Source organism: Eubacterium uniforme, assembly GCF_900167115.1.
Classification (GTDB): domain Bacteria; phylum Bacillota; class Clostridia; order Lachnospirales; family Lachnospiraceae; genus Eubacterium_S; species Eubacterium_S uniforme.
Genome location: NZ_FUXZ01000010.1, coordinates 57,672 through 163,071, shown reverse-complemented (window position 1 = coordinate 163,071; position 105,400 = coordinate 57,672). Strand labels below are relative to the sequence as shown.

Below are 105,400 nucleotides of genomic sequence, written 5' to 3'. Positions count from 1 at the left end.
ATTAAATGTCCTTCAATTATTTCCACTCCCTTGAATTTACAGAGAGTTATTAATGTTTCTCTTATGCTCGTTTTATATTGATTATATATTACTTTTCGTCTATACTTTGGAGTGAACACAATGTGGTATTTGCATACCCATTTTGTGTGAGCCAAATTATGAGCCTTATTGGCCATATTGATCACCTTCCTTTCTTTATAAGATAGCTTGAACATCTATATTATAAAGGGAAGGTGATTTTTTGTATAACATATATCGCTCACCCGCATAGCGGGTGGTTTATATTTCGCACGCTTCGCGAGCTCAACAGGGTCACGACCCATAAATAAAAAAGCCCCTATTTTAGGGGCTTTCAAGCGTTTTGTCATTATTCAAACTCAAGGATTTCATCCCTGTCTCTGGTTGCTTATCATTGCAAAATCGTTAATTATCGGGGATTTCTCCCCCTGTCTTATTTGTCATATTCGTGAGTTTCAAGTGAAAAGGTATCAAAAAGGTATCAAAATTCTAATCTTGTGATACCTGCTGATTCTTTCCTCTCCCTCAAGTAATTATATTCATTATACCAAATAATACACTATTATTCTATTTTCTTATTTTTTCCACTGTCAGATTTAGTAATTCTATATCATGTCAATCAGATCATATATGATTTCTCACAAACTTGAAGTCGCTTCTTTAATCTACATTTACAACTTTTCATCGTTCAAGCCAATCCCTTTTTCTGGTTCAAATACTTTATTTTTTTCCATCCAATAAATCTTTATTTTAACCATAATAATACACATGGCTGACACTCCAATAACTGGAAGGAACGATAAAAAACCTATTTCCAACTGTTCCAAAACCGTTATTCCAAAAAATTTCCACGCCAATAGCTCCCCATTTTCTAATGCATGCATTGCTGCTTCATCCGTATGATAATATAGTTTATAATCGCTAGCCGCCGGTAAGCCTTTCAAAGCCATACTAATAAGATATGTACCAATTGTAAAAAAAGTGGCAGCCATTCCAGATACTATTTCATTTACAAATAAAGCCACCTTGCTATTAGATATTAATGATAAAAATACCCATACAAATAGATATAATCCAACAAAAAGAGGCGTTAATATAGGATATTTGATTTGTCCCTGTATCATACACGCTAAAATAGCTGAAAAAAACAAATTATAAAAAAAACATATTTTTAACCATCTTCTCACAGAATGCTTCCAGCCAATAATATTTTCAATACTCGCCATCACCATTCCCAGTATAAATACAAGTTCTCCTATTACTACCAGTTTACCTACAATCAGTACATATCCTCCAATAATACTCAATATATAAACCCAAGATAATTTTGTTCTTTTCTTTGAATACCATTTTTCAAAACTTTCTAGAAACTCTTGTATTGAAATAATAGTATTAAAAAAGCAATCCACGTATCTCATATTTCACTTCCCTTTCTGTAAAGAAGCTGTTTTCTACCTCTATCACTCAATATCATCTCTAATATCCGTTTCAATCAGCCCTGTTACGAGTTCTTGTAGTTGCGCTGCATTTTTATTCGTAATAACAGAGTTGCCAGTACGCTTTTCCACGGCCTTCCTCGCTTCTCCCGCTGCTTCGCCGCCTTCAACTGCAACTATTCGGTTTTCTTCAAATGTTTCCGGTTGCTTTTGCTTTGATATTTCTGTAGTAGTAGCTTCAGCCAACATATTAAGAACAAGTTCGAGCGTTGACATATTATCACGAAGATTTTCTTTCTTTAACCCCTTAAAGTTCTTATACTCTCTTGTAGTCATGCCGGACCAAGCTTTTGATATTTCGTCTGTAAGAATTGCAAACTCTGCACCTTTCTTTACACCTCGGCTTTCCCATTCATCTGTAAGTTCTTTACGTACTTGAATAGCTTGTAAACGTTGATTAACCCACTCTCGGGAGTATCCTTTTTTAACATATGTTTCCAGAGCACGTTCTATAGTCAATTCCGGATCTATTACTTCTTCAATTCGCTCCCGCCCCACCTCTGCAAGCCAAAGTTTAAATGGTTCTGCTTTTTTTGACGGAATCGATTGGATTATGCGAAGCAACTGCTCAACATTTGCAACATCGGTATTATATTTTTTCCCGTCTTTTGGAGACCTCATTTTCAGTTGGTTACAATTTGTAACCAACTGATTCCCTTCTTCTCTAAGCCTGCTTTTCAAGACTTTCCAATAATTTCTAGCACTATCAAAATCCGACTGTTCTGTCAATGCTCCGACTACATCCACAATAGAAAAATACCATTCCTCATCTTCCTCTACCCATACTGTCCTTATTGGTTGATTTTCAAACAAGTTGACTTTATCATTTGTCATCATTATTTCCTCCAACTTTTACTATTGTCCATTTTTATTGTTTCAACGCTTCAATATACCCCAACAATCTTTCTTTTTGCGATTTCTTAAGGCTTTCCATTTCAATCAAAAGATCATACTCCTTTGTGCCTTTTGTAACCACTCGATAATCCAACTCCTCTACAGATTGAACCGTGTCCTGCAACAATTCGTATGGTGTTATATTTAACACTTTGCATATAATCATAATTTTATCTGCAGACGGATTCGTTTTTTTTCGTTTCCAATCACTAATAGTACTTTGCGCAATACCTGTAGCTTTCGAAAAATCTGTCTGCGCAATCTCACGTTCTTCCATTAGTTTAAAAATGCGTTCACTAATAGTCATTATTATCTCCCAAATCACTTTTTCGTATTAACATATACTTTTCGTATATACGAATTATATCCTTATAAACTAGTACTGTCAATAGAATTATTCGTTGCCATCACTTCTCTCCGCATCCAATCTTTCCGCCATGTTTTCCTGCACTCCCGGAAACATATGTGCATAATAGTATGTAACCCGCTCACTTTTATGCCCCACTCTTTTTGCTATTTCGAAGGCGCTGTATCCCATATGAATTAATAGCGAAACATGACTATGTCTTAAATCATGTAGGCGTATATCTTTTACTCCGGATATCTCAATTCCATTTTTCAGTTCTTTATATAATCTTTGTCTTGCATACGGAAACAACCTTTCACCATCATTTAATTGACCTACATATTCTTTCAATTGTTTGCATAAGGACACCGGAACAGTTACAGTTCTTATTCCATTTATCGTTTTTGGTTTTGTAATAACCTCTGCTCCATTGATTATCTGAAAAGATTTTGTAATTGATACTGTATGGTGTACAAAATCAAAATCCGATTCTGTCAACGCCAATACCTCTCCTGTTCAAAGCCCGCACCAATAAAGGATTTCCAATGCATAATAGTATTTATTATTATCCTTCATGCTTTCAATAAATCTTAAATACTCTTCCTTTGTCCAATAGTTCACTTCATTCGCTCGAACAATTCCTATTGGCCTGCCTTTTTAACCGGATTACCGTTTAAATCATAATATCGTACCGCATGGTTAAATATAGCACTCAGTTGCGATTGTATCGTCTTTAGATAAGTACCGGAAAGTTCATTTCCTTTTTTATTATGCATTTCAAGCAACCCGTTTTGCCATTTCAAAACATCCAAAGGCTTGATGCTGCTCATCGGCATGTCTTTGAAATAAGGAAGAATTTTATATTTAACCACATACTCCTTTGTCCGCCAGGTACTTTCCTTAATTCTAGGCCTTATGTCACTTTCATAATTCTTATAGAACTCGCCAAAAGATTTTGACATATCTTTTTTACAATGTTCCTTATACGATTTCTCCCATGCTAATGCATCTTCCTCGATTTTAAATCCCCTCTTCATTTTCTTTTTGGAATTATTTTAAAAATCCCTATAAGAAAAATTTGCATCCCATTTCTTTATTTTCTGATTAAAATATGCTGCCATAATTTATTTCTCCTTTGTAAAAGTATGTATCAGAAAACAAATATAACAGAAATGAAATTACTCATTTTACAACCTACAAACCACTAAGAACAATTCATCATTTTCGTATCACTTAAATATAAAAAGCCCGCAAGCCCTTTAAATACAAGGGTTTGCGGGTAATACTAGCTTTTAGTGGGTCTACTCAAGCTCTAGTCACGATACTTTATATTGGCTCTATATCGTACTATCGTGTCTAGATGTTGTGCTGGAATTCCACTCATTCTACGTAATTCTATTTTTTCTAAAAGTTTTTGCAACCAAATTGCAACCATGAGAGTGATATCAATTATTCACGATACCATTTTTCTGAAATTCTCGCGTTATCACTGTCCGTAGTCGGATTTGCTTGTTCAAATTTCGTTAAAGTGGGGAGATTAATTGCACTACCAAAAACCAATGCATTCCCCGTTTGCAGGTAAGTTAATCGCTCTATCATATTTTGATTTATATATGGTACCATTTTTGAAATATACTGTAAATCATCCGGATTTTGAACACGATGAACTATAAAATTGCTACATTGCGATACAACTGTCTTCGATAACTCACTTGGCCGTTGCGATGAAATTCCCAGTAACATTCCATATTTACGTCCTTCTTTTGCAATCCGTTCAAAAATGTTGTATCCAACTGCGCCATAATTAATTTCATTTTTCACAAATCGATGTGCTTCCTCAAAAATAAAATTAATAGGTGTATCTGCCTTCGTTTCACTTCTTTTCAAATAATCAAGCAAAAGCTTGGCTAAAACCTTTGTCACAACTTCAGCGGACGCATCATCTAATGTACTAATACCTATATCTACAATCTGGTTCTCACCCAATAACATATTTACATATTCATCAACGCTTTCGTACTCCGTTTTTGTTAATATTTGTCCCTGAATCCCCTCAGAAAGCGTTTGCAATCGTGTCATAAGAGTTGCTGTGTACTCTTGAATTCTTTGCGAACTAATGCTTCCTTCATATAATGTTGCAAACTCAACCGCCTCTCCAAAATCTTCTAAACTGTATGGTATCATTTTTTTAACAGAATTCTCAGTAATAATATCAGGTTTTATAAATCTCGCTAAAAACGATATCACCGTTTCTTCATCTGACAGATTACCATAATTAATTGCCACTGCTTGCCTTAGATTTTTAGAAGTCGACACAGGCGTGTCCATATTAAGATCCTCTGTGCCAAACTTAGTTATAATTGCCTTTAATTTGTCTGACTTTGACGGAGAAGAATCTGAGCTTTGTATAATCCCCAGCAATGTTGAAGCCAAAATATGATTCTTCAGTTCTTTGTTTGGTGTTTCTGTGTTATAAAAAATGCGTGCTATATCAATTGCTCTTTTTAATACTGGCATCTGCGTTTTTTCAGATGCATGCAGTAATGTAGCCCAGTCATCTGCTGTTAATGCCCATACCAGAATTGCAAACTTTTTCGTATCGTTCTCATCAGTTGTCATAAGAGAATGCCTTATTTGTGGGTTTACTTCTGTCAATTTAGAAAAAGCTTTATTATATTCTCCGTTTGAATCAATTATCACAAACTTTGCGCCTTTTGCAGAATAATTCTTCTTAACGAAAATATTCTGAATTATTCTTGCAATCGTATTTGATTTTCCAGCTCCAGTATTTCCAAATACTGCAAAGTGAAATCCAAAAAACTTATCTATGTTAACTTTAACATCATAATCAGAAAAAATAACTGATTTTCCTATATTCAGCAAAACACTACGAGTATTATTAGAATCTTCATTTATAGGCAGCTCTTCTTTTCCAACCTCCAACATTGTAACAAGCTCATTTTGCGAAATCATATAAACCGCAGAAAAAATCAACGGCATTTTTGATACACCAAAGAAAAATTTATCCTCTATAATTTCTCCAATTAAATTAAGATAAACCTATCTTTTACTATTAGGTTTGATTAATTCACCTGAATTAGTAGTTTGTGTTTTCTCATCTACGCCAACAATCTCCGCTATTATCGTTCTTCCTATTTCGTAAATGGAGACATATGAACCCACTTCTCCCACAAACAAAATACCATCTACTGTATTAATATAGTTTCCTAAATCTGAATTCACATCCGCTATTACACCATGTATACCAACAGATGTTATCTTTCCAATTTCACGGCTACTCATTCTTTTACACCTTCAAATGCTTTTATAATTTCAGAAACCGCCGGCAAGTCAATTTGTTCCTTTACATCCTCTTGGAGGTTCGGCATTGCTTTTTCAACAAAGTTTTTAAAGTAATGAATATGATCATCCGAATTTATCACTATGATTCTTGAGTCATTTAATTCTGTTAATCGAGTTATAGCTTCGCTCTTTCCAAAAATCACAAGCTTAAAAGTAGGTATCGCCAATGAATTTAAAATCAATCTATTTATATGATCATCAGCAAAACTATATCCCAAGGTAATCAATACGCTGTTTTTCTTAAGCAGTGCTGTCTCCATTGCTCTAAATAAATCTGAATATGGAGTCATCAAAGTCGTTCTATCCTTCAATGGTGTTGGATAAATCATAACCGTATCGTCATTTCCAATATGCTTATAATCAATCTCATTTATAGTATTGCCATTTTTAATCCATGAAATCGAGCCATGTAGCTTATATAAATTATAAAAATTCGGAACTCTCTCCCACACATTCTTTGACAAATTCATATCTTCTACATATGCATATTTGTAACTAGCTGGATTAAAAGTCCTTTTATAAGTTCCGACAAACCCATTATTATACGGAAAAGAAAGCGCATCTAATGCTTGCTCATTATACAAATCATAATTCGTAGTAAATATATTAATAGGATTCTTTCTTCCACGTGCAACAGTTTTCATGTAAAAAGTATGATAAAAATTCAACACCTCTTCACCATGTAGTCCATCAATTACCCTTTGCCTAATATACTTTTGAACAGTGGCTATCTTATCAGCAATATCTGAATCAATTATACTAATCTCTCCAGCCACAGAAATAGCCCCCATTACTTCTAACATTTTTTCTAGATTTTCCGCGAACAGAGGCTCAGCCTTATTTCCTGCAATTTTAAAATCCGGATATTTTTCAAAAAAGCCTTTATATAAATTAATCATACCCGGAATACCATATTCCGTATCATCTTCAACATGGCTAGAACAGCCTGCTCCTATTAAAAAATTCAAATTATCAATTTGAAGAAACTGAGCCATTTCATTTTTCAAGTATTCTTCATCTATCTTTGTTTCATGCTTACCCTTGAAATAAGAAATATTCTTATCAACCGCCACCATTAACTCCTCCATTTTTCATATTTCTATATCACTGCATCCAGGCACTCTGATACCTTATTTGCCACATACCAAAACATCACCGGCGGAATAGCATTTCCTAAAGCCCTATACTGAGCTGACTCACTTCCGGATAAAGAAAAGTTTTCGGGGAATGATTGAATACGCGCCACCTCTCTTGGCGTAAATCTTCTATATCTTCCTTCCGTAAAAAGAACAGGATCTGTGCTATTAAGAGAAACCTTGGAATCAACTCCCACGAAGAATACGAAGTAGCATTTAACAGGCTTAATGAAATAATGAGCGAATACTTTTAAATGCAAAAAGGCGTACCGCAGTCACCCTAACCGGAATAAAGATACATTATCATGGCCGATCTCTCAAAAAATTTCCAAATACTGGTGTTACTCTTCCCTTCATAAGCTATGGGGAACATCTCTATCTATAATGTTAGTATAAATGGAATTATACTTTCCGTTTCTGGACAAAAATAAGGGATATCACAGTTACACCTTAATGTGTAACAATGATATCCCTTAAATTATGTATTATCCTTCAATAGCTATATACTGTTTTTCTGGAAGTTTCTCTGCTTCATTCTTAGGAATTGATAATTTCAAAACTCCATCTTCGAACTTAGCCTTTACATCTTCCTGCTTAACTGCATCTCCTACATAAAAACTTCTCTGCATAGCACCTGCATAACGTTCCTGACGGATAAGTTTTCCCTTCTTATCCTTTTCTTCCTTATCAAGTCCCTTAGCAGCGCTTACTGACAAGTAACCATTTTCAAGTGATAACTTAATCTCGTCCTTCTTAAATCCTGGAAGATCAATATCAAGCTCATACTTATCATCATGCTCATGCACATCAGTCTTCATAACCTGTGCAGCTCTCTTTCCATAGAGTTTTCGGTCGATATCTCCGAAATCCATCCTTGGAAAATCCATCCAGTCATCCAATAAATTCTCTCCAAAAATACTAGGTAGTAACATAATTCATTCCTCTTTCTCAATAAAAATATAATTAAATAAGTTTCATGAGCAAGGGAAGGAGTGTTTGGATCCTTACCCGGAATCTTCTCTATTCCTTTGTTCTAACTATGTTATAGCACTAATTGTTAGCACTGTCAAGAGGTGAGTGCTAATTATTTTTCCACTGCTTATATTAATAATTGCTGCTAAACATACCTTTTCAAAAAATATACTATCTTAATTATTGATAGTACACTAAAAATACTATACCACTATCCATTTTGTTAAATTTAATATTTTTATTTTGATTACACTTGTCAGCTCGACTCCGCTTCGCTTTATCTCGCTGTCATCTGACCACCAGAAACCTGTGGAGCTCGAATAAAAACTAATAGCCGACTTCGTCGGTCCCATAAATAAAAACAAAGGACGCCTTGAGTGTAAACACTCATTCGTCCTTTGTTTTTATTTATTGTGCTACGCACATCTATTAATTTTTATTCAAACTCTATGTTATCATCAGTATCTTGTGTTTCCCTATTTTCTCAAGTAGCACATATAGTGTATTTTTTCTAATAATTCTTATTAATTTTTTGACTTTTCAGATTTTTGCAACGATTCTGCAACGGTCATACATATCTTTTTTCACTTTATTTTTTCCATGTATTACACCACATATAATTTTTCTTTTTCTCTCTAAGCTTCTGAAATTTTATTCTATGTTCTACCAATGAATCTTTATTTGCTCCTCCTGCAAATTCAATATCATTATTTTGAACTTCATCATCTTCCCAACCGCAAACTAAACATATATCATGAACATCTTCTATAGTTCCTTCATTACAACATGCACAAATATGCGGATACTCTTTATATTCCATGTTTGTATTTTTGCTCATTCCAATATCCCTCCCCTCTATCAGGTATAAAATATGTAATTACTGTCCCATCAGATTTTACTATTACAAATTCCCCAGTTTCATAACTAAATTTATAAGTACTTCCATTTTCATCAACAAAACTATCATGAGTTACATTATTCACATCATTCGCAAAATCAATAGCCATTTGTTCATAATCAGATGCTGAATCTGCTCCTACTTCTTCACCATGATCATTATAATGCTTCATTAATGTACTTTGATTAAATCTTTTCGCATATGGGTAATTAATATGTTCAGAAGGTTGTTTTGCTGAATTACCGTATAAATTACTTGGTCCTTTAGATGATTCACAGTACATACCTAACACACCTCCTTCTTACCACATTCTGGTATAGCTTCACATTGAACAAAAGAGTATTTATCCTTAAACTCACCAAAGACATCATCTGGCATTGCTCCATAAACCACAACTACTTTAGGCATCAAAATAGGGAGCATTTCTCTAAGAAAATATCTAAATCGTTCCTTTTCTTTTTTTGTCTTTACACATCCATAAGACCCTATTGCTATTACAGAATTTCGTGGTATCGCAGATAAAAAATCATCTCTTGTAGACTCTATTCCATATCTTATATTAGGAATCACTTTAATATTTCTCATTCCATAATAAAAAGTCAATGACAAATTATCATTCATCTGTGATTTTTGTTTTACCGCAGGCATATCATAATATATACTATAATCAAACCCTATTATTCCTTTTGCCCTTCTAAATAATTTTATATATTTCCTAGGATTATTTAAAACAACAGAAAAAACATCATCTTGACAAAAGAAACATATATAATAATCTTCAATATTATTTTTATAATTTTTCCATTCAGAGAAAGGAATAATCTTTATATCATCTACTTCTTTAGGAATCATCCAACTAGGAATTATAGGATAACCTTCCTGTAAAGTTCTTTCGCACCCCTCTGTTAAGTACGCTCTAAAATTATCTTTAACCTTTTTTTCTTTTTTAGAAGACTCTGATATAAATCTTAACTGTCCTGAAATAATATTTGAATTCATAAAAACCTCCATTCTTTAAATATTTAAATAAAATACATAAATCCAAACCTTTCTAGTTAATATAAATATTATTAATCTCCGAGGAATTTTATGAATACATATAAAATCCGAAGATATACAATACAAAATCATAACTTTCAGTATTGACACTTATCTCCAAATTCTTATATAATATTAATGCAATTTCGAATTAAAAATTCGGAGATAGGCACTAAATGTGATTGTTGCAGCAACCAATTTAGTGCTTTTTCTATATATATATTACTAGCTACGTAAATTATTAACTTCTACCAATATTGGCTCTATTTGCTCTATCAACTTTACTTCATAATCAAATATTGTATTTCCATATATTTTCTTTCTATTTTTTATATTACTTTCAACATTATGCGCCACAAAATTTGATACATTACAAAAGGATATAATTTTTTCAGGGACTGTTATATCCTTAAGTATCAAATATGGAATAGGACACATAAAAAATCTTGCAAAGAAATCAGCCAAGTCATCCTCACTATCATCTTCATCATCAAAAACATAATGTTTTATTTCATGAAATATCGTAAATCGAATTTTCCCAACACTAGAAATCTCATCGTTATAATAAATCGTAGGTGGTCTTCCCTTTGATGCTTTTACAAAAAAACCATTTTCTGATTTTTTCAAAAAAATTTTCTTTTCATTTTTTTCAAATGCAGAATATGGAACCAATGCTACTCCCAGTTTCTTACAAACTACTTTTTCATCAATAGGAAATTCTTTAATATCATAATCAATATAAATTTCAATTATAACTTTAGTTATTTCATCATAAATAATTCCTTCTCTATGCATCAATATCGCTCCCCAATATCAAAGCAATTAGTTTGTTTTTTTCTTCAGCGGTTAATTCTCCACCCTTTCGAGCAATGGCCGTAGATATTGTTGTATAGGCTGATTCTAAATGTTCTCCCTCATCAAGTAAATAATCTATATCTACATCCAAGGCTTTCGCCACATTTACAACAATATCCATTCTTGGACGACGCTCACTATGCAAATGTCTAGATATTGAACTTTCAGTAATCCCACTTAACTCAGCTAATTGTTTTTGATTTATATTGCGTTGTTTCATTAATTCTAAGACTTTTTCTTTCCATGACATAATAATCCTCCTGTATATACTTCCATTAAATATAACTACATCATTATTATAGATTGCATTTTTGCAATTGTCAAGTGCAGTTGTGATATTTATTCTATTATTTTTTATAAAATAAAAAAAATACAAACAACCATTAAGATTATTTGTATTTTTTTACTACTGTATAAAATTAATATAATATATGAACAAATCTATTATTCAAACTCAATCGTTCCAGGTGGTTTACTTGTCAAGTCAAACATTACTCTATTAACACCTTTCACTTCATTGATTATTCTATTCATTACTTTCTGTAATACTTCCCATGGTATCTGGGCACTTTCGGCTGTCATGAAGTCGATTGTCTGCACTGCACGAAGTGCTACAGCATAATCGTATGTTCTTTCATCACCCATTACGCCTACTGAGCGCATATTTGTTAATGCTGCAAAGTACTGGTCTGGTTTCCATGGTGCATCCGCTCCATTATTTGCTTCTGCATATTCTTTAAGTGCATTTCCTACTTCTTCTCTATAGATAAAGTCTGCATCCTGTACGATTTTTACTTTTTCGCCTGTTACTTCACCGATTATTCTGATTCCAAGACCTGGGCCTGGGAATGGCTGACGGAATACTAGGTATTCTGGTAATCCAAGTTCAAGACCAACTTTTCTTACTTCGTCTTTGAAAAGATCACGAAGTGGTTCGATAATTTCTTTAAAATCAACGTAATCTGGAAGTCCACCTACATTGTGATGTGACTTGATTACGGCTGATTCGCCGCCGAGTCCGCTTTCTACTACGTCTGGATATATTGTTCCCTGTACTAAGAAATCAACCTTACCTATCTTCTTTGCTTCTTCTTCAAATACTCTAATGAATTCCTCACCGATTATCTTACGTTTCTTCTCAGGTTCTTCTACGCCTTTTAACTTATCATAATATCTATCCTGAGCATTAACTCTTATAAAATTAAGGTCATAATTTCCATTAGGTCCAAATATATTCTCTACTTCATCGCCTTCATTCTTACGTAAAAGACCATGATCTACGAATACACATGTAAGCTGTTTGCCAATTGCTTTTGATAAAAGTACTGCTGCAACTGATGAATCTACACCACCAGAAAGAGCAAGTAACACTTTACCATCACCAACTTTTTCACGTATAAGATTAATCTGTTCATTAGCAAATGAATCCATCTTCCAATCGCCTTTACAACCACAAATCTTATATACGAAATTTGCTAAGATATCCTTACCTCTTACTGTATGTAACACTTCAGGATGGAACTGTATTGCATATAATTTACGAGACTCATCACTAGCTGCTGCGACTGGACAATCCTTTGTATGAGCAATGATTTTAAATCCAGGTGCTTCCTTACTGATATAATCAAAATGACTCATCCATACAACTGATTCTTCTTCAATACCATCAAATAATATGCTTGTATTATCAAAGAATGTAGCAGTTTTGCCATACTCACGTACTGGTGCTTTTTCAACCTTACCGCCAAGGATAAGCTGCATCATCTGCGCACCATAACATAATCCAAGTACTGGAATTCCAAGTTCAAATAATTCCTTTGTATATGTTGGAGCACCATCTTCATAACAACTATTAGGTCCACCAGTAAGAATAATTCCCTTAGGATTAAGTGCCTTAATCTGCTCTATGTCAGTCTTATAAGAATAAATCTCACAATATACGTTATTCTCTCTGACTCTTCTAGCAACGAGCTGATTATATTGACCACCAAAATCAATAACTATAACAAGTTCTCGTTTCATACATGCCTCCTGAAACATAATTTCTATATTTTTAAAAAATAATTATAACACAAATTACTTCTATTGCAACCCTCATTACATATATACACTTCCGCTATATGCCATTTAAAACAAACTATCCTTCATTTCCCATTATCTTTCCAACCATTCCAATAACTGGCCCTAAGAATATGGTCATAAGAATAACGCCAATAACTGGTATTGAACCAAACAGTATGCCCATTAAGATTGCACATGCATCCCAGCACATTCTTACTCCAACTTTATGAGAATTACCTGTTTTTTCCTCGATAGCATTTGCTATGATTATCGGCATTGCGTCATAAGGTGCAACTCCCGTATCTGAATTTATATAAACTGCCGCGCTTACTATAAAGCAAAAAAGTGCAACAATATAAATAATCCATCTACTTACCGGATTTGTCCATGCAGCCTTAGGAATAATCTTATTCCAGACATACATAAAGAAATCCACGTAATATCCTATTAAAACCATGTTAAATATGGTTCCAAATCCAATTAAGTCCTTTGCCTTTCTATACACAATTATGAATAATATGCAGTTAAGCAAAAGCTGCCAATTTCCAAAACTCATGCCAATCCTTGAGCATATTGACCTATTCATAAATGTACATGGGTCCGTACCTAAATTGCACATAACAATAATCGATACGAAAAATCCCATAACAAATACTGCAGCAAATACCATTGGTATTCTTTCTTTGTTCTTAAACATCCTTTTTCTTTCTTTCCAAAAATTTTCTTAAACTATCTCTGACCTTTTACCTTGGTCATAAGGTTAAGTGCATCTATAACCTGTTGTTTTCCATATACAAGGAATATCTGATCGCATACCCATTGATATATCTCTAATTCTTCCTCATCAAGTTCTACACCTTCGTTAAGATAATATACTACCTCAACCTGACCGCCCATACCTACATTATAGCTATAACTTAGTTCCTTGCCACAGTTTCTACCTGAATCGTAAATATCTCTTACTATTGGCCTACCAGGTCCCATATGACTTCCTTCTGGGAATTCCATTCTAAGACTATTCTTAGCAAATCCCATATCCATAGCTAACTCTGCATAATCCGAAGGTATAGGATATGTAAGTGCCGCATCGTGCGTATACTTATATATGAATTTGCTAATATCTTTATACACCTTATTCTTATCCATTTTTCTTTCACCTCAGTCTTAAACAATAACCAAAAATCTAACCAATACAATTTTATCATACTAATTTTATTGAGAAAGCCATTTCTTAAGATATTCTCCTGTATGGCTTTTTTCAACTTTACAAATCTCCTCAGGTGTTCCTTTAGCGATAACCTTACCACCCTTATCTCCACCTTCAGGACCCATATCGATTATATAGTCAGCACACTTTATAACATCCATGTTATGCTCAATTACAACAACTGTATTTCCACTTTCAGAAAGTTTTCTAAGAATCTCAACAAGCTTATGAACATCAGCGAAATGAAGTCCCGTTGTAGGTTCATCAAGGATGTAAATTGTCTTACCTGTTGCTCTCTTACTAAGTTCTGCTGCAAGTTTAATACGCTGTGCCTCACCACCACTAAGTGTTGTTGATGGCTGACCTAGTTTAAGATATGATAATCCAACATCATTAAGTGTCTTAATCTTATTAAAGATTGATGGAACATTTTTAAATACTTCCATCGCTTCTTCAACAGTCATATTTAAAACATCATAAATATTATAACCTTTATACTTAACCTCTAATGTTTCTCTATTATATCTCTTACCTTCACATACTTCACAAGGTACATATACATCTGGCAGAAAATGCATTTCAATAACTTTAATTCCATCACCAGAACAAGCTTCGCATCGTCCACCCTTAACATTAAAGCTAAATCTTCCTTTTTTGTAGCCTCTTTCTTTTGCATCAGATGTTGCAGCGTATAAATCTCTAATCTGATCAAACACTCCAATATATGTTGCAGGATTTGAACGAGGAGTTCTACCAATAGGTGACTGATCAATATCAATTACTTTATCAAGAACTTCAACACCTTCAATGCCATCGTGATCTCCAGCTACTGTTCTTGCCCTATTAAGAGTCTTTGCAAGTGACTTATAAAGTATTTCATTAATAAGCGAACTCTTACCAGAACCTGATACACCAGTAACGCAGGTGAATATGCCTGTAGGAATTTCAACATCTATGTTCTTAAGATTGTTTTCTCTTGCTCCAACAATCTTAATGAATCCTGTAGGCTTTCTTCTTTCATCAGGAACAGGAATTACTTTCTTACCTGAAAGATATGCACCAGTTACTGATCTTTTACACTTCATAATGTCATCAACAGTTCCTGTTGCAACAATCTCTCCACCATGAACTCCGGCAAGTGGACCTACATCAACGATAAAGTCCGCTGCTCTCATGGTATCTTCATCATGCTCTACAACAATTAATGTATTACCAATTTCCTTAAGTGACTTAAGAGCTGATAAAAGCTTATCGTTGTCCCTTTGATGAAGACCAATACTTGGTTCATCCAATATGTATGCAACACCAACAAGACCCGAACCTATCTGAGTTGCAAGTCTGATACGCTGCGCCTCACCACCACTGAGTGTAGCAGTATGTCTTGTTAATGTTAAGTAATCAAGACCAACATCAATCATAAATGCAAGTCTTGCATTAATTTCTTTTAATATTTCTTCAGCAATAGTCTGCTTTACTGGTGATAATTCAAGATTAGCTAAGAACTTCTTTATCTTTCTAATGGGCATGTTAGTTGCCTCGTGAATGTTCTTATCACCAATTGTAACAGCAAGTGATTCCTTCTTAAGTCTCTGACCACCACATTCCTCACATGGTGTAATTCTCATATATGATTCATATTCAGCCTTCTGATTCTGTGAAGGAGTTTCACGGTATCTCTTCTGAACATTCTTAATAAGACCTTCAAACTCAAATCTGTACTTACTCTTACCATATTTACCTTCATATACAACATCGAATTCTTCACCGTTAGTACCGTGAATAATCTTATGCTTAATGTCATCTGGTAAATCCTTAAAAGGAGTATCTAAACTAAAGTTATACTTCTTTGAAAGACCTTCTAATACTGAATGAGAAAAACTTCCCTTGTCTTTAGAGTTAAGCCATCCCATAACAGAGATTGCACCTTCATTAAGACTTAAGTTTTCATTAGGTATCATAAGCTTAACATCAAAGTCCATCTTGTATCCGAGACCAGAACACACAGGACAGGCTCCGAATGGATTATTGAATGAAAAGCTTCTAGGCTGTACTTCACCAATACTTATATTACAGTCAGGACATGCGAAGTTTTCAGAGAATACCATTAGATTACTTAGTTGCTTTTTGCTACTATCTGATTCTTCATCATATAAATCTTCATGTGCTTTTCTCTCACCCATTACTTCAACATAGCATAATCCTTCTGCTATTTTAAGTGATGTTTCTATTGAATCTGTAAGTCTCTTTTCGATTCCTTCTCTAACAACTAATCTATCAATTACAATTTCAATATTATGCTTATTATTCTTTTCAAGTGCGATTTCTTCAGAAAGGTCATAAACTTCACCATCTATTCTTGCACGTACAAAACCCTGCTTTACAGCTGATTCTAATACTTTTTCATGTCTACCCTTCTTACCTCTAACAACAGGTGCAAGAATCATAATCTTTGTAGACTCTTCAAGTTTCATGATGCTATCAACCATCTGGTCAACTGTCTGCTTACTAATTTCCTTACCACAGTTTGGGCAGTGCACTGTACCAATTCGTGCATATAACAATCTAAAGTGATCATAGATTTCTGTAACTGTACCAACTGTAGAACGTGGATTTCTATTAGTTGATTTCTGGTCAATTGAGATGGCAGGAGAAAGACCTTCTATGCTTTCAACATTTGCTTTTTCCATACGTCCTAAGAACTGTCTTGCATATGAAGAGAGTGACTCCATATATCTTCTCTGACCTTCTGCATATATTGTATCGAATGCAAGAGATGACTTACCCGAGCCAGAAAGACCCGTAAATACTACAAACTCATCCCTTGGAATTTTTAAATTAACATTCTTTAAATTGTGCTCCTTAGCACCCTTTATAATAATATACTTTTTATCTTCTTTTTTTCGTGCCATAATTAACCTATCTTCTTTTAAAAAATAATATAAACTACTGCATATACTCCTTAAGCTTAAATATTTCATCCCTAAGTTCTGCTGCACTTTCAAAGTCAAGATCTGTTGCAGCTTTTTCCATGCGCTTCTTAAGTTTTTCAATGAGTTTTTCAATCTCTACCTTACTCATTGATTCAGGATCTTTTTCAAGTGTTCCTATCTTAGTTTCAGCTTCCTTAGTAATACTAATAAGCTCACCAACCGCCTTCTTTATACTCTGTGGAGTAATGCCATGCTCCTTATTATATGCTTCCTGTATGCTACGTCTTCTATTAGTTTCTTCAATGGTTTCTTTCATTGAATCAGTCATATTATCAGCATACATTACAACATGTCCACTAGCATTTCTTGCTGCTCTACCAACTGTCTGAATAAGTGAAGTTCGTGATCTAAGAAAACCTTCCTTATCAGCATCAAGTATTGCAACTAGTTCTATTTCAGGAATATCAAGACCTTCTCTAAGTAGGTTAATACCAACTAATACATCAAACTTATCAAGTCTCATATCCCTTATAATCTTCGTTCTTTCAAGTGTATCAATATCTGAATGAAGGTAGACCGCTCTAATTCCACTCTCCTTCATATATTCTGTTAAATCTTCAGCCATACGCTTTGTAAGAGTAGTAACTAATACTTTACCTCCGACAAAATCGTCAGATGTCTTATCTTCGTCATCCTCTTTTTTAGACTTAATAGTAGTTTTACTACTAACTATATTTTTATGATTACCTATTACTTTATTAATCTGTGCAATCAAGTCATCAATCTGACCTTCAACAGGTTTTACTTCAATTAATGGATCAAGAAGCCCCGTAGGTCGAATTATTTGCTCCGCTCTAAGTAATTCATGTTCTTCTTCATACTTACCTGGTGTTGCAGATACGAACATCATCTGATCTATGAAACTTTCAAATTCTTCAAATCTTAATGGTCGGTTATCCTTAGCAGAAGGTAATCTAAATCCATAATCAACAAGTGTTGACTTTCTAGACTGGTCACCATTATACATACCACCTATCTGAGGTATTGTCATATGCGACTCGTCAACAATAATTAAAAATTCATCACCAAAATACTCCATAAGTGTATGTGGTGTTGCACCCGCTGGCAAGAACGCCAAATGCCTTGAATAATTCTCTATACCTGAACAAAAACCAGTTTCTCGCATCATCTCAATATCAAAATGAGTACGTTCTGAAATTCTTTGTGCTTCTATTAATTTATCTTCACTCTTAAAATACTTAACTCTTTCTTCTAATTCAGCTTCTATGTTCTGTGTAGCCTTAAGTAGCTTATCCTTCGGTACAACATAGTGTGAATTAGGGAAAATTGCTATATGATTAAGTGTTGACTTAACCTGCCCTGTAAGCATGTCTATTTCGGTAATTCTATCAATCTCATCTCCAAAAAATTCAACTCTTATGCCCTGTTCTTCATAAGCAGATGGACATATTTCAAGTACATCTCCACGCACTCTAAATGTACCTCTATGGAAATCCATATCGTTTCTTTCATACTGAATTTCTATCAGTTTTTTTATTACTTCATCCCTGTCTTTTTCCATACCAGGACGAAGTGATACCACCATGTTCTTATAATCAATAGGGTCTCCAAGTCCATATATACAGGACACACTGGCAACTATAATAACATCTTTTCTTTCCATAAGAGCCATGGTTGCAGAGTGTCTTAATTTATCAATTTCATCATTAACTGATGAATCCTTTTCTATATATGTATCACTACTTGGAACATATGCCTCAGGCTGATAATAATCATAATAACTTACAAAAAACTCAACTGCATTTTCTGGGAAAAATTCCTTAAACTCATTATATAACTGCGCTGCAAGTGTCTTATTATGCGCAATAATAAGTGTTGGTTTATTAAGTTTTTCAATAACATTTGCCATGGTAAATGTTTTACCCGAACCCGTTACACCTAAAAGTGTTTCAAACTGATTACCTTCCTTAAAACCTTTTACCAATCTTTCTATCGCCTGTGGCTGATCGCCCGTAGGCTTATAATCCGAAACTAATTTAAACTTATCCATAGCCTACGGCCTCCTTTTTTTTAACATCAATCAACTAACTATAATTACTTATCTGACATGGCCTTTACTTCATCAACCGCCTTCTTAAGCTGATTATCTTTTGCTTTGTCGTACTTATCGCCCATTGCTTCCTTATCATATTCAATTTCAACATCTGGTTTAATACCTGTCTTATGAATACATCTACCCTTAGGTGTGTAATACTTTGAAATAGTAAGCTTAATAGCACTACCATCTGATAATGATCTTATTTCCTGAACAATACCCTTACCAAATGAATTTTCACCCACGAGCTTACCTACGCCATAATCCTGTACTGCTCCAGCAAATATCTCAGAAGCTGATGCTGAATTTCCATTTATAAGAACTGTCATTGGAACATCAAGCTCAGTTTTTGCATCTGACTTATACTCATCCTTATTTCCATACTTATCCTGTGTATAAACAGTAAGTCCTTCTGGAAGAATATAATCTAACATATCACTAACAGCGTTAAGTAATCCACCTGGATTATCTCTTAAATCAACAACTAATCCTGTCATGCCCTGTTTCTTTAAATCAGTAATTGCATTCTTAAACTGTTCAATTGTTGTTTCTTCAAATTCAGTAATCTGAATGTATCCAACTTTATCAGCAAGCATTTCATACTTAATTGTCTTAACTTCTATTTCTCTTCTATCTACATTAAATTCTAATTCTTTTTCTTCCTCTTTTTCAGTTCTAATAACTGTGATTCTTACAGGTTTTCCTTCTTCACCTTTGATTTTAGCTGTTACATTATTAATATCCATCTGTGTAACATCTTCACCATCTACTTTAATAATAACGTCACCTGCTATAATTCCCGCTTCTTTCGCTGGACCATCTTCCATAACATCTGCCACGGTAATTTTCTTTGTATTTGGATCCTGAGAAACATATACACCAATTCCTTTATATTTTCCATTAGTGCTTTCTAACATATCCTTATATTCCTGCGCTGTATAATATGTAGAATATGGATCTCCAAGACCTGCAATCATTCCTTTATAAATATATGACTCTAAATCATCTTCCTTGTAATCTTCTAAATATCTTGAATCAATAATAGCATCAATTGAATCTACTTTATCAGCTATTTTAGATGATAATTTATCTTCTCCTGTCTTTTTAGGAACAACCCATGCATTATCAGTATTATAAAGATATCTTGATACCACAGCTGCTGATACTAACGCTCCAACTGCAAGTCCAAGTCCCAAGCTAATTATGCATCCTACAGTTCTCCATTTTCTAGTACTTTTTAGTTTCTTTTCGTACGAATTTGTTAAATTCTGCATATTTCTGCTTAATGAATTAATCTGCATGTTCTGTTCATCTATCTTTAAACTCATCATGTCATTATTAAGAGAATTAATATCATTATAACCTTCATTCATCACTCTGTTATATGCATCTCCAAATAATTCGTTATTACCTGTATTAGTGCTTCCCGTACTCGCTGTGTTATTAAATACATTATTCTGATTTGTATTATAACTTCCGCTTTCAGGTGATGTAGCATCCTTATAAACATTGTCCTTATTATCCATCTTTATATTCTCCTCAACTCTAAAGTTAATAAAATTTCTTTTTATAAAAATTTTCGCCAGACAAACTTATCTGGCGAAAAATTTATGGTGATACATAATTAAGTGGCGCAACATAAGCTCCATTAAGTCTTACACTTAAATGAAGATGATTACCAGTTGAACGTCCTGTACTTCCAACAAGACCAATTACATCACCTTTATGAACTGTCTGTCCTGGTGAAACCAACATAACAGACTGATGCATATATACTGAATATAATCCATTTCCATGGTAAATACCGGTCCAGTTACCAGTACTCTGACCACTTGATGCCCATGCTATTGTACCATCTGCAACAGCATGTATTGGTGTTCCTCCTGGTGCACGTATATCAATACCACAATGATAACTTGTTGTTCCATCGATAGGATCAGTTCTTGTACCAAATGGTGAAGTTATTTCTGTATATCCAGGTAACGGCCACATCCAGCCTGAACTTGTGGACTGGCTATCTACAACCGAACTATCAGTTACATCTCCATCATCTGAACTATTATTTACCTTCTTTTTATTCTTTTTAGATGCTTCTTCTGCTGCAGCTCTAGCTTCTGCCTGTTTTAATGTATTAACAACTTCCATCTGTGATGAAATATCAGACTGCATACTCTTAATTGATGCATTAGATGAAGCAATTCTCGCATCATATGCTGAAAGTTCTGTTTTCTTAGCTTCTAATAATTCTTCAGTAGTTTCTTTCTTTTTATCCTGCTTTTCTTTAAGCGCAACTAACTCTGTCTTTTTATCCTCAAGAGTTTTCTTTGTCTCCTCTATAGCTTCCTGAGTCTTTTGCATTTTAGTAAGCATTCGTCTATCATAAGAAGAAAGTTCTGAAACATATTCAACTTTATTTAAGAAATCTGATATGTCCTTGCTTCCAAGAAGCATATCCACAATCTGATTATTTCCATTTTCATACATAAACTGAATACGAAGTTTCATTGAATCATATTGTGAAGCTATATCTTTCTTCTGCTGTTCTAATTTTTCTTCATTAAGTTTTATTTTCTTTTTAACCTTTTTAAGTTTCTTTTCTAACTTGTAAATTTCCAAACTAATATCAGAAAGTTTCTTATCAAGTTTTTCAATAAACTTTTCAGTATCAGCCTTATTCGCCTCTAATTCAGCAAGAATACGTTCAGCCTCACCCATGCTAGTCATCATCTTATCAAGCTTACCCTGTTCTTCCTTACTATCCGCATAAGATAGAAAGTCCGGAGTTGTAATAACAACCATGGCACTTAACGCTATACATATTACTGCCTTAAATCTTTCCCTTATTTTTCTTTTAAATTTCACGATAAATCTACTCCTTTAAATAAATTGTTCGTGCTCGTTTTTTCTATATTCTTCAAGCATCTAATTAATTAAACTTTAAGATGCTTTCTAATTGAAATCATACTACCAACAAATCCAATTCCTGCACCTACTCCTAATGCAAGTGGAATTAATACAACAAATACCTTACCCGCTGGTAAAAATACCACAAGAGAACTAAGTCCCTGGAATTTTGCAATTACATAAACAACTGCTTTTTTATAGATTCCATATATTAATACTAAAGGTATGCATGCACCTATAAGTCCAATTACAACACCTTCAACAATGAAAGGAGCTCTAACAAATAGGTTCGTTGCACCTGTAAGTTTCATGATTTTAATTTCTTCTTTTCTTACCGCAATACCAATCATAACTGTATTACTGATAAGGAATATACCAACTGCAAGAAGTATTGCTATAATACCAATTGATGCATATCCAATAAGTCTTGCAAAATCAGTAATCGTAGTAGAAGTCTGCTTTGAATAATTAACTTTTCTAACACCTGGAATTGCTTTTACATACTTAACAAATCCTTCTTCCAATGTTAAATCTTTTAAGAATACTTCATAAGACTCTGAATTTATTAAAGGATTATCATCTTTGAAACCCTCTGCAAGCTCTGGATAATCGCCAAAATATGACTTTTTAAATTTATCCCAAGCTTCATCCTCAGAAATATAAGTAACTGTATCTACTTCGCTTCTAGCCTTTATCTGTTCTCCAATAGCCTTAATTTTTTCATCCTCTATATCATTATCAAAGAATACTGATATTCCAATCTGCTTTTGCGCATTATCAATAATATACTGAAAGTTTACAACAATCGCATAAAACATTCCTATAAGAAAAATACATGCTGCAATAGTACTAACAGAGGCTAATGAAAACATTTTATTTCTTCTTATGTTTTTAAATCCTTGTCGTATACAAAAAATAAATGATCTAACTGTTTTCATGATTTACTTTCCCTGCCCCTGGTCTGATACTATATGACCTTTTTTCATCCTAATTGTTCTTTTTTGCATCTGTTCCACAATTTCAAGATTATGTGTAACAACAACAACTGTAGTGCCCTGCTCATTAACCTTATCAAGTAGCTTCATGATTTCCCATGAATTCTTTGGATCAAGATTACCTGTAGGTTCGTCTGCGAGAAGCATTGTAGGCTTATTAACTAAAGCTCTTGCAATTGCAACTCTCTGCTGCTCACCACCTGATAGTTCCTTAGGGAAAGATCTATACTTCCCTGAAAGACCTACAAGTGAAAGCATCCTAGTAACATTCTTCTTTATGTCTTTTCCAGATTCACCTATTACCTTCTGAGCAAATGCTACATTATCAAACACGCTTCTATCTTTCAACAATCTAAAATCCTGAAAAACTACGCCAATTTCTCGGCGCAGTTTTGCTATCTTTCTACTCTTAAGTGTATGCAAGTCACGCCCATTTATATATATGCTTCCTTCTGTAGGGTTAAGTTCCTTTAATAGTAACTTAATTAAAGTGGATTTACCTGAACCACTATCACCTACTATAAAAACAAATTCACCATCTTCAATTGTAATGGATACGTTACTAAGTGCAGGAGCTCCCTGCGAATACGACTTGCTAACATTTATAAGTTCTATCATTATTTATCTCCGTGAATGTAATTTACGCTGTCATTTTTCTATAGACTAATTAAAAATCTGTGTTTTCCATGTACTTCATGTACTTAACAACCATGAGTGCAATCTTAAATGTAATTGCATCATCAAATACTCTAAGATCAAGACCTGTAGTCTTTTGAATCTTATCAAGTCTATATACTAATGTATTTCTATGAATGTATAACTGTCTTGATGTTTCAGATACATTAAGTGAATTCTCAAAGAACTTATTAATTGTATATAATGTTTCTTCATCAAAATTGTCAGGAGACTTTCCATCAAATACTTCCTTAATGAACATCTTACAAAGTGGAAGTGGTAACTGATAAATAAGTCTACCAATACCAAGTGTACTATATGCAATAACATTAGCTTCACTATAGAATATCTTACCAACATCAAGAGCCATTCTAGCTTCCTTATATGATCTAGATACTTCTCTTAAGTCATGAATAATAGTACCGTAGGCTACTCTAACCTTAGCCATAGCTTCAGTATTAAGCATATCAAGTACTGTGTTAGCTAACTGATTAACCTCAGTATAGCCTTCACCATCTTCTAACTTCTTAACAAATATTATGCTCTTTTCATCAACAGCTGTAATAAAATCATTACTTTCTCCAGCGAACATTGTTCTAACTGTTTCAAGTGCTGAATTATCCTTATCACTGTCTGTTTCAATAATATAAACAACTCTTCTAGCATCCACCTGAATGTGTAATTTCTTAGCTCTGTTAAAGATATCAACAAGTAAAAGATTATCAAGAAGTAAGTTCTTAATGAAGTTATCCTTATCAAATCTTTCCTTATATGCAACTAAAAGGTTCTGTACCTGGAATGCTGCCATCTTTCCGACCATGTAAACATCATCCGTCGAACCCTGCGCAATAAGAATATATTCTAATTGATTGTTATCTGAAACCTTAAAGAACTGATAACCAGATACTGCCTGGCTGTCAGCAGGTGAATTAGCAAATGAAATAATTGCTTCATTAAAACTTGATTCCATAGCAAATGTTGTAGCTACTGCCTTTGCCTCTGGATCTGTAACACATAGATTGATTCTTGATATTTCCTTTATACCATCAAGAGTAGTTTGTAAAATTTGATTTGATATCATAATACTTGCTCCATTTCATATATAAATATTTCATTCCGTAAGTAGTGTTTTTATTTTATTGCCCACTTTTAGATATAATTAACGATTTTCTATTATCCTACTATTTTATAACATTTTTCGCCAAAATAAAAGACTTTTTTTAATATTAATCAAATTTTATGTAACCTACCCTTTGACTCAACACCATAAAAAAAGAGCTACCACATAAGTGGTAGCTCGTAAATTTCATATTTATACTAGTTTGTGATAACCTGATCAGTTTCTTTATCGAAAATATGAAGCTTTGTAAGGTCCATAGCAAGTGTAACAACGTCACCCTGTCTAGCCTGTGTACGTGGGTTAACTCTTGCTGTACAAACACGACCTGCGATTGGGAAGTATAAGAATACTTCTGCACCAAGCATTTCGTAGTTGCTGATTGATGTTGTGAACTTACTATCTCTAGCTGATGCGATAAAGATTTCTTCATCATGAATATCTTCTGGTCTGATACCCATAACAACTGTCTTACCAACATAACCACCATCGATAAGAACTTCTGCCTGAACATCAGGAACTTTGATAGACTGATCATTGAAGTTCAATTTAACTGTATCACCTTCCTGTGAAACTGTTGCATCGATGAAGTTCATCTGTGGTGAACCCATGAAACCAGCAACGAATAAGTTTACAGGATTATCATATAAGTTCTTAGGTGTATCTACCTGCTGAACAATACCGTCTTTCATAACTACGATTCTTGTACCAAGTGTCATAGCTTCTGTCTGGTCATGTGTAACGTAGATGATTGTTGTTCCTAATCTCTTATGTAAGTTAGAAATCTCAATTCTCATCTGTACACGAAGTTTTGCATCAAGGTTTGATAAAGGTTCGTCCATAAGGAATACCTTAGGATTACGAACGATAGCACGACCCATAGCAACTCTCTGTCTCTGACCACCTGATAAAGCCTTTGGCTTACGATCAAGTAAATGCTCAAGGTCAAGAATCTTAGCAGCTTCTCTAACCTGCTTATCAATCTGATCCTTAGGAACTTTTCTAAGTTTAAGACCGAATGCCATGTTATCGAAAACTGTCATATGTGGATATAACGCATAGTTCTGGAATACCATTGCGATATCTCTATCTTTAGGTTCAACATCGTTTACTAACTTATCGCCGATGTATAACTCACCTGAGCTGATATCTTCAAGACCAGCAATCATACGAAGTGTAGTTGACTTACCACAACCTGATGGTCCAACGAAGATAATGAATTCCTTATCCTGAATTTCAAGATTGAAGTCTTTAACTGCTTCAAATCCGTTAGGATATACTTTACAAATATTTTTTAGTGATAAACTTGCCATTTTATTAACCCTCCTAGGTTTCTTTCGTTTGTTTTAACATAATGTATTTTATTACATCTCCTAATAAAATACTATATGTCAATTACACAAAATAATTAAATAAGATTTGTACAAATTGACTACGCACAATTTCCTACACTTATTTAATGGCAATTGCCTCTATCTCAATAAGAACATCTTTTGGTAATCTTGCTACCTCTACGCATGATCTTGTTGGACATTCTGACGAAAAATACTTTGAATAAACTTCATTAATCTTGCCAAAATCGTCCATATTTTTGATAAAAACAGTAGTTTTTACTACATTTGCTGCATTTGTACCAGCTGCTTCAAGCAAATTTACCAAATTTCCGATTGCCTGGTCTGCCTGAGCCTCTACACCACCTTCAACAATTTCACCAGTTGCTGGTACAATTGGAATTACACCTGATGTATAAACCATTCCATTAACTTCAATTGCCTGTGAATAAGGTCCAATTGCTGCTGGTGCCTTATCTGTACTAATAATTTTCTTCATCTTTATATCCTCCATAATTGAATATTTAAATTCCTATTGCTAGGATAATTTATTTCTTTTCTACATATATAAGTCTGCCATCTTCTTTTAATACGATGCCGTTCTTCATCATACGACCAATAGCTCTTTTAAATGCATTCTTACTCATCTTAAAGTATTTCTCTATTGTAGCCGGGTCAGCCTTATCATCAAATGGTAACTCTCCACCGAATTCTTCCATTACCTTCTTTATAATAAGAACATCGCTATCCATCTGTATGTATGCTTTCTCTCTAAGACTTAAATTAAGTTTTCCATCACTTCTTACACTTGCAACTCTTGCTTCAATTTCACTACCTGTTTCAAGTTTTTCGTGAATTTCATTCTTATTAAGCATGCCATAGTACTTATTATCAACAGCAACATATGCTCCCATTTCAGGATTAATGTTTATAATAGTACCTTTTACCTTATCATCTTTTTTATAAGGACTATCTTCACTTAAGTACTTATTAATCTTCATTGTTGCACAAAGTCTGTCCGATTTATCAGGATAAAGAGCTACTAAAAACTTATCTCCTACATGAACAGTTCTAATCTGCTCTTTATAAGGAAGTAATAAATCCTTATCAAGTCCCCAATCAAGAAATGCACCAATCTTTGAAACATCCTTTACTTCAAGTGCTGCTAAGTGATCCATATCTATTAATGGAGTTTTAGTTGTAGCAATAAGTCTATCATCAGAATCCCTATAGATGAAAACATAAACTGTATCGTCCTTATTCACATTCTCTGGTACTTCTTTCTTTGGAAGAAGTACTTTCTGTTCTGATGTTTCACTCTCTGCAAGATATACACCAAAATCCACCATTTTTACTACTTTTAAACTACAAAACTTCCCAACTTCTAACATGTTATTCCGTCCTCCTTGTTTTTCAATTCTTATTGAACCTGCTATGCAAATTTAATTTGAAATCTTACATCATCTTCATCATCATAAAATTCAACATAGTATGCGCCTTCATTTTCAAACATCCTAGCATATACCTTGTCGCCCATATAAGATTCTTTCTTAAATCCACATTTTAATTCCTTTATTTCAAAATTCTCTGGCAAGTATTCCATTGCAAGAAATACATAAGATATGTTATTAAGATGTCCATTAACATCAAGAAAATGTCTTAATATAGGTACTTCTCCCATCTCTTTAGAAGGTACATCAGGCATTATAATTCTATGACTAGGTTTATCCATATAAGGAAGCGGTTCTCCCATTTCAAAACCAGTTATGTCTTCTTCTCTAATTCTTGTTGGTTTTCTTGTTTCCATATCCATGTATATCCAAAGAGAATTAGCCGCTGCTAATGTTTCACCATCTTCAGATTCCACAACAAATACTCTTGTTGCAAGCATTCCTTTAACACCACTACTATATGTACCACAAGTTATTCTTTCTCCAGCCTTTGGTCTTCTAAACACTTTCATGTTCCAACCAGTTATTGCCCAAAGCCTCTTTTGAGAATCGAGAAAGTCTGCTCCTTTATTTATATCAAATACATGCAAATTAATACTATCTTGCATAAAGTACATCATAGATGGTATAGACATGTTTCCATCGCCACGTGACATACTAAACGTTACTCTTCCGTCTACTTTATACATATCTTTTTAAGAATGCGCCCTGCATTCTTGTACTCCTTTCAAATACTTGCAATCACCAAATGATATTTTAGCACATTTACTGGGCTGTTACAATAAACTGATTTTTATATCCAGTCCTATTTTTGCCTTATTTCTTAACATCTCCGTAACAAATTCGCAGAAATGTAACACCTCTTCTACTATATTTACTAATAAATTCCCCAATTTATTTATGTTTTTATAAAAATGTTATATTGATTTTTAGTTTTTTTGAGTTATGATATATGTGTAAAAAATTGCTAAAAATAATATAATGCAAGAAGAGAGGTACAACATGAAAAAAATTATGTCAATGATTCTTGTGTTAGCTTTAGTATTAACTTCTATAAACTTTGTAAAAGCTCCTAAGACAGTAGAAGCTTCTGAAGGTGCAGGAGATTATTACATTCAGGTTAACAAAGGAACAAATGTAGTAACAGTATTTAAGAAAAAAAATAACAAGCCATACAAAGCTATGATATGTTCAACAGGTCACGATACACCTGTAGGAACTTTCTATACTCCATGGAAAAAAGAATGGCACGAACTATTAGGTCCATCTTGGGGACAGTACAATACAAGAATTACTGGTGGTTTCTTATTCCACTCAGTTTGGTATTATACAAATCATGATAAATCATCTATTTCAGTTAGTGCTTATAACTATCTTGGAAATACAGCATCTCATGGATGTGTAAGACTTTTAGTAAAAGATGCAAAATGGATTTATGATAAATGTCCACTTGGTACTAAAGTAGTAATCATTAATGGTAACAGTAGCAATGATCCACTTGGAAAGCCTTCATTTATGAAGATTAATCCTGGTTCATATAAGGGATGGGATCCAACTGATCCAGATCCTCATAATCCATACCTTAAGTCAAAGCCAAAGATCAAACTTAAGGAAAGAAATGTACAGTACGGTACAAAAAACCTTGACTTAACATCACTTGTTGAAGTAAAGAATGCAGCTGGTGTTGTTGTAACAGAAGGAATTAAAACAAAGGGCAAAGTTAACACACGCAAATTAGGTAAATATAAAGTAAGATTTACTTATAAAGATGATATTGGAAATGTAGTTAGAAAAAGATATACAATTAAAGTTGTAAATGAAAAGAAACCTATTATTGAAGGTGCAAAGAACCACAATTCAATCGAAATGGGTGCTACACTTAACATCTTCGATGGTATTAGCGCAAAATCATTTGTTGGAACAGATATTTCAGACAAACTTACAGTAACTGTTAGAGCTCAGAAAAAAGGCGCTAAAAAATTCACATTTAACTATGGTAAAGGACAGGTTAAATTCGCTAAACCTGGTGATTACAAATTAATTTATAAAGTTACAGACTCAAACGGTAAGACTAGAAGAATTTCTAAGATTTATAAAGTAATCGATATGCATGTTAAACTTTCAGTTGAAATGCCTACAGAAGTAGAATTCGGTACACAGCTTAATAACCTTAAGTCATACGCTGAAGTTTCTTCATACAAAGGAAAGATGCTTTCAAAGAGAAACTTAACAGTAACAGGTAACGTTGATACAACTAAGCTTGGAACTTATACATTAACATTTACAGCTACTCAGAAGAAGCTTGAATCCAGAAAAGTAACTAAGACAGTAACTGTTAAGGTTGTTAATAAAGAAAAACCTGAATTTAGAGGTGTTTCTGATTTAAGAGCATTTGAAGGCGATAAGGTAAATCTTTTAAACGGTGTTAAAGCATTTACTAAGAGTGGTTTTGATATTTCAAAATTCATAACTGTTGCAGTTGACGAACAGAAGGTTCAAGGCGGTATTTATACTGCTACTGCTGGTGTTCATACAATTCAGTATGACATCGCAATTCCAGGAGGATTAATCGTAACAGTATCTGCAAAGATTACTGTAGATGTTAAGCAGGTTGAAGATCCAACAGATTCAGTTAATCCTGAAAATCCAAATGGAAAGCCAAACAAATAAAAATCAAATGAAAATAAAGAGAACTTAATGGATATATTTCCATTAAGTTCTTTTTATTTGTAATATACTTATTGCAGTTGATTTTGTTTCCTTACACCTTCCGGAGTGCTATTCTTTATCGGGAGAGTAACAACATTCCCCGGAAAGCGTATAGGAAAAAATATGATAGACATACGCATATCCTTAATCGAAGTAGGGATTTAATTAAGGATTTTCAAAGCGTAAAAAAGGCGCCACGATAAATCGCGACGCCTTTGTCTATGCTTATTATACTCTATTTAATTTCAAAGTCAAGAAAAATATAAATTTTTTTATCACTTTATCTAATTAAATAATTATTTACTCTGTGCAGCTTTCTTCTCTTCGATTGCTTTTTCCTGCTCATCTAATAAAGCCTTTATCTTATCATCTCTTGTAAGACCGTATACAATCTGATAATAATACGCTGAAGCATTAGGATTACCAGCTTCTGCATACTTACTAGCATAAGTATAAGCAATTCCTACAATGTCCTTATCTGGCTGATCAGGAAGATTATTTCTTCTTAATGTTTCAGCAACTTCCTCAACCTTAAGAGGTTTTAATTTATCAGCTTCAACATTCTTCTGTAATTCATTAAATAAAATCTTAGCAAATGGATTTTCCTTAACTAACATAAATGACATCTGCATACAAGCAATTGCTGTTTCCATACGTCCTCTTTCAAAATAGAATCTACCAAATGCTGAATAACATCTTGCTAAGTCTCCTGGTAAGTAAGCATACTCATAAGCTTTTTCTGTAAGTTCCATAAACTTCTCTGTATCACCTGATTCACGAATGTAATCAGCAAGTTCAAGATAAATACCACATGCAACAGGGTCCCATCTAATTGCTTTCTGAAGTGCATCAATTGCACCATCATTATCACCCTGAACCTTTTTAGCAACACCATATAAATAATAAAAATCTGGTAATGGTTCAATAGGTGTATATGTCTTCTTATCATTTTTAAATTTATAACTGTAAACAGCTTTTTCCATAGGTTGAGCAAAAACTACATATTCAGTTTCATCATCATCCTTATATACATCTTCTGCTTCTATTTTCTTAATTACTGGTTCAAGTGTTTCAATAACTTTCTCAGCATCTCTTGCTCTTGAATATGCAAGTGCCTTATCAAGAATTTCCTTATACGCCTGCTGCATAGCACTCATATTCATTCTTGCAAACTTTTCAGTCTCCTGTGGGCTAACCTTAAACATCATGCCCTGAATTCCACGAACGATAGCTTTACGTTCTTCAATATCCTCATGTTTATTATATCTTTTAAGGCAAACCTGGAGATAATCCATATCTTTCTTAATTTCTCCTGTAAGTCCACCTTCAATTTCCTTTAGTATTTCTTCTACGCTCATTATATCCTCCAATTAATCATTATATTCTAAGTGTAATTCATCAAAAATATATTTTATTTTTATTCACAATACTCAATACAATCACACCTCTATATAATACCATTTTTTTGGCCTAAATGCAAAGCAAATAAAAATGACTTTAGCCATCAAATCCAAAGTCATTTTTCATTTCAAAAATTGATATTTCTATGCTTCTAATAATTTCTTATAATCATTTTTTGTAAATCTATGATAAATTGTATGTCCCATCTCTTCATTGATGCAATATACATATTCATCCTCTTCACTATCTACAAAGTATAATGCCCATTTAAATCCTGAATCTGCTGGAACATCTTCGCATTTATATTCACCATATTTTGAAAAGACTTCTTTTATTTCCTCTATTTTCAAATGATGATTACTAGCAAATGTTCCTATAAATTCTACTAAAAAATCAGATGGTTTTTTATTTTCATAAACATATTTTACACCAACAGGAGATATAACCACTTCAATATTTCTACCATGATTATTAAACTCCATATTTCCTAGTTCAGAATTAATAATCTCCTCATTACTTAGTAGCGATTTGATACAATCTTCATTATCTTCAAATTTTTCATCAAGAATATCCTCAAGGGATGCAAGCGGATAATATAATCTTACAGATTCATCTGCATACCCAAGTTTTACCTGTGCTTCTTCTATTTGATCTTCTATATTCTTTATAAATCTATCTGTCAACATATTTACCGAAAAGAGCCTCCTGTTTTCTATTTGGAATCTCATCCTTTTTCTTTGTTAAAAATGTAAAGATCATAAAATTTAATATTGTTATGGCTGGCCAGGAAACAAAGGTTATAACACCAATGTGTTTTGGTGAATCCATTTTATTATATCCAGTTATTATAACTAAAAGTAATAGCATTAAAAATGAACCAACAACACACCAGCAATACGCTAGATCCTTATCTCTTTTCTCAACCACTTTACCTATAACTTTTTTAATCATACTAATATCAAGTAAAATCATACTGCCTACAAATACGATAAACCCACATACATATGATGTCATATTAATAGCATAATATCTAAATTCTTCAGTATCCTCATTCTGAGTCATCCTAGCACGAGAAAGTGAAATTTCTGAAATTTTAGTTTTTATTTTCTCTGCTCCAATATACTGTATTGTGCAAGCTGCGCATGCAAGTATAATTGCAACAATCATTCCCTTCAAAACTATACTGGATATACTAACTTCTTGCTTCCCTAGTGGTTTATCCTTATCTTCATCCCTAAATATAATTTCATCTTCCATAGTTCTTTCCTCCTTATTAAACCCTTATTTACTCACCTCTTTATAACTATCGTTATATACGCACAATATATCACCTTTTAATTAATTATGCAACTATAATAAAAGCGGTGAATTTGCACCTATTCACCGCTTTTTAGATTATTTATAACACTATAATATTTTGGAAGATTTTTCTACGTTCACGTTTCATATATTATTTCAATGTTTCGGAGGAATTTACTTTAATACATGTTTACTGTATTGCCTTGAATGCTTCTTCAAGGTCTTCGATGATATCATCGATATTTTCAAGACCGATTGAAAGTCTTACTGTAGTCTTCTTAATTCCCTGATCAAGTAACTCTTCATCTGTAAGCTGTGAATGAGTTGTTGATGCTGGATGAATTACTAATGACTTAGCATCAGCAACATTTGCTAAAAGTGAGAAGATTTCAAGATTATCAATGAAATCTCTTGCTTTCTTTTCATCACCCTTAATGTCGAATGTAAAGATTGAACCACCACCGTTAGGGAAATACTTCTTGTATAACTCTTTCTGTTTTGGATCATCAGTTGCTAGCGGATGATTAACCTTTTCAACCTGTGGATGATTCTTTAAGTATTCAACAACCTTAGCTGCATTCTCTGTATGTCTTTCAACACGAAGTGAGAGTGTTTCAAGCCCCTGTAAGAAGAAGAATGCATGGAATGGTGATAAAGTTGCACCTGTATCTCTAAGTAAAATAGCTCTAATCTTTGTAACAAATGCAGCTGCACCAACAGCCTTTGTAAAGCTAATTCCATGGTAGCTTGGATTAGGATCAACAAGTGATGCAAACTTGCCACTTGCTTCCCAATCAAACTTACCACTATCAACAATCACACCACCGATTGTTGTACCATGACCACCGATAAATTTAGTTGCTGAATGAACAACAATATCAGCGCCATATTCGATAGGTCTAACCAAATAAGGTGTAGCGAATGTGTTATCTACAACAAGAGGAATTTTTCTGTCATGAGCGATTTTAGCAATAGCTTCAATATCAACTACATCTGAATTTGGATTACCTAAAGTTTCAATAAATATTGCTTTTGTATTATCTTTAATAGCAGCCTTTACTTCATCCTCATCAAAAATATTAACAAATGAAGTCTCAATTCCGTACTGAGGAAGAGTATGTGCTAAAAGGTTATATGAACCTCCATATATGTTTTTAGCTGCTACAATGTGATCACCATTCTGTGCAAGGTTTTCAATTGTATATGTAATAGCTGCTGCACCAGATGCTACTGCAAGTGCTGCAACACCACCTTCTAAAGCTGCAATTCTTCTTTCGAATACATCTTCTGTAGGATTTGTAAGTCTACCATAAATATTACCTGCATCTGAAAGTCCAAATCTAGCTGCTGCGTGGTCACTATTTCTAAATACATAACTTGACGTCTGATAAATTGGAACTGCTCTTGAATCTGTAACTGGATCTGCATTTTCCTGTCCTACGTGTAACTGTAATGTTTCAAATTTTAAATTTCTTTCATCTCTGTTTTTCTTAGCCATAATAAAATACCTCATACTTTCTTTATTCTTTTTTTCAAACAATTTATATCAATCGTCTTGTGTACTCATATCTGTCATCTGTTGATATTCATCATCTGTATCTCTTATGGCTATATCATATCATCTCTTTTTGTTATTGTATAATATATAAAAAGTACCTCTTGTTATAGCTTTAAATTATAGCAAAAGGTACTTATATTCATTATTCTTTCTTCACTTTTTTAACAATAACACCTACTATATAACCTGTCAAAATAACAAACATAACTATTATAAAACCAAAAGCAAACTTTACTTTAAACGAACCATATGCATGCTTGATATAAACTTTTGATGGATCTTTTTTATCATATGCGACTGTCACCTTTTTACCAACATCTTCCTTTTTTAAAGATGGATAATCAACGACTTCTTCATACTTAACACCATCCACAACATATTCAATATTTGCAGTTGTTATTTTTCTAGTTCTTCTTCTCTTAGCTTTCCTACTTCTATTTGCATCTCTTTCTAACCTACTTCCAATGTCCGTTATGGTAGCTTCTATTTTAGGGTTGTTCTCATAATTTCTCTTATCTGTTGTAACCCTTAAATATCCAATAACGCCAAAAAGAGCAATTATGGCTAATGCTATGATACCAAATATTACCCCTGTAGCAGTATCATCAACCACAACTTTTTTATTTTCAGATTGTTCAAATTCATTTCTATAACTATTGTTATTCATCCTTATACTCCTTATCAATTATTATTTATAAAAGTATCGATTATCTCTAATCCTAATTTCACGATACTTTCTTCCGTAGAATATCCATAATTTCCTCTTTGTCGAGTTTCTTTTATTGCTTCTTCCTTTAACCTATTTGTTAAATGTTCATTTCCCATATCCATAACACTGCCTATGCCTGGACTAGAATAATTATATCTTACCTTCATTCTTAGCCCGACTTTCCAACTACTTTTAGATTTTGTTATCCAAATAGAGTAAACCTGTTCATCAACCTTATAAACGACCTTAACTTTTTCCCCATTATCCTCTGCAATCATTCCATAAGTTTCACCCCATTCAACAACTTCTACGTCATCACTTTTATCATTTGATGGATTACCGCCCATAGTTTGCATTCCACCTAATCCAGCAAGTGCTTGCATTCCACCATAACCACTATTTGAAAATATTCCTCCAAGTAGCCCTGAATTATCGGACTTTGCTTTTTTATTAATTTCAGCATAAGAATCAACTTGATCATCTTTACTATGATCTTTTATTTCTAATATTTCATATACATCTGGAAAACTCTTTTTATATCTTAAAACAACAACCGTTCCCATTTTATAGTTATCCTTAGCAGTTTTACTACACTCAATTTTATATTCACGACCTTTTACAACATATGTAATAATCATACCAGTATCAGTTATATCACTGATTGTTCCAAACCCCTTGCACCAATCATCTTGTTCGTAACTTATTGAATGTGCCTTGTTATATCTCTCTTCGGATTCTTTATCAAAATCATGATTTTTTAACGAAGGTGTTTTTACACTACCAAATCTATACTTATTATAACCAAATACATTCTTATCTTTATTAATATTATGCATAACATCATCTAAGCTTTGATGATCAACTTGCATAATATCCTTAATACGATCTGCACTAATATTATTATTTGGTAATAAATATGCCCTATCCGGCGTATCTGAAATATATCCTAAATTCAGCACTTGTCCAACGGCTAAATACTCGTTCTTTCCTATTTCATATTCAAACACAAAATCATTCCCATTAACCTTATATGAAATTCGAGCTTTATCCCCATCTATTTCTACAACTTTCCCTGTTGTTTTTTCTCTATCAGGAACAACATAAACCAATTCATTTTCATCACTTGACTCTACATAATTCTCTTCATACTCATCTTTGAAATCATCGTCAGTATAATAATTATAGTTACTATCATCATTACCAATATAATTGAAATTATCATTATTGGATTCAGAATTATAGTTATTACTATTATCTGAATAATTAAAGTTATCATTTCCACTTGGATAATTATAATCGTCATCTCTGTCTGATATGTAACTATTCATTTCATCAGCATAATAATCATGTCTAGTTCTCTGATAGTCATTATTATTTTTTTTATCAAATAAATCCTTAAACATTTATATCATCTCCATACCTTTATCGACGTCCCAAATATAGCTAAATACTAATATAGCCATACAAATTACTACCAAATCAAACATTGTGATTTTTCTTCTTCGTCTAAAAAACATAATATTCATACTCCTTAAACACACTATTAGTATAACGATAATTAACCTAAATGTATACCATTCTTTTCTGACTTTATAATTTTTTTCATTTCCGTTTATCTTTTCCATTATTTTTTCATTTATTGGAGGTCACGGAGCTAAACTAGCTCCGGATCTCCTATATATTAAAATTATACTCCTCGCTCCTTTTCGCCCTTAAGGAGCCTTTTCGGTTTCCCACGCCGAAAACAAATTTGCGTTTTTCATTCTTTGTTAGTAAGTAGTTAATATATTCACCTCCTTTAAAATAAATTAAAAAACGCTTTCCTAAAGCAAATATCATGGGAAGCGTATCAGTTATATAAATATCTTTATATAACAAAAAAGAGACCTTTGCCAAACGTATTAAACGTTCGGCAAAAGTCTCGCTTTGATTAGCTCAAACCGGATAAAATCGTACTGACGATTTGAGCACCAAGTAACTTGTAAGCTACTCCCTTTTGCTTTATTGAGACATATATTATCACTACGTTATTTAATTGTCAATACTTTTTCAAAAAATATTTTTTACCCTAATATTCGTACTCAAATTATTTCTTTTTAGGGGCATTTTTCTTAATCTCTTTAACTATATCTGCCCTCTTCTCACTTGCTGGTACTTTGTTAATATCTACATTATCATCAGGCATTACAACTGTATCAAGAACCTCATGCATTTCATCTTCACTTAACCCTCTAAGTTCAATTGTAATGATATATTTTCTTTTATCACTCAAAATACTAGTTCTAGTACACTTAACCTGTTCTTCATCATCATAGGCAGGATAACATGTTGTACCATCCCTTAATGTAAATTTAATTCCACTCTTGCTAGTATATACTCTTTCATTTGTTGGGTTTTGCAATGCACCATCTGTAAAACTCATATCTTCCATATTATGATTATCATAATCCTGTGTTAAAAATACAAAACCATTTTTATATTGGAATTTTGCATCAACAGATCTTTCAAGTAACTTCTGTGTACCTTCTAGGCTAATTATATCTGTATAACAAATTGTACCTTCACGATTCATTCTTTTATAATCCTTAGATAATATATTATGAAGTCCACTGGCCTCAATTGCTTCCTGATAAGAATCATAATAATATCTTACATTAGCATATCCACTATCAGAAACATCTAATTCTCGATATACCCATCCATCCTTATCTGTACCTTCTTTACCAGTAATTATTGAAGAAAAATCATATTTTTTTGAAAGTTTTTTCCACTCAATATTTTCTGCCTCATTATTTTCTGGAAATTCTTCCTCAGTTTCTTTCTCCTCAATTAATGACTGTGTTTCTGCAATTTCACTTGTTGTTTCAACAACAGTAGTTCCTTCCTTAGCCGTTTTTTTATCTGATGATGGATTTATTCCTCCTTTTGAAATTGCAAAAAATCCAATTCCACCTATACTTACAACGCAAAATGCCACAACCGCCACTTTAGTAAATAAATCCCCAAAGTTCCTCTTCATATTCTTTTTATCCTTTCTTAACCTTACATCATCATTTAATACTTTTATATTATTTTTTTCATGTAATATGCGATCGTTCAAATCTTTACCAGGTTCAAATCTTTCCTTATAAGCATTCTCTAACAAAGAATCTAACTTGTCCTTCATACTATAACCTCTCTTTCAATTTTTTCTTAGCTTGATGCAACCTGCTTTTCACCGTTCCAATTGGAATTCTGAGAGTTTTAGAAATCTCTTCTATAGACATGTCTTCCATGTAATACAGAAGAATTACCACCTTCATCTTATCTGGTAGTTCATCAACAAGTTTACGTACCCTAATAAGTTCTTCCCTCTTTATAAACTCATTCTCGGGCGAGTCCTTTTCTACAGCAATCTGTTCTAAATTATCTTTTTCATAATGTATAGTTTGGGCTTTGTTTTGCCTCCATAAAAACTTTCTTTTCTTATTATTCCAAACATTTGCTGCTATAGCTAACAGATAAGACTTAGGATTATTATCAACATCCAAATTGTTTTTCTCAATTGCAATAAGAAATACCTGTTGATATAAATCATCAGCTTCATGTCTACTTCCAGTTAAATAAACACAAAATGAATATATATCACGTCCATATTCATTTATCACACTCTCAATATATGATTTTTCCATACAATCGCTCCCGTAAGTACCTACTTTTTTCAAGAACAAATTTTGTTCTTCACTTATATATTTTCATAGAGTTAAAAAAGGTTCAAAAAATTTTTACATAATAAGAGACTTTCATCAAACAAATTGACGAAAGTCTCTTTTACTAACATGTTCCTTTAGAAATTTCTTCCATCCCAACCCCAGTTAGGAGTTCCAAAATAACTAACATATATTCTTCCCGTTGCAATACCTAATTCATTATTCAAAAGATTACATATTTCAACAGTTAAATTTTCACTACCCTGTGCATTAACACCATAAGTTTTTACTTCTACCATGGCTGCTGGCGACTTATCACCTTTAAACCACAAATCATAATTATCATTAATTCCAACCATAAGCCAGTTCTCTGACTTTCCAGGTAGTAAGCTAATAGCCTGTCCTAAAGCCGATTTAATATTTTCCTTCTTATCATCAGATACTGCTACATTAGTTTTTACATCTATAAATGGCATAACCATCCTCCTTTATATTTAATCCATGCATTTTCTAAAGAAATCGCATTCATCATCATTACAAATTACTGCCTCCTTTAGAGTAGGATGACAGTGAAACACATGCCAAAGTGGATTATCATCATCTCCATAAATACGATACTCAAAATTAACTTTTTCTTCTTCAAGTTTAGGAACTAAGTACTTAGGCTGTTCCTTTAAAAAGTCACCTAAGCAAGTCATAACGAAAGTATTTGGATAATTAGATGTAACATATCTAACAACATTCGCCTTATCAAATTCAGCCCTTGTACCACCATCCTCGAAAATACACTCATAGAGTTTATCCTCGTTAAGTTCATCAAACTTTTCTAGAACGAACTTACCACAATTAAGAGCAATACCCTTAATCTTAACTTCACTTGGATGAACAATTCCAAACTCTCTACTAGCATCCTCACTACTTGCGATTCCAGCATATATTCCTAATAAATTAGCACCTGCCGAATCACCTACAGCAAATGTATTCTCTATATCAAATTCATACTCATCCTTATTATAAAGAATCCATTCATACACTTCTTTCATATCATAAAGTGCTGCCGGAAACTTAAATTCTGGAGCAAGACGATACGAAAAATTAACAACAGCGTATCCTCTCTGCGCTAACTTCATACAATAATACTGATATACTTCCTTACTCCCATATACAAATGCCCCACCATGGACACTAACAATAACTGGTAATTTTTTCCCATGACAATTCCTAGGTCTATAAACATCTAGCACATTAAAGAATGCATCATCCCCATATCTAATATCATCAAATCTTTCGATATCATCAGGTGTTTTTTCATTCTTATCTCTCTCCCTGTCACTAGTGCCATACTCCCTACGAATCTTTTCGTATATTTTTTCTGACATACCTATTCTTGATACTTAACGTATCAATCATCCTCCTTCATCCTAATTCTACAAACAATCTATAAACAACCTCACTCATCTATACTTTCAATTTTCTTTCTTTACCCTTTTCATAGTATATCAAAAACAGAATATTTCTGTCTATACAAAAACTAATTAAAAACATAAAAGCAACCGTAGTTAAACTACGGTTGCTTACGAACTGATGATTAGGAGTTTTCTCATCAGTTAAAGGAAGTATGTAAAATCAACTTCCGGTATAGAAAATGATTTATGCAGAAACTATCATCTGAGCGATGTTTCTATCGTTTTTAAACACCCGTCTATAGACGGCTTGACAATGCTCATACTTTTTACAAAGTGCTTTTGCATCATCAACATTACAATATACTTTCCACAATCCACAGTACTTACAATTTTTACCATTTTGACGTATGAACTCAGATACATCTTCAACTGGATAACTTAAAAACAATCCTATTTCATGTGGAAAGCATATAGTCATTTTAAGCCTGGTTTTTAACACATTAAGTAATTCTTCTACATCCCCATTTGTATCATAACCATACTTAGTTAAAATATCAAAAACACCTGGTTTAGACAAATCTTTCACTAGAGCCTTTATGCGATAAACATAAATCAAAGCCCTGTTTTCCCTAATGCTTAAAATGTCTATTTTCACTCCTTTTCCATTAGCAGCGTTGTTCAATGCGAAAATATCTTTGAGGAATTTATTTTTTTCTTGGAATTTAAAACTAAATAGATTGGCTGTTTTCATCCCTGCTAATGTTGGAGCGCAATAATAAATGAGTTCTTTTTCTAACATAATTAAATTCACAAATCTTTCTTAATACACTAATTAGCTTGCTAACTCTTTTCCTAATGCTGCAAGTTTAGCTTCCATATCACCATCCGGTGCATCCTGACAAATTGCATCCTCACCACCAATTACAGTAGCGCCTGCAGCTGTCATACGTTCAACCCAAGAACGCATCCATTCACCATCGCCCCATCCGTATGATCCGAATAAAGCAATTTTCTTTCCGCTAACATTTGCTTCAATAGCACTTACAAGAGGTTCCATTTCTTCCTCTTCAATTACTTCAGCCCCCATAGCTGGACTACCTAATGCATATACGCTTGCATTATTTAAATCATCTGCGCTAATTTCTGATGGTGTTACAACTGCTGCTTCCTTACCAGCTTCCTTAATTCCTGCAGCAATTGCATTTGCCATACTTTCTGTATTTCCTGTCTGAGACCAATATACAACATAAATTTTGTCCATTTCCAATGCCTCCTAATTAATCCTTTAACTAATCATTTGTAATTATAGTTCACAAGTTTTTTCAAATGATTCAGTTAGCATTTGCTAACTCGAATAGAGAATATCACGATAAAATCTATTCGTCAACACATAAATTCATTATTGATAAAATGTTATCAACTTATCTTGAAAAGTAACCATTTCCTTTGTTATAATTGAGAAGGTTATATCAAGAAGAAATAACCTTACTATTTATACGTATTATATCGGGAGGAATAAAATGAAAAAGAAAATTAGTACATATGCACTTGTTGCATTATCAACCTTTACATTATTTAGTTATACTCCATTTATAAATAATATGGAGTCTTCTCTATCTAAAACAGTATATGCTGAAGAAACAAAAACTGATAGTACTCAAACTACTACTAACTCAGAAGAAACAAAAAAAGATATTGTAATATCTGATGAAGTACAAAACAGTGCAAAAGTTGATAAAATATTTGAAAATAAAATCATAATTTCATTTAAAAGCGCAGCAAATGCTAATGCATACGAAGTAAACTATGGTAATAAAAAGACTTTAATAAAACTTAACGATTCACAAATCACTCAAGTAAAAGCTGGAACAGTAATTACACTTACTGCAACATTAAGTTTTGAAAAAGGAACATCCATTGATGATGATATTAAAATCTACCCAGTATTTACTGATGAAAAAGGCGAATATAAAATTGATACAAACTCAAAGTTTATCACATTAAAAAAAGAAGACATAAAGCTTATTCCTACTGCACCTAGCAAGGTGACTATTTCAGAATGTTATCCAACATTAAAAGAAGTTTTCCTATCATGGGATAGAGCAGCTTATGCAGATGGCGTGCAAATCAAAATATGTAACGCCAAAGGTAAAGTTATAAAAACTCAGAAGGTAAAATATAAAAAAGCAACTTCAAAATCAAGTTCATTAGAAATCAAGAAAATTGATAGTACAGCTTTTTATAAAATCAAAATCAGATCATATACAACTTTCAATGGAAAAAAAGTATATGGTAAATGGGCTACAAAGTACATAACTAACGCTCTTGATACTATTGCTACATCTGATTATAAAAACGGCTCAATTAAACTTTCTTGGAAAAAGGTTAAAGGTGCTACAAGCTATACAATTTATGCATCAACTAAAGGCACTAAGAACTTCAAAAAGATTAAAACAGTTAAGAACAAAGCAACTTCTTTCCAGGTAAAGAAAATCAAAAAAGAAGCATTAGTTAACGGAAAGCATTATTACTTCTATGTAACAGCAGATAAAAAATTCAAGAAGGAGATATTCTCCTCTCCACTTAGATATTCTGCTGAAGCTGTATTTATTAAATAGATAATCATCTAGATAATACAATTAAATATATAAATAATAACAATATATTATTTAAAGCAAAAAACATGTATCTATTAAAAATAGATACATGTTTTTTATGAATTATATTTTTTCTTTCAATAGTTATTTGTTAGTATCATTTTAATACTTACTATTAATACTTAACCTTAACAACTTTAGACCATAAGCTATATGTATTCTTACCACCATTCTTTACAAATGTTCTAATTCTAACATATACAGCCTTTTTCTTTTTAAATCTTAAAAATAATTTCTTATTCTTTAATTTTTTAATAATCTTCTTATAGCAGGATGATTTCTTTATATTTATAGTCTTAACATTCTTTTTAAACTTCTTGCTTGAAGATATAGCAATCTGGTAGCCATTAATATTCTTTACCTTCTTCCAAACCAATCTAAGTTTTCCCTTAGAATATCTAGCCTTCTTAATTGCTGATTTTTTTATAAGTTTAGAAGTATTTTCACAATCTGAAGTGTTCTTACCATCTAATTTATCATTAGTTACAACACTAATCTTTACATCACTCTTAGAATCATCTTTTTTATCTGTTTCATTATTATTATCTTCAATAACTTCATTATCTTTCTTTTCTGAAACATAATAATATACTTCTTTTACGCCTTTATAATCACCCTTACCAGTAATTACCATTTTTGCAATTCCAGTTTTTAAAACATCTTCACAAACTATATCCATATCCTCTTCTTTAAGTTCTGTACCAAATAAAGAAACCTTTATATTAGGTATTTCCCCATTTTCAGCGTGTATAACGTCATCTTCAAATGAAACTAAAGCCTCAGATACATCATTCTTTACACTCTTCTCAGAATAAGAAATAACTGTATCTTCTTTAATACAATAATCTACTGATTCAACCTCCATTCCTAAACCAGAAACATAATACCCTACGCTATCACCATTAAAATCCAAATACTTAAAAGAATTATTATACATTGCATAAATGTCTACATTCTTTGGAACAATTACAGTCTGTCCTTTTTCTACTTTACCACCATATACTTTTTCATCTAATTCATAATATAAATATATATATTCATCAACATTAGAAGTAACCTTTACACCTTCACCAGTATATGCCTGGAATGTTGTATTTTTATCAATTACTGTTCCACAATCATTCTCAACATTTTTACACTTTGGAGCACCTATTACTTTTAGATTTTCACATTCCTTAGCAATATTTTTCCCAATATGTAAACAACTAGGCAACTCTATATATTCCGCCTTCGGACATTTACCAAATGCTTCATCCCCTACATATGCACAACTAGTTAGTCTACTGCATGCAACATTATAATTCTTGCAATTATAAAAACAACGTGATCCTATATATTTAATTTGTCCTAGAAAATATACATGCTCTACCGGTGAATCAGCAAATGCTTCTTCACCAAGTTTTACTATATCCTCTGATATGACAAGGTCACCAACCTTAGCTTTTCTAAAAGCTCTATATCCTATCTCAGTTATTTTCTGTGCTTGTATTTCTAAACCGTCTCTTAAACTTAATAATCCAATATTTCCTTTAAATCCACATATTACTCCATCACGAACCAAGTAATCACTATCAAAAACTTCATTATCACCTATATATTCAGCCTTAGTAACATTAGAATTTAATAAACCTTCCTTTATAGCTATTGCTTTAATCTGTGCTTTATGTTCAACTATAATTGGTTCACTATACTTTATACCATTATTAACACTTGGTGTTGTATTGTCAGTTGTATAATATATACTTGCACCTTCGGTAGCACAAGATAATTTTACTTCTATCGGATTATCCTCTGGATTTCCACTTGAATGATCAAATATAACATCACTACATCTTTCACCATCTAAATAACTACCTAAATCTATAATACCACTACCGTAATTTTTATCAGCCACATACTCATCAACGTGCTCTTCAATAAACTCTTCAACCTGATTTACATCAAAATCTTTATGAAGCATCTTTACCATACAAATAGCACTAGTCACATAAGGTGTCGCCATTGAGGTGCCGCTCTCATAATTATATGTATCTAAATATCCATACATACTTTTATACGATGAATAAATAAAAACTCCTGGTGCACATACATCAACGCAATCTCCATAATTTGAAAAATCAGCAATATTTCCTTTATCATCACATGCTGAAACAGTAATGCACGCATCACTTCTTGATGGAGAACATTCATCTGCATTATCATTTTCATTACCTGCAGATACAACAACACTAATTCCATTATTTTTCGCATTCTTAATAGAATCTTCAACTAATGATGTAGTCCATGTTGCCTTACCGCCAAGACTCATATTAATTGCATCTACCCCCATTTCTACTGCATAATCAATTGCAGCTGAAATAGAAAGATCACTTCCCTTTCCATTTGCACCTAATGCCTTTATTGGGAGTATTTTAACGTTACTTGGAGTATTATCTACTATTATACCTGCAACATGTGTACCATGGCCATATTTATCATCAATACCTGGCTCCGAAAAGACAAATGAACGAGCTCCATCAACAATTCTATCTTCAAAAATACTATGTTTTGTATTAACCCCCGTATCAATTACTGCAACAACAACATCCTTCTTGTTAATATCTTTTGAACCCTTTATGTAATCAACTAAAAATGGACTTTCAATAAAATCACTCCCCCATGATAAATTATCTTTTCTCAAGAAATCATTTGCTGTATAGTCTTCACTATATACACTATTACGCTCCCAATTTATATCTGCATCCTTAACATAATATTCTTCATTAATATCATTTACGCCATATACATTCTCACCAGATACACTTTTTATTTCATTATTCTTTCTTAAATAATCATATGCTTCCTTTGTATCTTCTTCATCAGCAAATGATATCACACTATATCCACTATCAGTAACTAAAACATCTTTATCATCAATATGGTCTAATATATCCTTATCAACTTCTCCCTCAACTATTAATCTCTTAGTTTGAAATTCACTGCCTTTATCATCAAGTTCTAGATTCTCACTTCCGCTTTCAAATTCCATTAATTCATCATAATACTTAGTATCATTTTGATACTTAGCAGAATTTTGATACTCAGTAGCATTTACATTAATAGTCAAACCTAAAGAAGTACAAAGCATAATAGCTATAGCCTTTTTACCAAATTTCATCCATACACCTCTTCTCAAAAACGCCAAGGATATATCCCTGGCGTTCTTATATTAGTTTATTATTTTACTTCATAATCAAAACAGCTTCTAATCTTTGTATAAGGTCTAACCTTATTATCAGCTACTGCAACATGTTCAGGATGTGATGCATATACTGAAAGAGCAGCTCTATCTTCAAACATACTATCAAGCATTAAATCACCATTCGAACTTGATAAACCATCTGTATAAACCTTAATTCCTAGAAGTCCAGGTATTTTACCCTTAAGGCCCTCTAGTCCTTCCTTAATTGAAGCCTTAATCTCCTGTTTTTCCTTTTCGGAAAAATTATCCTTTAATGTCCAAATAATTACATGCTTTACCATAATATGTCTCCTTTCAAAAAATACAATAACTCTTTTGAACTTACTTATTCATATACTTAAATCCTGCATTTAATAAATAATTACTATCATTCCATCTGCCATTTTGATCACTACCTAAAACAACCGAAATAAACTTATTATTATTATCAGATGCCGAACCTACAAAACACTTTCCAGCTTCTCCTGTTGATCCTGTTTTTAATCCATCAACTTTTTTATTATAAAACTCTCCATTTTTATTCATAAGTTCATTAGTTGTCTGCCAAGTAACATCAAGTGATTTATCATAATATGAAGTACTAGCACAAATATCACTAATTACAATATTATTCTTTGCCATAACACCAATTCGTGCTAAGTCAATCGCTGTAACATACTGGCCTTCTGTATCATAGCCATCGGGTGTTTCAAAATTCACATTGACACATCCCATTTCTTCAGCATTCTTATTCATGTATTTAACACATTCATCAATGTACTTCTTAGCCTCATTGCTATCAGCCGCATACACATTTGTATCATCACATTCAGGGGCATATTCCCCATCTCTTGTATCAGTATTATATTCATAGATTTCACTATTTTCAAGTCTATCATATACTCGTAATCCTGTATAATATGCCAATGTATATGCAGCATCATTACCAGAACATAAAAGCATACCATTTAAAAGTTCATATACTGTATACTTTTCTCCCTCCTTGATACCACAAGCACTAGCATCTGCCGCCACGAATTCTTGTTCTTTACCAACTAAAACTTCTTCATCCAAATCTAAGAATTCCAATACCGTTAGAGCTGTCAATAACTTAGTTGTACTAGCTGGCGCTCTCTTTTCTAATCCATTCTTTGCATATAATATATCTAGTGAATCCAAATCAACTAAGAATCCTGCTTCCGCATTAATTTCTGAAGTTTTATCAAATTTAGAATATGTATAATCTACTGAACTTAACATATCATATTTATGTTTATCAAACGATTCAAAACTATCATCATCACTTAAATCATCTGTATCAACATCGCCGAGATCAAAGTTTTGATTAGAAACTTCATCAAGATTATTTTCAGTCTCAGTCATATCAGTATCATCTTCAGTTCCAGCCTGTTCATATCTATCATTTATACAATCAACATACTCATCTTCATTAGCAAATTTAACTGTTTCTAAATATTCATCAGCTGGATCAACAGGCTCCTTTGTTTCTGGTTCTGGTTCTGTTTCCGTCTCTGTTTCTGTCTCCGTTTTCGTTTCTGTTTTAGTCACTTTTTCAGTTGAAGTTTTTTCGGTATCCACAGCAACATTTTTACTAGTTTTCTTTTTTTCACCCTGTGTCTTTACAGCAAGACAAACCCCAATTACTGCCAAAACAAACAAAACGTATACCACAATATGTGTAATAATTTTCTTCACTCTCATACTCTTATTTCCCCATCTTTTGATTATTTTTCTTCAAAAATTGGATCATTAAAATTTATTCTATCCCACATTTCATTATCGATTTTTACATCATCTTTATAATTTTTTACAATCAAATCTATTTGCTGATTTAATAATTCTTTTTCTTTATCAGCCACTATTATGTCTGTAGCTTTTTCGTCATTATCATTAACACAATATATAACATAATTCTTTAAATCAGTATTTACGTTTACGCATTCACCAGTTTTCATAGAAAGACATGCAAGTTCAATCTTATCCCTATCTCGATCTCCTGCTCCAATTGTACCTTCAATTACTTCCTGTTTATACTTTGATGCGACATCAACTATTGTTCCGCCCTTATTAACTTCTGAGCATATCTTAACAGCTGTATTTGCTGCATCATCTCCTGATACTTCAATCAAATTGATACTAACCTGTCTGTATAATTCCTTATCAACTACAATATTATATTTTTCCTTAATATAATCACATATTTCCTCATACATTAGATATGTAGTAAAAATACTCTTTAAATCATTTTTACTAGCATCAACTTTACCTTTAAGCACATCAGAAGAATTTTTTTCGTAATTATCAACCATATCAGAAACATCCTTGTCCCTAATATCTGACTTGTTCACTTCAAAATCCTTAGAATGATTAATAAGTTTATACTTCTTAACCATATCCTCAAGTGTTTGATTCTTTACCTGTTCCTCTAAAGAAACTTTATTCTTTCCTTCACTCCAGTGGATATGTGCGCCTGAAGCCATGTAATAGTTTTCGTAACTAGCCTGCGCATTATAAGCATAATATCTTAGTATTCCAGGCGAAAGATTACTACTTCCTATTTTCATAGCCGTGTATTTTTCCTCTTTCTTTTTTTTACATGAAGCTAGAGAAAAACATAACGCTACAGTCATACATACAACTACAGTTTTCTTTAAAAACTTATTTACACTTTTTTTTGAATTATCATTCAAAACATACATACTATTTTTTCTCCAAATAACAGCAAATAATTAATTCTTTATTTCACCTAATTCTGAAATAATACAATTAATCATTTCAATTAACTCCTCACTACCATCCATGGCTCTACCCTTTCTATAAACAAGTCTAGGAGAAGCATCTGTAATGAGTTTTAACTTACCCTTAAATTTATCCAAGACTTCAGGAAATCTACTAACATCAAGTTCCGCCTTTTCATACAAAACAAATGTCAGTTCATTCAAGTTTCCTCTTATCTCTTTAATATATACATTATGCGCTTTTGCTTTAATATTTGCAACCTCTAACAAACTCAAGACTACTTTTGGAACATCACCATACCTATCAGTGAACTCATCAATGATATCATCTTTTTCATCTTCATTTTCAATGGCTGCAATCTTCTTATAAGCATTAAGTCTAGCAATCTCATCTTCAATGTACTTCTTAGGAATGTATGCATCTATAGGAATATCGATACTTGTTTCAAATTCAGATGGTATCTCTAATCCCTTAAACATGGCAACGGCCTGATTTAACATCTTACAATATAAATCATATCCAACCGCTTCCATATGTCCATGCTGCTCTGCTCCAAGAACATTACCAGCTCCTCTAATTTCAAGATCTCTTTTAGCTATCTTAAAACCACTACCAAGCTCAGTAAAATCCTTAATAGCCTGAAGTCTCTTTTCAGCAACTTCCTTTAAAATCTTATTTCTCTTATACATCAAGAATGCATATGATGTTCTATTCGATCTTCCAACTCTCCCCTTTAACTGGTATAGCTGCGAAAGTCCAAATCGATCCGCATCCTGTATAATCATGGTATTAACATTTGATATATCAAGACCAGTTTCAATAATAGTTGTTGAAACTAATACATCTATATCACCATTCATAAAGTCATACATAACCGATTCAAGCATTCTCTCACTCATTCTTCCATGAGCAATTGCAATATTTGCATCAGGAACTAACTTTTGAAGTTTGCTTGCAATATCCTCAATATTATTAACTCTGTTATGTACATAATACACCTGACCATTTCTTGAAAGCTCACGATTAATGGCTTCTCTTACCATTTCATCGTTATACTCCATAACAAATGTCTGTACAGGCATTCTATCAACTGGAGGTTCGGATAATACCGACATATCCCTTATTCCAATCATGCTCATATGAAGTGTTCTTGGAATAGGAGTTGCACTTAAACATAACACATCAATATTATTTTTTAGTTCCTTGATTTTCTCCTTATGTTTAACACCAAATCTCTGTTCCTCATCAATAATCAAAAGACCTAAATCCTTAAACTTAACATCCTTTGATAAAACCCTGTGAGTACCAATTAATATATCAACAAATCCCTTCTTCAAATCAGCAAGGGTATTCTCAACCTGTTTCTTTGTTCTAAATCTTGAAAGTTCATCAACTCTAACAGGAAAATCCTTAAACCTACTAGCAAATGTATTGTAATGCTGCGATGCAAGTATGGTTGTAGGTACTAAGAACACAACCTGTTTTCCATCCTGTACGGCCTTAAATGCAGCTCGAATTGCCACTTCAGTTTTTCCGTAACCAACATCACCACATATAAGTCTATCCATGGTCTTCTTACTTTCCATGTCAGACTTAACTGCATCTATTGCATTGAGCTGATCATCAGTCTCCTCGTAAGGAAACATCTCTTCAAATTCCTTTTGCCATAATGAATCCTCAGAGAAAGCAAATCCTTCACTATTCTCTCTAGCGGCATAAAGCTTTATTAAGTCAGCAGCAATATCCTTAACAGCACTTTTAACTCTGCTTCTGGTTTTAGACCATTCCTGTCCACCTATCTTATTAAGCTTAGGTGCCACACCTTCAGCACCTGAATATTTAGCTACTTGATCAAGGTCACTTGCAAGAACATGAAGTGAACTTCCACCATCATAATCTATCTTAATGTAGTCCTTAATTATCCCCTTAACTTCAGCCTTAACTATTCCTCTATATACACCGATACCATAACTTTCATGAACAACATAATCCCCAATGTTAAGACTACCAAAGTCCGTAATTACATCACCAGATGCCTTCCTATGTCTCTTCTTTTTCTTAACGGTACCATATATGTCATTTTGAGATATTAATACAAATTTTAAGGATGGATATACAAAGCCTCTATGAAGATTACCATACCTAACCATAATCTCACCTGCAGCTGGAATTCTATCATCCTCAGTGTAGAAAGCATTAATATCATATTCTCTTAAATTACCTGCAAGTCTTTCCGCCCTTGTTTTTGAAGCAGAAAGAATCATAATTCCATATTTCTGTCGCTTATAAAACTCAATGTCTCTTATAAGCATTTCATAATCATTGTTATATACAACCGTATTATTGGTTTCTACATTTATCTTTTCCTTACACTTTATCTCATTAATCTTTTGATCAAGTGCTGTGAAAAACAATGATTTTCTTTTGGATAAAAAACTTATTATATCCGAAGGAGTATATAGATTCTTCATCTGTCCTGGAAGCATGTATCCATCATCAAGTCTATGTTTTGAACTATCTAAAAACTCTTCCCATACCACATTAAGATGTTCAAAACTTCTTGCTGGCTCTTCAACACAAATAATTGCATCATCATCAAAGTAATCAAAAAAATTCGAAGTTTCATTTGTAAAATAATTTACAAATGCATCCTTGTTAATTCCCTTTGCATCTAAATCAAGTAACTCAAGAAATTCCTTAATTGTCACTTTAAGTCTATGTGCCTGTTCAGTCTTTAATTCATCTCTTAACGTATTATACGTTTTCTTTAATTCAGCCTCAATCTTCTTAACACCAGCCTGAATTTCATCAGGAGTATACATATACTCTGTTGCTGGATAAATTTGAACTTCTTTTATGTTTTCTATTGTTCTTTGTGTACTTACATCAAAAACTTTTATATTATCAATTTCTGTATCCCATAAATCAATACGATATGGATTATCACTTTCAAGTGGAAATATATCTATAATACTTCCTCTAATAGCACACTGTCCCTTGTCTTCAACTTGTGAATTAAATTCATAACCAGTTCTAACAAGAACACTTCTAACTTCATCTAAATCAACTTCTCCACCTACTTCAAAAGAGAGTATTGAACTTTTAAGTCTTTCAGCTGGAAGAAGTTTATCCATAAATGCATCCATTGTTGTAACAATAGTAATATTCTCCCCACGTATCAGACTTCTAAGTGCCTTCATTCTCTCTTTCAAAAGAAGGTTCCCATGAATATCTGCATTATAAAATATAAAATCCTTAGCTGGATATACATGAACGTTATCCTCAAAATATGAAGCATCTTCTGCTATTTGTCTTGCTCTTTTTTCACTATGTGTAATAATAATTCGTTGCTTAACATCCTTAGAAATAGACATAACGAAATGGACAAACTGGCTTTCAGAACACCCGTTTATCTGCATCGGCATATGACCCTTACCCATATGATATTTTGTCTCGCTATATCCGTACAAACCTTCAATAAGCCCATATAACGCCTTCATATTAACCACCTTTATTGAAAACCTGAACATAGTAGCATTTTGCAACTAACTATAAAATACAAACATTCATAACTTGCTTAATTATACTTATTCATTGCAGTCTGAATGTCCTCACTCATCATAACAACTGCTGCTGATGCAGCATCATTAATCGCCGCATCAACTGCACTTCTATCTTTTTTATCAAACTTTCCAAGTACATGCTTAACAAGATCACCCTCATTAGCACCCACTCCAATTTTAATTCTTTTAAATTCCTGAGTACCCAAATGAGCAATAATATTCTTAATTCCATTATGCCCACCAGCACTTCCTTTAGCCCTAATTCTTATATGGCCAACATCAAGACTTATATCATCGTATAAAACAATCAATTCCTCTGTAACATCAACCTTGTAAAAATCGCAAACTGCTTTTACCGATTCACCACTTAAATTCATGAACGTTTGTGGCTTAACGATAACAACTTTCTTTCCATCTATGACACCAGTCCCACATAAAGCCTTATGTCTTGCCGTATTAACCTTAATATCAAATCTTTTTGCAATCTCATCAACTGCATCAAATCCTATATTATGTCTTGTTCCTTTATATTTATCCGTTGGATTTCCAAGTCCCACTATAACGTACATAAATATCCTCTTTCTAACTAATTATTATTTATATCTAAGCATCAAAAGCGCAACCTTCAACTTAGTAATCATATTACCTTCCTGATTGATTTTATGTGCTATTTTACTAATTAGTTTATATAATTTTTTTCTTTCTTCTGATGATATATCTGCATTCTTACTATATTTAGCTCTATCTATTAAAGCATAAACCTGTTTAACAAGACTTTCATTAACACCAAATTCTTTTATAATTCTACTAATGCTATTATTTCTATCATAGTTTTCAGTAATATTTATGTTTTTAATCTTACACAATTTAATAAGATCCACTTCATACCTATCAATTGTAAAATATGCAAAAGTATAAAAATACTTTTTCAATAAATATTTCAATAAAAATCTTATAACAATTGCTAATAAAATTATTATTACTAAAGCTGTAATAATAGTAAGAATAACTCTAACTACAGCCTGCGCACTAACCTTATGTGTCTTTTCTTCAACCTTTTTTGTTGTAGCTTGTTTTGTTGTAGGCTGATTATTCTTTTTAGTTGTTAATTGTTTTTTTGTAGTTGTTTCGTTCCTGTTAGTTGATTTATTCTCTGTAGTTGTTTCTTGTTTTGTCTCATTTTGAGTATAACCCGAACCACTTCCAACTGTAACTTCTATAGGAATCCAACCTACATTTGGAATAAAAATTTCCGTCCATGCATGACTATCATTATTCTTAACTTCTAATTTTTTATTGCCTTCATATGAACTTGGCAAGTCTACTGCATATCCTTCTACATATCTTGCTGCAATACCCATCTTTCTAAACATAAGTGTTGCAGTTGTTGCATAATACATACAATATCCCTTTTTCTTCATAATGAAGTAATCAACAGAATCCATATCATCAGGAGTTTTACCTGGTTTCAAGTCATATTTATAATTAGAAAAATAATTTAAAACATAATCAACATATGGTTCTATTCCAATTTCTTTATCATATCCACGCCCAACAAGATCAATTTTTTCACCATCAACATCTACTTCCATGGTTTCAAACTCATTATAAAAACGTGGTATATCAGTAAACCCTGGAATATCCATATTATTCTCCATAAAGATATTATCAGATTCATATCTATATGCACTCTGATGATCAGCAGAATCAATTGACTCCTCCGTAGCGAAATGTTCAGCTATATTCTTCTTTATGTATTTTGCTTGTTTATAAAAACTAGTCTGATTATCCTGTGAAATAAACTTATGTCTGTATGCAGAATAGTTTCCTGATTCATAATAATCTGATAATTCAGATATCACACGGCCACTATCCATAATTTCATCTGCATATGATGTATCAAAATCCGGTTCTATGTAATAAGGATGAAATCTAGTTGCCCTATTAAACTTATCGGTTATTTCAATCATGCCACTTATACTTTTTTTATCGACTTTTTCTACCACACCAGCCATACTATTAAAGTACATAGGAAATTTACTTGTATAATACTCATCTATATTACTATCACCAATTGAATCTTCAGGTTCATATAGTGTGTTCTGCCATCCATTATTATTATATGTATCATATGCCTTACCTTTTAAGTAAAGTCTATTTCCAAACTTATTTATACCATCATAGAAAATATTCATTTCTAATTCAGGTTTCTTGGTAAGTTTTAATTCGCTAACATTTCCAATTTTTGGATCAGTATTAAACGCAATGTTTCCACCATTAAATACATCGTTCACATCAAAAGCCTGCTTATGTCCACCAGTAAGTTTAACTTTAGCAAATTCTTCTATTCGATGAGATACATCATTCTTTATAGTTTGTATTTTTTCAGGATTATGCAAACCCTTAGGAACTAACATATTAACTAGTAAAACAATAATAAGAATACACGGTATACCGCAAATAATCGTGTTAAAACTTACCCTTTTAGCGACTATTTTTCTTCCGTCATTTCCATTACTAGATACTAATAAAATAAACAAATAAATGCCTAGCAATATAAGAAAATGCATTGACAAATAAACACTTATAATAAGAATTCCAATAACAAAAGGTAGCATAAAAAGATATGATATTCCCACTTCTATTTTCTTTCTATTAATGAAAAGAAAAACAAAAATCCATATCATACCAAATAACACTAACGCATCACCAACCAACTGATGTTTCGATACACTCTTTTCAAAAGTCTCCACACCAGAATAATTATTATCTATCTGACTTGCAACATTATCTGCTAATCTAAGCATTCCTTTTTTTAAAAATTCCCAGTTACTATAAGCTCTTAAAACTAAATAGACCGATATGATCGAGTATGCGATATTCCTTTTTTCTTTCAAAAAACAAATTAACACACAACAAATAATTGTAAAAAATATCAACTTAATTACTACTCCTGGTGCATCATAATTCATTCTAGAATTATCCATGATACCAAAAATAGTTGCTAAACATCCACATAAACCAATAAGTCCAACTACAATAACCCACTTTATTTCATCCATATTAGGATTACTTGAAACAGATACTGGTTCATATGCATCCATGTCCATATAACATGCTCCAATTGTTTGATTAATTTGATTTTGAATCAATTTTTCTTTATTTTTTCTTTTTCTAGACATTTCTCATAACGCCCTTTTCTTTTCCTATAATTTCTATTGTTGATCCTCTTGTAATTTTTTCAATTGAATTTTTAACGTCATTCATGTCACTAACTGTAATGTAATATATACGATCAAATTTCACCTTATGATGTCTTCTTATGTACTCATAAACTGAAACTGTTTCATCAATAAATTTTGTATTAAGAAGATTTTTAACTGCTTCTTTTAATTCATATTCATCTTTTGGTTTATATGCTACAATATCATTTTTATCACTCCAGCATATAGTGAACTTTATATTATTTTGAATTAAGCAATATGACACATTCATCAATTCCTCTAAAAGTTTATCTACCAGATTTAATAATTCTTCCGAATTTCTATTCTTGCCATCAGCTAGCCCACCAAAATCAACATAAATGAGTTTTTCATTATCGAGTGGTTTAGAAAACTCCTTAACCACCATAAAATCTCTCTTACTACTTAATTTCCAATGAATATCTCTAATATTATCGCCTTCTCTATACTCTCGTATATCAAAAACTTCACTTCTATCATTACCTTTTTCATTGTCATCAAACTGGTAAATATCATCATCTTCATTCGCTTCTGGAATTGCAAAATTATAATCTTTGTCAATTTTAGGTAATATCATAATATTTGATATCATTTCTGGATAAAATGTTATTTTAAATAATCCTAAAAATGAATATACAGTCATTTCCTTTACACATAAATTAATACAACCATAATGTGAAGTATGTAATTCAAAGGTATGCACAATTGTATCATATCCTGGAACTGAAGTTACTAATTTATTCTTTATAACATCTGAATAAAAACCATTTCCATATTCAAATTTAAACCTTAAAACTCTTATTGGTATATTACTAACATTATCAATTCTAAACTCAACCGGAGTTACCTTGCTTCTAATATCAACATGGCTTCTGGTACTAATAGTAATACGTATCTTTTCGCGATAATGTCTAAACACCATGTAATCAATTACAATGCCAACAAGCAATGCAATGATACAATTAAACATATATCTTTCAATGAACATAATATACACACTAAACAAAAGTATTATGCCCAAAAGATATAAAAGCCTATTCTTCCACATATTACTTTTTATCCCTCACTAACAGGAGCAATAACCTGACTAATAATTCTGTCAATTGCATCCCTTGATTTTATTTCTCTACCACCAACCATATTCATAACAAGTCTGTGACCTAAAGTATCGTGAACCACAGCAATAACGTCATCTGGAATAACATAATTTCTTCCCTCAAGATATGCATATGCTCTTGACATTGCTGCAAGCGCAACAGAACCTCTAGGACTTGCACCAAGCTTAATATCATTATTCTTTCTTGTTGCACTAACAATATCAACCATGTACTTATAAACTCTATCATGAATAAATACTTCTGATACTTCTTTTTGCATATTAGCAAATGTCTGTGGATCCGTTATTGACACAACATTATCTAAAGAATTACCTGCTTCTTTAGTTTTTAACATACTAATTTCATCATCTACTTTAGGATAACCAATTGATAATCTAATCATAAATCTATCAAGCTGTGATTCTGGAAGCATATGCGTACCAACAGAACCCTCAGGGTTCTGAGTTGCTATTACCATAAATGGATTATTTAACTTATAAGAAACACCATCAACAGTAACTTTCTTTTCTTCCATTGCCTCTAATAAAGCTGACTGTGTTTTAGCAGAAGTTCTATTAATTTCATCTGCTAATAACAAGTTACAGAATATAACACCAGGTTTGTACTTGAATTCATTTTCAGCCTGATCAAAAATCGTAAAACCAACAACATCACTAGGCATAACATCCGATGTAAACTGAATTCTGTTCTGTTCAAGATTCATAGCCTTAGCAAATGCAATTGCCATCGTTGTTTTTCCTACTCCCGGAATATCATCTATCAAAATATGACCACCTGCTAAAAAGCAAGTCAACACTTTCTTTACAACTTCTTCCTTTCCAATAATAACCTTGTTAACTTCCTTGATAATTTCATGAGCTACCTCATATCCGTTCATAATTTCCTCCTAAAATAAATTATTCTTTAATCTTTTTTGTCCCGCATTATTCTTTATCAAACTCATTTATATTATATATAAATGAGTCTTCAGATTTCTTAAAAAATTATTACAATTTACTTAAAATGTAAATTTCCACTCACTATGCTAGTATATCATAAATTGTCAATTTATTAAACATCATTATATAAACAAACAGGCTAATAATCCGTTACAATAAAACCCTTTTTTCAACCCAAAAACAGCTATGGATAAACCATAGCTGCTTTCGTGTAAAACCTTAAGTTTTACTTTATCAACAAATAGGGTAACCAAACCACTGGTCACACTCTTTATTACCGAACTTTACTCTATCGGCTGTTCATCATCTTCCTCTAAAGCTTTCTCATAAGCCTCTAAGATGAGGTTCTGGATAGACGTCCTAGTTTCAGTATTTATAGGGTGTGCAATGTCCTTATACTCTCCGTCTGACGCCTTTCTACTAGGCATAGCGATGAATAATCCTCTTTCACCGTCAATAACCTTAATATCATGTACAACGAATTCATCATCAATTGTGATAGACACGATAGCTTTCATCTTGCCGTCTTTTGTCATCTTCCTAACTCTTACATCTGTAATCTTCATTTTACAATCCTCCTAATTACGTTTGATTACATTGTGTATCTTGCATTTTCTTCAATAACGATTTTGATTTCTCCATCTTCGCCTATGAATGTTGAATTTGCATTGATAGTATCCCTACTTTCAACTATGCAATTCTCAATGTGTGTATTATCTCCGATATAAACATCGTTAAGGATAATCGAGTTTTTAATTACGCAGTTATTTCCAATATAGGCTTTCTTGAAAAGAATAGAATCTTCTATCTTTCCATTAATTATACAACCACTTGAAATAAGACTGTTCTTCACTTCTGCTCCTGGGTTATATTTTGCAGGAGGCAAATCGTTTACTCGTGAATATACATCTGGATATTGTTTAAAGAAATAATCTCTTATATCTGGTTTTAGGAAATCCATATTTGTACTGAAATAATCCTCAACCGTTGAAATATTTCTCCAATATTCTTCCATAATATATGAGTATATTCTCTTTGACTTTTTATACTTAAGAATTACGTCATTTACTAAATCGTATCTATCTTGTGCCACGCACTTTTCGATAAGTTCAATAAGTAATCTTCTTCTAATTACATATATACCTGTTGAAACTAATCTATTGCTAGCTTCATCAGGTTTTTCTTCAAAGTCAGTAATTCTTCCGTCATCATCTATTTGTACAACACCAAACCTTGTAACATCCGAATCCTCAGATAATTCTTTACAAACAATGGTAATGTCCGCCTGCTTGTCAACGTGCTGAGTTAAAACTTTATTATAATCAAGTTTATATACAGCATCACCTGTTGCTATTACAACATATGGCTCGTGACTACTTTTCAAAAATCCAATGTTCTGATGAATAGCATCCGCCGTGCCTCTATACCAGAATCCATTATCGGATGTTATTGATGGCGTAAATACATATAAACCACCTTGTTTACGACCAAAGTCCCACCATTTCGATGAACTTAAGTGTTCGTTCAATGACCATGCGTTGTACTGTGTCAGAACTGCTACCTTCTGAATATGTGAATTTGTCATGTTACTAAGTGTGAAGTCTATGCTTCTGTAACTACCTGCCACAGGCATAGCAGCAATTGCTCTCTTTAATGAGAGCTCTTTCATCCTGTAGTTATTACCACCAGCTAAAATAATTCCTATCGCTCTCATCAAATCTCACCTGCCTTAATTATATAGTCTCCAGCAGCTAGTTCTCCATCTGTATAATCTGACAAATCTGTCTCTCCAGAGATAGCTGTATTCTTTCCGATTTTTACTCCGTCCGGAATAACGGAATTCTCACCAATCACTGCCAAATCAAAGGCATATATCTTGGTACTCAACTTGCTAGGTGCTGACTCTCCAAATCCAATTTCACAGTCCTTTCCAACAACTGTACGCTCAGCAATAATTGATTTGTCAATCTTCGTTCCTGACTTAATCACACTACCTTGCATTATAATTGAATCCTTTACAACTGCACCTTCCTCTATGGTGACATCAGGACTAATAACCGAGTTATAAACCTCTCCACATATAGTACATCCTTCACCAACTATGCTTTTTTCTATTACAGAGCTTCCTGCAATATACTGTGGTGGAAGCGAATCACTCTTTGTATAGATTTTCCAAAATTCTTCATATAAATTGAAATCTGGAACAATATCTATAAGTTCCATATTAGCTTCCCAGTATGAACCTAATGTTCCTACATCTTTCCAGTATCCCGTATATTCATATGAGAATATGCGTCTTCCCTGTTCGAAACAATATGGAATAATATGCATACCAAAATCGCAGTTCTGCTGATCCTTTAATTTTATTAAAGCCTCTTTTAGAACTTTCCAATTAAAAATGTAGATACCCATAGAAGCCAAATTGCTCTTTGGATGTTCAGGTTTTTCCTGGAATTCGGTAATTCTATTGTTATCATCTGTGACTACTACACCAAATCTACTTGCCTCTTCAATCGGCACTGGCATAGCTGCAATGGTTACATCTGCTTCATTAGCCTTGTGGTAATCAAGCATCACTTCGTAATCCATCTTATATATATGGTCTCCTGAGAGTATCAGTACATAATCAGGATTATACGTTTCCATGTACTCGAGATTCTGGAAAATCGCATTAGCTGTTCCTGTGTACCAATCAGTGTTTTCACTTTTTTCATATGGTGGAAGTACTGTAACTCCTCCTATGTTCCTATCAAGATCCCACGGAATACCAATTCCGATATGAGCATTTAACCTTAAAGGCTGGTACTGTGTTAATACACCTACCGTATCAATGCCCGAATTAATACAGTTACTTAACGGGAAGTCGATAATACGATATTTACCCCCAAAAGCAACTGCAGGCTTTGCAACTTTTGCTGTCAATACGCCAAGTCTGCTTCCTTGCCCCCCGGCAAGTAACATTGCAATCATCTCTTTTTTTATCAATTCAACCACCTCATCTGTTAGTAAAATATATTTTCAGTACTACTATTATAGCACATTTTCCAAAAAAATATATGGTAAACAAGCCATATTTTTATATATTTTTTTGTAATTTTTATCATTAGCGTTTTTTCTTATAGTCATTTTGCACAAAAAATAGGTTAGTGTTTGTTAACTTTGCATATAGTGAATGTTTATTTTTTAACTATCCATTTTTCTCTTCCTATTAAGAATATTATCCTATTTAATTTGCTTTTTATTTTTAATAAGAGTATAATCTACTAGGAATGTTTTAAGAAAATAGGAGGTACTTATGTACACTATTGATTTTTCAGTAAAATCCAAGGTTCACTTTACAGGTATCGGTGGTATCAGTATGAGTGGTCTTGCAGAAATATTATTATCAAAAGGATTTACAGTTACAGGCTCAGATTCAAAGAAATCTGAAGTAACTGAAATTTTAGAAAATTTAGGAGCAACTGTATACATCGGGCAGCGTCAGGCTAATATTACAGACGACATTGATTTTCTCGTATACACAGCTGCTGTTAAATCTGACAATCCAGAATTAGTTGCTGCTAAGGAAAAGAATATACCTACATTAACAAGAGCGGAATTATTAGGACAGATTATGAAACATTATAAAGTCGCAATTGGTGTTGCTGGTACTCATGGTAAAACAAGTACAACATCAATGCTTTCTAATATCTTCCTATACGCAAAGAAAGACCCTACTATTCTTGTAGGCGGTATGTTACCTTCAATCGGAGGTAATTCTCTTGTAGGTAATTCAGAGAACTTTATTACAGAAGCTTGTGAGTATACTAATAGTTTTCTATCATTTGCTCCAACTATAGCTGTAATATTAAATGTAAAAGAAGATCATCTTGATTTCTTTAAAGATATTGATGATATTAGAAATAGTTTTAAGCGTTACGCTAAACTTCTACCTAGCGATGGTACATTAGTTATTAATGGTGAAATTGATAACCTATCATTCTTCACAGATGATTTAGATTGCAATGTATCAACATTTGGTAGTAATCCAAGCACTTGTACTTATAGCTACAAGGATTTATCTTTCGATGAATATGCTAGAGGGTCTTATACACTTCTAATTAATAATGAAGAAGCTGGTAAAGTTAACCTTAAAGTTACAGGCGAACATAATGTACTTAATTCACTTGCTGCAATTGCTAGTGCAGTTGCAAGTGGAATCTCAGTTGAAGATGCCATTGCTGGTCTTTATACATATGAAGGTGTTGATAGAAGATTCCAGCATAAGGGAAAGCTAGGAGATATTGAAATCATTGATGACTACGCTCATCATCCAGATGAAATTAACGCAACAATTGCAGCTGCAAAGAACTACCCACATAAAGATTTATGGGTGGTTTTCCAGCCACACACATATACAAGAACTAAATCTCTCATGAATGAATTTGCTAATAGTCTATGCAAAGCTGACAAGATTGTATTAGCAGACATTTATGCAGCTAGAGAAACTGATAATTTAGGTATTTCATCTCAAACTTTAGCGAATGAAATTAAAAAGTATAACCCAAATGTATACTACTTCCCTACATTTTCAGAAATTGAAAATTTTTTATTAGAAAATTTATCATCCGGCGACTTGTTGATAACTATGGGTGCCGGTGATGTTGTAAAAATAGGCGAAAACCTACTTGGAAAATAAGTTATAAACATATCCACATTTTTTATCAATAAGAAGTTGATAAATGATGTGGATTTTTGATTTACATAACGCATATATAAACCCTTATTTTATGCACCCTGTGGGAGTTATGCACACTGTCCACATTATCCACAATCAGCCATTAAATATGGCACAAACACTCGTTCTATTTTAAAAAAATCAAACCTGTGCTATACTAAATCGCGTACGAAAATAACTACTAGTAAAGGGGTATTGACATGGGTGATCTTTTCCTAGAACGCGGTAGTTCTTCAAGAACAACTGCATTATCAAATACATTTATAGATGAGTACATGGGTAAGGCTAACGGAGAATTTGTTAAAGTGTATTTATACCTTTTAAGATGCTACCAAGACAGATCAATGAAGGTGTCTGTCTCAAGCTTCGCAGATTCACTTAACTGTACCGAGGGCGACATACTTCGTGCATTTAAATATTGGGAGGAACAATCTTTAATTTCTGTATGTTTCGATGAAGATGGCGAACTTAGCGGACTTAGAATTAACGAATGTAAATCAAACAAAAAATCCAAAAAAGGAACAAAAGAATATAGTGATGATATTAATGTTTCCAAGAAGAAAGATAAGAAAAAACCTTCTATCACTGAACTTTGTGATGATGAGGAATTTTCTGATTTGATATTTGCTATATCAACATATCTTGGCAAGCCTAGTCTCACTCCCAAGGAAACAGATACTGTACTTTACTTCATATCTGATTTAGGTTTTTCAACAGACTTGATTTTATATCTTGTTGAACACTGCATCAGTAGCGGAAGTAAAAGCATGAGATATATTGAAAAAGTTGCAATATCATGGGCTACAATTGGTATTGAAACTCTTGAAGACGCGAAAGAATATACTAACAATCATTCAACTAAATACAAATGCGTATTCAAGGCATTTGGCATAACAGGAAGACATCCTGGCCAAAGTGAAAAAGAATACATTAACAAGTGGTTCGATACATTTGGATTTGCTAGTGAAATTGTTGTTGAAGCATGTAATAGAACTATCAATTCAATTCACGAACCAAGTTTTAAATATGTAGATTCAATTTTAACTAACTGGCATAACTGTGGCATAACATGCCTAGACCAGATTAGTGAATTAGATGAGGAACATAAAAATTCCGCCAAAGAGAAAATCACAAGACTTCCAAAGCAGTCATCAAGAAAAACTGCTGCTTCTTATGATAATGGTTTTTCAGCTTTTCCTCAGAGAGAGTATAATAATGAAGAACTTGAACAGAAGCTATTAAAAAACAGAGCATTTTAATGTATTATAATACTTGTAGTAATGTTTTTTATCAAGGAGGTATTATGGCTCTTACAAATGAACAATTTGATAGCATTATGAGTAAGTATGAAAAAATAAGAAATCATAATGCCACAGTGGAAGCTGATAGAAAAAAAGAAATATATGAAAAACTTCCTCGTATAAAGGAAATAAATGATGAAATGGCCAATCTTTCACTTAAGGCTTCTATCGAAGCAATTAACGGCGATCCTACAGCCATAAGAAAACTTTCTGAGGAAAGTGTCATTCTTAATAATGAAAGAGAATTAATTCTCGAAAGAGCTGGCTATAAAAAAACATATCTTGATCCTATATACAACTGTAAAGATTGTAAAGATACAGGATATATCGGAAATGAAAAATGTCACTGCTTAAAGCAGCATATTATAAACGAATTATATTCACAGTCAAATCTAAATGAAATTCTTCATAGAGAGAATTTTGATAATTTCTGTTTTGACTACTACTCTCCTTCATATTTCGATAAAGTAACTGGCAAGAATGCTTTAGAGAATATCGAAGAAGTTGTAGATTACTGTCACCACTTTATCAAGACATTTGATTCGACCTTTACAAATATAATTATATACGGAAATACAGGTGTTGGAAAAACTTATCTTTCAAACTGTATTGCCAAAGAGCTTATTGAGAAAGGTAAATCTGTTATTTATCTTTCTGCAGTAAAACTCTTTGAAATTCTTGGAGATTATACATTTAACTCAAAGAGAATAGAGAACGTGGGAGACACAGTTAATAACCTATTAAACTGTGATTTACTGATAATAGATGACTTAGGAACTGAATTTGCTAATTCATTTACTCCATCAGCATTCTTTAACGTGCTAAACGAGAGACTTCTTGCCTCTAAATCAACTATTATCTCAACTAATTTATTTCCTGGCGATATCGCCAAGAAGTACTCAGAACGTATCTCATCAAGAATCGTTGGTAACTATGTAGGTATCAAGGTATTTGGTGAAGATATAAGACAATTAAACAGATCATAGGAGGACCCATTTTTATGGTACAGAATGGAAAAAACTACAAGACAATTCCAGTTGCCCCATTAGGCATCATGGCACATGAAAGCATCAAGCCACTTTGCGATAAGGTTGATAAATATATCGCAAATTGGAGACATGAAACAATGGCTGAAGGTTGTGATTTACCTTTAGTAGAATTTGAAAAAGATTCTTTTTTAATTGATTTTAAGACTCCAAGATTTGGCTCAGGTGAAGCTAAATGTGTTATTAATCAGACTGTACGTGGTGATGACCTTTACATTATTGCTGACGTTACAAATCATCATTTAACTTATTCAGTTTGCGGACATGAAAATCACATGTCACCGGATGACATTTTCCAGGATATCAAAAGAATAATCGCTGCTGTTGCAGGTAAAGGTAAAAGAATAACTGTTGTTATGCCTTTCCTTTATGAAAGCAGACAGCACCGTCGTACAGCTCGTGAATCTATGGACTGCGCTCTTGCTCTCCAAGAACTCATAAATATGGGTGTTGAAAATATTATCACATTCGACGCACACGATCCTCGTGTACAGAATGCAATTCCACTTAATGGATTTGAAACAGTTCAGCCTACATATCAGTTCATCAAGAACTTACTTAAAGCTGAACCTGATCTTACAATTGACGCTGATCACATGATGATGATCAGTCCAGATGAAGGTGCTATGAACCGTGTAGTTTACTACGCTAACGTTCTTGGTATCGACATGGGTATGTTCTATAAGCGCCGTGATTATACACAGCTTGTAAACGGTAGAAACCCTATCGTTGCTCATGAATTCTTAGGTTCATCTGTTGAAGGTAAAGACGTATTCATTATCGATGATATGATTTCATCAGGTGATAGTCTTTTAGATGTTGCTAGAGAACTTAAGAAGAGAAAAGCTAGAAAGGTATTTGCTGCTGCTACATTCGGTCTTTTCACTAATGGTCTTGACCGTTTTGATAAAGCATACGAAGAAGGTCTTATCGATAGAATCCTTACAACTAACCTTGTATATCAGGATCCAGACCTTTTCACAAAGCCTTGGTATGTTGGTGTTGATATGAGTAAGTACATTGCTCTTTTAATTGAAACATTAAATCATGATGCTTCAATTTCAGAACTTTTAAGCCCAACTGAAAGAATTAATAAGTGCATTGCAAAACATAATGAAAGAAAGAATGCACAGAACTAGGATTTAAAAAAATCATATATATCCGAAAAGATTATATCTTTTCAAAAAAATTAACAGCAGTTATGAAATTCATAACTGCTGTTGTACTTTATAATTTATTTAAGCTTCTTTCTTCTCACTATAAAACTTTCTAATCTGTGGCATCATCTCTGTTGCTACTTCTCTACCAATGTTATAAACAAGAGTCATCTCGTCAGGATCATGAGAAATACGGTCTATAGGAAGAGTATTCTTTGGTCTTATAACTAAAATCTCACCCTGCGCTTCCTTTCTCATTATATAATCAACCTGAGCATTATACATCTCATGTCTATGCTTCATTGCTTCAAAAATAGCAGGTATTTTTTTAAGCGCAACTTTCATTACTTTTTCCTTTGAAATAGGAGGCTTCCTATAATCCTCTGGCTGAGTAGTAATAACAATGTTTTTATCATAACCTAGACTTTCAAAAAACTTAAGAGGAATTGAATCTGATATACCACCATCAAGATAACCATGTCCATTAATCTCAACAACATTTGAAACAACTGGCATGGATGATGATGCTCTAATCCACTCCATAGTTTCCTTATTAATCTTTTCAGCCTTTTTATATACTGCCTTTCCTGTCTTTACATCAGTTGCAACTATCCAAAACTCCATAGGACTTTCTTCGAATGTTTTCTTATCAACTTTATCTAATTTAAAAGGAATTTTATAATAACAAAATCCTTTATTAAAAAGATTACCTGTTGCAATCAGGGATCTATAACTACAATACAACGGTTCTTTGGCATATTTTACGCTATATCTAATAGTTCTTCCAATCTGACGCGACTTATAATTACACCCAAAGCAAGCACCTGCTGATACACCAACAATGCCATCAACATCTATGTTATTTTCCATCATCACATCAATAACGCCCGCGGTGAAGAGTCCCCTCATGGCTCCACCTTCCAAAATAAGTCCTTTTTTCATAATCCCTCCATTATTTAACAAATATATTGGTAATTATCCTAATTTTATTAGATTATATTCTAATCCTAACTTATCTGCCATAACTTTTTCTCTGGTATGACAAGAGAAGATAATAACCTGATCAAGATTTTCATTTAAAAACTCAAGAGCACGTCCCATACGCTTGTTATCATACATAGCAAATGCATCATCCATCAAAATTGGCTTTGTATCATCACCAAACAAAATATCCGCTGCTGCAAGACGCAAGCTTAAGTAAATCTGTTCTAACGTACCCTTACTTAAATGAGAACTCTTAAGAAGTCTGTTAGGACTGTTAATACTAATATTAAGTTTATCATCAATAACTATTTTATCATACTTACCTTCTGTAATACTGCTCATATATCTTGAAGCTTCTTCATTAAGTTTATTACCAAAGTTATCTCTTACTTCCTTAGCAATATCCTCAATAGTCTTAAGTGCAAGATCAGCTGCATCTGCTTCTAATGTATTAACTTTAAATCTATCTAGTCTTTCTAATAAAAGACTCTTATCAGCTGATAATTGCTCATATTTTTCTCTATTGTGTTCAAGATTCCATTCATCCTTAGAAATAAGCTCTTTTAAATCATCCATTTCTCTTGCAAGCTGTTCAATGTCTTTTGCATTATCAACAGTCTCAAGTTTATTTTCATCCTGTTCATTAATATCTTTATTAACATCAAATAATCTCTTTGACATCTTCTGCATGCGCTCGTCATTTTCATCAATGGCTTTTTTCAAATTACTAATTTCTGAAACTGTCTCTCTAAGACCATTAAGTCTAGTAATTTCTTTCTTTTTGTATCTACCTTTTTTTATAATTGAACCAATACAAAGACCTAAGCTGAATACAAAGACACCACCACATACACCGCCGCATAGCAGGTACGTTTCAAAATCTGGTAAATATGGTAATACAAAATCAATAGCATATGAAACAAAGAATATAATTCCACCAACTAAAGAAACCATCATTAAGAATATGCCAAATAAACTTGGAAGAGCTTTTTGTTTTTTGATTCTTGCAATTAGCTCATCAACTTCTTCTGGGTCCCTAACATCAACATCCTCTAACTTATCCATTAATGCATAACGTTTTTCTTTAAGTTCTTCTTTTTCATTTCTTAAATTATCAATTTCCATCTGCATAGTATCATGTTGAGACTTAAGTACATCAAGCTGACCTTTTTTTACAAGTGCATTTTCATCATACTCACTTTGAGCAGACTTTAATCTATTATATTTATCATTAGCCACATAAAGTCTATCTTTATTTCTTGAGATATTCTTTTCAACATTATTCTCCTCAACTAAAAGCGCATCCATTTCTTCACTCATGGATTTTAAATTGCTCTTAAGTGCCACTTCACTTTCACCGGCAAAAGAATTTCTAATTTCTTTTTTCTTATTGTTAAGTTTCTCCATTGCTGCCTTAACATCAAGTTCTGTGGTTTTAGTTGCGCCAAGATTAGCTGCATAATTTTTTAATATTAATTCAAGTTCCTTATCAGTAGCTCCACCAAGCTGACTTACACTTATAGTATTGTAGTAACAATTTTCATCGAATCCTTCAAAAAGTGCATTAATTTCATCAGTTGAAAGTGTCCTACCTTCATCAATATTAATTACATCTACAGATTTATAATCCTTATTGAAATTTCTTTCAATACGATAATTAACGCCTTTAGACTCTATAATCATACTACCTGCATAAACAGCGGGATTATCCCAAGGTTCATACTTAGTGTATGCATCATTATCACTACTTCTGCCTCTTGTTTTTTCAATACCAAAAAGCATTCCTCTAATAAAAGTATGAATAGTTGTTTTTCCAGCTTCATTCTCGCCATAAATTATATTCATACCCTTTTCAAAATTAATTGTTTTATCCTTAAACTTACCAAAGTTGGTAATATTAATCTCCTTAATAATCAACTTCTTACCTCCATAGCCGAAAGCAATGCGCTAGTTCCATAATAAAGTGCTTTTTTATGAAGTTCATCAAGATTAGTTCTATCACCAAATCTCTCAATGAACATACCAATCATATTATCCTTATTCTGCTCATAAAGTTTTTCAAAATCAAAATCAGGCTCAGATAAATCATTAACTGAAATGACATTACCAAGAAGACTAATTTCAGTCTTATCAAAATTAATGTCAGCATCTCTAAATCCTTTAATTGTAACGTGGAAAATATTGTTCTCCCCACCTTCAATAATAGCCTGTTTAATCATATTAACCACTTCAGAATTCGTCATATTAGAAGCAATGTCAATTTCTATGTCCTCATAACTCCTCTTAGCAAATGGTACGAAAGTAATCATACGCTCTTCTGAAGTAATCTCACCTTTAATATATCCACGCTTACCTTTATCATTCTTATCGATAGGTTCTAAGCTTCCTGGATATGCATATCTTGCTTCGCTTTGTAAATATGGAATATGAATATGTCCACACGCTACATAACTAAATCCGTTAAGCATAATCATGTTCATATTCATAGGAATATGTGCTTCATCACCACCATGAGCAAGCAAAATATTTATTTTACTTTTATTCATTGGAACAATATTATCATATACAGGTTCTTTTATTATCTTTTTATGATATGACATACCATAAACATCCACACCTAAATCTTCAAAGGAACAAATCTGCATTTCACTATCTGATAAAAAGAATACATTATCTGCCCATTGAAAATTATTATAATTAGAAGCATCCGAAACAGGATCATGATTACCTGCTATAAGCACAACTCTTGTTGGTGCTACACACTCAAACAAGTAGTTTACTTCCTTTAATTCTGATACTTTTGGTTGTCTATGAAAAAGATCACCTGCTATTAAAAACAACTCTGGTTTTTCCTGTTTTACAACACTAATAAGTTTTTTAAAAGTGCCCCATATTTCAGAAGCTCTGCTTTCGCCCCAAGGCATATTCGAATCCGGAGTTGCACCAAGATGAATATCCGCTGTATGTATAAACTTCATAACTTCTCCTTCCAAATTTTATCTTAAAATATTCAAAACAATTTATAATAATACTTAGTATTAATTTACTACTAAGCCTCTATACTAAACTTCCAACTGTTCTTGGATATGGAATAACATCTCTAATATTTGACATACCTGTTAGATACATAACACATCTTTCAAATCCAAGTCCAAAGCCAGCATGACGAGTACTTCCATACTTACGAAGATCTAAATAAAACTTATATTCATTTTCATCAAGCCCCAACTCTTTCATTCGTTTAATAAGTTTATCATAATCATCTTCTCTCTGGCTTCCACCTATAATTTCACCAATTCCAGGAACAAGACAATCCATAGCAGCTACAGTCTTTTCATCATCATTAAGTTTCATATAAAATGCCTTTATATCCTTTGGATAATCAGTAACAAAAATAGGTTTCTTAAAAACAGTTTCCGTTAAGTATCTTTCATGTTCTGTTTGTAAATCACAGCCCCATGAAACTTTATATGTAAATTCATCATTATGTTCTTTTAATATGTCAATTGCCTCAGTATATGTAACTCTGCCAAAATCAGAATCTTTAACATGATTAAGTCTTTCAAGTAATCCCTTATCAACAAAACTATTAAAGAATTCCATCTCATCCTTAGCATTATCAAGAACATACTCAATAATATACTTTATCATGTCCTCTGCAAGTTCCATATCATCTTCAAGATCAGCATATGAAATCTCAGGTTCAATCATCCAAAACTCAGCAGCATGCCTTGTTGTATTAGAATTCTCCGCTCTAAATGTTGGACCAAAAGTATATATCTTTTTAAATGCCTGAGCATATGTTTCACCATCAAGCTGACCCGAAACAGTAAGTGATGTTTTCTTTTCAAAGAAATCATCTTCATAACTTAATTCCTTTTCAACATCTTCAGCACTCTTATTATTCCCTTTTAAAAGTTCATCAACATTAAGTGTTGTAACCTGAAACATTTCACCAGCACCTTCACAGTCACTTCCGGTAATAATTGGCGTATGCACATATACAAAGCCTCTCTCCTGAAAGAACTTATGAATTGCATAAGCAATTAGAGAACGGACTCTAAATGTAGCCTGAAATGTATTAGTTCTAGCACGTAAATGCGGAATCGTACGCAAGTATTCAAAACTATGTCTTTTCTTTTGAAGCGGATAATCACTAGTACTATTGCCTTCTACCATTACTTCGTCAGCCTGAATTTCAAAAGGCTGTTTAGCTCCTGGAGTTAGTACCAATCTGCCACTAACTATAATAGCCGCACCAACATTAAGTTTTGAAATATCCTTAAAATTTGGAAGCGTATCATCATATACAATCTGAAGAGTTTTAAAACAAGTACCATCACTAATCGAAATAAAACCAAATGTTTTTGAATCCCTTATACTACGAATCCACCCACCTACAGTAATGCTTTCAGAAAACTCATCAATTTTCGCATCTCCACTTTCATTTAAATCAAATAATTCTTTAATCTCTGTAATCTTCATAATCTAATCCTATTTTTCATATCCATAATACTTTTCAACACCAAGGGCGATTCCATCAACCATCTTCTTCTGACCAGAAGAAGAACTCATAAATTCATCTTCAGAATAATTAGTCATATATCCCATTTCAATAAGCGCAACAGGAATCGTACTAAAATTAAATCCTGTCAAATCATTTCTACCCTTAAGTCCATTATTTTTAATACCTGTTTTCTCGCAATACTTTTCAAGTATACAGGATGCAAGCTTATAGCTTTTACCTGATAAATTTCCAATGTATGGATTACTAGCAGGTGGATATAATAAACTTACTCCATTAATAGTTGAATTATCGCTTCCATCAGCATGAATTCTAATGGATATATCACACTTTTTATTAAGTTTTTTAGCGCGCTCACTATTTGAAATATTAACTTCAGCCTTTTCACGCACCATTACAACTTTATAACCTTTATCTATAAGTTTTTCCTTAAGTTTAAGAGCAATTTCTAAGTTAAGTGTACCCTCTGACTTTCCTGTACTTATTCCCCTTGTACCACCAGCAACCTTAATTTTCTTCTGACTACTTCCTGGTCCAATAGGTTCAAGCTCATAATTTGCATTTTTTTGATGTCCTGCATCAATACCAACAATAGCCTTTGGCATAATCTTAACTTTTGTTGATATCTTCTTACCCTTAACCCTAACAGTAAGTGTAACCTTACCATATCTCTTACCTGTTAAAACTATTCTTCTATCATCAATCTTTTTTATCTTAGCAATCTTCTTATCTGAAACTTTCCACTTAGCTCCATTTAAGTTAACTCTAAAAACTCTCTGTTTACCACACTTAACTTCCTTATGCTTTCTGGTAAAAATCAGTTTTTTATTTTTCAGACTACCATCAATTTTTGTCTTATCTTTATCGTTATTATATGCTGTTGTTTCATCCGCATTAACCCTATAATTACTTTTTATATTCACCACTCCTAAAAGAGCTATTAAAGAAAAAGCACTCAGCATACAAACAAAACCCTGTTTTATATATTTATTCTTCATCTTATTCCCATACTATCTAATCAACAAATTCTCTCTTAATATCAAACGCTACTCCATCTTCTTCATCTTTCTTAACTCAGATACAGCAAATGGAATAGCGATTCCCATTGCAAGTATATCAGCAATAGTCTGTGTAACCTCAACACCCCTTATACCAAATACTCTTGGTAAAATCAAAATTAAAGGGATAAAAAATATACCACTTCTTGCTGAAGATGTTATGGATGCTTTAATACCCTTACCCATGGATTGAAGCATCATATTAGTAATAACCGTTGTTGCCATACACGGAAGTACACATGCCTGAAATCTAAGCGCCACCTTACCTACCGCAACAACTTCTTCATCCTTTCTAAATGCCCATATAATATCTGGTGCAAATATAAAACATATAGCCCCAGCAAATACTAAAAATATGGTTCCATATTTAACACAGAAGAAATATCCTTCTCTTACTCTATCCTTTAACTTTGCTCCATAATTATATGAACATACTGGTTGATAACCCTGTCCAAAACCAATAACTGCAGAGCCTAGCATCATCATAACTCTAGTCGTAATTGACATACCAGCTATGGCTGCATCATTTCCATACTTACCTGCATACTTGTTAAGTAAAAGAGTAGCTGCCGCTGCAAGTCCCTGACGAAAAAGTGACGGAGCACCACCATTAGTAATTTCCTTTAAGTAGAATCCATTAAGTCGTACATTCTTTATATTAACCTTTATGGTTTGTCCTCTTAAACTAATAAATAAAAGAACCAAAAAACTCATAAACTGTCCAGTAATTGTAGCTATTGCTGCTCCTCTTACTCCCATGTCAAACACTAAGATAAGAAGTGGATCAAGTCCAACATTAAACACAGCACCACACATAAGACCTACCATGGCATAAACAGCTCTTCCCTGAAAACGTAATTGATTATTAATTACAAACTGACACATCATAAATGGAGCACCTATAAGAATTATACTCATATACGCCTTTGTATCAGCCATACTTGTCTTTGTAGCACCAATCGCACTAGCAAGTGGATTAATAAAAATATTTCCCACAACCGCAATAACTATACCGAATATCATCGCCATGCAAAATCCAGTTGAAGCCATCTCATTAGCTTCTTTAACTTTACCTGCACCAAGCATTCTAGCTATAAAGTTTCCAGAACCATGTCCACAGAAAAAACCCAAGGCCTGAATAATTGCCATAACCGAAAACACTAGGCCTACTGATGCAGTAGCCTGCGTTGAAATCTTACCAACAAAATATGTATCTGCCATATTATAAAGGGCTGTAACCAACATACTGATTATAGTCGGTATCGATAATTTAATTATAAGCTCCGGTATCGGAGTTTTAGTAAGAAAATCTCTCCTACTATCTACATCCACCTTATTATTTGCACTTACTTCCTTATTCTTTTCCATTTTTCCGTTCTTCATTTCTAATTTTATTCGTACCCTTCTATTTTAACACAAAACAGGCAAAAAAACACCCAAATCCGATAAGATTCGGATTTGGGTGTTTTTAATAATAATCACTTTTATTTTACTGGAATTTCAATTTCCATAGAATCTTCTTTTACATCCTGATTCATTTTATAAGCAACCACTTTAATTGTTTTTAGCTCTTTCTTATTCTCATATCTCTGTTCTGTATCATCTCCACCTAAATATGTAAGCACTTTTCCATCATCCCCCTTTAATTCAAAGAGAATAAATGTATCAATATCATTTTCTCCTTCCACCTCAAGTGTAATGTATTTCTCATCAAATATGGCCTTTTTTAATATAACCACATCATCATCCACAGAGAATGGAGTGTTAACTTCCTGTATTTTTTCTTCCATCAGCTTATTTATTTTAAATGATTTTTTACACTTTATATCTTCCTTATTATTCTTAGCAAATACCTTTGCTTCAACTTCAATTTCTTTTCCAACAAATCCATTTATAATTTCTGTTATTTCTTCATCAGATTTATCATTAAAATTTGAAGGTAAATAATAATATTCTATATATGAATTTTTCTTATCCGTTTTCGCCATTGAAGAAGAACCAAGATTAAGTTTCTTTTCACCGTCAGATATGATCAAATTCTCAATAGCTGCATTTTTCTCATATATTGATTTTCCAACATTGTATTCAACATATATATTTTTAGTTCCTATTTTCATATCCGTAATATCAAAAGAATAATCCTCTTTCTTATTACTTATTATGCCTCTACATAGAAACAGTCCTACTCCAATAATAATCAACGTAATAATCAAATATATGCTTTTTTTCATATCCTCTATTTCTCCTTGTTTTTTATCAACGAGCACGATTATATTATTATAACCATTATTTGTCAATACAATTTCTAAACTTAGTATCATTTTAATACTAAGGAGACTATTCTTTCATTTTGAGTTTTTATTCAATCCCTTCAATTGCTAATTCCAACCGTCTGTGATATTATTTATAACATGAAAAATAACAACAAGAAAGAAGGATAAATTATGGATCCAAGAATTATAAAATTAGCAAGCAATCTTGTAAATTATTCTATGGCTGTTAAGCCAGGTGAAAAAGTATATGTACAGCATTTCGGAAGTGCAACAGGCGATCTTGCAAGAGCTGTAATTAAAGAAGTGTATAAAGCAGGCGGTGTTCCATTTGCTCATTATACTGATAATAGAACGCTTAGAGAGATTTTACTTAACTGTAACGAAGAACAAATTAAGTTAATGGCTAAAATTGATGCTGCTGAAATGAGTGAAATGGATTGCTACATTGGAATTAGGGGTGCTGATAATGTTGCAGAACTATCAGACGTTCCTGCCGAGAACATGAAACTTTATGAAAGATTATATCAGGTTCCTGTTCATCACGACATCAGAGTTAGAAAGACAAAGTGGGTTGTACTTAGATATCCTGATAATGCCATGGCTCAGCTCTCAAATACAAGTCTTGAAAACTTTGAGGACTTCTACTTTGATGTTTGCACTTTAGACTATGCGAAGATGGGTGAAGCCATGAAACCACTTATCGACCTTATGAATAAAACAGATAAGGTCAGAATCGTTGGTCCCGGAACAGACCTTAACTTCTCTATTAAAGATATTCCAGCAATACCATGTGCAGGTAACATGAATATTCCTGATGGTGAAGTTTACACAGCACCAGTTAAGGATTCAGTTAACGGAACAATTAGTTATAACACTCCATCTATCTGGGGTGGCTTTACATACGATAACATTAAGCTTACATTTGAAAATGGTAAGATTGTTGATGCCACAGCTAATGATACTGAAAAAATCAACGAAGTCTTCAACACAGACGAAGGTGCAAGATATGTTGGCGAATTCGCTATAGGTGTAAACCCATATGTTCTTAATCCTATGAAAGATATTTTATTCGATGAAAAAATCTGTGGAAGTTTACATTTCACACCTGGTAACTGCTACGATGAAGCTCCAAATGGTAACTCATCAGCAATCCACTGGGATCTTGTTCTTATCCAAAGAGAAGAATGGGGTGGCGGAGAAATCTACTTCGACGATGTTTTAATCAGAAAGAATGGAATCTTTGTAATTCCAGAACTTGAATGCTTAAATCCAGAGAATTTAATATAGTATATATAGAAAAAGGCGCCGTGCATTGCACAGCGCCTTTTCCCACTCTAAATTTTTTCATGTTCTTCTCATAAACTTCTATTCTTCTCTCCAATAAGTTTGTCTATATATACTGTCAACATATCCACCATACGGATTATATTTTACTGTATATACTCTATCTTCAAGTTCAAACCAGTAACAAATAACATCAAACTTTTTACTTTCTTCAGAATACTCATTACAAAATTCATACCTATACTGTTTTTCATTTTTACCAATCGCATATTTCTTAATTACTTTTCTAGCTTCTTTTAGGCCTTTATCAACATACTTTTCAATTTCAGCCTTGCTATAATCTTTATGCTCTTTAATGACATATGGTCGATCAATTGAATCCACCTTACCTGTTATAGTATCAATATCTATAACATACTGACTAAAATAATCCTGATATATTCCTTCACCATTGTAATCATCAAAACATATACTATAAATATTTTCATTAACCGGGTCATCCTGATCAAGCCAATCTATTTCATACCCATTTTTTTCTGAAACATCTGCTCCACAAAAGTCCTTAATTACCTCCCTGGCTTTTTCAATAGCAGCTAATTCCTTTTCATTATAAGTAACTTCTTCTGTTTTTTCTTCTGTTTTTTCTTCTGTTTCATTTTCGATATTCTTAGCAATTTCCTCCGATGAAACCGTATATAATTTTTCTGTAAAGTCTATCAACTGCAACATTTGCTCATCAGTCATTTCAGATTCTGGTAAATGAAGGAAATTATCTTTTTCAACAAATACCAATTCATCCTTTCCATACTCACTATCCTTCGGATTAGCTTTTGAATGAATTCCGAGATCAATTTGCTTCTTAATATATCTCAAAGATTCTTTAGGGAAACGACCACTCGCGTACTCTTGGCAAAGTTCTTCATATCTTACGCTCTCATCTCTAGTAAATTCTCTTGACGACTCATAAAAGCCACCCTCATTAGAATTATTAAATATATCTTCCACATGCTCTCTTTCTTCCTTAGGTATATTTTTCATTCTATCCTTATAACTATCAAATCCTGCCTTAACACCAACTCCTCCTATCGTTACCGTAACAAGGAATACTGCAGCAAATGCTACTTTCTTAAGCATATACTTTCTTCGTAATCCTCTACTATGGTTTGAACAATTATTATATATATTTTTTTTAACATCTTCAGGCATCTCAATCTTATCAAAAAGCTTATTAATACCATTATCTTTAATACTCAAACTTAAGTTCCTCCTTAGAATTACCAATTAAAATCCTTAATTCTTCTCTGGCTCTTTGAAGCCTTTTCTTAGTAGCTGAAACCGATATTCCCAGTATTTTAGAAACCTCTTCTATGTTATAGCCTTCAATATAATAGAGTATCACCACACTCTGTAGTTTTGAACTCAAATTATAGATTTGTTCTAATTCTTCTTTATCTTCTACACTTTCATAATTATTACTAACAATATTTTGTTCAACTTCCTCAAATGGTACACATGCATGTTTTTTGTGAAAGCGCAGGAAATTCCTACATTTATTCTGACAAACTTTAAAAAGCCATGCTTTCTCGTGCTCTATAGAAGCAAACTCTTTCTTTCTGGTCATATACTTAAAAAATACTTCCTGTAAGATATCTTCTGAATCCTCTTTATTCTTAATCATCAAAAAGCAACTTCTATATAAAGCATTTCCATATAAATCTATGGCTCTTTCCAAGTCCATGTTCTTTTCATTCATTTCCATGCTCATACTCCTTAAACTTTAATAAAAGATAACGCGTTTATCTCTATATACTAGATACACCCCTAACTAAATAAAGGTGACATTTGCTATATTAAAAAAATTTCAAAAAAAATTTATAAGTAACTTATGTGTAACTTTACATATGTATAATTATAACTGTAAAGCAAACAAAGTGAAATATTTAAACAACATGAAAAATTCATAAAGAGGATTCGGAGGAACAAATATGATATTAAAGCAAATCATTACAAAAGGATTAATTACCACAATACTATGTAGTTGTATTAACTGTACATCTTATGTTGAAAAATATAAACAGGACGCATACAGTAAATCAAAGTTTAAAGAAATCTTAAAAGAAACTAAATTGGTATCTGATAAGGACTTAAACAGCAAATACTATAAATACCTTGAAAAAATAAAAATAGCAAAGCGACCACCCAGGCTTTCACCTGAGTAGTCGCTTTTTATCTTTTAACATTTTTCAATGCCTATTCTACCCTAATATCCTTATCAACATTTACAATTTCCTTATTTGTAGGGTTATACACAACATAGTACTTTGAATTCTTATATTTTACAGTATATTTAATCATGTCAAATGTAGTTGGTTCTGTATTACTCTTATACTCACAACCATCCTCATATTCATTAATAAACTTATACTTGCATTTTACAAACTCATCTGTTTCAAAGTATTTCTCTAAAAATGCTAACATATTGCTCTTTTCTTCTTCAGCAATTTTCTTTATTTCACTCTCTGTATAATCCTTAGTATCTGCAAGTTTATACTCTTTAGATCCACCTAAAAGCTTACCTGTTTCTGCATCAATTGTAATGTATTCAACTAATCTTCCAAGTTCAGCCTCAGCGTCATCCTTCCACATTAATACAAAGTATGCTCCACCAGCTTCTTCTATATTCTGTAAACGCCAACCATCTTCAACATTAATGTTTCCATCAAATGCTTCATTATATTTCGCAATAGCCTTATCTCTTATTTTATTTCTAAATGCTTCATCAGAAAAATCACCAGAAAATGTTTCTTCTACTACTTCTGAATCATCTCTATTTTCAGCATAATGCTCATTTGCTAATGTGTAATACTTGTTAATAAAATCAACATACTGAAGCATCTGTTCCTCAGTAAGTTCAGATTCTGGTAAAACCACTTTATTAATATCTCTTACTACTGCAAGCTCGTTATCACCTATTTCAGATTCATTATCAACAAATCTAATGGATTCTTCAGGAAACTTACCATTTCTATATTCGTCAGTAAGCTTTTCTTGCATAATAGCTTCAGCTCTAGTCAAATCTCTGCTGAATACAACTGCAACATCTCCAATGTTTTCATCAAACTCACGATTATCATTATCCTCTCTAAAGGATTCATACTGAGCTTTTTCCTTCTTATCCATACTACTAACTCTTTCATGCATTGTGTCAAGACCAGCCTTAACGCCAATTCCACCAAGACTAAGTGTTAACAAAAACACTGCAGCAAATGCAACCTTCTTAGGATAAAACACTGGTGTACGTCCCTTAGTACTACAATTTTCAATCACTTTTTCACTTAAACCTTCAGGAATATTTATATTAACTAACAGTTCATTATGTCCATTATTCTTAATACTCATAAATAACATCTCCTTTATGTTCTTCAATCTGCATCTTTAGTTCTTCTCTTGCTCTTTGCAATCTTTTTCTTACTGCATTTGCTGAGATGCCTAATATTTTTGCAATTTCATCCGTACTATAACCATCAACATAAAAGAGTAACACAACGCTTTTAAGCTTATAACTTAAATTGTAAATTTCGAGCAACTCTTCTCTGTCCTCAAAATATGCATCATCTTTTGCATTACTAATACCGTACTCTATTTCTTCAAATGGTATGTGTACGTGTCTTTTGTGAAATCGTATGAAATTAATGCACTTGTTTTGACAAACTTTAAAAAGCCACGCCTTTTTATGTTCTTCTGATTCGAACTCTTTTTTAGAAACCATATACTTATAGAAGACTTCCTGGAAGACATCTTCCGCATCTTCCTTATTCTTTAACATAAGCAAACAATTTCTATAAATAGCCTTACCATAATCAGAAATGGCTTTCTCTAAATTCACATTATTACTATCCATTCCCATATCTACTCCTTCACATTTAGAATTCCCGCGTTCGTTCCTATACTATATAACACACCACGCCCACCCCAATTGTGACATTTGAAAAAATAATTTTTTCAAATTTTTTCAAAAAATTTTTGTTAGTAACTTATGTGTAACTTTACATACGTATAATTATAACTGTAAAGCAAACAAAGTGAAATATTTAAACAACATGAAAAATTTATAAAACTTTGGAGGGAAAAGAAATGATATTAAAGCAAATCATTACAAAAGGATTAATTACCACAATACTATGTAGTTGTATTAACTGTACATCTTATGTTGAAAAATATAAACAGGACGCATACAGTAAATCAAAGTTTAAAGAAATCTTAAAAGAAACTAAATTGGTATCTGATAAGGACTTAAACAGCAAATACTATAAATATCTTGAAAAAATCAATTTTACAAACGAAGCTGACTACAGAAGTAATCAAGAATCATTTGAAAACGAATATACAAAAAATCATGGATTATTAGAGGCTTCATCAGGAATCTTAGTAGATACAGATAAAATGGAAATAATCTATGCGCAGAATGCATTAGCAGATAGAGCACCTGCAAGCACAACAAAATTACTTACAGCAATTACTGCTCTTGAGTTTTTAGATTTAGATACACCACTTAAGGTTGGATGTGAAAGAGATTTCATTGCTCGTGATTCAAGTGTATGCGGAATCAAGAAGGGAGATATGGTAACAGTTAATGACTTACTTCACGGACTTTTAATCAAATCAGGTAATGATGCTGCTTATACCCTTGCTTGTTACGCTGGTATGTACATTTATAATAATACATATATCCCATTTAATGAAAACAAATTGGATGGAAAATACTTACTTCCAGATACATATAATTACTCGGAAAAAGACGCTGTTAAATACATCAGCACATTTATTAACTTTATGAATATTAATGTAAGAATTATGGGATGTGAAACTGCAAAATTCTCAACACCTGACGGATACGACGATAAACACCAGCGTGTTACAGCAATTGATCTTGCAAAGATTTGTGTATGTGCAAAGCAGAATAAAACAATTAGCGAGATTTGTAATAAAACTACATATCATTGTGAATCACTTGATAAAACATGGATTAGCACAAACGAATTAATGGATAAAGAAACAGAATATTACAATCCAAATGTAGACGGACTTAAGACTGGCACAACAGACGATGCAGGCATGTGTTTCGTATCATCAGCTCATAACAATAATACTCATCTTGTAAGTGTTATTTTAGGTGGTGATACTGAAAGCAGATGGAGCGAAACTAATAAGTTATTAGATATTGGATTCCAGTATTAATCATGCAAAATGCAGTATAAAATACTGTTCACGTCACTTAACTTATTCGGAATGTCCGCATCTTCGATGCTCTACTGTTGCTTCGCAACAATTTCCTCATATTCGTTAAGTGACTATCTACAAAATTTAAATTATAAAATACTGTTTTCGTCACTTGATTCTCATTCGGAAATTACGCATCTTCGATGCTCTACCGCTGCTTCGCAGCAATTTCCTCATGGTTTTTGGGCGACCACAAACTATCTATCAAGTGACTCCATACAAATAAAAATAAATGGCTATATGTAAGCGAGCTTACTATAGCCATTTATTTTCATTTGTAAACAGTATCACTAAATAGTTGTATTTTCACCTGTGATTCCCACATATGCGCCCTGACTAGCTTCTGCTGAATCTGGATGAGCAATTAACCACTTATTTCTAGCCCAAAGTAATTTATCTTCAAAATCAACTACTTTGGCTGGTCTATAATCTGTGTTTGTTTCTCTAGGCAAGATAACAGCTACTCTAAATCCGCCATCTTCTACCTGACATGGTGCATAATGAAGTGATGTTGCATATACTTCTACAACTGCGCCCTTAGGTGCTCTAAATGCTACAACATCTTTAGTATCTAATTTACCATCGATAATTTTATCCTGCTTAGCAAGAAGTAATACGAAATCTGTTGCACCAATATTAAACTCGCTACTTCTATGATATTCAAGACAGTTAAGTGCCTTGTTATATCCCCAGCACATACCAAGTTCGATTGGCATTCCACCATATGCATTATTTTCAAACTCTTTAAAAATTGCGCAAGCTTCAAGTGAATCAATCCATGGTTCATAATTAACACCTTCTGCTGGCATCTCCACAGCTTCCATAGCTTTAACTAATTCTGTTGTGTCATATCCTGTTAATACTTTTCCGTACTCAGCAAATTCAGGATCATTTACACTGTAAATCTTCATTTTTTCTTTCCTCCGTTACATTGATTTTGTACTAAAATACATAACTATATGATACTACATAAAAGAATAATTTTCTACCTTTTCTCACTCAGTCATTATTATAACATCGTCTAAATTTGCAACGTCAACAGTAACCTTAAAACGAGCAGGATCAATAAGAACGCCCATCTTCACAGGAGCTTCTCCCTCATTAGATTGTTTAACTGTCAATAGCACATCATGAAATGTTGCATTCATCAATACATATCCTACACGACCAACAAGTTCAAAATGTACCTTTGCATCTTCCTCCGTAGTAAAAACTGGAAAATATCCCGTGTTATCAGGTCCCGGCATAAGGAATAATCTCTTATCACCGTCCTTATGATCACCAAATGGTGTTGAGTAATAAATTGTTTCTTTCCCAAAATCACGTAGAAAATCAGCATCATTTAATAGACCTTGATCATGCTTTTCTAAAAGAGTAACAGCGTTCACGTTATTCTTTACTTCATTAATTCTATCTAATAATCCCATAATCTACCTCCTTTCCAAAATGTAAAAACCTGTTTCAATTTTATCACTCTATTTTTTCCCTGTAAGATAATAAACCGCAAGTGCAGTTCTATGCGACAACCCTTCCTTTGAAAGAATTGACGTAATGTAGTTCTTTACCGTACCTTCGGATATAAAAAGCTTAGCAGCAATTTCCTTATTTGAAAGTCCCTCTGCCACTTCTCTAATAATCTCAAGTTCTCTCTCACTATACTGCGAACTGTCAAACTGCTCATGCATACTTCCACGCTTAATTGCAGTATCCATATTTGCAAGAGACTCAAGGATTTTTTCTTCCATAACACCGGTTCCACTATAAACCGATTTAATCATGGACTTTAAATGCTCCGGTGTATGATTCTTAATCAAATAACCCTTAGCTCCATTATTAAGGGCCTGCTTAACAAGTTCATCATCATCAAATGTTGTAAGAATTAAAACCTTACCAAGATTCTCTTCAACTATTATTTTAGTTGCCTCAATTCCATCCATAACCGGCATCTGAATATCCATCAAAAATACATCTGGTTGATTTTCTTTTGCAAGTTCTATTGCTTCCTTTCCATTAGAAGCACATCCTATAACTTCAAAATCATCATCAACATCTAATATAATCTTCATTCCATCTCTAACAAAATCACTATCATCTGCAATTATAACTTTAATCTTTTCCATATTACTCCCTTCTAATTGGCATAAGCATGTTTACTACGAATCCCGCGTCACTTTCAAAGCTTATGGTTCCACCAATTGCTCTTATTCGTTGTCTCATACCTGAAAGCCCCATACCATCTTCTATATTCTTACAACCGATACCATCATCCTTAATCTGACATCGTACCATCTTATTCATCGCATTAATATTTATTTTAATGTTCTTACACTGCGCGTACTTCATAGCATTTGACACCGCCTCAAATGCATTATCCAAAATAACTTCCCAAAGATAATCAGGTATATCGTCTATGTTACCCTCTGTTTCAAGTTCAGTAACAACACCCTTGTTATTGCAATCATCACATAATTTATACAACTGTATAATCGCAAGTTCCTTCTTCTTTGGACGCTCCTTACGAAGGATACTTCTTATCTCATCCATACCAGTTCTTAATTGATCAATAACTCCCTGGGTCATGGACCTAGCCTTTTCAGGATCCTTCTCCATAATAAGTTTACTAGCTTCAAGCTGATAAATAGAACCATTAATGTTATGTCCTAACTTATCATGCAAAGTCTGTGAAAGATGCGCACGCTCCTCAAGTATTTGGTTTTCTGCCATAAGCATACTTTTCTTAAGTTCATCCTTAGCAGCTTCTTCCTTAATGGTCATATCCCTCTTAAGACTCTGCTCAAGCTTTACATCCTCAATGGTACGATTTCTATAGTAACTTACCACATACATCTCCTGTATGTAGCACAAATCAATCAAAGATATTACAACAAATGCAAAAAACATATCAAACTCAGCATTTGCGTATAGCATAATATATGGCAAAACAAAGTAAATAATCTTTGCCTTAAACAAAAACAAATACTCACATATAAGGAATACTCCTAAAAAGATAAAACTCTTACCTTCTATATAAAATAATAAAGCCAAAATAATTGCTGGAATTATCAATATAATCTTTTGAATTGACACCGTAAAGAATTCTTTTAAACATATACAAGCCATAAAAAGCGAAACAAGCAGGAGTATTAATGCTAATACTCCTACTTTTCTATCTCTGTCCGTATTTAAAAACCCACCTAACGAAAACATAACCATCATTATGATTCGAACTATTATAAAGTAATTATTTCTAGTGCCTTCTCTCATCTATCTATACTTCCTCTTTAACCAACTTAAGTCCTAAGCTTCCCACACTTATAATAACAATTAAATATGCCACTGTAATACATAATAACATAATATAGACCTTGTTGTCATTAACTAAAAACATCTCGGTTCCCTCTAAAAACCACTTTTGTGGCATTATGTTAGAAGCTGCCTTAATAGCCTTCGTTGTATCTTTAAGAGGAAAATACAATCCAGAAAGTAAAGCTGTAACATTCCACACTAGGAATGCTAAAATATTAGCTGTCATAATATTGCCTGAAACCACACCAAGCATAAGACTTAATGTGCTAAATATTAGTCCTATAAGAAGAATCATGAATAATACCTTAATTCTACTAATTCCCATTGACTCTGTACCTAATGCAAACATTGAAATTGCCATAACACCTGTAAGCATAACCGAAGTTAGTGCACTTACAATAAACTTCGCTATAAAATATTCAGCCTCCGATGTAGTTGTAAGTTTAATTCTTGTAAACACTCTATTTTTCTGTTCTCTAATAGCAGTATGCGAAACCAAAATTCCAGCAAATACAAATCCAAGAGTCATAAAAGCAAATGCATAACCACATTGTGCTCTCATGCTTGACTGTTCCTGTGTAAGTTCTCTTTCATTCTTACCAACATATGAAACTATTTCTTTTTTTGGAATACTTTCATCTCTATGAGTTAGTACTGAAATGATACTATCTTCACTTAATTCCATATCAAGAATACTTGCACTTTCCTTAGCTCTTTCCATATCAGCAAATATATTCTTAAGTTCATTCTTGAAAAGATTACCTCTTTTATCATCAGTCATTATAAACAACTTAATTGCATCCTTGGTATTGCCAGATAAAGCATTTGCTGCAAAATCATTATCAAGGAAAAGAACTGTACCCATTCTGTCTAAATAATCACTTGAATCTATAAGTCTATTAACTGTATCAATATTTACATTCTTATCCTTATATCTACATATTTTAAATGTTCCACTATCCTTAAGACGATTTAAAACATATTCAGAAATCTTACTATCTGATGCATCATATACTTTAACTAGATACTCTCCATTGCTACCATTATAAGCGACCTTATCTTTCATATCCTCAAGTTCTACTATTTCTCGTCTATCCTTATCATAAAAAGCAGTATAGGTCTGTTTAACATTTAGAATTAATGTTGAAACAAAGGGCGCAATAATTAAGAAAAACCAAAAAACTTTATTTCTCAAAATAACCTTTAATGTGGATTTAATAATTGAAATCATGCTCTACCTCTCTTTCTTATAATTCCAGCGAATACTGCAACGACTGAACATAAAAATGTAATTAGTAATGTGTATGCGATTGCACTTATTACATAGTCACTATGTCCAAGCACCGATAATTCAACTGTTGCCCTATTTACGTGATATAACGGCGACAGAAGATGAATATTATTTGGAACATTTTGATACATATAAGTTTCAAAAGTACCACCATAAAATCCCATAAACCAAACACAACCAAAAACTATAATAATAGTTGTGACCATACTATCAAATATAGTATGTACCATAATACCAAATGCTAAAGCAGCAAGTGATGAAAAAATTACTATTAGTAATGATAGTGGTAACACTCCCCAGTGAACTCCAAGTGCAAACGTTGAAAGAAACATTGATATTACTAAGCATAAACATATGATTACAACGCTTGGTATATATCTTGACAGAAAAATTTGTAATTCATTAAGATTTGATACTCTGTATTTTTTTACCAAATCATGTTTTTTCTCACTATTATAAACTCCTGTAAGACAAAGAATTGAACACCAGCTAAAATATATGATCCAGATAATTCCATAATAATCAGTTGAACTAACTTCAGGCATATGATCTGGATGACTTTCAGTAAATTCAAAATCCATATCCTGGACTTTATCATCAGATATATTAGAAAACATAGCTAATCCCATATTTTCAACATATGCAGATATTATGTATTCAAAAGTCTTACCCTCAACTTTTTTATCATCACTTAAATGAATTTTATAAATATCCTTTTTGTATTCAACATATCCACCAAAACCATTATTATCAATACACTCTTTTGGATTATCAGTATCAATCTTTACACAATCTATGCCCTGTTTACTTAGTATCGAATTGATACTATCTATATGGCTTTCAAATATACTTCCCTCTTCAATTGAATAGCCAATCTTAAATTTATCTACACTCTTATATTTATCCATGAGCCCCGAAAACGCACTTATCAAAATTGCCATTACAGCAATTGGAGCAAATATAAACAAAAGTATATTTACTATGTTTCGCCCCATCAATTTAAAATTATTTTTTATAAGATACCTAATCATTCTAAACCTCTCTATATCTTAATAAACTTAATCTTTTAATGAATTATTTATAATCAAATAAATTTCTTACCATACTCCAACTTAATAGTCTCTAAGTTTCTTTCCTGTAAGAGTTAAAAATACTTCTTCTAATGTAATTGAATCAATATCATCTACAACTAATTTTTTTAGTTCCTCACTTGTACCTATCGCAATCAACTTACCATTATCCATAATGGCAATCCTATCACAAATTGCCTCTACTTCTTCCATGTAATGACTTGTATAAATAACAGTTGCTCCTTTTTTATTTGATTCCTTAATCTTATCAAGAATAAAGTTTCTAGACTGAGGATCAATACCAACTGTAGGTTCATCGAAAATCAAAAGATCTGGATGATGACCAATTGCACAAGCTATATTAAGTCTTCTCTTCATCCCCCCTGAAAAGTTCTTAGCATAATCATTCTTTCTTTCAGATAATCCAACATAATCAAGTGATTCATCTATTCTCTTTTTTAGATCACTTCCCTTAATCTTATAAAGCGAGGTGAAAAGCTCAACATTCTCCCAAGCCTTTAAATTTTCATGTATTGCAAGTTCCTGTGGAATATAACCAAGCTTACTAATAAGCTCTTTCTTATTTTTCTTTAAATCCTTACCCATGATTTCAACACTGCCCAACGTCGGCCTAATCAAATTACAAATCATATTCATAGTTGTACTCTTACCTGCTCCATTTGGTCCAAGCAACCCAAATATCTCACCTTCATTAATCTCTAAATTCAAGTTATCAACAACTGTCTTATCATCATATTTCTTTGTTAAATCTTTCGTTCTTAAAATTATTCCCATAAATCCTCCACTTGTATTCTGTATAATCATACTGAACTGTTCCGTTCATTCCGTCGTGCCATGCGAATTTATATTGTCTATCTCGGACACTGTTCTCGCACAGCGCGGCCCCCCTAGCTACACTAAGCTCGCAATTATTGGTTGTAATGTTATCAATTATATTATTTGGTATAATGTTAAACATTACATAGCGAAAATATATGCCAATGCATTTGAATGCAAGCATTCATGCATTACATATATTTTCACTACATAAAGCTTCGCGTTACGCCAAACAATATAATTAATAACCAACCAATATTCACTCGCCAAGTGTAGAGACCCACGATGGTCCGATTTAGAAAATATAAAATTCGCTTTGGCACGACGGAATGAATTATCTTATAGTATGATTATACAGAATGCAAGTGGAGGGTTGTAGTGAGAAAAGAAATATTTAGAATATGACTTTAGTCATAAAAAAACAGCTCTACTCATATCGAGTAGAACTGTTTTTTTAATTATTTTGATATGTCCACAACGAAACATCCATAAAATCAAGGTTCTTATAGTGAATTGTATAAGGTTTTTCCTTGCGAATAATATCTTTAGGTTCAGCTTCTATTCTAATATCTTCGCCTGTTGTGTTACTAGAAATAACCGTATGAAGGGACATCGGTAAGCCTAAGTCATGGCACTCACTTAGTTTTTCTTCTGAACTCATGCCTTCATGATTATAACTGCAATTACTCTTAAAAAACAGCCTTCCGTCCTTGTAATCCTGTAAGTCAACAGATGCAAACATACTATGATATCTGTCACAGTATTCATCTGGTACGCCGAAAAATGCTGCTACCATCTTAAAAATTAAATCCATTGTTTTATTACTGAAAAGGCGTTTTTTCTTCCTTGTCGCAACATCATATTTCCAAGTATGTTCCACACCACCATAGATAAGTAACTCATCGTTTAGGAAAAATAAAGGTCTCCCATCAAAACGTGGATTAACTATTTCTTTTGTTTCTCGATCATACCACATTGTGTTATTAGAACTGTGACTCCAATGTTGATAAAAGATACGCTTTGGTGTAATATGAAGCTCTAACCCATCTTTTTTAATACCAGAATGTTTGAACAGAATCTCGAAAGTATCAGTTGATAGGTGATGTACCGCTACTTTGTTTCCAATGTTAAAATACAAATCATCTCCATCAAAACACAAATCACCGTAGCATTCGCCCCTATATATTACACGCTCTTCTCCCGATTCAAAATCACCCAAGTAAATATTTTCTTTCTTAGAACGCTTATAGTTTTCTCCATCAAAGAAGTATTCCTCTACATACCACGCAGCCATATTGTTTCCTATTGCCACATCTACTATTTTAAATCTTTTTCCATTTTCATCAAAACTATTTTCTCTAACTCTGTGCTTTTCTCTATCGATAAGATCATGCTTAGTATAAGAATTCATATTTGTCGCATGTGAGTTAAAAGAATATTCCTTTTCATTATCGATAAATGTTATTATCCCATCTCCAAACTTAATTTGCATACAAGCCTCCCCTAATTCAATATTTATCTATAGCGATTCTTCCTTTCAATACTAGTATTAATATCTTATTTTATAAAATGTACCACTTTGTAGTATCAAGTAGTGTAAAAAAAATATAACTTAGCTACTTTGCTTTGTCAAGTAATCAGACAATATTTCTGTGAAAATGGCGGCGCCATATAGACGCCGCCGGGGGTAAGAAATTTATATTGATTTGTTTGTTTAAACGCTTAGTTTGGCATTCTCTAAAGCTATGATTACTCTATCACACCATGAGTCAAATTCAGGATCTTCAACCTGACATTCTTCATGAGACATAACATAATCAAGTGCAATTCTAACTCCTTCAGAGAATGGTATGTTTGTTTTCATATCTGGAACAATTCGTTTTAATTTGCTGTTATCAAAAACAACACTAACAGCTTTATCTCCAATTAAACTTCCTTCAAAATCAAAACCATATTTATCGCCAACTGCACTTAAGTATTCTGATGAAATATGATATGCATTTAATTCAACGCCAAGTGCCTCTGCAATTGTCTGATAAATCTGATTCCATGAAAGAGTTTCATCACCAGTAATTTGGAAAGCTTCGCCATAGGCGTGAGGATTACCCATAAGGGCTGTGAAGCCTACGGCGAAATCTTTGTTGAATGTAAGAGTCCAAAGTGATGTTCCATCACCTTGAATAATAACAGGCTTTCCTTCTAACATTCGTTTAATAACCTGGAAAGATCCATTTTTACCATGTACTCCTAATGGAATACTTCTTTCATCATATGTATGACTAGGTCTAACAATTGTTACTGGAAATCCTTCATTTCTATATTTATCCATTAGAAATTCCTCACAAGCTATCTTGTTTCTCGAGTATTCCCAATGTGGATTTGCTAAAGTTGTCCCTTCTGTAATCAAGTAATCTGATGCAGGTTTATGATATGCAGATGCTGAACTTATGAAAATATACTGATTTGTTCGATCTTTAAATAATCTATAATCTCTTTCAACCGCATCAACAGTGAATCCTATAAATTCGCTTACAACATCAAACTTCATGTCACCAAGTTTATTAAGAACATCTTCTTCATCATTAATATCTGCTATAATTTGAGTAACATTCTTTAAATCACCAAGATCTCTGTTACCTCTATTTAATATATAAACTTCCCAATTTAATTCTTCGGATAATCTTCTTACTATTGCAGCACTTATTGTTCCACTTCCGCCTATAAATAATGCTTTCAATTTATCCCTCCTTTGTAACCACGATATTACCTTCCACACTTATATTATCTAAATCATATGCTTTAGACTTACTAAGATTTCTACTAAGTATCACAGCAAATGCCACCATATTTATCAAAAGCGCTCCTGTCCAAGCAGCGACCTCTGCATATGCTGTTGCCCTAAATCCAACTCTACTCATAAAATATGCAATCGTCGATATCCTTAAAACCATTTCTAAAACACCTGACCACATAGGTATCATCGGATTACCCATAGCCTGAACACCACTTCTAAATACGAAGAGGCAATCAACTGCAATTATAGTTGCTCCACATATCGGTAAAAACTCTGCTGCTAAACTAATTGATTTGTTTCCATCAAGAAGGATATTAGCTAAAAATCTAGGAGCAAATACCATTGCCATTCCAAGTGTTAAATATGTTATAAAAGATATACTTAAACAAACTTTAAGTCCATTTTTGATTCTTTTGTATTTTTTAGCACCAAAATTCTGACTAGTAAATGCACTCATCGCATGTCCTGCCGTACAAGCTGGATTCATAAAGAGATTCAAATACTTACTACATGCAGCATAAGCTGATGTATAATTAACTCCATATCCATTAACAAAATACTGAACCACCATGCAACCTATGGCAGTTATGGAATTCATAAATGCCATAGGCACACCATTTTTGATTAGGTCTATGTATACATGCTTTTCATTTTGGAAATCCGATTTTGTTAATTTTATAATACTAATCTGTCTCAACCTGTTAAAACATACTAATGTTGAAACAATCTGTGAAATAACAGTTGCTATTGCAACTGACCACACACCCATATGAAGCACAAATATAAAGAAACTATCAAGTGATAAATTCAAAATTGATGCAACAACAATCGCTTTTAGCGGAGTCTTACTATCTCCTAATGCTCTTAAGATTGACGCGCAAACATTATATGAAATCGAACTGAATAATCCAGCAAATACAATATATCCATATGCCAAACTATCTTTAATTATCACTTTATCTGTTCTTAAAAATATTAAAATATCTTTTAGGAAAAATAAACTTAACGATGTAAGTACCACGGCTAATACACATGCTAACTGTACTATTGATGCTATTCTTCTTCTAAGTTCTGCATAATCTTTAGCTCCAAAACTATGCGCAACTAAAACACCAAAGCCATTTGCTAATCCAAATGAGAAACCTACAATAAGGAAAAATATGGATCCCATATTTCCAACTGCAGCAAGTGCATCATCTCCAAGACCTTGCCCAACAATTAGTGCATCAACAAAATTATATATCTGTTGAAGCAAACTTGTGAGCAATAAAGGAATATAGAAGGGGATAATCAACCTTATAGGCTCCCCTTTTGTAAAATCAACAACCTCTTTTTTCATATTCTCTTTTTCCTTTTCATTCTACACAAATAACAAGTTATCATGTAAAATCAATCTCTCTAACCATTTATAAAACCTAATTTATTTATAAAACCATACAACTACATTATACACATCTTTCCCAAAATACTATTACAAAAATATTGCCTATTTTACATTTTTATGGTGTAATGTATTATATTGTTATTTCATATATAAGCATAAACAAATTGTATATTCTCTATCTGGGACCATTGCGGGTCTCTACACTTAGTGAGAAAGTAATTGTTTGTGATTTATATTTTTCATTCGCATAACGCGAAGCGTTATGTGGTGATAAAGTGAAGCAATTCATAAGTGCTTGCACTTAAATGTATTGCTTCACTTTATCAGCATATAATGTTGTCATTATACGAATGAAAAATATAAACCACAATAAAACAAATACTTTCGAACTTAGTGTGGCTAGGGGTAGCCCGCACTGTGCGCGAGCTGAGTCACAGATAGATAATATAAATTTGCGAATGCTTATATATGAAATAACAATATAATACATTACACCATAAAAGGAGTATGTTATGGATACAAATAAGGAATTGATTTATAGATTATATTTACAAAGGAATGAAGAATTTGTAAGACTTGATATTAAAAAGGAATTTTCAAGATATAACGACATTATGACTGGCAATGTTGAACAGGTTAAAAAGAATTATGCTAAGATTAAAGATAACTTCTTTGAAGGTAAAGGGGTTTTGTCAAAAGATCCCGTTAGAAATTGCATTTACCATTTAGTTGTATCAGTTGCAGTTGTAGCAAGAATTTGCATCAACGCTGGGCTTCCTCATGATATTGCTTATACCACAAGCGATATCTATATTCAAAAAGCCGACACTTGTACTAATGTAAATGATGTGCTTGATTTAATTGTTATGGCTCATATTGATTTTGCTAAAAAGATGAAAGGTTTAAATAAGCATAAACCTTACTCTAAATACGTTAGGCATTCTATTGACTATATATATGACCATTTACATGAGCAAATAACATTAAAGCAATTAGCCAACTTAGAAAATTTAAATGAAAGTTATTTTTCTAAACTATTTGCTAAGGAAGTTGGAACACCAGTAAAATCTTACATACTACAAGTTAAGATTTCAACTGCTAAAAACATGCTTGCAAAGACAGATTACTCTGCTTCTTATATTGCTCAGTCTCTTGGTTTTTCATCACATAGTGCATTTACTGCGGCTTTTAAAAAGATAACTGGCCAAACACCTAATGATTACAGAGTTCATCTAGATTATTCAGATATTACTTTAAACTAATAATACCTGCACTAACGTGCAGGTATTTTAATCTTTAATTTTTCTATTCTACTGGGAAACAAATCTCAGTTACATATTCATCTGGGTTTTGTGTTTGAGCAGGACTAACAATATAAATATTAAACATTGGTCCATTATTTTTATAACCATTTGAATTAATCCAAGATATAACTGTAGCATAAGCATCTGCCATCTGTTCATATCCACCTTTTACAACACAGCTTGCAACTTTAACAGATGGAAGTGTTTTAAACTTAACATGTTCCGTATCCTTATGTTCTCCTTTAACAGTCATCCACGCTATAATATCAACATTCTCTTCCTTATATTCATTATCAAGAAATTCTGCTGCTGCTAAACATGGTTCAGCAGGTACTAAATCTGTACATTCCTGTCTTAAAGTATTCCATAAGATTCCTTCATCTTCATAATGTGGTACAACCATGTGAACAGTTGCCGCATATCTTTCTGGTATTGTTTTTATTGTAACATCGTAATTCATGTTTTGCTCCTTCCTCAGCCTTTTTTTAGCTGTCTCCAGAAGCATCAGTTTATATTGTGTCTCTTCAGATAACTTTGATAGTTCCTTTTGTCTTTCTAGCAGAAATTCTTCCATTATTTCTTTATTATCATAATTGTCTAAAATCTTAATAATATCCGCTAGTGCAAATCCCATATCTTTTAATGATGTGATTCTTCCTGCCACAAAAAGTTGTTCTTCGTGATAATAACGATACCCTGTCATATCGTCAATTTCAGCCGGTTTTAACAAGCCTATATCGTCATAATGACGCAACATTCTGATGCTTATTCTGGATAATTTTGAAAATTCACCTATTTTAAGCATATGTTCCTACCTCCATGGACGTTTTATTGAGCTCACCATTATCTTAATCCCTAACATTATGTGAGAGTCAACAACTTTTTAAAATTTTATTTTTTTCTTTTATATACTCTACTTGGTCTATGAGCGTCACCAACCATCTGGAATTCTGTCTGCTCAACAAGATCTACAATCTTTCTACGGAAGTTTGTCTTGAATAACTTCTTTTCAAGTAATACTTCGTGAACTCTCTGTAAATCTGGAAGTGTAAATTCTTCTTCAACAAACTTAAATGCAACATCCGTATATGTTACTTCTGCCTTAAGCTTATTCTTTAAATCTTCTACCATCTTCTTATTATCAAATGCAATGTTCTTTGATTTAATTAAATCATCAACTGCATAGAACTCTACTCCTGCAGCCTTTGCATCAAATGTATTCATAGGAATAAATGCAATATATGCAACAGAAATAACTCTATCATCTGGCTTTCTCTTAACATCACCATATGTTCCTAACTGAGCCACTTCAACTTTCTTAAATCCTGTAACTTCTTTTACTAATCTCTTAGCAGCATCATCAAGGCTTTCTGTTTTAGTCACATTAGTATTTAATATTTCTAATTTGCCTTTCAATGGTGCTTCTGCTCTCTTTGTCATTACAACTTCAAGTTTATCCCCCACAATAGCTGTAATAAGCACATTAACTTCAATTGCAATTTTTTCAAGTTTAACCTTCTTTGCCATAATAACCTCCTCATAATTATAAAACACTATTTACGTGTACTTAGTATCATTTTGATAATTATAACACTTAGTATCATTATACTACTATATATAATTCTATTCAATAATTTAAAGTAAAAGAATCATACTGATAATTCATATTATTGCTCTACATTCCTCGTTTTCTTAAATCTGATACTAATTGAACATAAAACTCTCTAACATCAAATCCATCTATGTTTTCTCGATTTAAATCAATCATATCACCATGTGATATACCTCGTTTGTTTTTCTTATTTTCAAGAAATGTATATTTTTCGCCAAATTCAAAAGATTTTTCACCTACAAGCCCATCATTAGGTCCATCAAAATACTTAACTAAGTGATATGACATATTAAGCGGGAATGCTCCACTTGTTGCTTTCTTCATCCACGAACCAACACTCTGTGTATAAACTCCATGAGATTTAAAATCAAATTCACCTATTTCTTCATTTATCTTTTTACATCCAGAAGCCGTAAGATCAGTTACCGCATCAATAAACGAAGGATTCTCATCACCAACTGCCTTAAGGGCTGCATTATATCCTGATGCCACCTTATCTCTTAAACTAACTGGTGCTTTATCTAAAAGATAATCTGCAAACTCACAACCTCTATGTGGTGTATTAATTGTTGTAAGCGATGCTACATAATCACCCATTCCAAGTATAGCTATCGCATATTTAGTATCAAGACCTCCTTTAGAATGTGCAATCACATTAACCTTTTCACATCCTGTTTCCTTCAATATTTCTTTTATTCTTCTTGCAAGTTCCTCTGCACTTCCAGCTACCGCTAAAGCCGATTGATGATTTCCATAAAAAATACTTGCACCGTTTTTTTCTAATTCATCAGGTATTCTTCCCCAATAATTAAAATGTTTAAAATCTCTAAAGAATACACCATGTACCATAAGCAATGGATACTTTGTTTTACATATTTTCTCAGAAGCTCGACGTTCATTAAGTTTATTCTTTGCCTTTTCGACTCTATACTCCCTTCCAGTTACACTTATAATCTTTAATAGGGCAATCAAATTTAAAATCGGAATTAGACCGACCAAGAAGCCTATTAGTCTTAACTTAAATCCTAACTGTCTTGAAGATAAATAAACAAGTATAATTCCTATCCAAAATATAATTAGTTCAAAAAAATATATTAATAGAATACTTTTATAATTATCACTCCACGTTTTCTTTATACCCTTCTTTGATATTTCACCTATAATCCAAACAAGTGCAGGAATTAATATCACAGCAAATACTAAAAGTAATTTATTACCAAATCCCAATCTTTTTAATCTTTTTTTATTCATAAATCCATATAACTCCTTACTTATTAACTTTGGTTATATTATAAGAATTATTTATTGCTTCATTTACCGCTTCAATAGCTATTATTCGTGTTTTCTTTGTTATTCCTTTAGGTTGATATGATACTTTTTCAGGTTTCACATCTAATAGTGTACATACAAACCCAAGACTAGCCATATATCTTGCTTTCTTATTTAAATGTCTTCCATCAACCGTAAAATGATCTCCATATGAAGAAGTTCTTGCATTTTGAATCACTGTACCAGATGGAATAACCATAATAAAATTTTTATTATTCTTAATCTTTCTCTTCGTTACTTTAACTATTTTTTTATACATGAGTTTCTGATCATACTTATAATATGCAAATCTTTTTTTCTTATAATTCCCCTGATAAGCCCATGTCATATTCCAAATTAACTTTGTATTTTTATTTATCCTTTTCTTTACAAACTTTACCAATTTGTTAAGATTCTTATATGTCTTTAACTTTCCACTATCACCACTATACTGTAGCATCACAATATAATCCCACTCTTCATCTAAAAGAGCCTGGTCCATTGAAACATCATATTTTCTTCTCCATTTTTTCTGATTTAATTTCCCATTTTTCTTACCATATTCATAAACAGCTCGATTCTCTCTTGCATTTTTCCAATGTTTATTAAGAGAACAACCACCTATGTATAAATTTCCCACAACAACATCTTCATACCCTAACTCCGTTGCCATTTCCGATACATAATGCAAAGTATTATACGCAAAACTATTTCCTATGGCAAGAATTTTTAATGTTTCCTTTTTTTCATTCTTACCAGATGCCTCTACTCTATTTATATTAAAAGTTAATATACAACTTAGTATCATAATAATACTAAGTAATCCTACCAACATTCTACCACTTTTATTTCTGAAATTACTATTCATACATACCTCACTTTTTAGGTAAATAACCTATTATGATCAAATAATTCTAAAACTTCATATTTAATATATCATACTTCTATACAATCTCCAAATATAAAAAACGCTCTGTCGTATAAAACGACAGAGCGTAATAAATCATATTTTAATCAGATATTAACTACTAATTAGCATACACCCTGAGCCTTCATTGCTTCTGCAACCTTAAGGAAACCAGCGATGTTAGCACCAGCCATGTAGTTACCTTCCATACCAAATTCCTTAGCAGCGCTATCACATGAAGCGAAGATGTTCTGCATGATGCCCTTAAGCTTACCATCAACTTCTTCGAATGTCCATGAAAGTCTTTCTGAGTTCTGGCTCATTTCAAGACCTGATGTAGCAACACCACCTGCATTAGCAGCCTTAGCTGGACCATAAAGCATCTTGTTAGCGAAGTAAACTTCGATAGCATCTGGAGTTGAAGGCATGTTAGCACCTTCTGATACACAGTAGCAACCATTTGCTGCTAAAGCCTTAGCTGATTCGCCATCAATTTCGTTCTGTGTAGCACATGGAAGAGCGATATCACATTTAACTGTCCAAACACCCTTGCAACCTTCTGTGTAAGTTGCATTCTTGTGTGATGTTCTTCCAACATATTCTTTAATACGTCCTCTTTCAACTTCCTTGATCTGCTTAACAACATCAAGATCAATTCCGTCTGGATCGTAAACATATCCGTTTGAATCTGATACAGTAACAACCTTGGCACCAAGTTCTGTAGCTTTTTCTGTAGCGTAAATAGCAACATTACCTGAACCTGAAATAGCTACTGTAGCACCCTTAAATGACTTACCGTTAGCCTTTAACATTTCATCTGTGAAGTAGCAAAGACCATAACCTGTAGCCTGTGTACGAGCAAGTGATCCACCATATGTAAGTCCCTTACCTGTAAGTACACCAGTAAATTCATCTCTAAGTCTCTTATACTGACCGAACATGAAACCAATTTCTCTAGCACCTGTTCCGATATCACCAGCTGGAACGTCTGTGTCAGCGCCAATATGCTTTGAAAGCTCTGTCATAAAGCTCTGGCAGAATCTCATTACTTCTCCATCGCTCTTACCCTTAGGGTCGAAGTCAGAACCACCTTTACCACCACCCATTGGAAGTGTTGTAAGTGAGTTTTTGAAAATCTGTTCGAAACCTAAGAATTTAATAATTCCGATATATACTGATGGGTGAAGTCTTAAACCACCCTTGTATGGTCCGATTGCTGAGTTAAACTGTACTCTGAAACCTCTGTTAACCTGTACCTTACCGTTATCATCTACCCAAGGTACTCTGAAGATAATCTGTCTTTCTGGTTCTACGATTCTATCAAATACACCAGCTTCTACTAAGTCTGGTCTAGCTTCAGCTACTGGCTGAAGTGTTTCAAGAACCTCTGTTACTGCCTGAATGAATTCAGGTTCATTTGCATTTCTTTTTTCAACGTCTGCAAGAACGCCTTTTAAGTACTCATTTGTAATTGCCATTTTTAATTTCTCCTATACTTTTAATATTTGGCTTATGCCATATTTCAAAACTATACGGACTAAAACCCTACGTTATAAATCAAAAAGAGGCAATACCCCCTTGGGTATGCCTCCTTTGGCTTTTATATATCCGCTTCATTTCGCTAATTCGTATTTTATCACGTTGTTTTTTATTTATCAAGCACTTTTTAATAATTCAGTCAAAAAAGTTCTGGATACTTTCATATCCAGAACTTCTATACCTCTTATTTAACCAATCCTGTAAAACCAGTTCCCATAAACACCTTTACATATGTCTTTTTCATCTTTTTTGGAACCTTTACAACAAGTGTATACTTAGTACCAGCAAATGCTTTCTTACTAACCTTCTTTAATTTAACTGATCTTACATACACCTTCTTTAACTTAGTACATCTAAAGAATGCCTTATAACCAATAGTCTTCAATTTCTTAGAATATGTCTTAACCAGTTTTAAATTCTTACACATTGAAAATGCGCCAGTTCCAATTTTAACAACATTCTTTCCAATCTTAGCACTTGTTATTTTCGTATTCTTCTTGAATGCATTCTTACCAATTGAAACAACATTATAAGTAACTCCATCTATTACTACAGTTTTAGCAATAACAATTTTCTTGATTGTTTTCTTCTTAAGTCCAACCACTGAAACAGATCCAACCAAAACTCCGTTCTTGCTTCCAGCCTTAGTAACCTTATATTTATACTGCCCATCATTAATAACAGTTCCAACAGCTGCTCCATTAGCAACTGGAGGAGTTATTTCAAAATAACCTTTTAAAGTCCCTTTAAAATTACCAATACCTGTTACTGTAACTTCAGCCTTACCTGGTTTAATGTTATTCTTGTATTCTACCTTTATGTCTCTTCCAATCTTCAAACCTTCAACATTAACTCTGGCCTTCTTTTCTTTTCCATCATATTCTAATTTCTTATCAATAACTTCAAGTTTAAACTTGCTTATATCTATACTACTTCCTCTATAAATCTTTACATTTTTACTAATATTTGCCTCACCATTTGCACAAGCAATTTTACCGCGACCTTCTAATACCTTATCACTACCAGTGATAATAATTGTACCATTTAAAATATCAACTTTATTTTGAGCATATAATACGTTATTTCCATAAATAGTAGTTTTATCATATGGAGCTTCCATTTTTACTATCACAGTTCCATTTTCCATTGTAATTGAATACCAAGCTTCAATACATGTATAAGCAGAATAACCTTCTTCTTTAGCATAAGGATATGTATCTACATAGATTGTTCCAGACTTCATTAAAAAGCTACCTACGTAAATACATCTATTACTAAAAGCACCTACAATATTAATTGAAGGACCATCAATCATCACCTTTTCAGCCCAAATTGCTGTTCCATTAGCATTAACTTTATCATAAGCAAAATTCAACTCACCATCGCCAATAAATTCTAATTCTATATTGTTATTATCACTACGAATGCCTCCACTTGTAAACTTAAGTGTATTAGTCCCCTTAACATCAACAAATACAACTTCGTTTACAGATTCTTTTTCACTAGTATATATAACAAGATCATTACTTAAATTTCCTGTATAATTATTAATTGTAAGAGTTGATGTTTTCTTATCCCAAGATAAGCCTTTTACATTATCTTTTAAAACTTCGGTACCATTATAGTTATTATCAAGAATCTTAATCTGTGCTTTTGATTCAAGTCTGCTAACTGTAAGTTTAACGTTAACTTCTCTTTCCTGTTCTTTTGAAGGTCTAATAATTAATCCCAAATAAATCTTCTCACCAGCTCTTAATGTATACTTTACTGTTGCAACACCTTTTTCTGAAACAGAAAATGTCTTAAGATCACCTGCTGGTGTAACAAGTGCAGGTGATAATTCATATCTATCATCGTCAACAGTTAAACTAAACTGATATACACCATTCTCCTTTGGAGTATATGCATAATAATATTGTCCATTCTCCTTTGTTGGTGCCTTAACCTTAAACACCTGATTATCACTAGTAATTACTCCTGTTTCTTTTACTACCAAACCATCAGCAAATGCATTCACTCCCATGAAACACATAATGCATACAGCTAAAAGAAATAAAATCTTCTTTTTTATGTTCATATTTTCCTCCTGTAAATAAATCTTATTTTATCATAGAAATAGCCTTATCCCATCCATCTAAAACTGTTTTTCTATCATCTTCTGACATCGCTGGATTGAATTCTTTTCCAATACCAACATTTTTCTTTATCTCTTCTGTATCCTCCCAGTATCCAACCGCAAGACCAGCAAGATACGCTGATCCAAGGGCTGTTGTTTCGACAACCTTAGGTCTTAAAACTTTCCTGTCTAATATATCACTTTGAAACTGCATAAGGAAATCATTAGCACTAGCTCCACCATCAACTTTTAAATTTTTAAGACTAATTCCCGAATCTTTTTCCATTGCACGAAGAACATCCGCAGTTTGAAAAGCTAATGACTCAAGAGTTGCTCTTATTATATGAGCTCTACTACTACCTCTAGTAAGTCCTGTGATGATACCTCTAGCATCCTGATTCCAATAAGGTGCTCCAAGCCCAGCAAATGCAGGCACAACATAAACACCACCATTATCAAGAACAGATGTTGCATACTTTTCACTCTCAGGTGCACTATCTATGATCTTTAACTCGTCTCGAAGCCATTGAATAGCAGCGCCTGCAATAAAAACACTTCCTTCCAGTGCATACCCTGCACTACCATCTGCAGTTGCGGCCATAGTTGTTAACAATCCATTTTTAGATTCAACTGGATCATCACCTGTATTCATCAAAAGAAAACAACCTGTCCCGTATGTATTCTTACTTTCACCTTTCTCAAAGCAACACTGACCAAAAAGAGCTGACTGTTGATCTCCAGCAATTCCACTAATCGGAACTGATGCTCCTATGATATCCTTATTACTATATCCAAACAATCCAGATGATGGTTTAACTTCTGGCAACATACTTTTTGGAATATTAAATAAATCAAGAAGTCTTTCATCCCAACATTTTTCCTTAATGTTATATAACATCGTTCTTGATGCATTAGTATAATCCGTTGCATGAACTGTGCCACCTGTTAACTTATATAAAAGCCATGTATCAACTGTTCCAAAAAGCAACTTTCCTTCATCAGCAAGTCCTCTTGCGCCTTCAACATTTTCAAGAATCCATGCTATCTTTGATGCACTAAAATATGCATCTGGAATAAGACCTGTGGTACGCTTTACATATTCACGTATTTCCACCTTATCTTCATCATCCTTACTTCCAAACAAATCATCAATCTTTTCAGCTGTTCTTCTACACTGCCAAACTATAGCATTATAAATAGGTTCACCAGTTTCTTTATTCCAAACAATTGTTGTTTCACGCTGGTTTGTAATCCCAATAGCAGCAACATCCCCTGCCGACATATTGACCTTTGCTAGGCATTGTGCAACAACACCTATTTGGCTTGACCATATCTCATTAGGATTATGTTCAACCCAGCCTGGTTTTGGAAATATCTGTTCAAACTCCTGCTGTGCACTACTAATGATATTACCTTCTTTATCAAACAAAATACTTCTTGAACTAGTTGTTCCCTGATCAAGAGCTAGTACATACTTGCTCATATTATAAAAACCTCCATTTGTTTTTCTATACATTATTTACCTTCTGTAGATAATAACTACTCCTGTATTATACAATATTTAAACAATGTATACAATTAAACAAAAAGAGTATGTAAATCAGAGAACACCTCATATTACATACCCTTTTATGTCTTTATTAATTATAATTTTTTATATGCGCCTTCAGGGCTTGTTCCTTCTTCTTCATCATTCCAAGTAAGAACGTCATCGGCTATTGTAACCGAACCCTTTCCATCCTTATATTCCTCTGTAGCAGTTGATGTGGTTTCATCTGTATAATTTACAGTATTCTTAACACAATTTGTATACTTCAAAGTACCAGCCTCATCGAATTTACCAGAAAATGTCCACTCTTTACTTTCAGTAACACTAACTGCCATACTTATTTTAACTGTAGTAACTTCATCATTAGTTGTTATCTCTATAATTGTATTACTATCTCTTTCATCAGTATATGTTCCATCAAAAGCATCTGAAGAATATGGTTCATTAGTTGACTTTTCAGTCTTTTCCTGCGTCTCATCAACTGTAGATTTTTCAGTTTCATTCTTAGTTTCAGTGGTATTAATCTCTGTCTGTTCCACTGTAGTCTGCACTTCTCCTTTAGTACTAGACTCTTTAGTAGTTGTTTCTTTTTCTTTCTTATTGCTACATGCTCCCAAGCACATCATAACACTTAAACATACGGCAATAATTATACCTCTTTTTTTCATTCAAATTCCTCCATGTACATCGAAAATTATTCAACTTCCAATCAAGCACATAATACAATATTTTAACGAAAAAATCAAGTTTCCAAAAACATACTCATTTTATTATTTTACAGTCATCGACTTTAACTCATATCCTGTTTCCTCTACAATTGTAGATAATTTTTCTTCATCAGGAATATCACTATTAAGGAATGTGGTAATGCCTTTCTTATGTGAAGACTTTACCTTTTTGGCCTCTGGATAAAGCTTTCTAATAGCATCATTCATATGCGCCTCACACATAGGGCACGCCATTCCTTCTATTTCAAGAGTTATCTCTTTTAAATCTTTATTTTTCCCAAACATAAAAATTCCTCCTGTATCTGTAGTAATTTTTTTATCAAGCTATTCCATAACCTGTTCTTTATACTTTGAAATTTCATCAATATACATCTTACCAAGTTCTGACATAACACAGTCTTTTCTTGTAATATAACCAACTGTCATCTTTTCATCTGTATCAACCTTAACAGCACAGTAATCAGAACCATTAAGGTCCTCACATATGATACCAGAGCATAATGTATATCCATCCATACCAATCATGAAATTAAGAATGGTTGCTCTATCATTAACCTTAATAATCTTTTTATGATCATATGTACTAAGAACTTCCTCTGCAAAATAAAATGAATTATTAATACCCTGATCGAATGAAAGACAAGGATATTCTGCAAGTTCTTCAAGTGTAACCATTTCCTTCTTAGCAAGCGGATTTGTCTTAGCCATATATGCATATATACTACATGTCATAACTTCGTGAAATTCCAAAGAGTTCTCTTTAAAAATCTTATTCATGATTTTTCTGTTAAAGTCATTAATATAAAGAATTCCAATTTCACTCTTAAACTTTTTAACATCCTCAATGATATCACTAGTTCTTGTTTCATATACAGCAAATTCAAATTCGTCCATACCAAAATTCTTTACAGTCTCTATAAAAGCATTAACAGCAAATGTATAATGCTGCATTGATACAGAGAATTTCTTCTTTTCATTTTCATTACTAATATATTTATTTTCAATTAGGTCATACTGTTCAACAACCTGTCTAGCATAACCTATAAACTCTTCGCCTTCTGGTGTAAGAGTGATACCTTTATTATTTCTTCTAAATATTTCAATCTTTATTTCTTTTTCAAGTTCCTTAATGGCAACTGATAAAGAAGGCTGTGAAATAAAAAGTTGCTTAGCTGCTTCATTCATCGAACGAGCATTTGCTACTGTAATTACGTATTTTAATTGAGATAGTGTCATCTTACTACTTACCTCCGTTATAAGGAATAATATTTATGTTCGTAATGATATCCTTGCCTTCATAACCTATAGTATTAAGGCCATTTCTAACAACTCTATACCATTCACCTGCATTAAGATTAATCTTTCTACCATCAAGAAATGTAATCTCACAAGTATTAGGCATAAGTCTTTTTTCATTATTAGAAACCATAGGAATCTTATATGAACAATTCTCAGGTCCTACATTACAATCTTCACAGCAAGAAACCTTATACATGTTTCTTCTGTTAATTGCGCCAATTTCCTCAAGAGTGTTTATCATACGATAAACAGTCGCAGCCCCAATATTTTTATCTACTTTAGATGCAGCATAATAAATCTCCTTACTGCATGAATAATTACCAGTAAGAATAATATCAATAAGCACAAGTCTCTGTTTTGTAATTCTACAACCTTTTTCCCTTAATAGGTTTAGAATCATATCTTTTTGCATCTGCGTAGTTTCAAACTGCTCGTCAGATACATTCTTTTCATCAGCCATAAAAGCTCCTTTCAGATTATGGTCTAACACCATACAATCTCTTTTTTTTATTCTCCTAATTTCAAATCATTTTCTATAGTTTTTTTCTAACATTTCGTTTCATTGTTAGTAATCGCCTATAGTTTACTACAATAATTACAATATTGCAAATAATAAAATAAAAATATATTTTATCGATAATTCTTTTCAATAATATAAA

General features: G+C 32.7%; 96 protein-coding genes. 10 read left to right on the top strand and 86 right to left on the bottom strand.

Going from position 1 to position 105,400, the window contains the following annotated elements:
* The 30 genes from B5D16_RS09055 to B5D16_RS08915 all read right to left on the bottom strand — a co-directional run.
* Positions 1–176: transposase (locus B5D16_RS09055; RefSeq protein WP_200803969.1), on the bottom strand; the 176-nt coding region annotated here is incomplete at its 3' end.
* A 513-nt stretch (positions 177–689) separates the two neighbouring features.
* On the bottom strand, positions 690–1,436 hold the full coding sequence (locus B5D16_RS09050) for a hypothetical protein (RefSeq protein WP_078766662.1): 747 nt from the start codon (positions 1,434–1,436) through the stop codon (positions 690–692).
* Between the two features lie 42 nt (positions 1,437–1,478).
* On the bottom strand, positions 1,479–2,351 hold the full coding sequence (locus B5D16_RS09045; protein WP_341465208.1) for a BRO-N domain-containing protein: 873 nt from the start codon (positions 2,349–2,351) through the stop codon (positions 1,479–1,481).
* A gap of 31 nt (positions 2,352–2,382) precedes the next feature.
* Positions 2,383–2,715 (bottom strand): helix-turn-helix domain-containing protein, encoded by a 333-nt coding sequence (locus B5D16_RS09040; RefSeq protein WP_078766661.1) that lies wholly within the window; start codon positions 2,713–2,715, stop codon positions 2,383–2,385.
* Positions 2,716–2,802: 87 nt separating this feature from the next.
* A complete protein-coding gene (locus B5D16_RS09035) occupies positions 2,803–3,258 on the bottom strand; it encodes a site-specific integrase (protein WP_078766660.1) in 456 nt (151 codons plus the stop codon).
* A 137-nt stretch (positions 3,259–3,395) separates the two neighbouring features.
* Positions 3,396–3,791 (bottom strand): N-terminal phage integrase SAM-like domain-containing protein, encoded by a 396-nt coding sequence (locus B5D16_RS09030; protein WP_078766659.1) that lies wholly within the window; start codon positions 3,789–3,791, stop codon positions 3,396–3,398.
* A 412-nt stretch (positions 3,792–4,203) separates the two neighbouring features.
* The gene (locus B5D16_RS09025) at positions 4,204–5,754 is read right to left on the bottom strand and encodes an ATP-binding protein (RefSeq protein ID WP_242943029.1); all 1,551 of its coding nucleotides are present in this window, start codon (positions 5,752–5,754) and stop codon (positions 4,204–4,206) included.
* Positions 5,755–5,814: 60 nt separating this feature from the next.
* Positions 5,815–6,057: a hypothetical protein gene (locus B5D16_RS12680; protein ID WP_242943028.1), complete on the bottom strand. Its 243-nt coding sequence runs from the start codon at positions 6,055–6,057 to the stop codon at positions 5,815–5,817.
* Positions 6,054–7,193, bottom strand: a complete 1,140-nt coding sequence (locus B5D16_RS09020) for an SIR2 family protein (RefSeq protein ID WP_078766658.1) — start codon at positions 7,191–7,193, stop codon at positions 6,054–6,056. The genes B5D16_RS12680 and B5D16_RS09020 overlap by 4 nt, the downstream gene beginning before the upstream one ends.
* 23 nt (positions 7,194–7,216) lie before the next feature.
* Entirely contained in the window at positions 7,217–7,450 is a 234-nt protein-coding gene (locus tag B5D16_RS12735) for a DNA cytosine methyltransferase (RefSeq protein WP_278286385.1), read from the bottom strand.
* Positions 7,451–7,738: 288 nt separating this feature from the next.
* The gene (locus tag B5D16_RS09010) at positions 7,739–8,185 is read right to left on the bottom strand and encodes an Hsp20/alpha crystallin family protein (RefSeq protein ID WP_034234202.1); all 447 of its coding nucleotides are present in this window, start codon (positions 8,183–8,185) and stop codon (positions 7,739–7,741) included.
* Positions 8,186–8,814: 629 nt separating this feature from the next.
* On the bottom strand, positions 8,815–9,063 hold the full coding sequence (locus B5D16_RS09005) for a CPCC family cysteine-rich protein (RefSeq protein WP_242943026.1): 249 nt from the start codon (positions 9,061–9,063) through the stop codon (positions 8,815–8,817).
* Entirely contained in the window at positions 9,035–9,406 is a 372-nt protein-coding gene (locus B5D16_RS09000; protein ID WP_078766657.1) for a hypothetical protein, read from the bottom strand. Before B5D16_RS09000 ends, B5D16_RS09005 begins: the two co-directional genes overlap by 29 nt.
* A gap of 2 nt (positions 9,407–9,408) precedes the next feature.
* Positions 9,409–10,122, bottom strand: a complete 714-nt coding sequence (locus B5D16_RS08995; RefSeq protein WP_159444355.1) for a DUF4417 domain-containing protein — start codon at positions 10,120–10,122, stop codon at positions 9,409–9,411.
* Between the two features lie 264 nt (positions 10,123–10,386).
* Complete coding sequence (locus B5D16_RS08990; protein WP_078766655.1) at positions 10,387–10,956, bottom strand: ImmA/IrrE family metallo-endopeptidase; 570 nt, start codon at positions 10,954–10,956, stop codon at positions 10,387–10,389.
* Entirely contained in the window at positions 10,949–11,266 is a 318-nt protein-coding gene (locus tag B5D16_RS08985) for a helix-turn-helix domain-containing protein (RefSeq protein WP_078766654.1), read from the bottom strand. The genes B5D16_RS08990 and B5D16_RS08985 overlap by 8 nt, the downstream gene beginning before the upstream one ends.
* Positions 11,267–11,460: 194 nt before the next feature.
* On the bottom strand, positions 11,461–13,038 hold the full coding sequence (guaA, locus tag B5D16_RS08980) for a glutamine-hydrolyzing GMP synthase (RefSeq protein WP_078766653.1): 1,578 nt from the start codon (positions 13,036–13,038) through the stop codon (positions 11,461–11,463).
* Between the two features lie 115 nt (positions 13,039–13,153).
* A complete protein-coding gene (locus B5D16_RS08975; RefSeq protein WP_078766652.1) occupies positions 13,154–13,774 on the bottom strand; it encodes a YczE/YyaS/YitT family protein in 621 nt (206 codons plus the stop codon).
* Positions 13,775–13,806: 32 nt separating this feature from the next.
* A complete protein-coding gene (locus tag B5D16_RS08970; RefSeq protein ID WP_078766651.1) occupies positions 13,807–14,223 on the bottom strand; it encodes a hypothetical protein in 417 nt (138 codons plus the stop codon).
* A gap of 66 nt (positions 14,224–14,289) precedes the next feature.
* Complete coding sequence (gene uvrA / locus B5D16_RS08965; RefSeq protein WP_078766650.1) at positions 14,290–17,193, bottom strand: excinuclease ABC subunit UvrA; 2,904 nt, start codon at positions 17,191–17,193, stop codon at positions 14,290–14,292.
* Positions 17,194–17,227: 34 nt separating this feature from the next.
* The gene (uvrB, locus tag B5D16_RS08960; protein WP_078766649.1) at positions 17,228–19,285 is read right to left on the bottom strand and encodes an excinuclease ABC subunit UvrB; all 2,058 of its coding nucleotides are present in this window, start codon (positions 19,283–19,285) and stop codon (positions 17,228–17,230) included.
* Between the two features lie 44 nt (positions 19,286–19,329).
* On the bottom strand, positions 19,330–20,856 hold the full coding sequence (locus tag B5D16_RS08955; RefSeq protein ID WP_143405088.1) for a S41 family peptidase: 1,527 nt from the start codon (positions 20,854–20,856) through the stop codon (positions 19,330–19,332).
* Positions 20,857–20,938: 82 nt separating this feature from the next.
* The gene (locus B5D16_RS08950) at positions 20,939–22,192 is read right to left on the bottom strand and encodes a murein hydrolase activator EnvC family protein (protein ID WP_078766648.1); all 1,254 of its coding nucleotides are present in this window, start codon (positions 22,190–22,192) and stop codon (positions 20,939–20,941) included.
* A gap of 68 nt (positions 22,193–22,260) precedes the next feature.
* The gene (ftsX, locus tag B5D16_RS08945) at positions 22,261–23,172 is read right to left on the bottom strand and encodes a permease-like cell division protein FtsX (RefSeq protein WP_078766647.1); all 912 of its coding nucleotides are present in this window, start codon (positions 23,170–23,172) and stop codon (positions 22,261–22,263) included.
* Between the two features lie 3 nt (positions 23,173–23,175).
* Positions 23,176–23,847, bottom strand: coding sequence for a cell division ATP-binding protein FtsE (gene ftsE / locus B5D16_RS08940; RefSeq protein WP_078766646.1), 672 nt, complete (start codon positions 23,845–23,847; stop codon positions 23,176–23,178).
* A gap of 49 nt (positions 23,848–23,896) precedes the next feature.
* Positions 23,897–24,985 carry a PucR family transcriptional regulator gene (locus B5D16_RS08935; RefSeq protein WP_078766645.1) on the bottom strand — a complete coding sequence of 363 codons (1,089 nt, stop codon included), beginning with the start codon at positions 24,983–24,985 and terminating at the stop codon, positions 23,897–23,899.
* A gap of 236 nt (positions 24,986–25,221) precedes the next feature.
* Positions 25,222–26,334 (bottom strand): ABC transporter ATP-binding protein, encoded by a 1,113-nt coding sequence (locus B5D16_RS08930; RefSeq protein ID WP_078766644.1) that lies wholly within the window; start codon positions 26,332–26,334, stop codon positions 25,222–25,224.
* A gap of 139 nt (positions 26,335–26,473) precedes the next feature.
* A complete protein-coding gene (locus B5D16_RS08925; protein ID WP_078766643.1) occupies positions 26,474–26,851 on the bottom strand; it encodes a RidA family protein in 378 nt (125 codons plus the stop codon).
* 49 nt (positions 26,852–26,900) lie between these two features.
* Entirely contained in the window at positions 26,901–27,743 is an 843-nt protein-coding gene (locus tag B5D16_RS08920; protein ID WP_078766642.1) for a CvfB family protein, read from the bottom strand.
* Positions 27,744–27,784: 41 nt separating this feature from the next.
* Positions 27,785–28,492 carry an acyl-[acyl-carrier-protein] thioesterase gene (locus B5D16_RS08915; RefSeq protein ID WP_078766641.1) on the bottom strand — a complete coding sequence of 236 codons (708 nt, stop codon included), beginning with the start codon at positions 28,490–28,492 and terminating at the stop codon, positions 27,785–27,787.
* A 313-nt stretch (positions 28,493–28,805) separates the two neighbouring features.
* Here B5D16_RS08915 and B5D16_RS08910 point away from each other — a divergent pair, with 313 nt between their 5' ends.
* A complete protein-coding gene (locus tag B5D16_RS08910; protein ID WP_242943024.1) occupies positions 28,806–30,473 on the top strand; it encodes an immunoglobulin-like domain-containing protein in 1,668 nt (555 codons plus the stop codon).
* Positions 30,474–30,808: 335 nt separating this feature from the next.
* On the opposite strand, the gene B5D16_RS08905 is transcribed toward B5D16_RS08910, so the two are convergent.
* The 12 genes from B5D16_RS08905 to B5D16_RS08845 all read right to left on the bottom strand — a co-directional run bounded on the left by B5D16_RS08905 (position 30,809) and on the right by B5D16_RS08845 (position 41,835).
* Complete coding sequence (locus tag B5D16_RS08905) at positions 30,809–31,870, bottom strand: tetratricopeptide repeat protein (RefSeq protein ID WP_078766639.1); 1,062 nt, start codon at positions 31,868–31,870, stop codon at positions 30,809–30,811.
* A 186-nt stretch (positions 31,871–32,056) separates the two neighbouring features.
* Positions 32,057–32,599 carry a DUF3877 family protein gene (locus B5D16_RS08900; RefSeq protein ID WP_207651111.1) on the bottom strand — a complete coding sequence of 181 codons (543 nt, stop codon included), beginning with the start codon at positions 32,597–32,599 and terminating at the stop codon, positions 32,057–32,059.
* Positions 32,586–33,170 (bottom strand): hypothetical protein, encoded by a 585-nt coding sequence (locus B5D16_RS08895; protein WP_078766637.1) that lies wholly within the window; start codon positions 33,168–33,170, stop codon positions 32,586–32,588. The genes B5D16_RS08900 and B5D16_RS08895 overlap by 14 nt, the downstream gene beginning before the upstream one ends.
* 232 nt (positions 33,171–33,402) lie before the next feature.
* Complete coding sequence (locus B5D16_RS08890; protein WP_078766636.1) at positions 33,403–34,710, bottom strand: O-acetylhomoserine aminocarboxypropyltransferase/cysteine synthase family protein; 1,308 nt, start codon at positions 34,708–34,710, stop codon at positions 33,403–33,405.
* 202 nt (positions 34,711–34,912) lie between these two features.
* Positions 34,913–35,437: a DUF3592 domain-containing protein gene (locus tag B5D16_RS08885; protein ID WP_078766635.1), complete on the bottom strand. Its 525-nt coding sequence runs from the start codon at positions 35,435–35,437 to the stop codon at positions 34,913–34,915.
* Between the two features lie 14 nt (positions 35,438–35,451).
* Positions 35,452–36,882, bottom strand: a complete 1,431-nt coding sequence (locus tag B5D16_RS08880; protein ID WP_078766634.1) for a hypothetical protein — start codon at positions 36,880–36,882, stop codon at positions 35,452–35,454.
* 683 nt (positions 36,883–37,565) lie between these two features.
* The gene (locus tag B5D16_RS08870) at positions 37,566–38,645 is read right to left on the bottom strand and encodes a hypothetical protein (RefSeq protein WP_078766632.1); all 1,080 of its coding nucleotides are present in this window, start codon (positions 38,643–38,645) and stop codon (positions 37,566–37,568) included.
* Position 38,646: 1 nt separating this feature from the next.
* Positions 38,647–39,150, bottom strand: coding sequence for an RNA polymerase sigma factor (locus B5D16_RS08865; protein WP_078766631.1), 504 nt, complete (start codon positions 39,148–39,150; stop codon positions 38,647–38,649).
* A 155-nt stretch (positions 39,151–39,305) separates the two neighbouring features.
* Positions 39,306–39,644: a phenylpyruvate tautomerase MIF-related protein gene (locus B5D16_RS08860; protein WP_078766630.1), complete on the bottom strand. Its 339-nt coding sequence runs from the start codon at positions 39,642–39,644 to the stop codon at positions 39,306–39,308.
* Positions 39,645–39,662: 18 nt separating this feature from the next.
* Positions 39,663–40,547: an alpha/beta hydrolase gene (locus B5D16_RS08855; RefSeq protein WP_078766629.1), complete on the bottom strand. Its 885-nt coding sequence runs from the start codon at positions 40,545–40,547 to the stop codon at positions 39,663–39,665.
* A gap of 271 nt (positions 40,548–40,818) precedes the next feature.
* Complete coding sequence (locus B5D16_RS08850) at positions 40,819–41,373, bottom strand: DUF3793 family protein (RefSeq protein ID WP_143405087.1); 555 nt, start codon at positions 41,371–41,373, stop codon at positions 40,819–40,821.
* Positions 41,374–41,406: 33 nt separating this feature from the next.
* Entirely contained in the window at positions 41,407–41,835 is a 429-nt protein-coding gene (locus B5D16_RS08845; RefSeq protein ID WP_078766627.1) for a flavodoxin, read from the bottom strand.
* 259 nt (positions 41,836–42,094) lie between these two features.
* Here B5D16_RS08845 and B5D16_RS08840 point away from each other — a divergent pair, with 259 nt between their 5' ends.
* Positions 42,095–43,192 carry a fibronectin type III domain-containing protein gene (locus B5D16_RS08840; protein WP_078766626.1) on the top strand — a complete coding sequence of 366 codons (1,098 nt, stop codon included), beginning with the start codon at positions 42,095–42,097 and terminating at the stop codon, positions 43,190–43,192.
* 154 nt (positions 43,193–43,346) lie between these two features.
* On the opposite strand, the gene B5D16_RS08835 is transcribed toward B5D16_RS08840, so the two are convergent.
* The 12 genes from B5D16_RS08835 to B5D16_RS08780 all read right to left on the bottom strand — a co-directional run bounded on the left by B5D16_RS08835 (position 43,347) and on the right by B5D16_RS08780 (position 61,057).
* Positions 43,347–46,388: a S8 family serine peptidase gene (locus B5D16_RS08835; RefSeq protein WP_078766625.1), complete on the bottom strand. Its 3,042-nt coding sequence runs from the start codon at positions 46,386–46,388 to the stop codon at positions 43,347–43,349.
* Positions 46,389–46,447: 59 nt separating this feature from the next.
* Positions 46,448–46,753 (bottom strand): Dabb family protein, encoded by a 306-nt coding sequence (locus B5D16_RS08830; RefSeq protein ID WP_078766624.1) that lies wholly within the window; start codon positions 46,751–46,753, stop codon positions 46,448–46,450.
* A 40-nt stretch (positions 46,754–46,793) separates the two neighbouring features.
* Positions 46,794–48,173, bottom strand: a complete 1,380-nt coding sequence (locus B5D16_RS08825) for a D-alanyl-D-alanine carboxypeptidase family protein (protein WP_078766623.1) — start codon at positions 48,171–48,173, stop codon at positions 46,794–46,796.
* A gap of 23 nt (positions 48,174–48,196) precedes the next feature.
* Positions 48,197–49,171 (bottom strand): hypothetical protein, encoded by a 975-nt coding sequence (locus B5D16_RS08820; protein WP_078766622.1) that lies wholly within the window; start codon positions 49,169–49,171, stop codon positions 48,197–48,199.
* Positions 49,172–49,201: 30 nt separating this feature from the next.
* Positions 49,202–52,711: a transcription-repair coupling factor gene (mfd, locus tag B5D16_RS08815; protein WP_078766621.1), complete on the bottom strand. Its 3,510-nt coding sequence runs from the start codon at positions 52,709–52,711 to the stop codon at positions 49,202–49,204.
* 77 nt (positions 52,712–52,788) lie between these two features.
* Positions 52,789–53,343: an aminoacyl-tRNA hydrolase gene (gene pth, locus B5D16_RS08810; protein ID WP_078766620.1), complete on the bottom strand. Its 555-nt coding sequence runs from the start codon at positions 53,341–53,343 to the stop codon at positions 52,789–52,791.
* Positions 53,344–53,367: 24 nt separating this feature from the next.
* Positions 53,368–55,956, bottom strand: a complete 2,589-nt coding sequence (locus B5D16_RS08805) for a transglutaminase-like domain-containing protein (protein WP_078766619.1) — start codon at positions 55,954–55,956, stop codon at positions 53,368–53,370.
* Positions 55,949–56,986, bottom strand: a complete 1,038-nt coding sequence (locus B5D16_RS08800) for a DUF58 domain-containing protein (protein ID WP_159444353.1) — start codon at positions 56,984–56,986, stop codon at positions 55,949–55,951. The genes B5D16_RS08805 and B5D16_RS08800 overlap by 8 nt, the downstream gene beginning before the upstream one ends.
* Before the next feature lie 86 nt (positions 56,987–57,072).
* Positions 57,073–58,011, bottom strand: coding sequence for an AAA family ATPase (locus B5D16_RS08795; RefSeq protein WP_078766617.1), 939 nt, complete (start codon positions 58,009–58,011; stop codon positions 57,073–57,075).
* A gap of 345 nt (positions 58,012–58,356) precedes the next feature.
* Entirely contained in the window at positions 58,357–58,638 is a 282-nt protein-coding gene (gene spoVG / locus B5D16_RS08790; RefSeq protein WP_078766616.1) for a septation regulator SpoVG, read from the bottom strand.
* Between the two features lie 26 nt (positions 58,639–58,664).
* On the bottom strand, positions 58,665–59,786 hold the full coding sequence (glgD, locus tag B5D16_RS08785) for a glucose-1-phosphate adenylyltransferase subunit GlgD (RefSeq protein WP_078766615.1): 1,122 nt from the start codon (positions 59,784–59,786) through the stop codon (positions 58,665–58,667).
* Positions 59,786–61,057 (bottom strand): glucose-1-phosphate adenylyltransferase, encoded by a 1,272-nt coding sequence (locus B5D16_RS08780; protein ID WP_078766614.1) that lies wholly within the window; start codon positions 61,055–61,057, stop codon positions 59,786–59,788. The genes glgD and B5D16_RS08780 overlap by 1 nt, the downstream gene beginning before the upstream one ends.
* Before the next feature lie 310 nt (positions 61,058–61,367).
* Between B5D16_RS08780 and murC the strand changes: the two genes are divergently transcribed.
* The 4 genes from murC (at position 61,368) to B5D16_RS08760 (ending at position 66,275) form a co-directional block, all read left to right on the top strand.
* The gene (murC, locus tag B5D16_RS08775; protein ID WP_078766613.1) at positions 61,368–62,750 is read left to right on the top strand and encodes a UDP-N-acetylmuramate--L-alanine ligase; all 1,383 of its coding nucleotides are present in this window, start codon (positions 61,368–61,370) and stop codon (positions 62,748–62,750) included.
* 239 nt (positions 62,751–62,989) lie between these two features.
* Positions 62,990–64,048, top strand: a complete 1,059-nt coding sequence (locus tag B5D16_RS08770) for a DnaD domain protein (protein WP_078766612.1) — start codon at positions 62,990–62,992, stop codon at positions 64,046–64,048.
* A gap of 44 nt (positions 64,049–64,092) precedes the next feature.
* A complete protein-coding gene (locus B5D16_RS08765; protein ID WP_078766611.1) occupies positions 64,093–65,076 on the top strand; it encodes an ATP-binding protein in 984 nt (327 codons plus the stop codon).
* A 14-nt stretch (positions 65,077–65,090) separates the two neighbouring features.
* Positions 65,091–66,275 (top strand): ribose-phosphate pyrophosphokinase, encoded by a 1,185-nt coding sequence (locus B5D16_RS08760; RefSeq protein WP_078766610.1) that lies wholly within the window; start codon positions 65,091–65,093, stop codon positions 66,273–66,275.
* 99 nt (positions 66,276–66,374) lie between these two features.
* Here B5D16_RS08760 and B5D16_RS08755 read toward each other — a convergent pair whose 3' ends face one another.
* The 7 genes from B5D16_RS08755 to B5D16_RS08725 form a co-directional block, all read right to left on the bottom strand.
* A complete protein-coding gene (locus B5D16_RS08755) occupies positions 66,375–67,235 on the bottom strand; it encodes a patatin-like phospholipase family protein (protein ID WP_078766609.1) in 861 nt (286 codons plus the stop codon).
* A 33-nt stretch (positions 67,236–67,268) separates the two neighbouring features.
* The gene (locus B5D16_RS08750) at positions 67,269–69,194 is read right to left on the bottom strand and encodes an ATP-binding protein (protein WP_159444352.1); all 1,926 of its coding nucleotides are present in this window, start codon (positions 69,192–69,194) and stop codon (positions 67,269–67,271) included.
* The gene (locus tag B5D16_RS08745; RefSeq protein ID WP_078766607.1) at positions 69,191–70,255 is read right to left on the bottom strand and encodes a metallophosphoesterase family protein; all 1,065 of its coding nucleotides are present in this window, start codon (positions 70,253–70,255) and stop codon (positions 69,191–69,193) included. The genes B5D16_RS08750 and B5D16_RS08745 overlap by 4 nt, the downstream gene beginning before the upstream one ends.
* A gap of 79 nt (positions 70,256–70,334) precedes the next feature.
* Entirely contained in the window at positions 70,335–71,762 is a 1,428-nt protein-coding gene (gene asnS / locus B5D16_RS08740) for an asparagine--tRNA ligase (RefSeq protein ID WP_078766606.1), read from the bottom strand.
* Between the two features lie 9 nt (positions 71,763–71,771).
* Positions 71,772–72,800, bottom strand: a complete 1,029-nt coding sequence (locus B5D16_RS08735; RefSeq protein ID WP_078766605.1) for an N-acetylmuramoyl-L-alanine amidase family protein — start codon at positions 72,798–72,800, stop codon at positions 71,772–71,774.
* Between the two features lie 48 nt (positions 72,801–72,848).
* The gene (locus B5D16_RS08730) at positions 72,849–74,243 is read right to left on the bottom strand and encodes an MATE family efflux transporter (RefSeq protein ID WP_242943023.1); all 1,395 of its coding nucleotides are present in this window, start codon (positions 74,241–74,243) and stop codon (positions 72,849–72,851) included.
* Positions 74,244–74,344: 101 nt separating this feature from the next.
* Positions 74,345–75,091 carry a hypothetical protein gene (locus B5D16_RS08725; RefSeq protein ID WP_078766603.1) on the bottom strand — a complete coding sequence of 249 codons (747 nt, stop codon included), beginning with the start codon at positions 75,089–75,091 and terminating at the stop codon, positions 74,345–74,347.
* Positions 75,092–75,301: 210 nt separating this feature from the next.
* Between B5D16_RS08725 and B5D16_RS08720 the strand changes: the two genes are divergently transcribed.
* Positions 75,302–76,420: an aminopeptidase gene (locus B5D16_RS08720; RefSeq protein ID WP_200803971.1), complete on the top strand. Its 1,119-nt coding sequence runs from the start codon at positions 75,302–75,304 to the stop codon at positions 76,418–76,420.
* A gap of 78 nt (positions 76,421–76,498) precedes the next feature.
* On the opposite strand, the gene B5D16_RS08715 is transcribed toward B5D16_RS08720, so the two are convergent.
* Complete coding sequence (locus B5D16_RS08715) at positions 76,499–77,671, bottom strand: hypothetical protein (protein ID WP_078766601.1); 1,173 nt, start codon at positions 77,669–77,671, stop codon at positions 76,499–76,501.
* Positions 77,661–78,176, bottom strand: a complete 516-nt coding sequence (locus B5D16_RS08710) for an RNA polymerase sigma factor (protein WP_159444351.1) — start codon at positions 78,174–78,176, stop codon at positions 77,661–77,663. Before B5D16_RS08710 ends, B5D16_RS08715 begins: the two co-directional genes overlap by 11 nt.
* Positions 78,177–78,402: 226 nt before the next feature.
* On the opposite strand from B5D16_RS08710, the gene B5D16_RS08705 reads away from it, so the two are divergent.
* Entirely contained in the window at positions 78,403–78,636 is a 234-nt protein-coding gene (locus B5D16_RS08705) for a hypothetical protein (RefSeq protein ID WP_078766599.1), read from the top strand.
* 31 nt (positions 78,637–78,667) lie between these two features.
* Here B5D16_RS08705 and B5D16_RS08700 read toward each other — a convergent pair whose 3' ends face one another.
* Positions 78,668–79,816, bottom strand: coding sequence for a hypothetical protein (locus B5D16_RS08700; protein WP_078766598.1), 1,149 nt, complete (start codon positions 79,814–79,816; stop codon positions 78,668–78,670).
* Positions 79,806–80,324, bottom strand: coding sequence for an RNA polymerase sigma factor (locus tag B5D16_RS08695; protein ID WP_143405085.1), 519 nt, complete (start codon positions 80,322–80,324; stop codon positions 79,806–79,808). The genes B5D16_RS08700 and B5D16_RS08695 overlap by 11 nt, the downstream gene beginning before the upstream one ends.
* 227 nt (positions 80,325–80,551) lie before the next feature.
* On the opposite strand from B5D16_RS08695, the gene B5D16_RS08690 reads away from it, so the two are divergent.
* Positions 80,552–81,655 (top strand): D-alanyl-D-alanine carboxypeptidase family protein, encoded by a 1,104-nt coding sequence (locus B5D16_RS08690; RefSeq protein WP_078766597.1) that lies wholly within the window; start codon positions 80,552–80,554, stop codon positions 81,653–81,655.
* A gap of 332 nt (positions 81,656–81,987) precedes the next feature.
* Here B5D16_RS08690 and B5D16_RS08685 read toward each other — a convergent pair whose 3' ends face one another.
* The 10 genes from B5D16_RS08685 to B5D16_RS08640 all read right to left on the bottom strand — a co-directional run bounded on the left by B5D16_RS08685 (position 81,988) and on the right by B5D16_RS08640 (position 92,334).
* Entirely contained in the window at positions 81,988–82,608 is a 621-nt protein-coding gene (locus tag B5D16_RS08685; protein WP_078766596.1) for a DUF4867 family protein, read from the bottom strand.
* An 84-nt stretch (positions 82,609–82,692) separates the two neighbouring features.
* Complete coding sequence (locus B5D16_RS08680; protein WP_078766595.1) at positions 82,693–83,124, bottom strand: hypothetical protein; 432 nt, start codon at positions 83,122–83,124, stop codon at positions 82,693–82,695.
* A 48-nt stretch (positions 83,125–83,172) separates the two neighbouring features.
* Positions 83,173–83,817 carry a response regulator gene (locus B5D16_RS08675; RefSeq protein WP_078766594.1) on the bottom strand — a complete coding sequence of 215 codons (645 nt, stop codon included), beginning with the start codon at positions 83,815–83,817 and terminating at the stop codon, positions 83,173–83,175.
* Between the two features lies 1 nt (position 83,818).
* Entirely contained in the window at positions 83,819–84,961 is a 1,143-nt protein-coding gene (locus tag B5D16_RS08670) for a sensor histidine kinase (RefSeq protein ID WP_078766593.1), read from the bottom strand.
* A 4-nt stretch (positions 84,962–84,965) separates the two neighbouring features.
* Positions 84,966–86,234: an ABC transporter permease gene (locus B5D16_RS08665; RefSeq protein ID WP_078766592.1), complete on the bottom strand. Its 1,269-nt coding sequence runs from the start codon at positions 86,232–86,234 to the stop codon at positions 84,966–84,968.
* Positions 86,231–87,289, bottom strand: a complete 1,059-nt coding sequence (locus B5D16_RS08660) for an ABC transporter permease (RefSeq protein ID WP_159444350.1) — start codon at positions 87,287–87,289, stop codon at positions 86,231–86,233. Before B5D16_RS08660 ends, B5D16_RS08665 begins: the two co-directional genes overlap by 4 nt.
* Before the next feature lie 117 nt (positions 87,290–87,406).
* Positions 87,407–88,159 carry an ABC transporter ATP-binding protein gene (locus B5D16_RS08655; RefSeq protein WP_078766590.1) on the bottom strand — a complete coding sequence of 251 codons (753 nt, stop codon included), beginning with the start codon at positions 88,157–88,159 and terminating at the stop codon, positions 87,407–87,409.
* Positions 88,160–88,655: 496 nt separating this feature from the next.
* A complete protein-coding gene (locus B5D16_RS08650; protein WP_078766589.1) occupies positions 88,656–89,693 on the bottom strand; it encodes a hypothetical protein in 1,038 nt (345 codons plus the stop codon).
* Between the two features lie 222 nt (positions 89,694–89,915).
* Entirely contained in the window at positions 89,916–90,938 is a 1,023-nt protein-coding gene (locus tag B5D16_RS08645) for an NAD-dependent epimerase/dehydratase family protein (RefSeq protein ID WP_078766588.1), read from the bottom strand.
* 1 nt (position 90,939) lies between these two features.
* Positions 90,940–92,334 (bottom strand): MATE family efflux transporter, encoded by a 1,395-nt coding sequence (locus B5D16_RS08640; RefSeq protein ID WP_078766587.1) that lies wholly within the window; start codon positions 92,332–92,334, stop codon positions 90,940–90,942.
* 557 nt (positions 92,335–92,891) lie between these two features.
* Between B5D16_RS08640 and B5D16_RS08635 the strand changes: the two genes are divergently transcribed.
* Entirely contained in the window at positions 92,892–93,641 is a 750-nt protein-coding gene (locus B5D16_RS08635) for an AraC family transcriptional regulator (protein ID WP_078766586.1), read from the top strand.
* 43 nt (positions 93,642–93,684) lie between these two features.
* Here B5D16_RS08635 and B5D16_RS08630 read toward each other — a convergent pair whose 3' ends face one another.
* The 11 genes from B5D16_RS08630 to B5D16_RS08580 all read right to left on the bottom strand — a co-directional run bounded on the left by B5D16_RS08630 (position 93,685) and on the right by B5D16_RS08580 (position 105,201).
* A complete protein-coding gene (locus B5D16_RS08630) occupies positions 93,685–94,488 on the bottom strand; it encodes a MerR family transcriptional regulator (protein ID WP_078766585.1) in 804 nt (267 codons plus the stop codon).
* 86 nt (positions 94,489–94,574) lie between these two features.
* Positions 94,575–95,210 (bottom strand): NUDIX hydrolase, encoded by a 636-nt coding sequence (locus B5D16_RS08625; RefSeq protein WP_078766584.1) that lies wholly within the window; start codon positions 95,208–95,210, stop codon positions 94,575–94,577.
* A 148-nt stretch (positions 95,211–95,358) separates the two neighbouring features.
* Entirely contained in the window at positions 95,359–96,546 is a 1,188-nt protein-coding gene (locus tag B5D16_RS08620) for an esterase/lipase family protein (protein WP_078766583.1), read from the bottom strand.
* 16 nt (positions 96,547–96,562) lie between these two features.
* Positions 96,563–97,471 carry a DUF4886 domain-containing protein gene (locus B5D16_RS08615; protein ID WP_078766582.1) on the bottom strand — a complete coding sequence of 303 codons (909 nt, stop codon included), beginning with the start codon at positions 97,469–97,471 and terminating at the stop codon, positions 96,563–96,565.
* A gap of 164 nt (positions 97,472–97,635) precedes the next feature.
* The gene (gdhA, locus tag B5D16_RS08610) at positions 97,636–98,988 is read right to left on the bottom strand and encodes an NADP-specific glutamate dehydrogenase (RefSeq protein WP_078766581.1); all 1,353 of its coding nucleotides are present in this window, start codon (positions 98,986–98,988) and stop codon (positions 97,636–97,638) included.
* A 245-nt stretch (positions 98,989–99,233) separates the two neighbouring features.
* Positions 99,234–101,126, bottom strand: a complete 1,893-nt coding sequence (locus B5D16_RS08605) for a leucine-rich repeat protein (protein WP_078766580.1) — start codon at positions 101,124–101,126, stop codon at positions 99,234–99,236.
* A 22-nt stretch (positions 101,127–101,148) separates the two neighbouring features.
* Positions 101,149–102,648: a glycerol kinase GlpK gene (glpK, locus tag B5D16_RS08600; protein WP_078766664.1), complete on the bottom strand. Its 1,500-nt coding sequence runs from the start codon at positions 102,646–102,648 to the stop codon at positions 101,149–101,151.
* A gap of 161 nt (positions 102,649–102,809) precedes the next feature.
* Positions 102,810–103,382, bottom strand: a complete 573-nt coding sequence (locus B5D16_RS08595) for a hypothetical protein (protein WP_078766579.1) — start codon at positions 103,380–103,382, stop codon at positions 102,810–102,812.
* A gap of 102 nt (positions 103,383–103,484) precedes the next feature.
* Positions 103,485–103,727, bottom strand: a complete 243-nt coding sequence (locus B5D16_RS08590; RefSeq protein ID WP_078766578.1) for a heavy-metal-associated domain-containing protein — start codon at positions 103,725–103,727, stop codon at positions 103,485–103,487.
* 39 nt (positions 103,728–103,766) lie between these two features.
* Positions 103,767–104,678 (bottom strand): LysR family transcriptional regulator, encoded by a 912-nt coding sequence (locus B5D16_RS08585; protein WP_078766577.1) that lies wholly within the window; start codon positions 104,676–104,678, stop codon positions 103,767–103,769.
* A 4-nt stretch (positions 104,679–104,682) separates the two neighbouring features.
* On the bottom strand, positions 104,683–105,201 hold the full coding sequence (locus B5D16_RS08580) for a transcriptional repressor (protein ID WP_078766576.1): 519 nt from the start codon (positions 105,199–105,201) through the stop codon (positions 104,683–104,685).
* Between the last annotated feature and the right edge of the window lie 199 nt (positions 105,202–105,400).

What these genes read in the sequence shown, in the direction of transcription:
- B5D16_RS08605 (WP_078766580.1), bottom strand. Translation starts at nt 101,126, where the DNA reads ATGAACATAAAAAAGAAGATTTTATTTCTTTTAGCTGTATGCATTATG.
- B5D16_RS08585 (WP_078766577.1), bottom strand. Translation starts at nt 104,678, where the DNA reads ATGACACTATCTCAATTAAAATACGTAATTACAGTAGCAAATGCTCGT.
- B5D16_RS08870 (WP_078766632.1), bottom strand. Translation starts at nt 38,645, where the DNA reads ATGAAGGACAAGTTAGATTCTTTGTTAGAGAATGCTTATAAGGAAAGA.
- B5D16_RS08760 (WP_078766610.1), top strand. Translation starts at nt 65,091, where the DNA reads ATGGTACAGAATGGAAAAAACTACAAGACAATTCCAGTTGCCCCATTA.
- B5D16_RS09050 (WP_078766662.1), bottom strand. Translation starts at nt 1,436, where the DNA reads ATGAGATACGTGGATTGCTTTTTTAATACTATTATTTCAATACAAGAG.
- B5D16_RS09005 (WP_242943026.1), bottom strand. Translation starts at nt 9,063, where the DNA reads ATGAGCAAAAATACAAACATGGAATATAAAGAGTATCCGCATATTTGT.
- B5D16_RS08935 (WP_078766645.1), bottom strand. Translation starts at nt 24,985, where the DNA reads ATGATATCAAATCAAATTTTACAAACTACTCTTGATGGTATAAAGGAA.
- B5D16_RS08840 (WP_078766626.1), top strand. Translation starts at nt 42,095, where the DNA reads ATGAAAAAGAAAATTAGTACATATGCACTTGTTGCATTATCAACCTTT.
- B5D16_RS08665 (WP_078766592.1), bottom strand. Translation starts at nt 86,234, where the DNA reads ATGATTTCAATTATTAAATCCACATTAAAGGTTATTTTGAGAAATAAA.
- B5D16_RS08990 (WP_078766655.1), bottom strand. Translation starts at nt 10,956, where the DNA reads ATGCATAGAGAAGGAATTATTTATGATGAAATAACTAAAGTTATAATT.
- pth (WP_078766620.1), bottom strand. Translation starts at nt 53,343, where the DNA reads ATGTACGTTATAGTGGGACTTGGAAATCCAACGGATAAATATAAAGGA.
- B5D16_RS08895 (WP_078766637.1), bottom strand. Translation starts at nt 33,170, where the DNA reads ATGGAAGATGAAATTATATTTAGGGATGAAGATAAGGATAAACCACTA.
- B5D16_RS08800 (WP_159444353.1), bottom strand. Translation starts at nt 56,986, where the DNA reads ATGTTTAATTGTATCATTGCATTGCTTGTTGGCATTGTAATTGATTAC.
- B5D16_RS08700 (WP_078766598.1), bottom strand. Translation starts at nt 79,816, where the DNA reads ATGAGTATTAAGAATAATGGACATAATGAACTGTTAGTTAATATAAAT.
- B5D16_RS09010 (WP_034234202.1), bottom strand. Translation starts at nt 8,185, where the DNA reads ATGTTACTACCTAGTATTTTTGGAGAGAATTTATTGGATGACTGGATG.
- B5D16_RS08710 (WP_159444351.1), bottom strand. Translation starts at nt 78,176, where the DNA reads ATGGAAATGAATGAAAAGAACATGGACTTGGAAAGAGCCATAGATTTA.
- B5D16_RS08970 (WP_078766651.1), bottom strand. Translation starts at nt 14,223, where the DNA reads ATGGATAAGAATAAGGTGTATAAAGATATTAGCAAATTCATATATAAG.
- B5D16_RS08690 (WP_078766597.1), top strand. Translation starts at nt 80,552, where the DNA reads ATGATATTAAAGCAAATCATTACAAAAGGATTAATTACCACAATACTA.
- B5D16_RS08905 (WP_078766639.1), bottom strand. Translation starts at nt 31,870, where the DNA reads ATGAGCGTAGAAGAAATACTAAAGGAAATTGAAGGTGGACTTACAGGA.
- B5D16_RS08590 (WP_078766578.1), bottom strand. Translation starts at nt 103,727, where the DNA reads ATGTTTGGGAAAAATAAAGATTTAAAAGAGATAACTCTTGAAATAGAA.
- B5D16_RS08835 (WP_078766625.1), bottom strand. Translation starts at nt 46,388, where the DNA reads ATGAAATTTGGTAAAAAGGCTATAGCTATTATGCTTTGTACTTCTTTA.
- B5D16_RS08955 (WP_143405088.1), bottom strand. Translation starts at nt 20,856, where the DNA reads ATGGATAATAAGGACAATGTTTATAAGGATGCTACATCACCTGAAAGC.
- murC (WP_078766613.1), top strand. Translation starts at nt 61,368, where the DNA reads ATGTACACTATTGATTTTTCAGTAAAATCCAAGGTTCACTTTACAGGT.
- B5D16_RS08975 (WP_078766652.1), bottom strand. Translation starts at nt 13,774, where the DNA reads ATGTTTAAGAACAAAGAAAGAATACCAATGGTATTTGCTGCAGTATTT.
- B5D16_RS08805 (WP_078766619.1), bottom strand. Translation starts at nt 55,956, where the DNA reads ATGTCTAGAAAAAGAAAAAATAAAGAAAAATTGATTCAAAATCAAATT.
- B5D16_RS12680 (WP_242943028.1), bottom strand. Translation starts at nt 6,057, where the DNA reads ATGAGTAGCCGTGAAATTGGAAAGATAACATCTGTTGGTATACATGGT.
- B5D16_RS08915 (WP_078766641.1), bottom strand. Translation starts at nt 28,492, where the DNA reads ATGTATAAAGTAGACGGAAGAGTAACGTTTAGTATGTCACGTGGCGAT.
- B5D16_RS08680 (WP_078766595.1), bottom strand. Translation starts at nt 83,124, where the DNA reads ATGGGATTATTAGATAGAATTAATGAAGTAAAGAATAACGTGAACGCT.
- B5D16_RS08900 (WP_207651111.1), bottom strand. Translation starts at nt 32,599, where the DNA reads ATGTTGACAGATAGATTTATAAAGAATATAGAAGATCAAATAGAAGAA.
- guaA (WP_078766653.1), bottom strand. Translation starts at nt 13,038, where the DNA reads ATGAAACGAGAACTTGTTATAGTTATTGATTTTGGTGGTCAATATAAT.
- B5D16_RS09030 (WP_078766659.1), bottom strand. Translation starts at nt 3,791, where the DNA reads ATGAAGAGGGGATTTAAAATCGAGGAAGATGCATTAGCATGGGAGAAA.
- B5D16_RS08825 (WP_078766623.1), bottom strand. Translation starts at nt 48,173, where the DNA reads ATGAGAGTGAAGAAAATTATTACACATATTGTGGTATACGTTTTGTTT.
- spoVG (WP_078766616.1), bottom strand. Translation starts at nt 58,638, where the DNA reads ATGAAGATTACAGATGTAAGAGTTAGGAAGATGACAAAAGACGGCAAG.
- ftsX (WP_078766647.1), bottom strand. Translation starts at nt 23,172, where the DNA reads ATGAAAACAGTTAGATCATTTATTTTTTGTATACGACAAGGATTTAAA.
- B5D16_RS08765 (WP_078766611.1), top strand. Translation starts at nt 64,093, where the DNA reads ATGGCTCTTACAAATGAACAATTTGATAGCATTATGAGTAAGTATGAA.
- uvrB (WP_078766649.1), bottom strand. Translation starts at nt 19,285, where the DNA reads ATGGATAAGTTTAAATTAGTTTCGGATTATAAGCCTACGGGCGATCAG.
- B5D16_RS08730 (WP_242943023.1), bottom strand. Translation starts at nt 74,243, where the DNA reads ATGAAGAACGGAAAAATGGAAAAGAATAAGGAAGTAAGTGCAAATAAT.
- B5D16_RS08735 (WP_078766605.1), bottom strand. Translation starts at nt 72,800, where the DNA reads ATGAAGAATAAATATATAAAACAGGGTTTTGTTTGTATGCTGAGTGCT.
- B5D16_RS08925 (WP_078766643.1), bottom strand. Translation starts at nt 26,851, where the DNA reads ATGAAGAAAATTATTAGTACAGATAAGGCACCAGCAGCAATTGGACCT.
- B5D16_RS08595 (WP_078766579.1), bottom strand. Translation starts at nt 103,382, where the DNA reads ATGAAAAAAAGAGGTATAATTATTGCCGTATGTTTAAGTGTTATGATG.
- B5D16_RS09040 (WP_078766661.1), bottom strand. Translation starts at nt 2,715, where the DNA reads ATGACTATTAGTGAACGCATTTTTAAACTAATGGAAGAACGTGAGATT.
- B5D16_RS08920 (WP_078766642.1), bottom strand. Translation starts at nt 27,743, where the DNA reads ATGTTAGAAGTTGGGAAGTTTTGTAGTTTAAAAGTAGTAAAAATGGTG.
- ftsE (WP_078766646.1), bottom strand. Translation starts at nt 23,847, where the DNA reads ATGATAGAACTTATAAATGTTAGCAAGTCGTATTCGCAGGGAGCTCCT.
- B5D16_RS08675 (WP_078766594.1), bottom strand. Translation starts at nt 83,817, where the DNA reads ATGGAAAAGATTAAAGTTATAATTGCAGATGATAGTGATTTTGTTAGA.
- B5D16_RS08705 (WP_078766599.1), top strand. Translation starts at nt 78,403, where the DNA reads ATGATATTAAAGCAAATCATTACAAAAGGATTAATTACCACAATACTA.
- gdhA (WP_078766581.1), bottom strand. Translation starts at nt 98,988, where the DNA reads ATGGCAATTACAAATGAGTACTTAAAAGGCGTTCTTGCAGACGTTGAA.
- B5D16_RS08995 (WP_159444355.1), bottom strand. Translation starts at nt 10,122, where the DNA reads ATGAATTCAAATATTATTTCAGGACAGTTAAGATTTATATCAGAGTCT.
- B5D16_RS08670 (WP_078766593.1), bottom strand. Translation starts at nt 84,961, where the DNA reads ATGAGAGAAGGCACTAGAAATAATTACTTTATAATAGTTCGAATCATA.
- B5D16_RS08890 (WP_078766636.1), bottom strand. Translation starts at nt 34,710, where the DNA reads ATGGCTAAGAAAAACAGAGATGAAAGAAATTTAAAATTTGAAACATTA.
- B5D16_RS08865 (WP_078766631.1), bottom strand. Translation starts at nt 39,150, where the DNA reads ATGGAAAAATCATATATTGAGAGTGTGATAAATGAATATGGACGTGAT.
- B5D16_RS08655 (WP_078766590.1), bottom strand. Translation starts at nt 88,159, where the DNA reads ATGGGAATAATTTTAAGAACGAAAGATTTAACAAAGAAATATGATGAT.
- B5D16_RS08660 (WP_159444350.1), bottom strand. Translation starts at nt 87,289, where the DNA reads ATGGGGCGAAACATAGTAAATATACTTTTGTTTATATTTGCTCCAATT.
- B5D16_RS09020 (WP_078766658.1), bottom strand. Translation starts at nt 7,193, where the DNA reads ATGGTGGCGGTTGATAAGAATATTTCTTATTTCAAGGGTAAGCATGAA.
- B5D16_RS08930 (WP_078766644.1), bottom strand. Translation starts at nt 26,334, where the DNA reads ATGGCAAGTTTATCACTAAAAAATATTTGTAAAGTATATCCTAACGGA.
- B5D16_RS08845 (WP_078766627.1), bottom strand. Translation starts at nt 41,835, where the DNA reads ATGGACAAAATTTATGTTGTATATTGGTCTCAGACAGGAAATACAGAA.
- B5D16_RS08910 (WP_242943024.1), top strand. Translation starts at nt 28,806, where the DNA reads ATGAAAAAAATTATGTCAATGATTCTTGTGTTAGCTTTAGTATTAACT.
- uvrA (WP_078766650.1), bottom strand. Translation starts at nt 17,193, where the DNA reads ATGGCACGAAAAAAAGAAGATAAAAAGTATATTATTATAAAGGGTGCT.
- B5D16_RS09000 (WP_078766657.1), bottom strand. Translation starts at nt 9,406, where the DNA reads ATGTACTGTGAATCATCTAAAGGACCAAGTAATTTATACGGTAATTCA.
- B5D16_RS08650 (WP_078766589.1), bottom strand. Translation starts at nt 89,693, where the DNA reads ATGCAAATTAAGTTTGGAGATGGGATAATAACATTTATCGATAATGAA.
- B5D16_RS08820 (WP_078766622.1), bottom strand. Translation starts at nt 49,171, where the DNA reads ATGTATGTTTTGAATGATAATTCAAAAAAAAGTGTAAATAAGTTTTTA.
- B5D16_RS08580 (WP_078766576.1), bottom strand. Translation starts at nt 105,201, where the DNA reads ATGGCTGATGAAAAGAATGTATCTGACGAGCAGTTTGAAACTACGCAG.
- B5D16_RS08850 (WP_143405087.1), bottom strand. Translation starts at nt 41,373, where the DNA reads ATGTTAGAAAAAGAACTCATTTATTATTGCGCTCCAACATTAGCAGGG.
- B5D16_RS08880 (WP_078766634.1), bottom strand. Translation starts at nt 36,882, where the DNA reads ATGTTTAAGGATTTATTTGATAAAAAAAATAATAATGACTATCAGAGA.
- B5D16_RS08625 (WP_078766584.1), bottom strand. Translation starts at nt 95,210, where the DNA reads ATGGCAAAGAAGGTTAAACTTGAAAAAATTGCAATTGAAGTTAATGTG.
- B5D16_RS08640 (WP_078766587.1), bottom strand. Translation starts at nt 92,334, where the DNA reads ATGAAAAAAGAGGTTGTTGATTTTACAAAAGGGGAGCCTATAAGGTTG.
- mfd (WP_078766621.1), bottom strand. Translation starts at nt 52,711, where the DNA reads ATGAAGGCGTTATATGGGCTTATTGAAGGTTTGTACGGATATAGCGAG.
- B5D16_RS08695 (WP_143405085.1), bottom strand. Translation starts at nt 80,324, where the DNA reads ATGGGAATGGATAGTAATAATGTGAATTTAGAGAAAGCCATTTCTGAT.
- B5D16_RS08795 (WP_078766617.1), bottom strand. Translation starts at nt 58,011, where the DNA reads ATGAACGGATATGAGGTAGCTCATGAAATTATCAAGGAAGTTAACAAG.
- glgD (WP_078766615.1), bottom strand. Translation starts at nt 59,786, where the DNA reads ATGAGAGCGATAGGAATTATTTTAGCTGGTGGTAATAACTACAGGATG.
- asnS (WP_078766606.1), bottom strand. Translation starts at nt 71,762, where the DNA reads ATGAAGATTACAGAGATTAAAGAATTATTTGATTTAAATGAAAGTGGA.
- B5D16_RS08725 (WP_078766603.1), bottom strand. Translation starts at nt 75,091, where the DNA reads ATGAAAAAAAGCATATATTTGATTATTACGTTGATTATTATTGGAGTA.
- B5D16_RS08630 (WP_078766585.1), bottom strand. Translation starts at nt 94,488, where the DNA reads ATGCTTAAAATAGGTGAATTTTCAAAATTATCCAGAATAAGCATCAGA.
- B5D16_RS09045 (WP_341465208.1), bottom strand. Translation starts at nt 2,351, where the DNA reads ATGATGACAAATGATAAAGTCAACTTGTTTGAAAATCAACCAATAAGG.
- B5D16_RS08830 (WP_078766624.1), bottom strand. Translation starts at nt 46,753, where the DNA reads ATGGTAAAGCATGTAATTATTTGGACATTAAAGGATAATTTTTCCGAA.
- B5D16_RS08855 (WP_078766629.1), bottom strand. Translation starts at nt 40,547, where the DNA reads ATGTCAGAAAAAATATACGAAAAGATTCGTAGGGAGTATGGCACTAGT.
- B5D16_RS09025 (WP_242943029.1), bottom strand. Translation starts at nt 5,754, where the DNA reads ATGCCGTTGATTTTTTCTGCGGTTTATATGATTTCGCAAAATGAGCTT.
- B5D16_RS08770 (WP_078766612.1), top strand. Translation starts at nt 62,990, where the DNA reads ATGGGTGATCTTTTCCTAGAACGCGGTAGTTCTTCAAGAACAACTGCA.
- B5D16_RS08620 (WP_078766583.1), bottom strand. Translation starts at nt 96,546, where the DNA reads ATGAATAAAAAAAGATTAAAAAGATTGGGATTTGGTAATAAATTACTT.
- B5D16_RS08635 (WP_078766586.1), top strand. Translation starts at nt 92,892, where the DNA reads ATGGATACAAATAAGGAATTGATTTATAGATTATATTTACAAAGGAAT.
- B5D16_RS08885 (WP_078766635.1), bottom strand. Translation starts at nt 35,437, where the DNA reads ATGAATAACAATAGTTATAGAAATGAATTTGAACAATCTGAAAATAAA.
- B5D16_RS08755 (WP_078766609.1), bottom strand. Translation starts at nt 67,235, where the DNA reads ATGAAAAAAGGACTTATTTTGGAAGGTGGAGCCATGAGGGGACTCTTC.
- B5D16_RS08685 (WP_078766596.1), bottom strand. Translation starts at nt 82,608, where the DNA reads ATGAAGATTTACAGTGTAAATGATCCTGAATTTGCTGAGTACGGAAAA.
- B5D16_RS08860 (WP_078766630.1), bottom strand. Translation starts at nt 39,644, where the DNA reads ATGCCATTTATAGATGTAAAAACTAATGTAGCAGTATCTGATGATAAG.
- glpK (WP_078766664.1), bottom strand. Translation starts at nt 102,648, where the DNA reads ATGAGCAAGTATGTACTAGCTCTTGATCAGGGAACAACTAGTTCAAGA.
- B5D16_RS08985 (WP_078766654.1), bottom strand. Translation starts at nt 11,266, where the DNA reads ATGTCATGGAAAGAAAAAGTCTTAGAATTAATGAAACAACGCAATATA.
- B5D16_RS08745 (WP_078766607.1), bottom strand. Translation starts at nt 70,255, where the DNA reads ATGAAGTTTATACATACAGCGGATATTCATCTTGGTGCAACTCCGGAT.
- B5D16_RS08615 (WP_078766582.1), bottom strand. Translation starts at nt 97,471, where the DNA reads ATGAATAGTAATTTCAGAAATAAAAGTGGTAGAATGTTGGTAGGATTA.